Genomic DNA, 109,807 nt, shown 5'->3' with positions numbered 1-109,807 from the left:
CACGAACTACCGTCCGCAGTTCTACTTCCGGACGACGGACGTGACGGGCGTGGTGACCCTGCCGGAAGGCACGGAGATGGTGATGCCGGGCGACAACGCGCGGCTGGTGGTCGAGCTGATCCAGCCGATCGCCATGGACGAGGGCCTGCGCTTCGCCATCCGCGAGGGCGGTCGCACCGTCGGCGCCGGCGTCGTCACCAAAGTCGTAAAGTAAGAACGTAACAGACGCGACAAGGCGAACATCATGGCCATGGACAACACAAACATCCGGATCCGGCTGAAGGCCTTCGATCATCGCGTGCTCGATTCGTCGACCAGCGAGATCGTCAGCACGGCCAAGCGGACGGGCGCGCAGGTGCGTGGCCCCATCCCGCTGCCGACCGGCATCGAGAAGTTCACGGTCAACCGCTCGCCGCACATCGACAAGAAGTCGCGCGAGCAGTTCGAGATCCGTACGCACAAGCGCGTGCTCGATATCGTCGACCCGACGCCGCAGACCGTGGACGCGCTGATGAAGCTCGACCTCGCCTCCGGCGTGGACGTCGAAATCAAGCTCGGCGCCTAGAGCGGACCAGGAAAGAAGGAAGAAGACCATGCGTTGCGGTCTCGTCACCCAGAAGGTCGGCATGACCCGCGTCTTCAATGACGCCGGGGAGCATGTGCCCGTCACCGTTCTGAAGGTGGATCAGCTGCAGGTTGTTGCTGTCCGCTCGGAAGAGAAGGACAAGTATGTCGCCGTGCAGCTCGGCTACGGCAAGGCCAAGGTGAAGAACGTGACCCAGCCGATGCGCGGTCATTTCGCCAAGGCCAAGGTCGAGCCGAAGAAGAAGCTCGTCGAGTTCCGTGTCGCCAAGGACGCGGTCCTCGAGGTCGGCGCGGAGCTGGTGCCCAGCCATTTCGTGCCGGGCCAGTTCGTCGACGTCGTCGGCACCACGATCGGCCGCGGCTTCACCGGCTCGATGGTCCGCTGGAACTTCCACGGCCTCGAGGCCAGCCATGGCGTGTCGGTCTCGCACCGTTCGCATGGTTCGACCGGTAACCGTCAGGACCCCGGCCGTACGTTCCCCGGCAAGAAGATGGCCGGTCACTACGGCAGCGAGCGCGTGACCACGCAGAACCTGAAGGTCGTCGCCGTCGACGACGAGAAGGGCCTTCTGCTGGTGTCCGGCGCCGTTCCGGGCCCGGCCAATGGCTACATCATCGTCAAGGACGCCTCCAAGCGCGCCCGTCACAAGGATGCCCCGTATCCGGCCGGCCTGCGCAAGGCCGCTGCCGAGGCGTCGGCTCCGGCGGCTGAAACCGCTCCGCAGGCTTAGGGATCAGATCATGAAGATCGCGGTCAAGACCATTGAGGGCGGCAGCGCCGGCGAGATCGATCTCGCCGACGCGGTGTTCGCCGTTCCCGTCCGCAAGGACATCCTGCAGCGTTGCGTTGTGTGGCAGCTCTCGCACCGTCAGCAGGGTACGCACAAGACCAAGGGGCGCGCCGAGGTTACGGCGACGGCCAAGAAGATGTACGCCCAGAAGGGCACCGGTCGGGCCCGTCACGGCAACGAGGCGGCGCCGCAGTTCCGTGGCGGCGGCAAGGCGTTCGGCCCGGTCGTGCGCAGCCATGCGAGCGACCTGCCGAAGAAGGTCCGCAAGCTCGCGCTGCGTACCGCGCTGTCGGCCAAGGCGGCCGAGGGCAAGCTGATCGTGGTCGAGGCTGCCGCTCTGGCCGAGCCGAAGACCGCGCAGCTCAAGGGTCACTTCGGCGCACTGGGCCTGACCAGCGCGCTGATCATCGGCGGCGCCGAGATCGATACGAACTTCGCCCGCGCGGCGGCCAACATCGCCCATGTCGATGTGCTGCCGCAGCAGGGCGCGAACGTCTACGACATCCTGCGCCGCGACACGCTGGTGCTCACCAAGGATGCCGTGAAGCACCTCGAGGAGCGTCTGCAATGAGCGCCAAGCGGTACATCCCCCAAACCGTCTCGCGCCTGCGCATGTACGAAGTAATTCGTGCACCGCTGATCACCGAGAAGACGACCAACGGTTCGGAGCACAGCCAGGTGACCTTCAAGGTCGCCGCCGATGCGACGAAGCCCGAGATCAAGCAGGCCATCGAAGGTCTGTTCAAGGTCAAGGTCAAGGCGGTCAACACCGTCACGGTGAAGGGCAAGAGCAAGGTATTCCGCGGCCGTCCCGGCGTGCGGAGCGACTGGAAGAAGGCGATCGTCTCGCTGGTCGAGGGTCACAAGATCGACGTGACCACGGGCCTGTAGGACGGGAGACAGAACAATGGCCTTGAAGACATTCAAACCGATCACGCCGTCCCTGCGACAGCTGGTCATCGTCGACCGTACCGGCCTCTGGAAGGGCAAGCCGGTCAAGGAACTGACGCGCGGCAAGAGCAACACGGGCGGACGTAACAACCACGGCCGCATCACCAGCAATCACATGGGCGGTGGTCACAAGCGCCGTCTGCGTCTGGTGGATTTCAAGCGCCGCAAGTTCGACGTCGCGGCGACGGTCGAGCGCCTCGAGTACGACCCCAACCGTACCGCGTTCATCGCCCTGATCAAGTACGCCGACGGCGAGCTCTCCTACATCCTGGCGCCGCAGCGCCTGAAGGCGGGCGACGAGATCATCTCGGGCGAGCGTGTGGACATCAAGCCGGGCAACGCGATGCCGCTGGCCAACATGCCGGTCGGCACGATCGTCCACAATGTCGAACTGAAGAAGGGCCGGGGCGGCCAGTTGGCGCGCTCTGCCGGCAACTACGCCCAGCTCGTCGGCAAGGACGCGGGCTATGCCCAGATCAAGCTGAGTTCGGGTGAGCTGCGCCTGGTGCCGGGCGAATGCCTGGCCACTGTGGGTGCGGTGTCGAACCCGGACAACCAGAACATCGTCATCGGCAAGGCTGGCCGCCAGCGCTGGCTCGGCCGCCGTCCGACGGTTCGCGGTGTCGTGATGAACCCGGTCGATCATCCGCACGGCGGCGGCGAAGGCCGCACCTCGGGTGGCCGTCATCCGGTGACGCCGTGGGGCAAGCCGACCAAGGGTAAGAAGACTCGCAAGAACAAGGCGACGGACAAGATGATCATCCGCCGCCGGCACGCGACGCGCTAGGAGATAGACAGTGGCACGCTCCGTTTGGAAAGGCCCCTTCGTTGAAGGCAGCCTGATCAAGAAGGCCGAGAAGGCCAGCGGGAACGTCCGCAACGAGGTGATCAAGACTTGGTCGCGTCGTTCGACGATCCTGCCGCAGTTCGTCGGCCTGACGTTCGGGGTCTACAACGGCAGGAAGTTCATCCCGGTGAACGTCACCGAGGAAATGGTCGGTCACAAGCTCGGCGAATTCTCGCCGACCCGCACCTTCACCGGCCATGCCGGTGACAAGAAAGTGTCGAAGGATTAACGCGAGATGAGCAAGCCATCCGCTCCCCGCCGCGAGGCGGACAACGAGGCCAAGGCCGTCCTGCGCGCCGTGCGAATCAGCCCGCGCAAGCTCGACCTCGTGGCCGCGACGATTCGCGGCAAGAAGGCCGCGACTGCCGTCAACGAGCTCACCTTCTCCAAGAAGCGGATTGCGCTCGACGTGAAGAAGGCCCTGACTTCGGCCATCGCCAACGCCGAGAACAACCACAACCTTGATGTCGACCGGCTGGTCGTCGCCGAGGCATCGGTCGGCAAGGGCCTGGTCATGAAGCGGTTCCAGACGCGTGGCCGCGGCCGCGCGGCCGGCATCGTCAAGCCGTTCGCTCATCTCACGATCGTGGTGCGCGAGCGCGCCGAGGCGGAGGACAAGTAATGGGTCAGAAGGTCAATCCGATCGGCCTGCGGCTCGGTATCAACCGGACCTGGGACTCGCGCTGGTACGCCGAAGGCGGCGAGTACGCGAAGATGCTCCATGAGGACATTCACATCCGCAAGGTGCTGCGCGAGCGGCTCGCCCAGGCGGGTGTCGCGAAGATCATCATCGAGCGTCCGGCCAAGCGCGCGCGCGTGACGATCCATACTGCCCGTCCCGGCGTGGTGATCGGCAAGAAGGGCGCCGACATCGAGAAGCTGCGCGGCGATCTCGCCAAGATGACGAAGGGCGAGGTGGCCCTGAACATCGTCGAGATCCGCAAGCCAGAGATCGACGCGACGCTGATCGCCGAGAACATCGCACAGCAGCTGGAGCGCCGGGTCGCGTTCCGCCGTGCCATGAAGCGCGCCGTTCAGTCGGCGATGCGTCTGGGCGCGCTGGGCATCCGGATCAACTGCTCGGGCCGCCTGGGTGGTTCGGAAATCGCCCGTATGGAATGGTACCGCGAAGGTCGCGTGCCGCTGCACACGCTGCGCGCGGACGTCGACTACGGCACCGCCACTGCCTTCACCACCTTCGGCACCTGCGGCGTGAAGGTCTGGGTGTTCAAGGGCGAGATCATGGCGCACGACCCGATGGCGCACGACAAGCGCGCCGAGGAAGCCGCGCCGCAACGTACGCCGGCGCGCACCGAGCGCACCGAGCAGAGGGACGCGTAAACCACCATGCTGCAACCCAAGCGCACCAAGTACCGCAAGGCCTTCAAGGGCCGTATCAGCGGCGCTGCCAAGGGCGGCTTCAACCTCGACTTCGGCTCCTATGGTCTGAAGGCGATGGAGCCGGATCGTCTGACGGCCCGCCAGATCGAAGCGGCCCGCCGCGCCATCACGCGTCACATGAAGCGTGCCGGTCGCGTCTGGATCCGGGTGTTTCCGGACGTGCCGGTGTCGAAGAAGCCGGCCGAGGTCCGCATGGGCTCCGGCAAGGGCGCTCCCGAATTCTGGGCGGCGCGGGTGAAGCCGGGTCGTATCTTGTTCGAGCTCGAGGGCGTGTCGGGAACGATCGCCAAGGAAGCCCTGGCGCTTGGTGCGGCCAAGCTGCCCATCAAGACCCGCTTCGTTTCCCGCGTCGGCGCCGAAGGCTGAGGGAGAAGGACATGAAGGCCACCGATCTGCGCCCCAAGACCAAGGACGAGCTGAAGAACGAGCTCGGCAACCTTCGCAAGGAAGCGTTCAACCTGCGTTTCCAGAAGGCTGGAGGCCAGCTGCAGAAGACTGCCCGCGCGCGCCAGGTGCGCCGCGACATCGCCCGCATCAAGACGGTGCTGGGCGAAAAGGCCGCCGGTTAAGGAGCACGAAATGCCGAAGCGTATCCTGGAAGGCGTCGTCGTTAGCGACAAGATGGACAAGACCATCGTCGTCAAGGTCGAACGTCGCATTCAGCATCCGATCTACAAGAAGTTCATTCGGAAGTCGAAGAAGTACCACGCGCACGATGAAGCCAATGCCTTCAAGGGCAAGATCGGCGAGATCGTTCGTATCCGCGAGTGCCGTCCGCTGTCCAAGACCAAGAGCTGGGAAGTTCTGGTCGAAGGCGCGAAGGCTTAGGCGGACCGGAGCACAGACATGATTCAGATGCGAACCAATCTCGAGGTCGCCGACAATTCGGGCGCCCGTCGAGTCCAGTGCATCAAGGTGCTGGGTGGCTCGCGCCGCAAGTATGCGAGCGTGGGCGACGTGATCGTCGTTTCGATCAAGGAAGCCATTCCGCGCGGAAAGGTGAAGAAGGGCGAGGTGCATCGCGCCGTCGTCGTCCGCACCTCCTTCGCTCTGCGCCGCCAGGACGGCAGCGCGATCCGCTTCGACCGCAACGCCGCCGTGCTCATCAGCAAGCAGGACGAGCCGATCGGCACTCGTATCTTCGGACCGGTGACGCGCGAGCTGCGCGCCAAGAAGTTCATGAAGATCATCTCGCTTGCGCCTGAGGTGCTCTAGCCATGGCAACGAAACTCAAGATCAAGAAGGGCGACCGGGTGAAGGTCATCACCGGTGGCAGCAAGGGCAAGGTGGGCGACGTCCTGCGTGTTCTCCCCAAGGAGAACCGGGTGGTCGTTTCGGGCGTGAACATGATCAAGCGCCACACCAAGCCGAGCCGTGCGGAAGCCGGCGGAATCATCGAACGCGAGGCCACGATCCACGTCTCCAACGTGGCCCTGCTGGATCCCAAATCGGACAAGCCGACGAAGGTCGGTTTCCGGTTCCTTGAAGACGGCCGCAAGGTGCGCATCGCGCGTGCCTCCGGCGAGACCATCGACCGCTAGGAGAACGGGCCATGCCCGCGCGTCTGCAAGAACACTACATCAAGAACGTGCGTGAAGCGCTCACGAAGGAGTTCTCCTACCAGAACTCCTTCCAGGTGCCGAAGCTCGACAAGATCGTCATCAACATGGGCGTCGGCGAGGCGGTTAACGACCGCAAGGCCGTCGATGGCGCCGTGGCCGACCTCACGGCGATCACCGGTCAAAAGCCGGTCGTCACCCGGTCGCGCAAGTCGATTGCGACCTTCAAGCTGCGCGAAGGTATGGCGATCGGCGCGAAGGTGACACTGCGTCGAGACCGCATGTACGAGTTTATCGATCGCCTGATCACGATCGCCCTGCCGCGCGTCCGCGATTTCCGCGGGTTGAATGGCAAGTCGTTCGACGGCAATGGCAACTACGCCATGGGCCTGAAGGAGCAGATCGTGTTCCCCGAAATCGACTACGACAAGGTCGATCAGGTGCGCGGTATGGACATCATCATCTGCACGACTGCGAAGACGGACGCGGAAGCCAGGTCGCTTCTCCGCGCTTTCGACTTCCCGTTCGTGAACTGAGGCCGGAGAACCACATGGCCAAGACGAGTTCGGTCGAAAAGAACAACCGTCGCGCAAAGATGGCGAAGCAGTACGCCCCCAAGCGCGCGAAGCTGAAGGCGATGGCCGTCGACGACAAGTTGACGCCGGAAGAGCGCTTCGGGGCCCGCCTCAAGCTGGCGGAGCTGCCGCGCAATTCTTCGCCGACGCGGGTGCGTAACCGGTGCGAGCTCACGGGCCGGCCGCGCGCGGTGTATCGCAAGTTCAAGCTGTCGCGCGTGGCGCTGCGTCAGCTGGCGTCGCTGGGTATGTTGCCCGGCGTCGTGAAGTCGAGCTGGTAAACGGGGACCGTAGACCATGGCGATGACAGATCCCGTCGGCGATTTGCTGACCCGTATCCGCAACGGCCAGTCGGCGCGCCTCGAGAGCGTGACGGCCCCGGCCTCGCGGCTCCGTTCGAGCGTGCTCGACGTTCTCCAGCGCGAAGGCTATATCCGCGGCTGGTTCGAGGAAGAGCTTCGGCCCGGCGTCCGCGAACTGCGGATCGAGTTGAAGTACGACAACGGCCGTCCGGTCATCAAGGAGATCAAGCGCGTCTCCACGCCGGGCCGTCGCGTCTACTCCAAGATCCGTGAGCTGCCGCGCCACTTCAATGGGCTGGGCATCTCGATCCTGTCCACGCCACGCGGTGTCATGTCCGACGCCGAGGCGCGTGCCGCCAATGTCGGCGGCGAAGTCATCTGCAAGGTGTTCTGAGCATGTCGCGCGTCGGCAAAAATCCGGTGGTCATCCCGGCCGGTGTCACCATCGAGCTCAAGGGCCAGCATCTCAAGGCCAAGGGCAAGCGGGGCGAGCTCCAGCTCGTGGTCCATGACGACGTTTTGGTCGCCAAGGAGGCCGAGGGGCTGGTCTTCAAGCCGCGTAACGACAGCCGCCGGGCCCGCATGCAGTGGGGGACGGCTCGCAACCTGGCGAGCAATGTCGTCCGCGGCGTGTCCGACGGGTTCACCATCAACCTCGAGATCAATGGCGTGGGCTATCGCGCCGCGGCCGATGCCAAGATGCTGAAGATGCAGCTTGGCTTCAGCCATGATGTCGAAATCCCCATTCCTGCCGGTATCGAGATCAAGGCGGTCAAGCCGACCGAGATCGCGATTTCGGGCTCCGATCGTCAGCGTGTCGGCCAGATTGCGGCGGAAATCCGCAGCCTGCGTCCGCCTGAGCCCTACAAGGGCAAGGGCATCAAGTACTCGACTGAGACGATCCGGCGCAAGGAAGGCAAGAAGAAGTAGAGGCGAGAGAATCATGTCCGACCGCAATGCTCTTTTCGCCCGTCGCCAGCGGCGCACGCGCTACGCGCTGCGCCAGGCCAGCAACGGCCGTCCGCGCCTCAGCGTCTTTCGCTCGGGTAAGCACATCTATGCCCAGGTCATCGACGACCGTAAGGGCGTGACCCTGGCTGCCGCCTCGACGCTCGACAAGGACGTCCGGGGCACGCTCAAGACCGGCGCCGACAAGGGTGCGGCGGCCGAAGTCGGCAAGCTGATCGCCGCCCGCGCCGTCGCGGCTGGGGTCAAGGAAGTCATCTTCGACCGCGGTGGCTATACGTATCACGGCCGCATCGCTGCGCTGGCCAATGCCGCCCGTGAGGGCGGCCTGTCGTTCTGATCGGGAGTTAGATTATGGCTCGTTCACCCGGTGGTTCCGGCCGTTCCCCGCGCGATCGCGATCGGCCGCGCGACCGCGACGAGGACAATGAACTGACCGACAAGCTGGTCACGATCAATCGCGTCGCGAAGGTCGTGAAGGGCGGTCGTCGCTTCGCTTTCGCCGCCATCGTCGTCGTCGGCGACCAGCGTGGTCGAGTCGGCCACGGCGCCGGCAAGGCGCGTGAGGTCCCCGAGGCGATCCGCAAGGCCACGGAAGCCGCGAAGCGCGGGCTGATCCGGGTGCCGCTGCGCGACGGTCGCACGCTGCATCACGACGTGAAGGGCCGCTTCGGCGCCGGCAAGGTGACGCTGCGTGCCGCTCCGGCCGGTACCGGCATCATCGCGGGCGGTCCGATGCGCGCCATCTTCGAGACGCTGGGCATCAAGGACATCGTCGCCAAGTCGGTCGGCACGTCCAACCCGCACAACATGATCAAGGCGACCTTCAAGGCGCTGGATCAGCTCAACTCGCCGCGCATGGTCGCGACGCGTCGTGGCAAGAAGGTCGGCGACCTGCTTGGCCGTCGTGACGAGACGACCGCGGAAGCGGCCGCTTAAGGAACCGGACCATGGGCAAGGGCAAGACCATCAAGATCACCCAGACCGGCAGCCACATCGGCCGCACGGAAGACCAGCGCGGGACGCTGATCGGCCTGGGCCTGAACAAGCGCCATCGCACCCGCGAACTCGTGGACACGCCCGAGGTTCGCGGCATGATCAACAAGGTGCGCCATCTCGTGCGCATCGAAGAGGAAGCGCGCTAGGCCCCGGGGCCACGGCGCGGAGGTAAAAGACGATGAGACTGAACCAGATTTCCGACAATCCGGGCGCCCGCAAGGGTCGCATGCGCGTCGGCCGCGGTATCGGCTCCGGCAAGGGCAAGACCGCGGGTCGCGGCGTCAAGGGCCAGAAGTCCCGTACCGGCGTCGCCATCAAGGGTTTCGAGGGCGGCCAGATGCCGCTCCACCGCCGGATCCCGAAGCGCGGCTTCCGCCCGCCGCATCAGAAGAGCTGGCAGGTCGTCAACCTCGGCACGCTGCAGAAGGCGATCGACGACAAGAAGCTCGACGCCGGAAAGGTGATCGACGCCGAGGCGATGATCGCGGCCGGCTTGTTCAAGAATGCCGCGGACGGTGTCCGCCTTCTTGGCAAGGGCGAGCTCACGACCAAGATCGAAGTGAAGGTCGCGGGCGCCTCGGCGTCGGCGATCGCCGCGGTCGAGAAGGCCGGCGGCAAGGTCGAACTGCCGCCCAAGCCCGTCGCCGAGGCGGCCTGAACCGGACGGCGTCAACGGGGGCGTCGCTTTCCCCTTGTGTCGTTCACGCGTGAGGTTCCATGGCATCCGCCGCCGAGCAACTTGCATCTAACCTGAACTGGGGTTCGATCGGTAGGGCGACCGAGCTGAAGAAGCGGCTGTGGTTCACCGTGGCCGCGCTCGTCGTCTTCCGTGTCGGCGCCTACATCCCAGTCCCGGGCGTGGACCCGGCTGCCCTGGCGGAGATCTTCCGGCAGAATGCCGGCGGTATCGCCGGGCTGCTTGACGTGTTCTCGGGCGGCTCGATCGGCCGTATGTCGGTGCTGGCGCTCAGCATCATGCCGTATATCTCGGCCTCCATCATCATGCAGATCCTGACGACGGTCGTGCCGTCGCTGGAGGCGCTGAAGAAGGAGGGGGAAGCCGGCCGCAAGAAGATCAACCAGTACACCCGTTACGGAACGGTCATTCTTGCGACTTTCCAGGCCTACGGCATTGCCGTCGGACTCGAGAGCCAGGTGGCCACGGCAGGCCCGGTCGTCATCGATCCCGGCATCTTCTTCCGGTTCGTGACCATCGTTACCCTGGTGGGCGGCACGTTGTTCCTGATGTGGCTGGGCGAGCAGATCACGGCGCGCGGCGTCGGTAATGGCGTCTCCCTGATCATTTTCGCTGGTATCGTCGCCGCTCTCCCGGACGCCCTGGTGCAGACTCTCGAACTCGGCCGCACCGGAGCCCTGTCGGCGCTGTTCATCATTGCGCTCGTCATCGGCATCGTGCTGGTGGTGGCGGTCGTGGTCTTCGTCGAGACTGCGCAGAGGCGAATTGTCGTCCAATATCCCAAGCGTCAGGTCGGCAATCGCATGTATGGCGGCGAGGCCTCGCACCTGCCGCTCAAGATCAACACGGCCGGCGTCATCCCGCCAATTTTCGCTTCGTCGCTGCTCCTGTTTCCGGCGACCATTGCGTCCTTCCAGGGAAATTCCGGCGAGCCGGGCTGGGTGCAGGCCATCTCCACCTATCTGGGTCATGGCCAGCCCCTCTATCTGGTGGCCTATATCGGCTTGATCGTCTTCTTCTGCTTCTTCTACACGACCGTGGTGTTCAATCCGACCGACACGGCCGACAATCTGAAGAAGAACGGCGGCTTCATTCCCGGGATCCGGCCGGGCAAGAACACGGCGGAGTATCTCGAGTACATCCTGAACCGCCTGACGGTGATCGGTGCGCTCTACCTTTCCGCGGTCTGTATCCTCCCGGAACTGCTGATCGCCCGCGGCGGGGTGCCCTTTTATTTCGGCGGCACCAGCCTCCTGATCGTGGTTTCCGTCACACTCGATACGGTGACGCAGGTGCAGGCGCATTTGCTCGCCCACCAATATGAGGGCCTCATCAAGAAGGCTCGACTGCGGGGCAAGGGCCGATGAACATCATTCTCCTCGGACCGCCAGGTGCCGGCAAGGGTACCCAGGCTCAGCGGCTGCAGCAGGAGCGGGGGCTGGTCCAGCTTTCCACGGGTGACATGCTGAGGGCGGCCGTCGCCTCCGGCAGCGAACTCGGCCAGAAGGCCAAGGGCATCATGGAGCGGGGCGAGCTCGTTCCCGACGAGCTTATGGTCGGCCTGATCCGCGATCGCATCGCCCAGCCGGACTGCGCCAAGGGCTTCATTCTGGATGGTTTCCCTCGCACCGAGGCCCAGGCCAAGGCGCTGGACAAGATGTTGGCCGAGTCGGGCAAAAAGCTCGACCGGGTGATCGAGATGGAAGTCGACGAGAAGGCGCTGACCGAGCGCATCGTCGGCCGGTTCTCCTGCGCCAAGTGCGGGGCGGGCTACCACGACAAGTTCAAGCGGCCGAAGGTCGAAGGTGTCTGCGACGTCTGCGGGTCGACGGAGTTCGCCCGCCGCAAGGACGACAATGCAGAGACCATGAAGACTCGTATGGCCACCTACAGGGCTCAGACCGAGCCCTTGTTGCCCTACTACAGCGCCCGGGGGGTGCTGCGGAAGGTCGACGGGATGGCCGCGATGGACGAGGTTTACCGCCAGATCACGGAAGTCCTGGCGGGGACTTGACAAGGGTGAGTTCCATTGACTCGGGGGTGCGGATACCTATAATCGCGCGCTTTTCCGGGGCCAGCGGAACATGTGACGGGCGCGCGCGAGCGCGCCATAAGTCTTTGAAGGAGTTAAGACTTTGGCTCGTATAGCCGGTGTGAACATTCCGACCGCCAAGCGTGTGGTGATCGGGCTTCAATACATCCACGGGATCGGTGCGGCGAAAGCCAAGGAGATCTGTGGAAAAGTTGGGATCGACGAGTCGCGCCGCGTGAATACGCTGAGCGACGACGAGGTTATCCGCATTCGCGAGGCGATCGACCGCGACTACACGGTCGAGGGGGACCTGCGGCGCGAAGTGGCGATGAACATCAAGCGTCTGATGGACCTCGCCTGCTATCGCGGCCTGCGTCACCGTCGCGGCCTGCCGGTCCATGGCCAGCGCACGCATACCAATGCGCGCACCCGCAAGGGCCCGGCCAAGCCGATCGCCGGCAAGAAAAAAGTGACGAAGTAAGAAGGGATCTCGGTCATGGCCAAAGCTGCAGCCGCCACCGGCTCCGCGCGTCCCCGTCGCAAGGAACGCAAGAACATCATCGCCGGCGTCGCGCACGTGAACGCCTCGTTCAACAACACGATCGTCACGATCACCGACGCCCAGGGCAACGCTATTGCCTGGTCGTCGTCGGGCCAGCAGGGCTTCAAGGGATCGCGCAAGTCGACCCCGTTTGCCGCGCAGATGGCTGCCGAAGGCGCCGGTCGCAAGGCGATGGAGCATGGCATGCGCACGATCGAGATTCTGGTGCGCGGCCCCGGTTCGGGTCGTGAGTCGGCCTTGCGGGCGTTGCAGGCGGTGGGCCTCGCCGTGACGTCGATCCGCGACGTGACGCCGATCCCGCACAATGGCTGCCGGCCGCCCAAGCGTCGCCGCGTCTGATTTCGAGTGGAGGCGGCGCTCATGGCGCCGCCCGCTCATGGGGAATGTATGGCGAGTCCCAAGGGGCTCGCTCGAACCGGTCTAGAGGGGTAGCCCACGTGCTTCAGAAGAACTGGCAGGACCTGATCAAGCCGGAGAAGCTTGTCACCGAAGCCGGCGTCGACCCGGGTCGCGTCGCGACCATCGTCGCCGAGCCGCTCGAGCGCGGCTTCGGTCTCACGCTCGGCAATGCGCTGCGGCGCGTCCTGTTGTCGTCTCTCCAGGGTGCGGCCGTCACGTCGATCAAGATCGACAACGTGCTGCATGAATTCTCGTCGATTCCCGGCGTCCGCGAGGACGTGGTGGACATCGTCCTGAACATCAAGGCGATGGCAGTGAAGATGCAGGGCGACCGCCCGCAGCGTCTCTATCTGCGCGCCGTTGGCCCCGGTGAAGTCACCGCCGGCATGATCGAGCTGCCGGGCGACGTTCAGATCATGGACGCCAAGCATCTGATCTGCACGCTCGACGATGGGGCGTCGATCTCGATGGAACTCATGGTCGCCACGGGCAAGGGCTACGTGCCGGCGTCGGCGAACCGTCCGGAAGACGCTCCGATTGGCCTCATTCCGATCGACTCGGTATTCAGCCCGGTCAAGCGCGTTTCCTACAAGATCGAGAACAGCCGCGTTGGTCAGGTCACCGACTACGATCGTCTGTCGATGACTGTCGAGACCAACGGCACGACGATGCCGGCCGACGCCGTGGCTCTCGCCGCGCGTATCCTGCAGGACCAGCTACAGCTCTTCATCAATTTCGAGGAGCCGCGCGAGGTCCGCAGGGAAGAGCAGCAGGACGACTTCCCGTTCAACCGCAACCTGCTGCGCAAGGTCGACGAGCTCGAACTGTCCGTCCGCTCGGCGAATTGCCTGAAGAACGACAACATCATCTATATCGGCGATCTGGTTCAGAAGACCGAGGCGGAGATGCTGCGCACGCCGAACTTTGGCCGCAAGTCGCTGAACGAGATCAAGGAAGTGCTGGCCGGCATGGGCCTCCACCTGGGCATGGAAATCCCGGGCTGGCCGCCGGACAACATCGAGGAAATGGCCAAGCGGCTGGAAGAGCCGTACTAGGCCGGTAGAAGGAAATAAGTCATGCGTCACAACAATCGCGGCCGGAAGTTCCACCGCACGGCTGAGCATCGCAAGGCGATGTTCATGAATCTTGCCGGTGCCCTCATCAAGCACGAGCAGATCACGACAACGCTGCACAAGGCGAAGGACCTGCGTCCGATCGTCGAGAAGCTGGTCACGCTCGGCAAGCGTGGCGGCCTGCACGCGCGCCGTCAGGCGATCGGCTTCCTGCGCGATCCCTACGTTGCCGACAAGCTGTTCACCACGCTGGGACCGCGCTACTCCAAGCGCAACGGCGGCTACCTGCGTGTCCTCAAGGCGGGCTACCGCTTCGGCGACGCCGCCGAGATGGCCGTGATCGAGTTCGTCGAGCGCGACACCTCCGCCAAGGGCCAGGACAGCGGTCCGTCCGCCGACAAGTCCGAGCAGCAGGAAGCGGCGTAGAGCCCCTTTCCGAAGATCTGGAGAACGCCCGGTGGCTCTGCCCCGGGCGTTTTTCTTTGGTAGGCTTTCCGGCATGACCTTGACGCTGAAGAAGGCCCTCCCGGTAGAGCGGGACGATGTCGAGCGGATCCTGTGGACGGCATTTTCGCCGTATGTCCGCGACCTTGGGCGCGAGATCACGGCCCATCATTACGCGTTCCTCGCTGGCTCCATCGAGCGCGGCGACGTCTATCTCGCGCTGGACGACGAAGAAACCGTAGGCGTCGCCGTGACCGAGCGGCGCGGCGAGGGCATCTACATCGACCGACTCGGCGTCGTGCCGATCCACCAGGGCAGGGGCATCGGGGGCTTCCTCCTGGATCGGATCGAGGAAATCGCGCGCTCAAACAACCTCGGGGAACTGTCACTGGAGACAGCGGAGATGGCGGAAGGCAACATCCGGCTCTATCTGCGGCTTCGAGATCGTGCGCCGGGGACCGCCCTCGCACGGTCTGGACGCACACATGCGTGTCTTCATGGTGAAGACGCTGTAACACGCGGCAACGATCGGTAATGCGCGGCAATGATTTGTGTTTTCCCTGCTGTGCGCGTTCGGCCGACGCTGCGTGCGTGCAAGTCGCCATCGTCCTCTTCGCCGTCTTCACGGCCACCATGGCCAACGGGGCCGTATTCGCAACGCTCGGCCTGTTCGGTCGCGAACTCGGCCTCGGTGAGTTCGAGGTCGGGACGATCTTCGCGTCCTCCGGGGTGCTGTTCTTCCTGACGGCGTCGTCCTGGGGACGCCTCTCGGATCGCTTCGGTAGAGCGGCCGTCATGGCCGCCGGGCTTGTCGCGACCGCTTTGTCGCTCGCGCTCTTCGCGGCCTTCTACGCTGCGCTCTTGCCGTATGCCTTCCTCGGATTACTGGCTGCGCGCATCGTCTACGGACTGTTCGCCGGTGGCATCCAGCCGGCGGCGATTGCCTGGATGGTCGAGGCGACGCCGCGCGAGCGCCGACAGGCGGGAATCGGCCTGATCGGCGCTGCGGTGAGTGTCGGGAGCGTGCTGGGCCCTGCTTTCGTGGCGATGCTGGCAAACCGCGGTCTCGCCTGGCCGGTCGCCGCCGCCGCGATGTTGGCCGCCCTGGCCGCCCTGACGATGGTTGGCGTCCGCGAAGGCCCGCGGGCGGCGGCGACGGCGCAGGCGGAAGCCGCACCGGTGGACGGCCTTGCGGCCTATGCGCTGCTGGCCTTCGTGATGGTCCTGGGCTTCGGCGCCCTGCAGGCAACCACGGCCTTTTATGTCCAGGACCGCTTCGGACTCGAGACAGAAGCGGCGATTCGCGCGACGGGGTTTGCGTCTGCGGCCTTTGCCGCCGGGGCTTTCCTGATCCAGGCCTTCGGCGTGCGCGCGCTCGCGCCGGATACGAGGGACATGATGGCCTTGGGCTTCATCCTCTGCCTGGCCGGCATCGCAGGCGCCCTGGTCGCGCGCGGCCCGAACGTGCTGATCGTGGCATTCACCGTCCTCGGTATCGGCTACGGGCTGGCGCAGGCGGGCCTGATGACCGACGCTGCCCGGTTGGGCGGAGAGCGCCGGCAGGGGCTGGTCGCGGGCCGACTGCACGCAGCCATGGCGGCAGGCTGGATCGCCGGTGCCTTGAGCGGCACTTCCCTCTACGGGCTGTCGATGCGGGCGCCGCTCTTGATCGCCGGAGTGGCGCTGGCGCTGTGCGCGCTCAGAACTGCTCTTCCGAGAGTGCGAACACCGTCCGCCCCGCCGACTTGAGGGGGCCGAGCTGGGCAAGCGCCGGCGGCAGGATGACCTCGGCATAGAAGCGCGCCGTCACCAGCTTTGCCTCGAGGAAGGCGGGATCGCCGTCACGCTGGCCGAGCCATGTCTGAGCCACCAACGCACTGCGGGCCAGCAGCCATCCGCCCAGGGCTGTGCCCGCCAACCGCAGGAAGGGGACCGAGCCCGCCAGCGCGTTCACCAGCTCCGCCTTGACCGACTGGACGACCCACTTCGTCGCATCCTCCAAGGCGTCGGCTGCGGCTTGGAGGCCGGTGCGGATGGCCTCGATATCGTCGCCGGGAGCAGCCTTCATCTCTTCGGCCGTGGCGCGCATCTCGGCGACCAGCGCGAGCATGGTTTCGCCGCCATCCTTGGCCACCTTGCGGCCCACCAGGTCGCGCGCCTGGATGCCGTTGGTGCCCTCGTAGATCGGCAGGATGCGGGCGTCGCGCAGGTGCTGCGCCGCGCCGGTTTCCTCGATGAAGCCCATGCCGCCGTGGATCTGTACGCCGGTCGAGGCGATCTCGTTCCCAAGGTCGGTGAACCAGGCCTTCACGATCGGGATCAGTAGATCGACCCGGTCCTGGATCTTGCGGCCTGCGGCCTTGTCGGGCTGCTTCAAGGCGCCGTCGATGCCGGCCGCGGTGTAGTAGCCCAGCGCCCGCATCGCCTCGATCTGGGCGCGCATGGTCATGAGCATGCGGCGCACGTCGGCGTGATGGACGATCGACACCGAAGCGGGCGCGGCGCTGCCGTCGTCCTTCGACTGCACGCGGGTGCGGGCGAAAGCGGCGGCCTGCTGGTAGGCGCGCTCGGCGATGGCGAGGCCCTGGATGCCGACCGACAGGCGGGCGTTGTTCATCATGGTGAACATGTAGGAGAGGCCGCGGCCTTCCTCGCCGACGAGATAGCCGACCGCCCCGCCATCGTCGCCGAACGACATCACGCATGTCGGGCTCGCATGGATGCCGAGCTTATGCTCAAGCGACACGCAGCGCAGGTCGTTGCGCTTGCCCGGCGTGCCGTCGGCGCCCGGCAGATATTTCGGAACGATGAACAGCGAGATGCCGCGCACGCCGGCCGGTGCGTCGGGCGTACGCGCGAGGACGAGATGGACGATATTCTCGGCCATGTCGTGCTCGCCGTAGGTGATGAATATCTTCTGGCCGCTCACGAGATAATGGTCGCCGTTCTTGACCGCGCGGCTCTTGAGCTGGCCGAGGTCGGAGCCGGCCTGGGGCTCGGTGAGGTTCATGGTTCCGGTCCACTCGCCGGAGATCATCTTGGGCAGATAGGTCGCCTTCTGCTCATCCGACCCGTGATGGTGGATCGCATCGATCGCGCCCTGGTTCAGCAGCAGGACGAGGCCGAAACCCATGTTGGCGGCCTGCCACATCTCCTGCACGGCGGTCGCCAGCAGCCAAGGCATGCCCTGGCCACCGAACTCCGGATCGAAGGGCAGGGAATTCCAGCCGCCTTCCACGAACTCCTTGTAGATGGCCGCGAAGCCCGGCGCGGTGCGGACCACGCCGTTCTCGAGCTTGGCGCCGACCTTGTCGCCCTCACGGTTCAGCGGGGCGAGGCCGTTGCCGGCCAGCTTCCCGGCTTCCTCGAGCACCGCGTCGATCGTGTCGTCGGTCGCATGCTCGTAACCGGGCAGGACGGCGACGCCGGAAAGGCCGGCCACTTCGCGCAGGGCGAAACGCATATCGGCCAGCGGGGCAGTGTAAGTCATGTGAATTCCTCCGGTCCGCAATATGCCGCGCTCGGTCGCTTTTGGCGACCGGCTCGGCTATTTTGGCCACCAAATGACAAACACAGTCCTGCTGTCGGTCGACGGCCCCATCGCCACCATCACGCTGAACGATCCAGCGAAGCACAATCGCCTCAATCCCGCGGGGCTGAAGCTGCTGCGCGAAGCCGTCGAGACGGCCGATGCCGATCCCGCCGTCCGCGTCACGGTGATCACCGGTGCCGGCGACAAGACTTTCTGCTCCGGCTACGACCTCGGCTCGATCCCGGCTGGCGAGCGGAAGGACGAGGGTGGCGACAACACCTTCGAAGTCGTCATGGACCGCATCGAGGCGATGCGTATGCCGACCCTGTGCGCCCTGAATGGCGGAGTCTATGGCGGGGCCACCGACCTGGCACTGGCCTGCGACTTCCGCCTCGGCGTCAGAGGCATGCGCTTCTTCATGCCGGCGGCGCGCTTCGGCCTGCACTATTACCCAAGCGGCTTGCGTCGCTACACCCAGAAGGTGAGCCCGAGCTTCGCCAAGCGTGCCTTCCTGCTGTCGGAGGATTTCCACGACACCGAGTTGCTGGCGGTCGGCTATCTCGACTGGCTGGTCGAGCGCGCGGAGTTCAGGGACAAGGTTGCCGAGAAGGCCGCGCGGCTGGCGGGACTGGCGCCGCTCTCGATGTCGGGCATGAAGCGCGCCATCGAGCAGTTCGCCCAGGCGGCGCCCGACATGCCCTCGATCCGCCAGACCCAGCGGGCCTGCGCGACCTCCGAGGATCTCAAGGAGGGGCTGGCGGCACTTGGCGAGCGGCGCACCCCGGCCTTCAAGGGCCGCTGAAGCCCGGTGCCGGCGCATGATCGTGCCGGTTGTCCCAAGATTGCCGCGATTCAGTGCAGGATGCGGGCAGTATCTGAGGTCGTGCCGAAAGCTGCCGGGCAGGGTATCTTGCCCCTGGGCCGCAGATTGGGATACGGCCGCTGAAGCGAAGAGACCATGCAACGCCGTCTAGCTGCCATCGTCCATGCCGACCTCGCCGGATTTACCCGGATGATGGAGGGCGCCGAGACCCGCACGTTCCGCCATCTCAAGTCGGCCCAGATCGAAGTCTGGCGGCCGGCGATCGATGCCGGGCGCGGCCGGCTCGTCGGTACGGCAGGCGATGCCATGCTGGCGGAGTTCGGCTCGGCCGTCTCGGCGGTCGCGGCGGCCATCGATATTCAGGAGCGCATGGCGCGCTTCAACGAATTGCTCAGCGAGGAGCAGCGCATGCTGTTCCGCGTCGGCGTCCATCTCGGCGAAGTCATCATCGACGACGAGGACCAGAACATCTTCGGCGACGGTGTAAACTTGGCGGCGCGCATTCAGACTCTGGCGGAACCTGGTGGCATCGCGGTCTCGCGCGCCGTCCGCGACCTCGTCGAGTTGCGCACCGAGTACGCGTTTCACGATGGCGGCGAGCATCAGCTGAAGAATGTCAGCCGCTCGGTGCAGGTGTTCCACGTGCGTCCGGCGAAGCTCATGTCTCCCGGTACGACGACGCGGATGGTTCCGCAGATCACCTTGCGCTTTGAGGGGCCGGATTCGGCCGGCCGCAAGCACGCGTTCGAAGTGTCAATGGATAAGCTGGTCGGCCAGTCGCAAGGCATGTGCATCGGCCGCGCCGCCGACCAGTGCGAACTGGTTGTACCGCATCCGACCGTGTCACGGCGGCATGCCAAACTCAGTGTCGCCGGCGAGGCGCTGCAGGTCGAGGATCTCGGCTCGACCAACGGGACCGCCGTCAACGGCACCGTCCTCAAGGCAGGCGCGCCGACGGCCCTGCAGGCGGGATCGAAGTTGCGGCTCGGCGATGTCGAGCTGGTCGTCCATCACACCTAGCGGCGTGGTCCGCCCATGAACGAGCCCACGACTCTTTCCGGCGCCACGCCGCCCGAGGTCGACTATGTCTCGCTCAAGGCGGGACAGCTGATCGGCCGGTACGAGATCGTGTCGGTGCTGGGGCAGGGCGGGTTCGGGATCACCTATCGCGCCCGTGACGTGCAGCTCGGTCGCGAGGTCGCGATCAAGGAGTACCTCCCGTCGGCGCTGGCGGTGCGCCAGGACGGCTCCACGGTGCTGCCGCGCACGACCAAGATGGCCGACGATTTCGGCTGGGGGCGCGACCGCTTCGTCACCGAAGGCCGCACGCTCGCCAGCCTCCATCGCGTGCCGGCGATCGTGCAGGTCTTCGACTTCCTCGAAGCCAATGGCACGGCCTACATCGTCATGGAGCTCCTGAGCGGCATGACGCTCGAGGAGCGCATCAACACCGGCGGCAAGCTGACGCCCGAGGAGGTCGACCGCATCCTGTGGCCGCTGCTGGACGGGCTCGAGCAGGTGCACGCCGCGGGCTTCCTGCATCGCGACATCAAGCCGGCGAACATCCTGCTCGATGCCGCCGGCAATCCGACCCTGATTGATTTCGGTGCGTCGCGCGCGGCAATGGTCGGCCGGACGGCGGCAATGACGGCGATCTTCACGCCGGGCTATGCCGCGGCCGAACAGATGACGTCGGCGAAGCAGGGGCCGTGGACCGACATCTACGGCCTTGCCGCCACGATCTATCACGCCATCGTCGGCAAGGCGCCGCCCAATGCCTTCGACCGCATGCTGGACGACGGTTACGAGCCGCTCGGCAAACTGGCGCCGCAGGGATTCGCGCCGGGCGTGCTGGCCGGCGTTGATGCCGGTCTCACGGTGGCCGCGCGCGACCGTCCGCAGTCGATTGCCGGCTGGCGGCCCATCCTCGGCATGACGGCGGCGCCGGAGCCGAACGCCACCATGGTGATGGGCAAGCGCGAAGACGTGCCGACCGAGCGCAAGTCCGTTCTCGGACCTGCGACGACGACTGCGTCGACCCTGGCGCCCCCTCCGGCAGCAAAATCACGAGCCGGTCTGTGGGCTGGCGTGGCGGCCGTCGTGTTACTGGCGGTCGGGGGCGGTGGCTACTATGCGATGGCCACGCGTGGGCCCGACCCGGAAATGGTGAAGGCGCGCGCCGCGGCCGATGCCGCCGAGGAGGCACGGCGCAAGGCGGCAGAGGAAGCCGACCGTCTGCGCGCTGAGAAGGCCGACCAGGAAGCCAAGTCGAAGGCCGACCAGGAGGCCAGGGCCAAGGCCGCGCAGGACGCCAAGGCGAAGGCCGATCTCGAAGCCCAGGCCGAAGCGGCCCGCCGGCAATTCGAGGAAGACACGCGCCGCAAGGTCGAGGCGGAGATCGCCGAAAAGAAGCGCGCCGAAGAGGAAGCCCAGCGCAAGGCCGCCGAGGAAGTGGCGGCCCGGCAGAAGGCGATCGAGGAGGCACGCAAGGCCATCGAGTTCGTCGCCGGCAACTTCGACCATTTCGGCAAGACGCTGATGCTGATCGGTCTCAAGGACCGGCCGACCGAGATCAGACTGCAGGGCGTCGACAGTGTCGACGATCCTGCGCTGCACAAGCTCGCGGCCGACGCGCTGGCGGCGCAGCCGCGCAACCTGCGCTGCCGCCAAACCGATCGGTTGACCGATGGCACGCCCCTCTATCGCTGCCTGATCACCAAAAGAAACTCCAAGGATCCGCTCGTCGACATTCCAGACTCGGATCGCGACGATCTCGCGCTGGTTCTGGTCCGGACCGGCCTGCTGCTGGCCTCGTGCGATGCCCCCCGCTCCTATGCGGATGCGGAGGACGATGCTCGTGGCAGCAAGCAGTATCTCTGGAGTAGAGTGAACGTTCCTGAATACAAGAGGAGATGCACCAGATGACTGCAGTGACTGCTGACACAGCCTTCTTCTTCGGCAGGAAGATCGTCGTCCGGATCGTGGGCGTTGTCGCGGCCCTCGGGCTCGTGGCCGCCTGCACGGACGATCGCGGCCAGCCGAACAACCAGACGACAGGTACAGTCATGGGGGCCGCACTGGGCGGCGTCGTCGGCGGCTTGGCCTTCGGGTCGGTCGGCGGTGTAGTCGGTGGTGCACTGGTGGGTGGCCTGGCCGGCAATCTCGTCGGTCGCGCGCTCGACGATCAGGAACGCCGCCGTCTCGCCGAAGCCACGCAGTATGCGTTCGTCGCCGAGAACAACGTGCCGACCACCTACACGGTCGAGCCGACCAAGACCTCTTCGTCGGCCGCGACGACGGCGCCGCCGACCGTCGTGAGCGCCAAGCCGGTCGCGCCGGCGTCCAGCCGCGCCGACGGTAGCACCTGCCGCCCGATCGAACTGACTGCCACCAAGAACGGCCAGACCACGACCGAGACCACGACCTTCTGCAAGGCGGCCGGCTCGCAGGAGCTGAAGCCCGTCTCCGTCTGATCCGCCGACATTTCGGTGAACGGCCGGCGGTTCCTGACCGCCGGCCGTTTTCGTTTGGGGAAGGCTGGCCGGATCGACACAACTCGGTCATTTTCCTGGGCGAGGAGAGAGACATGGCAGGCAATCCACAGGCAGCGAAACTGCGGGATCTTCTGGCTCGGAGGGAGTTCATCCTGGCGCCGGGCGTCTACGACGGTATTTCCGCGCGGGTCGCGGACCGTATGGGCTTTCCCGCGCTCTACATGACGGGCTACGGCGCGACGGCCTCGATGTTGGGCCTGCCCGATGCGGGCCTTGCGACCTATTCCGACATGCTGGGCCGCGTCGAGATGATCTGCTCGGTGGTCGAGACGCCACTCATTGCCGACGCCGATACCGGCTATGGCGGGCTGCTGAACGTCCAACGCACGATCCGCGGCTACGAAGCGGCCGGCGTCGCCGCGATCCAGATCGAAGACCAGGAGATGCCCAAGAAGTGCGGCCATACGCCGGGACGGCGCGTGGTGCCGGCTGAAGACATGGCGCTCAAGATCAGAGTGGCGGCAGAGGCACGCCGCCACGAGGAGACGCTGATCGTGGCGCGCACGGATGCGCGTACGGCACATGGTCTCGACGAGGCGCTGCGGCGTGCCCGGCTCTATGAGGAAGCCGGGGCCGACATCATCTTCGTCGAATCGCCCGAGAGCGAGGCGGAGCTGGAGCGCATCGGCCGTGAGGTCAGCAAGCCGCTGCTCGCCAACCTGGTGGAGTTCGGCAAGACGCCGCGGGCCGAGGTCGACAGGCTGAAGAAGTGGGGCTTCGATCTCGCGATCTATCCGGTGCTGGGTCTGAGCGTTGCCGCCGAGGCGATGAGGCGGTCGTTCGCGCACCTCAAGGACAGCGGCACCAGCGTGGGCGACCCGCTGCCGCAATATCAGGACATTCACGGCCTGATGGGCTTCCCCGAGGTCTGGGACTTCGAGAAGCGCTGGGCGACATGAACGGCAAGCAGTTTCTCGAACTCCTGTCGCGCCTGCCGGCCCGCGTCTGGATCCAGGCAGTCCTGGGGCTGATCGGCTTCGTCGTGCTGGCGGTGCTGGGTTTTGCCGTGATCGCGGGCGTCGCAGCGGTCGGGCTGGTGCTGCTGCTGGCCTTCAAGGCGAAGCGCTGGATTCTGGGTTTCTTTCGCCGGGACATCGAGCCCGCACCGCCGGCCCGTCACCACGACGGCAAGGTGACCGACGTCCAGTACGAGATCGTCGACCGAACCAACGATCGCCCGCCGCCGTAATAGGGCATGGCACCGTCCACGGAGCGCGCCATCCCGGTGGTGCGCTCTCAGAGCCGGACGATCTTTCCCGGGTTCATCAGGTTCTGCGGATCGAGGGCGCGCTTGATCGTGCGCATCGTGTCGATCTCGACCTGGCTGCGATAGTGGGCGAGCTCGTCGACCTTGAGCAGGCCGATGCCGTGCTCGGCCGAGATCGATCCACCATAACTCACGACCAGATCGTAGATGGCAGCCGTGACATTTCGGGCGTGCGGCGTGAAGCGGGCCTTGTCCCAGCCGGCCGGCGCCTGACAGTTGAAGTGGAGGTTGCCGTCACCGACATGGCCAAAGGTCACCGGCCGGCCTTCCGGGAGCGCCTTCTTCATTGCCGCCAGTCCCTCGGTGACGAAGGAAGGGATCTTGCTCACGGCAACCGAGATGTCGTGCTTCACGGAAGGGCCTTCCTTCTTGGAGGCCTCCGTATGGTTTTCGCGCAGGCTCCACAGCGCGCGTGCCTGCGCCTCGTTCTGGGCGATCGTGGCGTCGAGAACCACGCCCCGTTCCATCGCTTCGCCGAGATAGGCTTCCATCTTCTCGCGCAAGCCTCCCGCGTTCTCGCCGTCGCGACGCGCGCGTGTCGAGGACCATTCGAGCAGCACGTACCAATCATGGCGCTCGGCCAGAGGATCGGCAGCGCCGGGAATGTGCTGCAGCACGAGGTCGAGTCCCTGGCGCCCCATGAGCTCACAGGACGTGACGTTGTCTTCGGAGGCGGCATGCGCGCCGCTCAGCAAGGCGACCGCGGCTTCGGGCGAGGGGACGGCGACCCAGGCGGTGGCGATGTCCTTGGGCTTGGGCCAGAGCTTCAGCACCGCGCGCGTGATGATGCCCAACGTGCCTTCGGCGCCGAGATAGAGGTCGCGCAGATCGTAGCCGGTATTGTCCTTCTTGAGCGCCCGCAGCCCGTTCCAAATCTCCCCCTGCGGCGTCACGACCTCCAGGCCAAGCACGAGCTGGCGGGCATTGCCGTAGTGCAGGACCTGCACGCCGCCGGCATTGGTCGAGAGGTTGCCGCCGATCGAGCAGCTACCTTCGGCAGCCAGCGAAAGCGGAAACAGCCGGTCGTTCGCCGCCGCCATCTCCTGGATGGTCTTCAGGACGACACCCGCCTCGACCGTCATCGTATAGCCGATCAGGTCGATGTCGATGATGCGGTTCATGCGGTTGAGCGACAGGACGATCTCGCGGCCGTTCTCCTGCGGGATGCCGCCGCCCACCAGGCCGGTATTGCCACCCTGCGGCACCACGGAGACCTTCTCCGCCGCGCAGAGCCCCACGACGTCCGCGACTTCCTGCGTGTTGGCCGGTCGCACCACGGCCAGCGCATGGCCCACGAAGCTCTCGCGCCAGTCGGTGACGTAGGGATGCTTGCCTTGTTCGTCGACGATCAGGCCTTTGTCGCCGACGATGGCGCGCAGTTTTTCGACGAAGTCGCTCATCAGATACGCAGCACCTTGCCCGGGTTCATGATGTTCTTGGGATCGAGCGCCCGCTTGATCGTGCGCATCGTGTCGAGCTCGATCCGCGAGCGGTAGTGAGCAAGCTCGTCGAGCTTGTCGATGCCGATGCCGTGCTCGGCCGAGATCGACCCGTCGAGGCTCGTAACCAGGTCGTTCACCGCACGGGTGATGGCGGGCGAGTACTGGCTGAGCGTCGGCCGGTCCATGCCCTTCGGGCCCATGAAGGAGAAGTGGATGTTGCCATCGCCGATGTGACCGAGCGGGTAGGGGCGGATGCTGGGCAGCACGTCGAGCGCAGCCTTGAGACCGCGTTCGATGAACTCCGGCACCTTGGAGATCGAGACGGAGATGTCGTAGCTGAGGCCCGGCCCTTCGGCGCGCGAGGCCGGGGCGACCGATTCTCGGATCACCCACATGTTGCGCGCCTGCGCCTCGCTCTGGGCGATCACGGCATCGAGCACCCGGCCGGCTTCCATCTGGTCGGCGAGGAACTGCTCCATCTTCTCCGACATGCCCTCGGCACCTTCGGCCTTCGGGCGTGCCGACGTCCATTCGAGCAGCAGGAACCACTGCGTGTCAGCCTTCAGCGGATCCTGCGTGCCGGGAATGTTGCGCAGGACCATGTCGGTGCAGGTCCGGCTCATCAGCTCGCACGAGCCGACATTGTCCTCGGAGGCACCGTGCGCCTCGGACAGGATCTCGATCGCCGCCTGCGGATCGCGGATGGCAAGCCAGGCGGTGGCCACGTCCTTGGAGGCGGGCCACAGCTTCAGCACGGCCTTGGTGATGATGCCGAGCGTGCCTTCGGCACCCATGAACAGGTGTTTCAGGTCGTAGCCGGTATTGTCCTTCTTGAGCGCGCGCAGGCCGTTCCAGATGTCGCCGTTGGGCAGCACCACTTCGAGGCCCATGACGAGATTGCGCGCATTGCCGTAGCGCAGAACCTGGACGCCGCCGGCGTTGGTCGAGAGATTGCCGCCGATCATGCAGGAGCCCTGGGCGCCCAGGAACAGCGGGAAGAAGCGGTCGTGGCTGGCCGCCGTCTCCTGCAGCGTCTGCAGCACGCAGCCCGCCTCGACCGTCATCGAGTAGCCGACCGGATCGACGTTCAGCACCTTGTTCATGCGGCCGACCGACAGGACGATGCCGGTGTGCGTGGGCCAAGGCGTCGCGCCGCCCATCAGGCCGGTATTGCCGGCCTGGGGCACGATGGCGATGCCGTTGTCGTAGCAGAGCTTCACCACCTTCGAGACTTCCTCGACGTTGGCCGGGCGGACCACGACCGCCGCGTTGCCCACGATCGAGCCGCGCCAGTCGGTGACGAAGGGCTGCTTGCCTTGATCGTCGGCGATCAGGCCCTTGTCGCCCACGATGGCGCGCAGGGCGTCGAGAATCGCCGGTGTGACGGGAGCCATGGGAATGGTCGGCATGAGGGCGGTATCAGGCATCGTTTCCTCTCTTTGACGGCAGACTAGCGCTGCCTGTTGGAGTCGTCATCCGCGGCGGCGCGACGGAGCCGGTCGTTGATCGCGAGGCCGAGGCCGGTCTGCGGAATGGGCATGACGGCGATGCGGCCGATGCCCGGGCGGTCGAGCGACCGCATCATGGCGAACAGGTTGGCGGCGGCCTCGCCGAGATTTCCGGACGGGCTGAGATTCATCGTGAGCATGGCGCCCGCGGGCACGGTGTCGCCGAACGCGAGCAACCCCTCGTCGGGCGACACCGACGTGGCCTCCAACCGTACGGGACGCGACGGGGCGTAGTGACTGTGGAGCTGGCCGGGCGACGTGCGGGCCGCGTCCCCGGTCGGGATGGCGTCGCTGAGCGCAATGAGGCCGATCACGGCTTCGATCGCCTCGCGGGTAGCGCCGCCGGGACGCAGCAGGATGGGCGTGTCGCTCGAGAGATCGAGGACCGTGGATTCGACGCCGACGAGACAGGCGCCGCCATCGAGGATCATCGGCGCGCGCGCTCCCAGAGACTGCGCGACATGCTCGGGACGCGTCGGGCTGACCTCGCCGCTGCGGTTGGCGGACGGGGCGGCGATCGGCCGGCCGGCGGCGCGGATGAGGGCCTGGGCGATCGGGTGCGAGGGCGCGCGGATCGCCACCGTGTCGAGTCCGGCGGTTGCCAGAAGCGCGATCGGCGATCCTTCGGCGCGGGGCAGGACAAGGGTGAGCGGACCCGGCCAGAAGGTGGCGGCGAGCTTCTCCGCCGTGTCGTTCCAGCGCACGAATTCGCGGGCGGCTGGGGCATCGAGGACGTGGCTGATCAGCGGGTTGAATTGCGGCCGGCCCTTGGCCTCGAAGATCGCTGCCACCGCGCGCTCGTTGGTGGCGTCGCCGCCCAGCCCGTAGACGGTCTCGGTCGGAAAGGCGACGAGCCCGCCTTCCCGCAGTGTGCGGGCGGCGTCAGCAATGGACTGCTCCGTCGCCTCGATCACGTTCATCGCGCCGCCAGGCTGCGGGCGATGAAGTGGGGGTTGGCGAAACGCGGCTTGCCGTACAGCAGGGGCTTGCCGTCGACGGTGACCACCTCGCCGCCGGCGGCCTCGAGCACGCCCTGGGCCGCGCCGGTGTCCCACTCCATGGTCGGTCCGAACCGCGGGTAGATGTCGGCCTGGCCTTCGGCGATCAGGCAGAACTTCAGCGACGAGCCAGCCTGGACGCGGTCGGCGACGGTGAGGTTGTTGTTGCGGAACCAGATGTCGAGGTCGTTGAAGGTGCCGTGGCTGCGGCTCGCGCAGGCGGTGAGACCCCCCGTCGGCGGGGTGCGCGTCCGTATCGGCGTGAAGGGGCCCTTGCCCTCGCGCCTGTCGGCACCAAACCCCTTGGCACCGCGCCACAGGGTTTCGGTGGCTGGCGCCAGCACGATCCCGAGGGCCGGACGGCCGTTCTCGACGAGGGCGATGTTTACCGTGAACTCGCCGTTCTTCTTGATGAATTCCTTGGTGCCGTCGAGCGGGTCGACCAGCCAGAAGGGGCGGCCGTCGTCGAGCGTCGGGACGCGGCCCGCCGCCATCTCCTCCTCGGCAATGATCACCAGGCCCGGTGTCAGTTTTCGGAGGCCTGCCAGGATGACCGCTTCGGCGGCATGGTCGGCATCGGTGACGGGGCTGCGGTCATCCTTGTCGCGGACGCCATGATCGCCGGCATAGATGCGCATGATCTCCTGCGCGGCCTCTTCGGCAATGGTGGTGCAGACGTCGCGGAGGGTTTCAAGGGAGGGGAGGGCTTGGGTCATGGGCGGTCCTTATACTTGGCGGGGCCTTCGCCTTGACAGCAAACTTCACGCCCGTGAGTATATTGGAACACTGTTCCAATATATAGAACATAGGGAATGGACTGATGCCCGTCAATGTCATCGGGATGATCGGCGTGGCACCGCCGCAGGGAACTGCCTTGCATGTGATCGCTGGCGGGATCTCGCCTTCATTCCTCCGCGAATTCGCGCAAACCCACGAAACGGCGGGCTTCGACTATGTGCTGGTCGGCTACTACGCCTCGTCCGCCGAGGGTTTCACTGTCGCGACCTATGCGGCGGCCCATACGGAAAAGCTTCGCTACCTGATCGCCCACCGGCCAGGCGTCGTGTCGCCGACGCTAGCAGCCCGGGCGGCGGCAACGATGGATCAACTCTCCGGCGGTCGCCTCGCCCTCCACATCATCGTCGGCAACAGCGATGCCGATCAGCAGCGTGAAGGCGACTTTTCGCCGAAGGAAGAGCGCTACGTGCGCGCCGCCGAGTATCTCGACGTGATGCGCAAGGTTTGGACCTCGACCAAGCCCTTCGACTACGAGGGCAGGTTCTACCGGTTCAGGGACGTCTTCTCCGAGGCACGGCCTTTCCAGCAGCCGCACCCGCCACTTTTCTTTGGTGGTTCATCACCGGGCGCAATGGAAATGGGCGCGCAGCATTGCGACACCTTCGCCATGTTCGGTGAACCGCTGGCGGAGACGGGCGAGCGCATTGCCGAGTTCCGCCGTATGACGCAGCCGTTCGGACGGACCCCGCGCTTCAATGTCTCGTTCCGCCCCATCATCGCCGAGACCGAAGGCAAGGCATGGGACAAAGCGAAGAAGATTCTCGACGATCTAAAGTCCAGCGGGACGATGCCGACGAAGGCGCAGGACAAGTCGGCCGAGCGGTTGGTCGAGTTGGCCAAGCGGGGCGACGTGCATGATGAAAGGCTCTGGATGCCCGTGGCGGGCGCCGCCGCAGGCAAGGGCAACACGTCGTGCCTCGTCGGCACGCCGGAGCAGGTCGCGCAGGCGATGCTCGAGTACTACCGGCTGGGCGTGGCTTCGTTCCTGATCCGCGGCTTCGACCCGCTGGGTGACGTGTCGGAATTCGGCCGCGAATTGATCCCTCGGCTGAAGGCGGGGGCACTCGAAATCGACCGCGAGATCGCGGCGGCTGCCTGATCCGCCTGACAAGCAATCAAGAGCAATCAAACAGGAGGAAATGTGTTCAGGAAGAAGTTTTGCGTCGCTCTCGCGGGCACCGTGGCCCTTTCACTTGGCTTCGCCGGCGTGGCATCGGCGCAGCAATATCCGGACAAGCCGATCAAGCTGATCGTGCCTTATCCGCCGGGCGCGACGAACGACCTGCTGGCGCGGGTACTTGCGGAGCCGCTGGCGAAGGAACTGGGCCAGCCGGTGATCGTGGACAACAAGGGTGGCGCTGCCACCGCGATCGGCGCGACGGCGGCGGCCAATGCGCCGGCCGACGGCTATACGATGCTGCTGGGCACGGGCACGACCTACACGCTCAATCCGCTGCTCAAGAAGGGCCTGGTCTACGACACCGACCGCGACTTCAAGATGGTATCGATCATCGCCGAGGTTCCGGTGGTGTTCATCGTCAATCCTAAGTTCCCGGCCCGCACGCTGTCGGAGTTCGTGGCCTACGCCAAGGCCAATCCGGGTAAGGTGAACTATTCCTCGTCGGGCCTCGGCTCCTCACTGCATCTCGCGGCCGAGCTGTTCGCCCAGCGCGCCGGCATCAGGATCACACACGTACCGTACCCGGGAAGCGCGGGCGCGATGCGTGCCCTTCTGGCCGATGAGGTTCAGATGTTTTCGGAGGTGATTTCCGGTGCCCTTCCGCACATTGCGCAGAAATCGGTCGTGCCGCTTGCAATCACCAGCGCCAAGCGGCTGGCCGTCGCCCCGTCGATCCCGACAGTGGCCGAAAGTGGCTATCCCGGCTTCGAGGCGCTGGGCTGGTATGCTCTCGCGGTCCCCAAGGCGACGCCCGCTGCCGTGGTCGCTCGGATCGAGGCCGCCATCAACAAGATCCTGGCATCTGGTGTGCTGCAGGCGCGCTTCGGACCGCTCGCGATCGTGATCCCGGGCCCGCAGGAGCCGGGATCGGCCGAGAAGTACATGGCGAAGGACCGCGCGATGTGGGAGCCGCTGGTGCGCTCGCTGAACATCTCGCTAGACTGACGGCGGGCATGGACACGACGGTCGTCAAGGCATTGACGGTGCTGGAGACGCTGGCGTCCAGCGCAACGCCGCTTGGTGTCACCGAACTTGCGACGAGGCTCGGCCTGTCGAAGAGCAACGTGCATCGCCTGCTGCAGACGCTGGCCGGGCGCGGCTACGTCATGCAGGTCGACCAGCGTTACACCGTGACGACCCGGCTGTGGGAACTGGGCGCGATGGTCGTCAGCCGGCTCGACGTCGCGACGGTCGCTGTCCCCGTGATGCAGCGTCTCGTCGCCGAGGTCGACGAGACGGCGCATCTCTCGGTGCTCGACATGGCGGCCTGCGAGGTCGTGTCGATTCACAATGTCGAGAGCACCCAGCCGGTGCGAGCCTACTCCCGGATCGGCCAGCGCACGCCCGCGCACTGCGTAGCCACCGGCAAGGCGCTGCTGTCGGTGCAGGCGCCCGAGGCTCTGCGGACGTTGCCCGAGGAGCTGCAGCGTTTCACCCCTCACACGCTCCATCGTCGGGACGATCTGCTCGCGGCGCTGGAGAAGATCAGGCGCGACGGCTACTCGACGAATGTCGGCGAGTGGCGTGAGCAGGTGGGCGGCGCGGCCGCAGTGGTCTACGACCATGCCGGACGTCCGGCAGCGGCGCTCGGGCTGACGGTGCCCGTGGAGCGGCTCCAGCCCGAGGTGATGAACCGCTACATCCCGCGATTGACGGCGGCGGCGGACGAGATTTCGCGACTCATGGGCGCGCCCCGCCGCGCAGGGTGATCGCTATCCCTTCAGCACGCGGCCCGCGACGGCATCGAGCTTGGCCACCATCTCCGCCGAACGGACGGCGGGCGAGGTGATGAGCGCATGTTCGAGCGCACGGTCGCAGCCGGACGGGCAGGGCGTCGGGCGCGACTCCTTGAGGCGCGGCGCGATCATGGCGACCAGCGCCTTGGCCCTCTCGGCATTCTCGAGCAGCACGCGGACGATGTCGGCGACCTGGACATGGTCATGGTCGGGATGCCAGCAGTCGAAGTCCGTGACCATGGCGACGGTGACGTAGCAAATCTCTGCCTCGCGGGCGAGCTTGGCCTCCGGCATGTTGGTCATGCCGATCACGTCGCAGCCCCAGCTCCGGTAGAGCTTCGATTCCGCGAGGCTCGAAAACTGCGGCCCTTCCATCGCCAGGTAGGTACCACCCTTGCGGACGGGGAACCCGGCCTTCTGCGCGCATTCGTGCGCGACGTCGGCCAGCCGGTTGCAGGTCGGCTGCGCCATCGAGACGTGGGCGACGAGGCCCTCGCCGAAGAAGCTCTTCTCGCGGGCGAAGGTACGGTCGATGAACTGGTCGACGATGACGAAGTGCCCGGGCGGCAGATCCTCGCGCAGCGAGCCGCAGGCCGAGAGCGACAGGATGTCGGTGACGCCGACCCGCTTCAGGGCATCGATGTTGGCGCGGTAGTTGATCGAGCTCGGGGAATGACGATGGCCGCGGCCATGGCGGGGGACGAAGACGACGTTCAGGCCGTCGAGGACGCCGAACAGGAACTCGTCGGATGTCTCGCCGAACGGCGAAGAGATCCGGCGCCATTCCGGGTTCTTGAGACCGGCCATGTCGTAGACGCCGCTGCCACCGAGAATTCCCAACACCGTCATATGCTTCTCCTGGTTGGCGGTGGTGTATCATTCCAGACCGGCAAAGGGGAGAGAAGCATGGGCAGGCTCGAGGGCAAGATCACCATCGTCACGGGGGCGACCAGCGGCATCGGACGGCGCACCGTCGAACTGTTCGTCCAGGAGGGGGCCAAGGTGGTCGCCACGGGGCGGCGCGAGGAACTCGGCCGTACGCTGGAGGCCGCCCTCGGGACTGACAACTGTATCTTCGTGACGGCGGATGCGACGCGCGAGGACGATGTGAAGCGCATGTTCGACGCCTGCCTGTCGAAGTGGGGGCGGGTCGACTGCCTGTTCAACAATGCCGGCGGACCGGCGCCGGTGGGCGGCATCGAGACGGTCCCGGTCGATGGCTTCGACGCGGCGATGGCGACCCTCGTCCGGTCGGTCATGCTGGGCATGAAGCACGCTGCGCCGCTCATGATGGCGCAGGGTTCCGGCAGCATCATCAACAATGGCAGCGTGGCGGGGCGCCGGGCGGGCTACTCGACCTCTATGATCTACGGGGCGGCCAAGGCGGCGGTGAACCACCTCACGGTGTGCGTTGCCATGCAGCTCGGTGAGAAGAACGTGCGGGTGAACTCGATCTCGCCCGGCGGCATTGCCACTGGCATCTTCGCCAAGGCGCTGGGCCTGCCGCCGGACAAGGCCGATGCCTATGCCGAGGCGATGAAGGCCAGCATGGCCAAGAACCAACCGATCCCGCGCGCCGGCCTGGTCGACGACATCGCCAAGGCCGCGGTCTTCCTGGCCTCGGACGACTCGACCTTCATCAACGGGCACGACCTGGTGGTCGATGGCGGGCTGGTCGGCGGCCGCCTGTGGACGCCGCACCAGGAAGGCGTGAAGGCGATGCGTCAGGCCTTCGGCGTCGACGAGATCTGAGATGGGGTCTCTCGCCAACAAGGTTGCTCTGGTGACCGGCGCCTCGCGCGGCATCGGGCGTGCAGTGGCCCTTTCGCTTGCCCTGGAAGGCGCCGCCGTCGCCGTCAATTACCGGGAGCGCGCCGCCGACGCAGAGGAGGTGGTGGCGGCCATCAAGAAGGCCGGCGGTGCGGCGGTGGCCGTCGCGGCCGATGTGTCGGACGGTGCGGCGGTTGCATCCATGATCTCGGCCGTGGGTCGCGCGCTGGGGCCGGTCGACGTGCTGGTGAACAATGCCGGGCTGGCGATCATGACCGGCATCGACGATCTCACCGAGGAGGAATTCGACCGCACGATCGCGGTCAACCTGAAGTCGGCGTTCCTCTGCACCAAGGCCGTGCTGCCAGGCATGCGTGCCCGCAAATGGGGCCGCATCGTCAACATCTCCTCGGGCGCGGCGCGCGGGGCCGGCGGCATTGGCCCGCACTACAACGCCTCCAAGGCTGGCATGGAAGGCCTCACCCGCGGCTACGCCGCGCGGGTCGTGAAGGATGGCGTCACCGTCAATGCCGTGGCGCCGTCGCTGATCGAGACCGACATGGTCCGCGGCGGCCTCGCCTCATCGCCGGACCGCATCCCGCTCGGCCGCTTCGGCACCTCGGAGGAATGCGCCCAGGCCGTTCTGATGGTGATCGGCAACGCCTACATGACCGGCCAGACCGTCGCCCTGAGCGGTGGCTTGTCGTTTATCTGACCTACTTCTTCGGCTCGACGTGCCCGCCGAAGGCGTGGCGCATGGCCGACAGCAACTTGTTCGCCGTCCCCTCGCGGTCTCGGGAACGGAAGCGGGCGTAGAGCGCGGCGGACAGGACGTCGGCCGGCACGGCCTCCTCGATGGCGGCATTGATCGTCCAGCGTCCTTCGCCGGAATCCTCGACGAAGCCCGAATATCTGGAGAGGGCAGGGTCCTCGGCCAGCGCCGAGGAGGTGAGGTCGAGCAGCCAGGAGCTGACGACGCTGCCGCGCCGCCAGACCTCGGCGATGTCGGCGAGGTCGAGATCGTAGCGCCGCTCCGCCGGTATCGCTTCCGAGGAGACCTTGCGCAGGATCTCGAAGCCCTCGGCGTAGGCCTGCATCAGCCCGTACTCGATGCCATTGTGGACCATCTTCACGAAGTGGCCGGCGCCGCTCGGACCGCAATGGAGGTAGCCGCGCTCGACCCGGGAATCGCGGGCCTCTCGGCGCGGCGTCTTTGGGATGGTGCCTTCGCCGGGGCTGAGCGCGGCGAAGATCGGGTCCAGTCGCTCGACGGCCTGTTTGTCGCCGCCGATCATGAGGCAGTAGCCGCGCTCCAGGCCCCAGACGCCGCCGCTGGTGCCGCAGTCGAGATAGTGGATGCCCTTGTCCTTCATCGCGCGGGCGCGCCGCACGTCGTCCTGGAAGAAGGCATTGCCCCCGTCGATGATCGTGTCGCCGGGTTCCAGCAGCTGGCCAAGCTCGGACACGGTCCGCTCGGTGATTTCGCCGGCCGGTAGCATGACCCAGACGTTACGCGGCTTGGCCATCTTGGCAACCAGGTCGGCGAGATTGGCGCCGCCGGTGATGCCTTGTCCGGCGAGGCCCGCGACCACTTCCGGATTTTGGTCGAAGACGACACAGTCATGGCCCTGCTGCACCAGCCGGCGCACGAGGTTGGCGCCCATCCGTCCCAGGCCGATCATGCCGAGCTGCATTCATTTCTCCCGTTCGTTTCCTTTTGCCGGACGCATGATAGGCTGGCGGGCAATGAAGACCATCGTCGTCGTGATGGGTGTCTCGGGATCGGGCAAGACCACCGTCGCCAGTCTTCTGGCCGAACGGCTCGGTTGTGGGTTCGTCGACGGAGACGATCTCCATCCGCGCGAGAATGTCGAGAAGATGCGCAGCGGCCGGCCTTTGGACGACGCCGACCGTCTGCCCTGGCTGGAGGCCATCGCCCACCGCATCGATCTCTGGCTGGAGAGGGGCGAATCAGGCGTCGTCACCTGCTCGGCGCTGAAGCGGAATTATCGGGAGATCATCTTCGGGCAGCGGCCCGATACGAACCTTGTTTATCTCCGAGGCGTGCCGGCGCTGATCCACGGGCGGTTGATGGCGCGCACGGCGCATTTCATGCCGGCCGGCTTGTTGAACAGTCAGTTCGCGACGATGCAAGAGCCGGCGGAGGATGAGCGGCCGATCGTGGTCGATATCGAAGCCCTCCCATCGCTGATCGTGGATGAAATCGTGCGGAGGCTCGCGCTTCGCGCTGATCTGGCGGTGCCGGTCAAGCGAGGGATCGCAGCGCGGATAGTTCGCGAAAGAGATCGATGATGCCGTCCCGGTTCGGGCCGCCGCGGTAGCCCAGGGCCACGCGCACGAAAGGCTTGCCTGCCTTGGGATCCGGTTCGATGAGTTCGTAACGATCGCCGCGAAAGCCGAAGGATCCGCCCTTGTCGAGCCTGAGCTTGCGGCTCTCGATCTCGGCATCCAAGCGGCGAAGCAGGCGGGCGTGGTCTGATGCGTCGCCGCCTCTGATCCGTAGCGCGCAGAACGGAGCGACTGCCTCGGGAGAGATCAGTGAGGGATGGCTTCGATCCTCGAACAGCACCGAGCGCGTGCCGACTGCCTGCGCCAGTGCCGCGTTATTGGCGAAGAGACGGCTCGTGTATTCGGCGAAATAGCGCGGATCGAGAAACCAGGGCGCAGAAAGTGCGGCCATCTCGTCGAGGGTCAGGCCGCTCCCCGTGAGCGCCCGGATCTGCTTCAGGTCGTCTGCCAATCTGACCGCGCTGGTACCACCCCCCTCGCGCACGAAGATCTGGACGATCCCAACGTTCGCCAGTTCCAGTCCGGCCTGATCGAGTTTGAGGCCGGACCGGAAGATCGCCGCAAACGAGCCGTGCAGCCTCTCGAGCCAAGCCGGGAGGTCAAGGTTTGGTCCTGTCAGTGTCGTATCGACGAAGAGCGCATGTCGGGCCCTTGGGAGAGAGGAAGGCTCGGAGAGGCCGAACTGACCATCGCAATGAACCGGCTCGCCGATCAGGACATCGACCTCCGTTGCATCAGGATGGGCACGCTCGAACACCTGGCGGGGCCATAGGTCGAGCAACGACCCGGTTTCGAAGTAGCGGCCTGCATGAGCGATGTTGAGGGGCCCCCAATCTGCGGTCATGGCGGCTCCGGGCTGGCGTGCGACGAGATGCAGAAGGCAGGAAAGAGCGGCCTGGCCGCTGCGGCACAAGACGCGCACCGCTTGCCACCCCGGCGGAACCGAGTAGCAAAGCGGGGTCCGCTTTTCGAGAAGGTCGGCACCGAGTTCCCGTTCGTAGCCGAAGGGGACGCTCGCACCATCGGGCAGCTGAGGCACATCGCCCTCGCAAGGGCTCTTCAGAGTCTTGTCGCCGGGTCGATGGGCCTTCGCCAGCCATGCGCGGCGCAGGCTCAATACCGCTTCGTCCAGATCTTCCTCCGGGAAACCCTGCAGGGCCGATTTCAGGCCGACACGTCGGGCGAGCGCGCCCAGGTCGTCACGGTCGCGCACAGTCTCGGAGGGAGGGAGAGGCATGGCGCGGATAAACGTGCATTGCGCAAGAAGGTTGCGGCACACCCGTGATGTCGCAACGCAACCTCCTCGCAGGTGCGGGGTTTAACTCCCATGAGGGAGAGAACGATTCCGGGGGCCCCGATCGTGCCTGCAACTGTCAAAGGGCGGGCCGCGAAGGCATGCCATGTGGATTTACGGGACGTCGACAGCATCGCAACGTTCGGCCGCGTTGCTGAAGCAGTTGCTCGTATGGGCTTCAATCACGTTTGCGTCGGCTCAGTTTTCAACCTCGGCGAGGACGCCGACCCCCTTCTCGTGGCGGATCATTCCCGTCCGATCTCATCGCTCGCGGCAACGGGCACCCCGTCGCGAATGATCCGGTCCATGCGTCAGGCCTGTGAAAAGAATGGCCTCGCGCTTTTTGTCGATATCGTACTCGACCGAGTGGCGTCAGGCGGTGAGTCGGCGAGCGTTTTGCGCGGCATGTACGACGGACGCGCGGGCGTAAATCCATTGGACCCTCGCGTCGACCGCCGCACGGCGAGGTCCGTCTTCTTGCGCGGTGACGCGGAAGACGCGGCCGCCGACTGGTGGTCCGGACAGATAGCGGAACTGGTGACAGCGGGAGCCCAAGGGTTCAGGCTCATTGGTCTCGCTGACCTCCCGCCCGACGCTTTGGGATCGATACTGGAGCGTGTGCGAGGTCGCACGGCCTGCGAATTCTGGGGGTGGACGCCCGGATTCCCCTGGTCTCGTTACGGGGAGCTCGTGAGCGCAGGCCTCTCGGCCGTCTTCGCATCCACCTCGTGGTGGGACGGGCGTGCCTCCTGGTACGTCGAGGAAATCGAATCGCTGCGACGGATTGCGCCCGTTCTCGGCGTGGCAGGCGATCCCTACGGGTCCCCCTCGAACGCGCCGGTGATGGCGGCCCGCGCCCTGATGGCGGCTGCGGCGACCTCGGATGGCCTCTTTGTGCCTTATGGGATGGGCGTCGACGAAGAGGTGGTGCGTCGTGCCGTCACCCTGTCGGACTCCATCAGCGGCAAAGGGCGCGTCGGTGCCCTGCGGCCTCTCACAAGTCCGGCGCAATTCGTCACGGCTCTGCTGCGGAGCGATGCCGCCGACCCAACAGGCGTGAGCGGCAGCTCGCTCGTCGTGTTGAACGCCGACCCGTTCAATGCCCGTGCCGTGCCCGTGGATCTTGCGATCCTTCCGCCTTCAGCCGGAGCGGGTTTGGGTGTGAAGGAACACGCAGCGGCCGCCCGACTTGAACCTGGAGAAGTGCGCGTGCTTGAGGTGATGCCGAGTAAGCCCATCCGCAACGGAAAGAAAACCGGCAAGCGGGAGGCCAGCGCGGCAGCAGCGAAGTCGCCCATCGTCATCGAGCAGGTAAGCCCTTCCGTGAACGCCGGGGAGTTTGCCGCGAAGAGCGTGGTCGGTCGACCGCTGGTGCTCGAGGCGGACATTTTTGCCGATGGTCACGACCTGCTGGCGGCCGAGGTCATCTGGTGGTCCGCCGATGAAGACGAGCGCAGGACCGCGAAGCTGACCCATGTCTCCAATGATCGCTGGCGCGCGACTCTCACTCCAGACCGCATCGGCCGCCATTACTTTTCCGTGGAAGCCTGGCGCGACGAGTACGGCAGCATGGCGCACGGCCTCGAGGTCAAGCAACGGGCCGGCGTGGACGTCTCCGTGGAATTGAAGGAAGCCGCGCTCTTCCTCGAAGAGCTGGACCGGGACGAGGCGGTCAGGACGCTGCTTGCACGGATGAAAAGTGCGGCGGTGGAAGAGTCCGTGACGCTTCTGACCTCGTCGGAGGCGCGAGCGACGGTGTCCAAGGTGGCCGAACGCCGGTATCGGAGCGACCAGGGGCCATTTCCCATGGAAATCGAGCGGCCGCAGGCAGAGTTCGCCTCCTGGTACGAACTGTTTCCGCGTTCGATCAGCGACGACCCGCACAGGCACGGGACGTTCGACGATGTGATCGCCGCTTTGCCCCGCGTCCGCGCCATGGGCTTCGACGTTCTTTACTTCCCGCCCATCCATCCGATCGGCGCGGCTAACCGAAAAGGGCGCAACAACACCCTCACCCCAGGACCGGACGATGTCGGCAGCCCTTATGCGATCGGCAGCGCGGAAGGGGGGCACGACGCGATTCATGCACAACTTGGAACACCGGAGGATTTCCGCCGGCTGGTCGCGGCTGCGCGGGAGAATGGACTCGAAATCGCCCTCGACTTCGCGATCCAGTGTTCGCCCGATCATCCGTGGCTGCGCGAGCATCCCGAGTGGTTCAAGCGGCGGCCGGACGGGACGATCAAGTACGCCGAGAATCCGCCGAAGAAATACGAAGACATCGTCAACGTCGACTTCTACGCCAAGGGAGCCATTCCCTCGCTGTGGCTGGCGCTGCGCGACGTTGTCTTGCACTGGGTCGAGGAGGGGGTCCGCATCTTCCGTGTCGACAACCCTCACACCAAACCCCTGCCATTCTGGCACTGGATGATCGGCGACATTCGCGGCCGCCACCCCGATGTGATGTTCCTCTCCGAGGCCTTCACGCGACCGAAGATGATGTACCGCCTGGCCAAGGTCGGGTTCTCTCAATCCTACACGTACTTCACTTGGCGTAATGGCAAGCAGGAGATCACGGATTATCTCGTCGAGCTGTCGACGACTGAGGTCGCGAACTATTTCCGGCCGAACTTCTTCGTCAACACGCCCGACATCAATCCATACTTCCTGCAGAACTCGGGTCGTGCCGGCTTCCTCATCCGGGCGGCCCTCGCCTCCACTCTGTCGGGACTGTGGGGCGTGTACTCCGGATTCGAAGTCTGCGAAGCCGCCGCCCTGCCGGGGCGCGAGGAGTATCTCGATTCGGAGAAATACGAGATCAGGCCGCGCGACTTCGCGGCGCCCGGCAACATCGTCAACGAGATCACCATGCTCAACCGGTTGCGGAGGTCTCACCCGGCGTTGCAGAGCCATCTCGGCGTGACTTTCTACAATGCCGGAAACGATCAGGTGCTCGTGTACGGCAAGCGCGTGCCGGGTGCGGAAGACATGGTTCTGGTCGTCGTGAGCCTGGACCCCCATCACCCGCAGGAGACCGGATTCGAGATTCCCCTGTGGGAGTGGAAGCTTGCGGATGACGGCGCCCTCGACGTCGAGGATCTGGTGCACGGCGAGCGCTTCACCTGGCACGGCAAGAACCAACACCTTCGCCTCGATCCCACCTCTCTTCCCTTCGCCATCTGGCGCCTGTCGCCCCGGAGCGCCACATGAATGCCCCCGTCGCCGAGACTGCTGCCACCCTGCCGGTCGCGACCGATCCGTTGTGGTACAAGGACGCCATCATCTATCAGCTCCACGTGAAGTCGTTCTTCGATTCCAACAACGACGGCATCGGCGACTTTCCCGGGCTGATCTCACGTCTTCCCTATATCGCCGAGCTGGGCATCAACACGATCTGGCTCCTGCCGTTCTATCCGTCCCCCCGGCGCGACGACGGGTACGACATCGCCGAATACACGGCGGTGCATCCCGAGTATGGGACGCTCGATGACGTCAAGCGTCTGATCGAAGAGGCGCACAAGCTCGGCATGCGCGTCATCACCGAGCTGGTGATCAATCACACGTCCGACCAGCATGCCTGGTTCCAGAGGGCTCGTCTCGCGCCGCCCGGCTCTCCGGAGCGCGACTTCTACGTCTGGTCGGACAGCGACCAGAAATACGAAGGTACGCGTGTCATCTTCATCGATTCGCTGCGATCCAACTGGACGTGGGATCCCGAAGCGAAGGCCTATTTCTGGCACCGCTTCTATTCGCATCAGCCCGACCTGAACTTCGACAATCCTGCCGTTCTGGAAGCCGTGCTCGGCGTGATGCACTTCTGGCTCGACATGGGTATCGACGGGCTGCGGCTCGATGCGGTGCCCTATCTCGTGGAGCGGGAGGGCACGAACAACGAAAACCTGCCCGAGACGCATGAGGTGCTGAAGCGAATTCGCGCCGAGATCGACAGGGCATATCCGGGCCGCATGCTGCTGGCCGAGGCCAATCAGTGGCCGGAGGACACGAAGGAGTATTTCGGGCAGGGCGACGAGTGCCACATGGCATTCCATTTTCCCCTGATGCCCCGAATGTACATGGCGCTGGCTCGCGAGGACCGATTCCCCATCACCGACATCATGCGGCAGACGCCGCAGATTCCCGACAACTGCCAATGGGCGATTTTCCTGCGCAATCACGACGAGCTGACGCTGGAGATGGTGACCGACTCGGAGCGCGATTACCTCTGGGAAACCTATGCCACCGATCGGCGGGCGCGCCTCAATCTCGGTATCCGCCGCCGGCTTGCGCCGCTGCTGGAGCGTGATCGCCGGCGCATCGAGCTGATGAACTGCCTGCTCCTGTCGATGCCCGGGGCGCCCGTAATCTACTACGGCGACGAACTCGGTATGGGCGACAACATTCGGCTGGGTGACCGCGATGGCGTGCGGACGCCGATGCAGTGGTCGCCCGACCGCAATGGTGGCTTCTCTCGTGCAGACCCGGCGGCGCTGGCGCTTCCCACTATCATGGACGCGCTCTACGGTTACGAAACCGTCAACGTCGAAGCGCAGACGCGCGACGTCCATTCGCTCCTTCATTGGACGCGCAAGATGATCGCCGTGCGGCGCACCCATGCCGCCTTCGGGCGCGGGACGCTGCGTTTCCTCTACCCCAAGAACCGGAAGGTGCTGGCCTATCTGCGCGAGCTCGACGGCGAGGTGATCCTCTGCGTCGCGAATGTGTCGCGCACACCGCAGGCCGTGGAACTGGATCTCTCGGAGTTCACGGGCAGAGTTCCTGTCGAACTCAACGGCGGCTCCCTGTTCCCGCCGGTCGGGCAGCTGACCTATCTGCTGACCTTGCCGCCCTACGGCTTCTATTGGTTCATCCTGGCAAACGAGACGGAGGCGCCCTCATGGCATACGCCTGCGCCGGAACCGTTGCCTGACTACGTGACCGTGGTCCTTCGAGGACCGCTCGGCGACGGGGTGGGGGCCTCGGCTGGGCTGCTGGAACGAGAGTCTCTGCCCCCTTATCTGGCGAAGCGCCGCTGGTTCGGCGCAAAGGACAAGACGCTGAGGTCGTCGCGCTTCGCCTACCTGGCTCGCCTGCCTGGTGCGGGCCGGGAGCTGCTTCTCAGCGAAATCGAGGTCGAGGCCGGCGGCGAGAAGAGCCGCTGGCTGTTGCCACTGTCGATGAGCTGGGAAGACGAGCAGGCGGCGGCGCTCCCGTCACAACTGGCCCTGGCGCGGGTGCGGCGGGGACGACGTATTGGGCTTCTTACCGACGCCTTCGCGCTGCCGGAGTTCGCTCGCGAGATGCTGGACGCGCTGGCATCGGGTGGGAAGATCGACGGACCCGAAGGCCAGATCGTATTCGAGCCAATGCCTGACGGCGTCGACGTACTTCGGCGGCCTGCCGACGCTCAGGTGATCTGGTTGACCGCCGAACAGTCCAACAGCTCGCTGGTCGTCGACGATGCCGTCATGCTCAAGATATTCCGCCGCATTCAGGCGGGCGAGCACCCAGAAGCGGAGATGAGCCGCTATCTGACCAGTCATGGCTTTACCAATTCACCGGCGTTGCTGGGCGAGGTGGCCCGCATTGCTTCCGACGGCCAACGGTATGCGCTGGCAATTGCGCAGGCCTTCGTGCGGAACCAGGGCGATGCCTGGACCTGGACGCTCAGTCAGTTCAACCGGGCTCTCGACAATCTCGCCAGCCGCGAAGCAACGGCAGAGTCGCGCGACGACGATATTGAAGACTATCACGCGTTTGCCGGGACGATCGGTCGGCAGCTTGGCGCAATGCATCAGGTTCTCGCGCGGCCTACGGAGAACGAAGCCTTCTCGCCCCGGACGGCGGGAACGAAGGACGTGGAGGAATGGGCTGAGCGCGGACTGGGGTTGTTCGGCCGGGCACTCGATGCGATCGCAGCCATCGAAAGTTGGGAAACCGAGGCTGCCGCTGCCGATGCCAAGCGCCTTCTCGACCGCCGCGACGCGCTCACGTCACTGCTGCGGCAACTGGTGCAAAGCGGTCTCGGTTCGAGCGTCACACGCATCCATGGGGATTTCCATCTCGGCCAGGTGCTGATCGCCAGTGCCGATGCCTACATCATCGATTTTGAGGGGGAGCCTGCGAGACCGCTCGAGGAACGCCGACGCAAGGCGAGCCCGATGCGGGATGTGGCGGGGTTGATGCGGTCGTTCGACTATGCGGCTGCCGCTACCCTCGATCCGAAGAACGTCATCGCGAACCGCATTCCGCCGGCTCGCCGTCTCACGCTCGTGACCCGGCTGAGACGGGGCGCCCAACGTGCTTTCCTCGCCGCCTACCAGGAGGCCGCCGCGGGGCTGCCGGGCTTGGACCGCGGCGAGTTGCTCGACTTCTTCCTCGCCGAGAAGGCCGCTTACGAGGTCTGCTACGAGGCGGCGAACCGGCCGGCCTGGGTGCCTATCCCGCTGTCCGGCCTGTCGCGACTGGCCGCTCGTCTCCTGAGGGAAACGCCACCACAGGAGAATGCATGAACGACGAAATCGGCCGGCTCGATCGAGACGCCGCAGAGGCCCTGAGGGCCTGTCGTCCTGTCGACGCGTTCGCGCTCCTGGGACCACATCCTCTGCGGTCCGGGCGCGTGATCAGGGCACTTCTTCCCGGCGCTCTTGGTGTGGACGTGATCGGGCGTGGCGAGAAGCAGCCTTGGGGCGAGTTGAAGCCCGGTGCCGTGGACGGCCTTTTCGAGGGACAGTTCGAGCGTGAGGGCGCTTATTTCCTTCGAATCCGTTGGCCCGGCGCGGTCCAGGAAACGGAGGATCCTTACGCGTTCGGTCTCGCGTTGGGGGACCTCGATCTTCACCTGTTTGGCGAAGGGCGCCATTTCGAGCTCGCCGAGGCGCTGGGCGCCAACATCGTCGAACTGGACGGCGTAACAGGCGTGCGTTTCGCGGTTTGGGCGCCGAACGCGGAGCGTGTCTCGGTGATCGGTGACTTCAATTCCTGGGACCGGTGCCGCCACCCGATGCGGATGCGCCCGTCCGCAGGAGTCTGGGAGATCTTCATTCCGCGCCTGGGGGCGGGGACGCGGTACAAGTTCGATATCGTTGGGCCGCACGGCCAACGGCTGCCCGATAAGGCGGATCCGGTCGCCCAACAGGCGGAGTTGGCGCCGGGAACGGCGTCCGTCGTCGCCGCCCCGGCGAGGGGGCTTCGTTGGACCGATCAGGAGTGGATGGCAGGGCGGGCGGAGCGGCAATCGGCTGCGTCTGCGATTTCCATCTATGAGGTCCATGCCGGATCCTGGATGCGCCAGAAGGCGGGTGCGGGATCCCCGGAGCGCCCGCTGTGGGATTTCCTGGCGGAGCGACTGATCCCCTACGTTCGAGAGATGGGCTTTACCCATGTGGAGATGCTCCCCGTGACGGAGCATCCGTTCGGAGGATCCTGGGGCTATCAGCCTCTGGGCCTGTTCGCGCCGGCGGCGATCTACGGTCCACCGGAGTCATTTGCACGCTTCGTCGATGCGGCACATCGCGCCGGCATCGGCGTCCTGCTCGATTGGGTGCCCGCGCACTTTCCGACCGACCCGCACGGGTTGGCCCGGTTCGACGGCACTGCTCTGTACGAGCATCTCGATCCGCGCGAGGGCTATCATCACGACTGGAACACCTACATCTACAATTTCGGGCGTCGCGAGGTGCAGGGCTTCCTGATCGCCAGCGCGTTGCATTGGCTGGAGCGCTTCCATGTCGACGGGCTGCGCGTCGATGCCGTGGCATCCATGCTCTACCGCGACTACAGCCGGCCGGCCGACGGATGGATCCCGAACGTCTACGGCGGTCGCGAGAACCTGGAGGCGATCGGCTTCCTGCGTCATCTCAATGCGGTCGTCGCCGAAAGGACTCCCGGCGCGATCGTGATCGCGGAGGAATCGACGGCATGGCCCGGCGTGACCGCGCCGCTGCCCGAAGGTCTCGGCTTCTCGTTCAAGTGGAACATGGGTTGGATGCACGACACTTTGCAGTATGTCGAGCACGAGCCCATCCATCGGGCCTATCATCACGACCAGATGACGTTCGGCCTGGTGTACGCCTTCTCGGAACGCTTCGTGTTGCCGATCTCCCATGACGAGGTCGTGCACGGGAAGGGGTCGCTGCTGGGCAAGATGCCTGGCGACCGCTGGCAGCGCTTCGCGAACCTGCGCGCCTATCTCGGATTCATGTGGGCCCATCCGGGCAAGAAGCTCCTGTTCATGGGCTGTGAGATCGCACAGGAGCGCGAATGGAATCATGACGGCGAGATCGACTGGCATCTGCTGGACGACGGGGCGCATGCCGGAATCCAGCGACTCGTGCGGGACCTCAATCGCCTCTATGCGGCCGAGCCCGCGCTGCACGAAACCGACGCAGATCCGTCTGGCTTTTCCTGGATCGTCGGCGACGACCGGGCCAACTCGGTCTACGCTTTTTTCCGGACCTCATCCTCTGCCGCGCCGCTCCTCGTCGTGTGCAACATGACGCCAGTGCCCCGTCAGGGCTATCGGATCGGCGTTCCAAAGGGCGGCAGATGGCGCGAAGTCGCCAATACCGACTCCCGCTTCTATGGCGGTAGTGACCTTGGCAATGACGGTGGTGTGTCGGCGATCGACATGCCGTCGCATGGCCAGTCCCATTCTATCCAGCTGACATTGCCGCCCCTTGCGACCGTGATCCTGCGCAGCGAGGACTAGGTGGCGACGTCGTCGTGGCCCGACCGGCTGCTGCCGGGTTCGCCTTATCCGCTGGGCGCCACTTGGGACGGGCTCGGCACCAACTTCGCCGTCTTCTCAGCGCATGCGACCCGAATAGAACTGTGCCTGTTCGATCCGTCGGGCCGCCGGCAGATCGCGCGCTTCGACATGCCGGAGTGCACCGACGAAGTCTGGCATGGCTACCTCCCCAATGCCCGTGCGGGGCTCGTCTATGGTTATCGCGCTTACGGGCCCTATGAGCCGCACGCCGGGCATCGCTTCAATCCGCATAAACTGCTGCTGGACCCCTATGCGCGTCGCCTTACGGGCGAAATGCGCAATGCCGATGCCTTGTACGGGTATCGGGTGAATTCGCCGCGCGCCGACCTGTCCTTCGACCGGCGTGACAGCGCACCGGGAGTGATGAAGGGCGTCGTGGCCGACGAGAGCTTCAACTGGGCCGACGATCGGCCGCCGGCCGTGCCGTGGTCGGACACCGTTATCTACGAGACCCATGTCCGGGGTGTCAGTCTGATGCGACAGGACCTGCGATCCCACGAGCGGGGCACCTTCGCGGCTCTCGGCGATCCCGTGTTCATCGACCACCTGCGTCGTCTCGGTGTGACGACCGTGGAGCTGCTGCCGATCCACGCTTTCGTGCAGGACCGATCCCTGCTGGAAAAGGGATTGCGCAACTATTGGGGCTACAACAGCCTCGGATTCTTCGCGCCCGAGCCGCGCTATCTCTCCGATGGTACGGCCGACGAGCTTCGCATTGCTGTTCGGCGGCTGCATGCGGCCGGGCTCGAGCTCATCCTCGACGTGGTCTACAATCATACTGCAGAAGGTAGCGAGCTGGGCCCGACCCTGTCGTTTCGCGGTCTGGACAATGCCAGCTACTACCGGCTCTTGCCCGACAATCCACGTCACTGCATCAACGATACCGGCACGGGTAATACGCTCAACCTGTCGACGCCGCGGGTGCTGCAGATGGTCATGGATTCGCTGCGTCACTGGGTGACCGCGTTCCACGTCGACGGCTTCCGCTTCGACCTCGGCGTCACGCTGGGTCGCGAGGCCCACGGCTTCGATCCCTGCTCGGGCTTCTTCGATGCGATCCGGCAGGACCCCGTGCTGCAGAAGGTGAAGCTGATCTCCGAACCCTGGGACATCGGTCCGGGAGGCTATCAGCTGGGCAACCATCCGCCGGGATTCGCCGAGTGGAACGACCGGTTCCGCGATGGGATCAGGCGATACTGGCGCGGTGACCCGGGCCAGCGCGCCGATTTCGCCGCCCGCCTCGCGGGCTCCAGCGACCTGTTCGACCGCCGTCATCGCCGTCCCTGGGCCTCCATCAACTACGTCGCCTCGCACGATGGCTTCACGCTCCTCGACGCCGTGAGCTACGGGGAACGCCACAACGAGGCCAACGGCGAGGACAACAAGGACGGCCACGGCGAGAATTACAGCGCGAACTGGGGCGTGGAAGGGGCGAGTGACGATTCTTCCGTCCTCGACACGCGCCACCGACTCCAACGTGCCATGCTCGCTACGCTCTTCCTTGCGCAGGGAACACCCATGCTTCTGGGCGGAGACGAGTTCGGCCGTACCCAGAACGGAAACAACAATGCCTATTGCCAGGACAATGAAACGTCCTGGCTGGACTGGTCGCTACTCGGAAATCCCGAGGGTCAGAAGCTTGCGGCCTTCGTCTCCCGCATCGTGACGCTGAGACACAAGCATGCGGTTCTGCGGGCTCCCCGCTTTCTGCACGGGCTCGAGCATCCTGCGGAAGGCATCGCGGACATTGCCTGGTTCGATGCGACGGGCGACGTAGTGTCCACCGATTCCTGGAACAATGCCGAGGACCGCTGCCTCGTGCTGAGACGCGCCAGTCGCGACAACGGCTCCGTGACGCTGTTGACGGCCTTCTTCAATGCCGACTCGGCCGAGCACAGTTTCATTCTGCCGCAACCGCGCTGGCCCACGCGCATTGTGCTCGACAGCTCCGTGCCCGAAGCCCCGGAGCGCGATTTGCAGGAGGATGAGTTGATGGTCGGACCTCGCAGTGTGGTGCTCGCGCTGGCCACCAAGGCAGAAGGATGAAGACGGGATTCGCACGCGACTTGCCCTTCGGTGCGTCGTTGCTTCCCACCGGCGCCACGCGCTTCCGATTCTGGGCTCCGGCGGAGAAGAACGTAAGTCTGGTTATCGACGGCGCGTCGCCCGTGCCAATGAAGGCGGCGGACGGAGGTTGGTTCGAAACGGAAGCCGTGTGCGGTACCGGCACGTCCTATCGATACCGACTCGACAATGGGGTCTCCGTGCCGGACCCAGCCTCGCGCGCGCAGGCGGACGATGTGCATGACCCCAGTCTCGTCGTCGACCCCCACACATACGAATGGCGGCATCCGGGGTGGCGCGGTCGTCCCTGGCACGAGACTGTCCTGTACGAACTGCATGCCGGCGCATTCGGGGGCTTCGCGGGCGTGCAGGCGGCACTGCCTGTATTGGTCGATCTCGGCATTACGGCCGTCGAACTCATGCCGATCAACGACTTTCCGGGCCGGCGCAACTGGGGTTATGACGGCGTGCTGCCGTTCGCGCCGGATCGTAGCTACGGCACGCCGGACGAACTCAAGGCTCTCGTCGACGCGGCGCACGGGTTGGGACTGATGATGTTCCTGGACGTCGTCTACAACCACTTCGGCCCGGACGGGAATTATCTCTCTGCCTATGCCCCGGCGTTCTTCCGCGATGACATCGCGACTCCCTGGGGAGCGGCGATCGATTTCAGACGACCCGAAGTCCGTCGCTATTTCACCGAGAACGCCCTGTACTGGGTCCACGAGTATCGGTTCGACGGCCTGCGTTTCGATGCCGTGCATGCGATCTCGGAGGCGGACTGGCTGGACGAGATGGCAGCCGAAGTTCGCGGCTCCGTCGAGCCCGGGCGACATGTGCATCTCGTGCTTGAGCATGACGGCAACGTGGCCGATCACCTGCGTCGGGACTTCGACGCGCAATGGAACGACGACGCGCACCATGTCCTGCATGCGATGCTGACTGGCGAGTGTGACGGTTATTATGCCGATTACGCCGACCTGCCGGCGCAACGCCTGGCCCGCGCGCTCTCCGAGGGCTTCGTCTATCAGGGTGATCCCTCGGCTTATCGCAAAGGCGAGCCGCGGGGAACGCCGAGCAACGACCTTCGCCCGACATCCTTCGTCCTTTTCCTGCAGAACCACGACCAGATCGGCAACCGGCCCTTCGGGGATCGTATGACGAGCCAGGTCGACCCTGAACGACTCGAAGCCGCGATTGCCCTGCAGTTGCTTTGCCCTCACGTGCCCATGATCTTCATGGGCGAAGAGCTGGCCACGACTTCGCCCTTCCTGTACTTCACCGACCATACAGGCGACCTTGCCAATGCCGTCCGTGAAGGACGTCGGCGTGAGTTCGCCGGCTTCAAGGGCTTCGCACCGGGCGAGGGGACGTCGAGCATTCCCGACCCCAACGAACCCGGTACCTTCGACCAGAGCCGAATCATCCCGGATGCCGACCGCGGACCGGCGCGGCAACGTCTCTACCACACGCTTCTCGCGATACGGCGCGAGTGGCTCACTCCGAGGCTAGTCGGTGCGAAATCGTTGGGCGCCTCTGCCGTCGAACCAGCGACGGTGGTGGCCCGGTGGCAGCTGGGCGACGGCGCGACGCTGGTACTGGTTTCCAACCTCGGAAGCGAGCCCGCGCGAATCGAAGGGGTCGAGGGTAACCTCCTGTATGAATCGCGGCTCGGTTCGGCAGATTCGGTACGTAGCGGCCGCATACCGGGCGCTACCACGGTGGCACTCATGGTTCCCGCATCGTGAGCGACGACCACATTCGCCAACTCGCCCGCGCGGCCGGCCTCGCCGAGTCATGGACGGATGCGCTCGGCATCCCTCAGCAGGTATCAATCGGTTCCCTCCGTCGAATTCTCGACTCCTTGGGTTTCAAGACATCCTCGTTCGAGGACCTCGAAGACAGTCGCCGGCGACTGGGCTCGCCCAGCACCCTGCCTCCGCTCGTGACGGTGAGGGCTGGCACCCGCCTCACGCTTCCGGCGCGGGTGGGGGGCGCGGCTCGCGGGCAGCTCACCTATGAGGACGGGAGCGTTGCGACGCTGAGGTTCTCGATGCGAGGCGACAAACTGGTCGGCCCGGCGCTCGACCGGATCGGCTATCACCGGCTGGAGTTCGGTGACCGCCAGCTCACCGTTGCGGTCGCTCCTACACGCTGCGTGACAATCCAGGACCGTGCCGAGGGCAAGCATCTCTGGGGTGTCGCGGCGCAGATTTACAGTCTGCGGCGCCCCGGCGACGGGGGCATCGGCGATGCGACGGCGGTGCGGCAGCTTGCCGAGAGTGCGGCCCGCCATGGCGCGGATGCAGTCGCTCTCAGCCCGGTGCACAGTCTTTTCGCCGCCGATCCCGGCCGATACGGTCCTTACTCGCCGTCGAGCCGGCTCTTCTTCAATCCTCTGTTCGCCGATCCCGAAATCGTCTTCGGATCGGAGCGCGTGGCGCAGCATCGTGGCGATGGTGGCCCGCAGGAGGGGGCGCCCCTGGTCGAGTGGCGACCGGCGGCAGAGGGGAAGATCGAGCTCCTACGGCGCCTGTTCAAGGATTTCGAGGCTCAAGACGTTCCGAACGGGACCGGACCGGCGCGGGCCTTCGAAGCGTTCTTACGTGACGGTGGAGATTTGCTGCAGGGGCATGCGCTGTTCGAAGCGCTGCACGGCAAGTGGCTGGGAAGCCAACCTGCACTTGGGTTCTGGCGAGACTGGCCACCGGCCTTCCGGCAGGGTCTCCTGCGGCCCGACGATCCGGAGATGGCCGCATTTCTCTCGAGCGAAAGAGCCACGGTCCGTTTCCATCAGTTCCTGCAGTGGCTTGCTGCCAAATCCTTCGAAGCGGCGCAGAGGTCGGCCGTCGAAGCGGGCATGAAGATCGGTCTCATCAGCGACCTGGCGATCGGTATGGACCGCGCCGGCAGTCATGCCTGGTCAAGGCAGAGCGACCTGTTGCTGGGGCTGAATATCGGGGCGCCGCCGGACGAATTCAATCGCGCGGGACAGGATTGGGGCTTGTCGGGCTTTTCTCCCCAAGCACTCGTGGCGACGGGCTTCGAACCCTTCCTCGCCACGGTGCGTGCGGCCATGCGCTACGCCGGCGGCGTGCGCATCGATCACATCATGGGGTTGCAGCGCCTCTGGCTGGTGCCTGAGGGCACGTCGGCCGCAGACGGCGCCTATCTCGACTATCCGCTGGACGACCTCCTGCGTCTGCTTGCCCTCGAGTCGCACCGGCACCGGGCGGTCGTTATTGGCGAAGACTTGGGGACCGTGCCGCGTGGTTTCCGCCGCCGCCTCAGCGATGCGGGAATCGCCGGCATGGACGTCATGTGGTTCGAGCGAAATCGCGGCGGGTTTCGGGCGCCGGCACGGTGGCGCCGCGATGCGGTGTCGATGACCACTACTCACGATCTACCGACGGTCGCCGGTTGGTGGCGGGGGAGCGACATCGAGGTGCGCGACGCGCTCGGCCTGTCGTCTCCGGGAGAGGCCGAGCAGAGGCAGAGCGACCGGCGTCGCCTGTGGCGGGCGTTCGTGGCGGCCGGGACAGCGGAAGGCGCGCCGCCCCCACCGGAGGATCCCGCTCCAGCGGTCGACGCGGCGCTGGGCTTTGCCGCCAGCTCGCCTGCACCCCTCATGCTCGCGCCAATGGAGGATCTCTTGGGTTTGACCGAGCAGCCAAACCTCCCGGGCACGATCGATGAGCATCCCAACTGGCGACGTCGCCTCGAACCGCGGGCTGCGGACCTTCTCGACGATCCCGTGGTCGCCAGGCGGGCCGCCACCATCGTGGCACGCCGGCCATGATCCCGCGCGCCACCCTGCGGCTGCAGTTCCATCGCGGCTTTACCTTTGCAGACGCCGCCGCCCACGCCGATTGGATCGCCCAATTGGGCGTCAGCCATGTCTATGCCTCGCCGATCGCCGTTGCCCGGCCGGGCTCGATGCATGGGTACGACGTCATCGATCCGACCGCGGTGAATCCGGAGCTCGGTGGGGAGGAGGGGCTGCTTGCTCTCGCACAGGCGTTGAGGGCTGTGGGCATCGGCCTGATCCTCGACATCGTGCCCAATCACATGGCGGCCGATACCCGCAACAGATGGTGGCGCGACGTGCTGCGCCAAGGTCGGGCGAGTCCTCACGCCGCCTGGTTCGATATCGACTGGGAGACGACGGAGGATGGGTCGGCGAAAATCCTGCTGCCCGTTCTCGGCCGCCCGCTCTCCGAAGCGATCGAGGCCGGGGAACTCTCGGTCACGCCCGACGGCGAGGGCCGCGCCGAACTCCGCTACTTCGAAAACGCGTTCCCACTATCTGACGGCAGTGCCGAGGGGCGCGGAAGTGTCGTCAATCTGCTGGCGCGCCAGCATTACCGTCTCGATTCGTGGCGAGTGGCCGGTGATCGGATCAACTGGCGACGCTTCTTCGACATCAACGAACTCGTCTGCCTGCGCATGGAGCGGGCGGAGGCCTTCGAGGCCGTCCACTCATTGCCGCTGCGGCTTTACGCCGAAGGGGTGATCGACGGGCTCAGGATCGATCATGTCGACGGACTGACGGACCCCGCCGGCTACTGCCGCCAGCTGCGCGAACGACTCGACGCGCTGGCTAAGCGGCATGGACGGCCGCGCGCGTGGCTGGTTGTCGAGAAGATTCTGTTGAAGGGCGAGACGCTACCGAGGGACTGGGGCTGCGATGGCACGACGGGCTACGACTTCATGGACGAGGTGAGTGCGCTTCAGCACGATCCGGCAGGTGAATCAGTGCTTGCGACTTCATGGACGAGCCTCAGCGGCCGGCCGGCGCACTTCGCTGAGGAAGAGCTGATCGCACGGCGTGAGATCGTCGCCCGCAGCTTCTCCGCGCAGCTCGAAGCCTGTGTTGCGGCCTGGCAGACGATCTTGGGGGAGCAGATTCCCAGGCCGACCCTGCGGCGGCTGCTCGGAGAGTTTCTCGCCCACGTGCCAGTCTATCGTACCTACGGGGCCGGCGACGCGCTCTCCGAAAAGGACATCGAGATCTTGCGGGACGTGGCCGGGAAGGTAGAGGCGAGCTGCCTCGCCACCGATCGCTGGGCGGTCCAACCATTGCTCGCGGTGATGCTGGCTCCGCGGACAGCGCCGGCTGCATGGCCGCGTGCCATGGCGCGCTTCCAGCAGCTGAGCGCTCCCGTCGCGGCCAAGTCGGTCGAGGATACCGGCTTTTATCGCTACGGCCGGCTTCTGTCGCGCAACGACGTCGGTTTCGACATCGAGACCTTCTCCCTGGACGTCGATGCCTTCCATGCGCGCATGCAGCGGCGACGCGCCGACTATCCGCATGCGATGCTGGCTACGGCCACGCACGATCACAAGCGCGGGGAGGATCTCCGGGCACGGCTTGCGGTGGTGAGCGAGCTTGCGCCCGATTGGACCGCTCTCCTGGCGCGTTGGATCGATGGAATATCGTCGGAAGTTTCAGCGGGTGACCGGGCGATGCTGATGCAGATGATCGTCGGTGCGTGGCCCCTGGACCTCGACCGGAACGACGCTGCTGGCAGGCGGACTTTTGCCGAGCGTCTCTGCGGCTGGCAGGAGAAGGCGCTGCGCGAGGCCAAGCTCGAGAGCGACTGGGCCGCCGTCAACGAGGCCTACGAGAGGGCCGCGCGGTCGTTCACCATGCAACTCGTCGCCGACGATATCATGCCCGGTCTGCTCGACGATCTCCTGGCCTTCGAACGGCGCATTGCTCCCGCCGGGGCGGTGAACGGTCTGGCCCAGTGTCTTCTCAAGCTCACGGTGCCAGGCGTGCCCGACTTTTATCAGGGCACGGATCTTTGGGACTTCAGTCTGGTCGATCCTGACAATCGCCGGCCGGTTGATTTTGCTGCGCGCGCGAAGATGGAGAGCGCACTCCTGCCCGGTCTAGTCCGGCATTGGCGCGATGGGGCGATCAAACAGGCGGTGATCCAGCGCACCCTGGCGCTCCGCAGGCGTGCTCCGCACCTTTTTGCGGAGGGCGCCTATAGACCGGTAGAGGTCGAGGGACCATTGCGTCACTCGGTCGTCGCCTTCGTGAGAGAGGCCGGTGACGAATGGGTGCTGGTCGCGGTTCCCCGGCTCATGGTGCCGATGATGACGGAGCAGGATGGTCTGGGCTTTTACACAGGGGCTTGGTCGGGCACCTCGCTGAGCCTCGACGCAAGTCTTCCGAAAGTGGCGCACGATGTTGTTCGCGGGCGCAGCATTGATCTCTCGCCGCAGACGCGTCTCGATCTGCTCTGGAGTGAAGTTCCCATCTCCCTGGTCTCGTCAGTTTCGCCAGGATGAGCATCTGTTGATAACGCGTCTGGTGAGGACGACGCGAGACGTGTAAGGGCCATGACACTCGCGGCGGCGTGGAATGCAGACACGCAGCTCGACGCACGGGAGCCGGGGAGGGCCCACCTTGAGCGGGGGCACGCCCAAAGCGGATATCCGACAGCAGCGACCATGACCTCACGGTGCGTAGGTAGCCAAACATGGTCAGCCGGAGTGGCGCCCGGCCCGCGAGATTTCATCGAACCCGACAACTCGATCCATCTGCACATCCTGGCGGAACTCAGGCAGGAAGGTGGCGTTCCCCTCGCCAACTGAGGAGAATTGCAATGAATGGCATCATCTATCTGGTCGGGCTGGTCGTCGTCGTCATGTTTGTCCTGTCCTTCCTCGGTCTTCGGTAGGACACGATCATGGCAACTGCCACCACCACCCCCACCACCGCCGTTCCGGTCGAGACCGTTCCTTTCCGTTATCTCGATTGGGGGCCGGTGATTCTCGGCGCCTTGGGCGCGGCAGCCATGTCTGTCGTGCTGCTGGCTTTCGGCTCGGCGCTCGGGCTCAGCGTCGTGTCGCCTTACCCCTATGCTGGCATCTCGGCGAAGGGCGCCGCCATTCTGGCAGCGGTCTATCTCGCCCTCGTGATGGTCGCGAGCTTTGCGGCCGGCGGCTACATTGCCGGCCGCATGCGCTCGCCCTGGCGCACCACGGACGAGACGGAGAGCTACTTCCGCGATGGCGCGCACGGCTTCGGCGTATGGTCGATCGGCGTGCTGCTGGGTGCGGCCTTGGCGGCTTCCGGCGTCGGTGCCGTCGTCTCAGCCGCTGGGAAGGCCACGACCGCCATCGCGGCGGCCGGTACTGCGGGGGCGGCATCCAATCCCGCTCTCGGCCAGCTTTCGCTCAAGCCGACCGACTACGCGATCGATCGCCTCCTTGCGCCGGCTCCCGCTGCCGCACCTGCCGATCCTGCGGCGAACGCCGCTCAGCCAGGGGCTCAGGCGCCTGCGATGCAGGCGCGGCGCACGCGCGCCGACCTCGAAGCCCCGATGGCTCGCGCCCTCATGGCCGGCCTCACGACGCCGCAGCTCGACGTCCGCGACCGTACCTACCTTGCACGGGTGGTCTCCGAGCAGACGGGCATGTCGCAAGCGGAGGCCGAGAAGCGGGTGGATGACACCTACGCGGACCTGAAGGCAGCCGAGCAAAAGGCGCGCGACGCGGCGGAAGCCGCCCGCAAGACCGCGATCATTGCCGCTTTTCTCGCGGCGGCGACCTTGGCGATCGGCTGTGCTGCCGCTTGTGCCGGCGCGGCGCTAGGTGCCCGCCATCGCGACGAACGCACGGCTGTGAGCTTCCTGGGTGCGACGCGGTTCTGGTAGAAACTTCGGCTCACCGGCGCGGAAACACCGCGCCGGTGTCTTGCAGGTAACGGGCGGCGACGCGCCTTGCGCGCACTCTTCACTGATCGGCTGCATAGCCAAGAGGGCGTGGGCTGCAGGGGAACTGCCTTGCAGCGCATTTCCCCAATAGGAATCGCTCATTGCAAGCCGGCGGGTGAGCCTGCGCCAGTCTTCGATCAGCTTCCAAGTACAGAACGAACCATTTGGCCGGCACCAGGTATTTGCCTAGTGTCGCTTCTATTACCTTCTAGTCGCGTCATTTGCGGGGAACGGTCCGCTAGTTCGGCTTATTCTCTGGCATTGCGGAGATTGGGGCCTCCACCTGATTTCGAAGGACGTCAGCCAACTTCTTGGCTTCCTCGCGCGGAATCAAATAGTGCCGCCAGCCAAAGTGCGGATCGCGAAGGTGAAGGAGAGAGTCTCCCTGCATCATGTCAAGTTCGGCAAGCCATGCAGGATTGCGGGCGCAGACGACTTTTTGACCGGGAGCGAAGGTCGCAGAATGACCCGGCGTCATCGCCGCTCTGAAGCGGCCAAGATTTTCCAGCATCTCGTCAGTCTGCGCCGCATCGAGCGTCAAGACGACGGGCGGATTCGTGGAGACTGTCAGAGTCAAGGCGCGCCGATCACTATCTAGCTTCCACTCGAGCCCAGTCATTCGATCATTTTTCCCTTGGCTTCTGATAGCGAACCTACCAGCGCCAGCGACCTTGGGACTAGGAAGCCGAAACATCATGACGCTAAAGACCGCGGGAGCAGTTTCCAAGGTCCTGATTGGTAGAGCCGGGTGTGAATTCATCACCTGGAGCGCTGGCTCGACCTCCCCGCACTCTACTCATCGGCGACGTCCCGGTTGATCCCGGTACGTTACGACGGCGGTGTCTCTGCCTGGCGAAGACGAAGATGCGCCCCGGGCAAAGTGAACCCTCGAGTGCGAGCCGCGGTGTACGCGTCGAACGGCGCCCCCGGCCCTGGAGTGTGCCTTTGACCCAGGAGCCTGTTTCCACTCCTCACGACAGAGGGAGTGGCATCGTCGAGCCGATCCATGAGAAGGCGATGCCGGTATCTCCACCGGGAAGAGGCAGAGCAATCACTTGAGATGCAGCCAGCAGAAGCTCTGCAGTTTCGGAATCCGACGCCCGACGACGCGATCGAGCTGTTGCCTGAGACGAGGGCTCGACCGGCTCAAATCGCCAATTGGAACTGTGGACGGGAGGGTGTAGACGGCATCAATCCACGCTGTGTATCTTGATATACTTCACCGGCGATGCTAACGAGCGTGCGGGTGTGTCGGGGTGTGGGTCTGCAATGTCTGATTGCCATAGTCGATATGTACTTGCGGCGAGGCTGCGGGTTGTCAATGAACTCGCTCAATTTCGCGTCGATAACTCTGACGAGCGCCTGGCATCCTTGAAGGCTGCGATCGATAGCTGGCATGATGAAGTGGGGGCTTGGAGCAAAGCCAACATGAGCGAGCCCAGCAAGCAGAAGCTCAGTTAACGGGCCGATGCATACTGTTCCGCCACTTCTGTTCGAGTTCACGCATCTCGTGAGACAATAAGAGGCTGTCGGCGCCGCTCAGTCGTTCTGTTGTGGCAGCCACGACCTCGGCCAACGCCATTGTGAACTCGGCCTCGGTCAGTCTGTCCTGCGCGAGGCGAGAGCGGAGGCGCCCCATTAGCGCTTTAGCGTTTTTCATCGGTTTTGTTCTAACTCAGAATTTAGATCGCGAAAATATCTTTCCATATGCGTGCGCGTTCTAACCTTGGACGTGAGCCGTTCAGGAAGATATTGGGACTTAGGAAGCGTAGCAGCCACTAAGCCTCGTCAAAAGCCGACCTAACGCCGCGGAGGACTTCCGTCACCAGTCGCCACGCCGCTCGCAAAGGTTGTAGCGAATCGGGCAGGGGTTGTAGGGCGCCGGCTTCGCCCCGATACCGGGCGCGCCGCGCTAGTGCCAGAAGCCGGGCAGGTGACGACAGTCCCCGGTCTCGACGAACCGGCCGTTGAACGAGCCGAACTCGTGGTCCGTCTCCTGGCCGATCACCAGCCGGTCGACTCCGCACTGCAGGGTGGGGAAGCCGACCTGGTGCCGCCGGCTTGCGAGCCGGTCATGGACCGGCGACCAGCCGGACGGATGCCACGAGGTCAAGTCGGTGAAGTCGGCAGGGAAAGGGGTAGCAGGGGAACCTCCGTTGTATCGATCACAACGATACGGGACTTGTCCCCCAGTCTTCCCCCACTTCTCGCGCATTTTGGTGCTATTTCGTACTGTTTGACGACACATATCCACAGCGACGAGTCGCTGCGAATTCGCCGGAAAACCAAGCTATTTCAATGGATTGCGCCTGGCGCTCCCTACGGGATTCGAACCCGTGTTTTAGCCTTGAGAGGGCCATGACGCGGGCTAGGCGCTAAGTTTCCCAACATTTCCCGTTGTTGATGGAATAGGAAAAGCAGCTGCTTTCAGGCATTATCAGCCATCATCGGAAATGGCCGACAATTGCCGTCCTTTCCGCCCTGCTGCTTCCCCCGTGCTTCCCCGGCCAAGGGTGCCCGGTGGGATCTGGCCATGCGGAGGCCCTCTATGCCCAAGCTGACGAAACGCTACGTCGACACTGTGAAACCCGGTCCGAAGGACGTGATCCTGTGGGATGATGACCTGACTGGATTTGGACTGCGGGTGAAGCCCAGCGGGGCGATGACCTACCTCATCCAGTACAGAAACAAGGCGGGTAGGACGCGAAGGCTGGCGCTGGGGAAGGCCGCAGGGGGCAAGGGCGTTCTCGCTCCGGAGCAGGCCCGTACGCTGGCAAAGATCGAGTTGGGCGGAGTAGCAAAGGGTGAGGATCCGTCTGCCGCCCGTGGGGCCGACAGGAAGGGCCTGACGGTCGCGGACCTGTGCGACAACTACCTGACCGCGGCGGACAAGGGGATAGTCCTCGGCAAGCGCCGCCGGCCGAAGTCACCGCTCACGATCCGCTCTGACCGGAGCCGTATCGCCGCCCATATCAAGCCGCTGATGGGCTCGCTGCTGGTCAAGGCGGTGACCCGTCAGGACGTGACCAAGTTCCTGGAGGCGGTCCAGCTTGGAAAGAGCGCCGCGAAGGCCCAGAGGGGCACGGGAATGCGCAAGCGGGGCAAGCCGCAGGTGGGAGGGCCTGGCGCCGCGTCGCGCACTGTGGGGCTACTAGGCGGCATCTTCACCTATGCGGTGGAGCGGGGGCACAGGGACGACAATCCCGTTACAGGTGTGAAGCGACCGGCAGATCGAACCCGCACGGCTTTTTTGAGCGTGGACGACTACCGCAGGCTTGGCGCGGCGTTGTCGGCGGCCGAAGCGGCAGGGGAAAGCAAGGTCGCCACTGACGCGATCCGGTTGCTGGCCCTGACCGGATGCAGGCGTGGCGAGGGCGTGGGGCTGAGGTGGCCGGAGGCGGACTTGGGGCGCCGCGTGCTTCGCTTGTCCTCCACGAAAGAGGGTCACAGTCTGCGGCCGCTCGGAAGGCCCGCGACCGCGGTTCTGGAGCGCATAGCGCGGCATCCGGCCAGCGACCTAGTGTTCGCCACCGGCCCGGAGGGCAAGCCATTTGCGGGTCTGCAGCGAGCTTGGGAGCGCACTGCGGAGCGTGCCGGCTTCGTCGGCTTCAGTCTCCACACGCTCCGGCATAGCTTCGCCACAACGGCGAATGATCTCGGCTACAGCGAGCCGACCATTGCCGTCCTGCTGGGGCATTCCCGCGGCACGGTAACGGGGCGCTACATCCACCATGTGGACGACACGCTGCTTGCCGCCGCTGATCGTGTAGCCGGAGTCATTGCCCGCGCCTTGGCGGGTGAGAGTTCAGCCGAGGTTCTGCAACTCGAGCAGACCCGCCCTACGGTTTCCCTGTGATATCCTTCCAATCGGCGCGGCTAGGTTTGGCCGCCGAACACCCTGACCGTACAGGGCTGCCGCGCCGACCACCTTACGGAGCACTGATACGGAGGTCTGCAGTGTTCGATAACGAGTCCGGATCGCCAGAAGGGGATCGCGTTCTCCCTAAGCAGAGAAATCTGATCCTAGTTTTGGAGGCCATTGCTGACTGCAAAGACCTGAAGCCTGGGCTTATTACTCAGCCGTACCTAAGCGCACTTGCGAAGATTCCGATGCTCGCGCACTTAGACGGAGACCCGCATGTCGCGGCGCTTTTGGTGCGTATTGGTCTCACGCCTGAAAGACTCAGGAAAGAGCGTCAATCTATTCCCCCGATCGCCGCCTCTCAAGATCACTTTGCAGAGGGCTTCATTGGCGAGACCATCACGCCTGAAATGGCCGCACTCCGTCGATTGTCGGACAAAGCTAAACACGCTGTGCTCACTTCAGAATTTGTCGTGCGGACACTATTGGAAAAGCCTGAGGCAGAAGCTGTTCGGAAAGCATTGATTTTGCGGGCTTCGAACCAAGGAAAGGTGGGCGCGGATGCAATGCATGTCGAGCATCGGGAAAGGCGCGAGAAAATCCGCGCCGTTTGGGCTAGCGGAAAATATGCGACGAAGGTTCTCTGCGCAGAGCAAGAATGTGAGCACCACGATATGTCATTCGATACAGCGAGAAAGGCATTGAAGGGCGCGCCCGACCCATATCCCTGGCCGGGACAGCGACCATCCAGACGTTAGGCTGGCCTCTGCCCGGCAGAGGCCAGCCCCTGCCCGGCAGAGGTTAACGACTAGTCATTCTAAGAGGCGCACGGTGTTGATTGTTCATCGACAGTCAACAAGGAGCCTCTTGTGGCCGACAAGCACTATCGACCAGCCGGAGCCAGCGAGTTCCTTTTAGGCGAGTACGGCATCAAGCGAGCGCCCGGGACCCTTGCCAAGCAACGATGCTTGGGGGGAGACGCCCCAAACTTTCGGCGTCTGGGCCGCGCCATTTACTACGCTGAAACTGACCTACGGACGTGGGCTGAGCGCTCTCTCGGCACGACGTACCGCAACACATCCGATTCTGGGCAGCAGCATGCTGCCTGAAACGAGAAACGCCGAGACGAGGTGAAGTTCGTCCCGGCGCTGAAGTCGTCTGTCCCAATCCCAGCCAAGGAACCAGTCCAGTGAAGGCCACCATATCCAGCAACAAATCGGTCCGCAAGCGCAGCGTCCTTCATCAGATCGAGGCGGAACGTGCCAGGGTCCAATCCCTCCCGGCCGTCCGCTTGCTAAGGCACCGTTTCTCATTGCCGACCTCCACCGCTCTCGCCCACGTCGAGGCTTTCGGCATGTTTACGGGGGCTGACCGATGAAGCGTACCAGGCGCTATTTCGTGCAAGAGAGCGACGCCGCCCGGTTTATCCAGCCTGTCGGCCGCGATGCCTGGATGCTCGATCGCCTCTTGGAGGCAGGACCCGCAGGCTGCACATCGCTGGAGAACCCCGCGCCTCGCGTAAGCCACTACATCTTCAAGCTGCGGTCGGTCTATGGACTCGACATCGAGACCATTACAGAGCCGCATGACGGGCTCTACGCCGGCCATCACGCGAGATACGTGTTGAGGACCCGCGTAACAGCCCTCGGAGAAGGCGATGCCGCAAAGGCCGCTTAAACCCGGCCGACGGGTCAACGCGACCGGCCGCAGCGAGGGAGGCGCGCATCATGCGCGCTTCTACCGTTGGGAGTTGGAGTCGGCCGCGTTCCGGTGGCTCTCAGTGGCGGCCAGGGCGCTGCTGCTCGAGCTGAAGGGGCTCTACACCGGCAACAACAACGGCACCCTCTTCCTGAGCGTCCGTGAGGGCGCGCGGCGCTTGGGTATCGGGAAGAACCAAGCCGCCGCCGCCTTTGCCGAGCTGCAGGAGAGAGGGTTCATCCGCCCCAACATTGTCGGCGCCTTCAACCTCAAGGCGGAGGCCCGGCGCGGCAATGCCACGAGCTGGATCCTGACCGAGTTTCCCATCGGCGAAGCGAAGGGCGCCGGCTCCCGAGAGTTTATGCGCTGGCAGCCATCGCCGGAGCAGGAAAGCGCGCGGGCAGTGAAACGTGTTTCACGGTCTCAAAAGGATTCGACGGTCCCCTACAGGGGACAGACTGTGCCCGGAGCGGGGACAGTGCCTTCAAAACCACACCTAACTGTCATCGCTCCGGGGACACTTTCGGCTGAAATGGCCGATCGACGGTCCCCGCTGCGGGCACACAGATAAGTTACCATGGGGAGTCAGCGAACCAACATGCCCAGCACCTACGCTGAGGGAGCGAGAGCGCAGCGCGGGGCCCGCAAGGAAGCCCAAGCGCAAGCGCTCGCGAGGCACGACGCCAGACTTCCAGATTTCTTGCGGCGAAGCCGCTTCGGTCGGGACGATTTGGCTCCGACGAATCCATCGCGCGCGCGCCCAGCGAGGCGCAGGTCAACGTCGCCAAGCATCGAGTTACAGGTTCGCCTCGGAAAGCTTCCTAGGACCGGGACCGACGCGGACGAGTGCGAAGGGCTTGCTGGTGCCCCCAACATCCTTATGGGCCACCTGGCAACTGAGCAGCTCAGCGGATTCGGCGACGCAGTTCATGTGGATGACCGCTGCTTTGTCGGTCAGGTGGAACTGGGTGTCGAGCCCGTTCATCCGCGCGACGTAACCAACAAATTTCGCCGGCCTCCCCCAGTCTTGGGGGGAGTCGAAGGTCGTCCTTCCCTCACCGTCTACAAGAACGATCCCGACGTACTTGGGGCCAGTGGGCAACCGAACCACCCATGTGCCTTGGAGGGGGTGAGCCTGTGCGAAAGCGGAAGGCACGGGTGCGAGCAGTCCGATCAGCACGAGCAAAGCGCGGCGCATTTGATCAATCTACCACGGACAAGTTTAGCGTGAGCGTGTAAATTCAACCTAGCAGCGTCGGACGACGCCGCAACCCGGAGAGGGACAAATGAGTGGAGTAATTTCGGCCGTTATCGCCGTCGTCGCTGTAGCCAGCGCCGCCTCCTCAGTAACCGCCGCGGTGGCTGCGGGCGCGGTCACCTTGAGTGCCGTGTTCACAGTCACGGCGGCGATCGGCGCGGTGGTCTCGACCATCGGCGCGCTGACAGGCGACCGAACTTTGCAGACAGTCGGCATGGTCGTCGGGGCGATCGGAGGCGTCGGCGCCATCGCCAACAGTGCCGGCATGTTCGGTGCCGGCGCCACGGTCGAGGGCCTGTTCGGTGCGGGCGGTGACGTGGCCCGAAGCGGCGCCGACGAGGCCGGTTTCGCCATGACCGATTGGGCGAGCGAGGCCGCGAAAATTCCGGCCGCTTCCGCCACCACCTCGGCCGAAGTCGCAGCGAGCGCCGGCGGCGAGGCACTGAGTTCCGCGGTCCAGCCCGTCACGGTCAACGGCATCGCCGAGGCCGGCGGCTTCGTGAGCGACGCCCAGAAGGCCAATCTTGTGGCCGGTGGGCTGGGGCAGGGTGATGCCCCGACGGGCGCGGCGCTGGATCAGGTTACCGGTGTTACGCACCCGACGCCGGTCGACTCCTCGGTGGTTTCGGGTACACCTTCGACCGTACCAGGGGCGCCTACGGCTCCGACCGCCGCGCCGGTTGCAGCACCCACCACGCCGACTGCACCCACGACGCCGGCCGCCACTCCCGGCGCCGTATCCGGCACGGTCCAGACGAGCACTTCGGGCGCCTCGTCGCTGGGCGGACAGCTGGCCGCGAATGTGGGGACTGCGACCGATTCCGGCGGCGGCGCTTTCTCCGGAATCTTCGACTTCATGAACCGCAACAGCGCCATGACCATGGGCACGTTCCAGGCGGCGTCTTCGTTCATTGCGGGAGCCTTCGGCGGCAACAAAGAACCGGCACAGGAACAGCTCAATTACTGGCAGGCGCAGGCCGACGCCAACGTTGCCGCGGCGAACCTGCAGAAGCAGCGCCTCGCCAACATGCAGACCGGTGTTCCGACGGCCAGTGGCGGCGGGCAGATCACGGTGACGCCCCCGCGCGGCCTGATCAACAATCACCCCACTGTGACGGGAGTGCCGGCATGAGAATATCCCAAGGAAATTGGGAAATGACCATACGCCGAATTCTCTCAGGTGGCTGGTTTGGCTGGCCCATTATCTTTTCCTCAACCAAAAGGGGAGGAAGCCATGGAAATTACGCCCGTGAATCCGAAGTCCATGGAAGCGCCAGCGGTATTCGTCAATCACTTCCAGATGACGGTGCTGGGAGGGGGGGTGGTGCGATTATCGTTCGCGGAGGTGGCACCGCCGCACGAGCCAGTCTTTCGGTCAACGGTTCTCTTAGGGGTGGAGGATGCCCGCATGATCGCTCAGGCCATTCTCACCGCACTTGGAACAACCACGGGGGCGCCGTCCTAAGGGGGGCTATGCTTCCCAATGAGATGCACACCTATATGTCGTCTTGGGGGCCGGCATGAGCCTTATCAATGACCAGCTCGAAGACCCGCTCCTCAAGCAGATCGAGGCTGATATCTCGAATAGCCTGACACCAAGCAACCGCGCGGACTACGAGGCCGCAGTCTTGGCCAGCCCGCAGGGCGCAGAGGGCCTGCGGGTGCTGGCCAATGCCGATGACAAGGCCGAGGCGTGTGCCCTGCGCAGCGTGACCGCGGCACTAATGCTCTACAAGCAGAACGATGGAACGACGCCGCTGGAAGTCGTTCCGCCGGCGGCTGCGACTCTCATGCTCCTGGCAATGGACACGCTTCAGAAGGCGAACCTCTACACGCCAAGCAAGGAAGACGTGGCCAGGGGCGCCGGGATCCAGCTTGAGCAAGTCATGGCGGCCCTCGGATTGACGGTGCCGGTGTTCACACGGATGGCCGAGAAAACGAGCTCCATCGCGGGATCGCCTGAGGCACTGGAGAAAATCAACCGGAGCCGCGCCCCAACTGGTGATTTACGGTTGGACGTCCTGACGGGACCCCAAGGGCTTCCGAATTGAAACAGGGAGGCCAGAGCATGGCAAAGCCGCATAACGGCACCAAGACCAAGACCGCGTTGACCGCCGAATCAGCTTTGCGCTTGCTGGCACAGATCATTGACGCCGACCCGCGCCGCCTGGTCGATCAACATGGCAAGCCGAAGGGGGTGCATGAGCTGGACGACGCCACCGCGGCAGCTATCTCGAGCATTGAAATTGACCGCCACGGCGTCACAAAGGTGCGCTTCCACTCGAAACCCCGCGCCCTCAAAATGCTGATGCGCCATCTCGGGCTATTCGAGGCGGACAATAAGCAGCGCGCGCCCAGGCGCACCGTCAACGTCAGTTCAAATGCCGCCGCCGGTGAGGCGAAGGGAGAATCCCCCGCCGATGAAATCAAACACTAAGCCCAGATCAGGTCTGAATGAGCGTCGACAGGCGTTCGTGCAAGCCTATCTGTCCAACGGTCACAACGCGACCCAGGCCGCTATTTCCGCCGGGTACAGCCCCAAAACTGCGCAGGAACAGGGCTCCAGGCTGCTATCAAATGTTATGGTGCGCGCGATGCTGGCAACGAAGGCGGAGGAAGTTGCTGCAGTCGTGGAACTCGAGACCGCCCGCACCCTTCGGCACGTCGCGTGCGTGAGCTATAGCGACATCGGCCAGATGCTCGACGAGCAGGGCAAGCTCATCCCCATTCCCAAGATGGCGCCGGAGGTCCGTGCGGCCATCAAAAGCATCGAGTTCGACAAGGACACCGGGGGCGTCACGAAAATCGGGCTTTGGGACAAGAATGCCGGCCTGGAGAAGGCCATGAAGCATCACGGACTCTATGAGCGCGACAACGATCAGAGGCGGGAGGATCTCAGCCTTCAAATCGTTCTGGTTGGGGCCTCCACGGGGGCGATCGAGAGGGGGGTATTGGATTCCGAAGGCGCTCGCCAACCGCCCCGGCAGGATGGCCGGGCTCCTCACTGAGCCTGTCCTGTCTGTCGGCCCTGACCACCCGCCAGCTCCTGGCTCGTGTCGAGCGGATGCTCGTCGCGACTTCCTCCCGCAACCAGCCACCAAGCGATATCCCGCAGTTCTTGGGTGCCGGGCCGCGGAGACGGATGTGGACCACGGGCGCCCGGATAAGCAGATTCGGCGGGGAGAGCCGCCGTGACTGAGAACAATGGAAAACAATAGCCCTCCCCAGTGAAGTCCCCAGTCCCCAGAGATAGACTTTCTGACCAGACTCGCCCGTGGTTAGCCCTCAAGTCGGGGGTGCCGAAGATCGACACTAGGGTCGGTTTTCTGCCCGTAGAGTCGATTTGAGGGGCGGCGGCTAGCTCCCGTGCGTTCCGGCTAACAAATCGCGCTCAGCGAGTCAGATTTTGACTCCAGCGCCATGCCGCCAGCAGCCATTCCCCCAGGATAGCGTTTCCAGCGAATGAGGTGGCCTTGCCACTGGTAATGGAGGTCAAATGAACTCCGACGATCTAACGACTGCTCTCGGTCGTGCCGTCACCGCTGTTTGGGGAGACCTACCGGCAACCGTGCAGCATGACCTGTTCGAATCGGCCGTCCGCTTGAGGGGATCGAGCATGCGGGAGCCGCTGGCCGCTTTTCTGCATCACGTTCATCCGCGAACGGCTGACGGCGAGAAGCCGCCTAGAATGGTACCGGAGCCGGATAGCCTGGGTGGTTAGCGGTTGGGCCGGAGACCCACCAGCCACGCGGCGTGAAAAAGAATAGCCGTATGAAGCCAACCGCCATCGCGCCCACCAAAAGCAAGTCATCGGCGTCATACGTGGACGCGCCTGACATTGCCGCCCGATACCTCGTCTACAAACTCTACGATGCAACCGAGGGTCATCTCGGCGGCGAATGGCACGACCTGAGAGACATCGGAGAAAGACCGGAGACTGTTGCTAGGGCGTTGAGCGCGGTTGGACGGTCGTTCGTGAAGACAAGGGGAAGGCAAAGAGTGCCGCACTGACGCGGAAGGGACTTCGATAAGAGGCGGTGGAGGAAGACGCGAGAGCCACCCGCCGCTTATCGGGCCTTTCTTAGCGTAACCTCTAGTCCTAGGTTTGGTACGCCAACGCTTGCACCGCCTCGGGTCGTATCGACATGACCACGTCTTTGTAGGCTGCCATCCGCAGCTCGGAGACCTTGGCCTGAGCCATGGCGATACCCTCGCATTCGAACCCGACCTGTTGGGCACTCGCGGGGGCGGTCCCTCGTACGTAGTAGGTTTTCGTCTTCTGCATTGTCATATCTCAAAAATAGCCCAATTTCCTTCGTCGTTAGTCGGCGCCGCGGCTTGATCACCGATACGTCACAGGGCGCGTGCCTACCGGGTGCGCCGAAGCGCCAACCAGGCAAAGAAAAGTAGAAGCAGGACCGCGGCGAGGCCTCCAGCAAAGAACGGATACATCCCGTTCATCTCGTCGAAGGCATGCCGACCCGGGTCTGTGAAGAGCCCCCAATAGCAGAAGGTCCCGAGCGCAGCCGCGAGAGCTAGCCAAATGGCTGAGACTACTGGCGGCAAGTGTCGCCCCGACGACCGCAGCTCACCATGAGATGGTGCGAAACTGCAACGGGGCTTGGAACAACACAACCTCCATCTCTTTTCTGTCGTTTAAGGCCAACGCAACGTCACGGCTGTTGAGAATGGCTGCGAACAACGTCGGCTGGTCATTCGGCATGCCACGATGCCCTCGGGCAAAGCTCCGAGCGACCTGCCGGCTCAATGTCCAAGAAAAGCCTAGACCCTGGGAATGCTCTCGTGCGTCGGCGCCCCTGTAGGCAACGAAGCGCGCGGGTAGGGCTTGGTAGAAGCCGGTCTCTGGCGGGCGCCAAGAAGGTTGGAAGCGATTAAACATCTCTTCGAATACGCGGCGATCGATCTTGTCGAAGCCGCTCCATTCCTCCGAAAGCACTCGCCAAAACATGCAGCCAAATTCGTCGTCGTTGTGATCACCCTCGCTCGCCCACCGAGTGATTGCCGCTGGCCGCTCTATGCTGTTGAGGCGAATGAAGTCGTCGCGGGTGCGCGGATCGTGGATCACAGCCTGGACTGATGAATTCATTGCTTGGACTTCAGCCCAAGCTCAACCAGCCGGCGGATAGCTTCTGACACCGAAATGTCCTCAGCCTTGGCATGAGCAACAATTTCAGCGCGCAAAGGAGGCGGCGGCCGGAATCCCATGATTGGATTGACACCGGTTGGCGCGGGTCCGCGCTTTCTTTGTTTAACAGAGTTTGACTTTGCCATATCTCTGTTATACACAGAAAAGCGAGCCGAACGATAGCTGTAACTACCGCCCGGCTCTAACCGCAACCGACTGAGAGGGAGTCGATCATGGCTAAGACTCAAGATACTACACCAATCACGCGCGCCCAACGGGAGGCGCTCATCCGTGCTGGCCTCGCCAGCGCCGATCCCGTGAGCGCAAAGGAGCAGCGCCTCCGCAGGTGGGCCTGCAGAATCGTTTCTGACCTGCCGAGCGGGATCGAGGACGCTCAGCGCTGCCTCGACTTGGCTGGCGAGTTGTTGAACGGTTGGGCGGATGGCGGCGGCGCTGATGCGGCCGGGATGGGAGGGACTGCGCAATGAGCAGCATCCTCGCGCTCCGCGGCGAACAGCGGGAAAATGGTGGCCTCCTGGCGGTATGCACCGCCCGCGGCTACCGCGTGGCCATCCGGGAAGCCCGCACGCCCCTCCAGGCCCCAGATTTCGCCTCTACGCCGCTACGGCGGTTCGTGGCGAACGTCTGCACTGCCGAGGTGCAGCACGCTGATGCCCAGTTCTGGCAGCTGGCCCGGGCCTGCGGGGCGGATGCCGTTATCGACCGGTTCGAGACGCCGGACATCGCCGCTACGTACCGCCTGCCGCACGAGCGGTGCGCGGGAAGGGCGCTGGTGTGGCTTGGCCATCTGCAAAGCCACGACAGCCAGCGCAGGGGCCCGTGGGAGAGCTGGTCGGGGCTTTCCCGGCCTCGGAAGGCCGTCTGGCTCCGTCGCCGCCGGGAGCTGCTCCACGGCCTTCTGAAGGCGATTAGCGAGTACCGGGCCGCCCGGGCAGCTCTGCTGCAGGGAGGCGGGCAATGAGCTACGCCGGCCACTTCCAGCTCTGCCTGGAGAACGACCTTCGCGACCTGATCCCCCTTGTCGGCGAGGTTTTGAAGGCACTCGACAAACCGGGTAGCCGCGCGCTGCGTCGCAAACTCGACAAGGAAATGCACAGCCTCGTCCACACCTACGGAACGCTCTGCCGGGCGCAGACTGACGAATGCGGCTGGGACGAGCTGCGCGACAGGCTTCCTCGCTATAGTCGCGTCACCGAGGTGTGGCCGGCGGGCAAGACCCTTGAAGCTCGCAAAGCCGCGGCTGCAGCAGGAGACGCACCGCCGATCGAGTCGCCGCCAGAGATCCCGGCAGTCGGCCGAGGCCTTCGCCTGGTCGTCGACAACGGCCGCACGTCGCGCGACGTCGCCTGGATCGAAGGAGGCGCCGCATGAAGGCCCCCAGATCCCGCCGCAATTCGCGGCCACTTCCGCCGGGCGCTGCTTTTCGCCAGCTCGAGACAGCGATGGTCCACCTCGAAGGCTCAGCGCTGGTCTCGTCTGAGGCGGTTGAAGGCATCGGCCAAGACGACCTCGCCAAGGAGACGGCCCGTTACACGGCCGATCGCCTTCTGCAAGCTGACGTGCAGCTTCTCCGCACCGCGGTCGATGCAATGCAGGACGCCCTGCAGGCAGGTGCAGCATGACGCCCCGCACATACTACGACGTTGAGAGCAACGAGGGCCGGCCAACGTTCACACCGGCCGGCATCAGACCGTCGAAGGCCTCCCAGCGCGTCAACCGCGTCATTGCCCATGCGTTCAAAACCATGGGGCATCCCTTTGATGACGGCTCACACCTGCCGGTGCGGCGCTACATCGCCCGCATGAAGTTGACCACGCCTCAGCTCGCCATGTTGGCGCGGAACCTGTGTAGCCACGATGCTGGCCGGTATCCGATTCCGGCCGACGACGACCACTGCGAGCGATACGGTTGCAGCTATCGCAAATATCGGCGCGTCGTGTTTTATGCCCACCGGGCGGCCCTATCTTTGCTGGTAGAGACGCCCCCGCAATCACGCCTCGACCTGGACGACCTGTCGGAAATCCTGATGGCGTGGCCGGGAGCTTTGCCCCAGGAGACACAGGCTGACGTCGCGAGCGTCATCGGCGCCCATGTTGCGGACACCATCGCCGGCCGACCGTTCAAGCGCCGCGCGCTGGTGGCTCGAGGGGGTGCCCGATGATGCGCCCCCGTGACGTAATCAACGGGGCCTATCGGCTGCCTGTGACCTGTGACGACATGAGTCCGCGCTACCGGCTGGGCGACCTCATGCTGGTCAATCCCGACGTGCCGCCCCGCGTGGGAAGTGACGTGTTGCTGTCCCGCGAGATGGACGACGGTCGGCGGGAAACCATCGTGCGGCGGCTAGTGAAGGCTACACCGGCAGCATGGCGCGTTCGGCGGCTCCCGCCTTACAAGCCTGAAACCCTCGACCGCAGCCAGTGGCCCAAGGTCGAGCTGATAGTGGGCGTCATCAACGCAAGGCGCTGACTTGTCCACCCTGCCCAGTCGGCGGGTGTTGGTCGCCGCCATCGGTTCCCGCTGTCCCTACTGCGGCGAGCCGATGGCGCACCCGCCGCGCCATCCCTCCCGGGACCATATCCGGCCCCGATCGCGCGGGCATGTGCTGAGCCCCGACAATCAGGCCATCGTCTGCCGGGCCTGCAACACCGATAAGGGCTCGCTTCCGCTGGGAAGGTGGCTGAACCGCCTCCGGCGCGCTGCGGATCCTCGCGCCGACTACGTCGCCGATTTCATGCGCCGAGCGGGTATCGAGCTTCCCTAGCCGCCAAAAGCCGGAGCATGCTTCCGTCCTCTTGATGGGGAGGGTGGAGATGGCACCGCGGCCGGTCATGATGCGGCAGGAGCTGGTCCCGGCCGTCATTACGAAACGGCCGGGTTTGGCTCCGAGGGTGCGCTGGTCAGGCGCCGGTAGTCACACCCTTGAACCTGTGTGTTTGTATAATTGCCGATGCGATACGCAGCGCTTCGGAAAAGGGCAGGTGATGCATTTCAACGACAGGTGAAGTTATCTCTTCGCTGTCGTCGTCTGGGGTCGGCCACACCATCACGGACCATACTGCCTGGAGAGGGTTACCTATGTGTCCCTTGGCATATGGGCCGGACTCGTCCCCGTCTGGAAGGCTTGCTTCGACCTCGATCTCTAGTGTCTCGGTGAGCTGCGCGGTCCAGCCTGAAAGCCATCCCGTAGTCAGGTCATCGTCTTCTGAGAAGAAAACCCGACGCTCTTCTGTAAGACCTGCTTGGTTGGCGAGTATCCCGCACGACTTCATGAGGTCCTCGGGGCTGACGGGCTTCGGCATTGAAAGCTTGCGCTTCATCTTCACTCCTTGGCGCCCCGCGGCAGCCTAGCACGAGGATGGCCGTGGAGGGCAAGCGAGCAGCGAAAACCTAGATCACCGCGGGTGCCTGCGCAGAAAGGGCGGCTCTAGAACGGCTCGCCTATAACCGACGGCGCTCGGACCGTTGGAACCAAAGGATTGTATGCTTCAGGAGCCATACGGTGCTTGTGAAGGGATGTCTCCCACGCACTCGAAAAACAACGTGCAGACAGGCACTTAAGAGTGCAGCGACGGCGGCAGGGCGACCCGCTTTATCTTGCCGTCATGATCGGACGCCACACGGCCGTGAACCCTGAGCGTGTGATGCCAGTCTGTGACCGTGTTATGCTGCTGCATACCGACAATCACACGGCAGGCCCGATGCTCTCGCTTGCAGGCATCTTGAGCGCTTCCGCCATCAAACAATTCGACCCCGCTGCGCGTATCGACTGCTGGACGGTCGGCGATGCTCTGCACGCCTCCCGGCACGCCAGGCGCAAGGCAAAGGCATACGCGGAGCAGCACACCGGCGTTTGGCCTGCACATTGACCGCCAGCGTCCAGTCGGGCGGCGGCAAGTGGCTGGCAGCGATGACGCCCATTTCACGTCCGATGCGGAGCACATCTCCCTGCGTGCTGAACTGGGTCAGAGGTGCCACCCTTGCCGGCCCAGTAGCCGTCGCGAAGTGCAGCGCCGTCGCGGGAGGCTGCTTACTCGATGCGAACCCTCGGGACGGTCGGACCGGTGCTTAGCCGCGCCCGCGGATGCGGTGAGCATCTAGGAAATCCCGAACCGACTCCTCGACGAACAGCCGTCTCCTGCCCGCTTTCACGAAGTCTGGGAGCTCATCTCGTCGTCGGTTCTTCAGCGTCCTGACCGACACACCAAGGATTGCCGCGAAATCCTCTTCGGCCATCAATCCGAAGCGTTCGAGCAAGACTTTATTGCTGGCCATTGTTGCAACCATAGTGTCACCCTGTAGATCGCGACTGCCAAATCTCGCGCTCTTTGGGGCGCCAGTGCAAATCTGCCTGTGGGCAGCTTGGATCAATCCGATTGTCGGTGAAGTCGATTTGATTGCAAAACAAAGAGTTGCGGCTGCTGGGCACAGTCTTGGCACACGAGCGACCAGGATCTATGCGCCGACACAACGAGCGGATTGCACCGTGGCGCAGGCTGGCGTGCCATCCTCTCCAGTGCCGCTTACCATCAGCTCCACGGCATTTCCGGCGTTTACTGCGCGGACAAGCATCGCATCACCTATGTCATGAATGTCGATCTTCATGCGACGGGACCACGGGGACGACTGGTCCCCGGCCAACTGGCCGATGCGGATATACACAAACCGTCGCTCCGGCCCCTCGCGGCGGACTTGATCGCCCGAGAACTTCGGGCCCGGCGCCACGCGAACGGGGAACTCGAACGTGAGCGGTTCGCCCTTCCGCGAGGACTTGGGATCAAGCGGCTGCCCGTCTTTGGACTGAAGGCTGTAGAGCACACCGGTAACTGGGCGATTGATAACAATCCGGAAGGTGACGGCAGTCTTTTCAGCACGGGTCAATGGATCGCTCTCGGCTTGGTTAGCATGCGCATCCCGGGGGAGTTCTGCAGGTCTTCTTGGCACTGATGCAGGTATCGCCGCAGGGCTGCCCCTTGGTGCAGCGCTTGCAGCAGGAGCGCGAGTGCTGGGCCTGTGCTGCCCAAGTGAACGTCATTGCCGGCGGAGCGGCCCGGTCTAGCCACGGCGTATAGTCCGCAGCGGATGCCGGAAAACTCAGCAGGGCGACGACCAGAGCCACGCTTCGCATGGCCTTCCCCAATGCGGTCGTATTAGGATGCCATCCTACCACCGGGTAGCGAGGGGAGAGCAAGTGCGTTTCTGGGCATGGATCGTGCGGCAAGCATTGCTTGGTCTAGTGCTCGCGCCCGGCGCGGCGTATGCCCAAACCATCACCGATGGCGACACGCTGAAGATAAACGGCGTCACCTACCGGCTCTGGGGTATCGACGCGCCGGAAAACAAGCAAGACTGTTTTGACGGTTGGGCAGCCGGACGCCTCGCGACCACGCACCTCCAATCCCTGATCTCCGGTCGTAATGTCATCTGCGAACGGAAGGACACCGATCGGTATGGGCGGACGGTCGCCATATGCCGGGCGGGGGGCGAGGATCTGGGCGCGATGATGGTCCGGGACGGGTACGCGTGGGCCTTCCTTCGATACAGCGGGGACTATGCTGAACAAGAGGCGCTGGCGAAGAATGAAGCGCTAGGCGTGCATCGGCATGGCTGCGTGCCAGCTTGGGATTGGCGGGCGGCGCGACGCCAATGAATGACTGTGATGCGTTCGGGGGAATCGAGAGGCGGCCATGTCTGTAAACAGTGAAGGGCTAGGAGTGCTTTTCGTCATCGCTTTGGGAGCTGCGACCTTAGCCAGCTATTTCGGTTTATTCGGACAAACCGGCACCGACTACTTCCAATCCTGTTGGGAGCTGCGAGCGGAAAGCATTAAGAAGGGCCTCAGTAAGCCGGAGCCGAAATCACCCCAACAAGGGGTAAACTGGGCGGGATGTGAGCCAATCGGTCAGAAGGCCATCTATGAAACCGGCATCATTTTTGTCGGCAATCCAAGAGATGCTGACGAGGTATCGCTGGAGCGTGTTTGCCCCAGCTCTTTCAGACAGGTGCCAATTGGCGGGTCGTATATGCTGACCATTGACCTGCTCGAAAGTTCCGGTGGCCCACGATTCTATGAACGCATCCTCCCGGCCGGGTTCATGATCGGCCGAGTATGGCGAGACAAGTGGCCAGCATGTTCGAAGGAGCGGGAGCGGCAAGGCTATCCCAAGATAGTCGAGAAAGCCGCAGGTGTTTTCGATTGGGAATGGCCTTGCGCTAAGTGCAAATAGCTGGGGCATTGGGGCGGGCGAGGTACCTAATCGCTCTGAGCACGATGCCGTTACGCAACCGCTAGCGTAGCCAGCAACGAAAGCCGCGGACGCATTGCGCCGCTGACATGACGCCATGCGGAGGAGTCGGCTGACTCCGCCCAGCATGAAACGATACGACTCACGCGAGACAAAACCGGGCGGCGGGGCGTGGGGCCGCAGCCAACCGGAGATAGCCATGGCCCGCCCGAAGCGCGGTTGGAACAGGCACCAGCTCCGTCTGCGAGAGTTGCCGCACTTCGCCCGCCTCCCGACGCGAAGACCGCTTCCGCACGGCTGACGACGCCGAGTGGAGGGGTGCCGCCGATGAAATCGCCGGGCCCGCCGGCTGGTACTCGATCGCCGGCACGTATGCGGACTGGGGCTGCAGGCTCATCCACTTCGCCACGGCAGCCGAGGCCGCGTCCATGCAGTGTTGGATCGCCGAGTCTGGGATCGAGACTAGGCCGGCGCCGGCCCGCTACGATGGGCCCCAACTCTCGGTCGGCAGCTATAACAAGGATCAGCCGACCTAGCGGCCCCATTTACCTCTCCCGTGGCGCCCTCGGCTTCTTAGGCTCCGGTGCCGCCGTCCAGGTGACGCCTTCCATCGTCTTGAGCAGCATTTTCACGGCACCGGGCGGCGCGTTGTTCTCTCCCAACCACGTTGCCCACATGTCGAAGTCTTCCAGGATGGCCGGCATGCGCGGATCATCTTCCCGTGCCTTGATCGTGCGCCGGATCAGCTCGTTGGCGGGCACCGTGACCATTGCGCAGGCGAGCAAGGGCGCGGGCAGTTCCGGGATTTCGAAACGACGCCAGATGAAAGCGAAGCCGCGGGGCTGCCCGTCCTCTGGATTGACGGTCCACTGCTGCGTGACCTTGGCGCCCGAGGGCTTCGTGACTTCCTCGCCTTCGTTGAAGGTCTCGAAGACGACGATACCGCGCTGGCCTTCGTTGAAGGCCTCCCTGAAAGTGCGCAGCTCGTCGATCGTCTCCGCCCTCGCATGGATGGGCTGCGGCCGGCGCCAATCACGCCGATCAGGAAAGCCCCAGCGCATCGGCACGATTCGTCGCTTGCCGAGTTTAGCGTCCCAGATGATGACCGGCAGCATACCGTTGACGCGGTAGGTGTAGACCTCGTCTTCGCCGCCGCCCTGATCGCCGCCGCCACCCTCACCGGTCAGCGGCTGGGAGAAATCGACGACTTGCTGCCACGTCGCTTGAGCCGTGAACTTGCCGCACATGGGGAGACGCTACCACCAGCGCGGGGCGCCGCACCATCGCCCTAGCCACTTGAGGCCGCTGCGATCTACTTCCGGTTCACGACCACAGTGAGGAAATGGAGGCACCACAGTACCGTGACCTGTCGTGTGTGTGCGAACGCGGTGCGACGTGGCCGGCGACAGCTCTGGCTAGTCGCCGTTCAATTCTCGCGCAATCAGATTCGACGTCGACCAGCCGCGCCATGTGCCCGGGCGAGGGGCAAGTATCGATAAGCAGTAGCTAGTTATGTCACTAACCGGACGGAACCTCGCCGCGCATCCCGCGTAGCCTACATGACCATAGGCCGGTTTGCCGCGAGCAGCGCCATCAACGGGTCGTAGCTGATCGATCCCAATGAAGAAGCGGGTGCGCCAAGCGCACGACGAATCCACCTTCGGCAAGGTCGGGGCTCAGCATGAACGATTACAGGATTGGGCTCAAAGCACTACGAACCCGCGTCGCCCGGGAGCGCATCAGCGAAGCGGATTTCATCGTCGCCGTCTCCGAAATTGTCGCCGCCACCCCGGCCGATCTCGAGCCGATCGACGGTCTGCGCCTGGCTCAGGAGATCCGGGAGATGGAGCACACCAGGAAGGCTGGCGCGGCGGGGGCATTCACTTGAGCTTCCCGATGGACGGTCCCGCCTCGACCAAGTCGGCCGATTCCACGACCTGCAGCCAGCGTTCCACCGCCCCCTTGAGTACCTGCAGCCTCTCATTGGTAGGCTCACGCCTGTACGCCGCAAGCCTCTCGATCACGGCCTCCCGGGCCGTCTGACGCGCTTCGCAGACCGACATTCCCACCCCTTTCCAAGCGGCGTGAGCCGGCGCCGCCGCTGAGCACGTCACTCTGGCCCGTAGGTGGTACCCCGCTAGCTGAGCGCATGGATGCAGCAGCAAGAAATTCTTTCGACAGGTCCACAGACATCCTGCGCGCTAGTCATCCGGAGGGACGAGAATCCTCGTCGGTTAGGCCCATACATGAGGCTTCGGCGGGCGACAACGGAGAGGCGGCATATGTTGCTGGGGGGACGGGGCCGCAGGTGATTTCAATGTCTGGGATGGCGTCACGTTCCAGGCGCAAGGGCTTGCCGTCGTGCCTGGAGATCAGCGCTCAGAAGTTCGGTCGCGCTTCAGCAGGCTCGGCGGGTGGGCCCTCGGCAGGTGGGCCAAGGGGCGAAAGCACTGAGGAAGGTGCCAGCGCCGCCGCCTTCGCAAAGAGCGCCTGGTAGGCCGCAAGGGCATCCAGAAGTTTTGGCGTGGGTACGGCCACGCTCCGGCGAAGGTCGTCATCGCGAACACGGAGGATGACAAAGCCTTCGTCCACCAATCTGTGGAGCGCACCTCTGACTGTCGGCTCCGAAAAGCGGCTGGCGCTGTATAGGTTCTTGAGCGGTAGCCCTTCCGGACACTCCGCCAGCCTGAATACGACCTCACGCCCTTGGGGAGTGTCATGGCCGGGTAGTCCTGTACTGGCTCCCCGAAGCTGTTCCAGTATCTCCCAAAACATCTGCGTCCTCACCATGGCCGCTGGTATAGAAGTGACGCAACATGCCCTGTCGCGGTTGCGAATGTCTAGCAAGGGGCAACCGGGCTTATTGCAGGAACCGAGGTTCACTAGCAAAATCCGTGCCTTTCAATGGATTGTCCCTTTGTGAGCGGGGCAAGCTCTTCGAGCTTGGCCAGGCGCGCAATCCCGGAGGGCGGCAGAAGATGCCGGACGTATGGGGGGAGCGGCCCGCGCTAGTAGCAGGAACGGATTTGGAAAAGCCGGATCAGCCCCGGATGCCAACACCCTGTCGCCTGGCCGGCCGCAGTGCTAGATTTTGCACGGCGAACCAAGGGGGAGGGAATGCGCTGCTACCTGATGATGCGAGGTCACATCGCTGCCGTGGAAATTCTCACGCCCGGGTCGGACGATGATCTCATCGAACAAGCTCATTTTCAGTTTGAGCGTCGCACCAGCGTAGCAGAGCCTTTCGACGGGTTTGAGGTGTGGGATCGAGCTCGGCGAGTCTACTCGTGGCCCGAGGATGACGTAAAGCAGTAGGGGTGAATAGGCTGGATAGAAGCCTGGATAGACGAGCGACGCACGCAGCCGACAAGCCCTCGAAGCCCCCACCCCCGAAGGAACCCCAAGGCGCGCGATAATATTGAGCACCCACTCGCGCTAGGCGGCTCGAGTATTCAGCCGACACCAAAAATTGGAGCGGGCCGCGCGAAATCTATCCTTTCGCTTCCCCGGTGCTTCCCCGTGAAAATCGCCAGCCTGCCACAAGTCGCTAAGTGCTTGAAAAGGCTGGCGCTCCCTACGGGATTCGAACCCGTGTTTTAGCCTTGAGAGGGCCACGTCCTAGGCCTCTAGACGAAGGGAGCATAGGGCCAGAGGCGGACTGATAGTCGAACGGCGGTGCGGACGCAACCCCGCTCATCAACCGGGCTTCCGGCCGGCGATGCGGGAGAGGACGCCGGGGACGAACGGGTGCACGGCGACATCGGCAAAACCCGCATCCTGCAGATAGGCTTTCGCTTCGGATTCCGTATGGGCGAGGCCGGTGCTGTTCTGGATGGCCTCGTTCAGGCCCCAGAGCGCGGCCGAGAGCGGTCCGGTCCGGTCGTCGTGCAGCGTTTCGCCGATCAGGTGCATCTCGCCGCCCGGCACCAAGGCTTCGAAGGCCTTGGCGACCACACGGCGGACCAGGGCTGGCTCGTATTGCGGCAGGTTGCTGGCCATGACGACGACGTCGATGCCCTGCGGGAACTCGGTTTCGGTGAAGTCGCCGGGCAGGGTGCGGACGCGCCCCGTGGCGCCGTTGGCGGCAATATACTCGTTGGCCACGACGGTGACCGGCGGCAGGTCGAGCACGATCGCCTCGAGGCCGGGGTAGGTCTGGGTCGCCACGATGCTGTAGGCGCCGGAGCCGCCGCCGAGATCGAGCATGCGCGTGCGGCCCGAGAGGTCGACGCTGCGGCTGAACAGACGGGCGGCCCCCATGCCGATCGAATAGGTCGCGGTGTGATAGCGCCGGGCGTCCTCGACCGTGAAGTCCACATAGGCGCCGAGCCGGTTCTCCTGGCTGTTCCGCAGGCGCTCGGACAGTTCGCCGAACGCCTTCCAGCGCGGCTTGGTGAACAGGATCCACGGTCCCGCATAGCGCTCGCCATCCTTGACCAGGAAACGCTGAACGTCGGGCGCATTGATGAAGCGCTCGCCATCGCGCGACAGCAGCGTCATCGCGGCCAGGACGGTCAGCAAGCGCTCGGCGTTGCGCTCTGAAATGCCGACGGCCTTTGCGACGGCGGGCATCGTATCGTGGCCGTGGGCGATCGCGGTGAAGATTTCCAATTCGACCGCGGCCATCAGGGCGGCGCTCTCCCAGTAGGCTTGGGCGATCTTCTGTAACCGGGTCGTGTCGAGGCGCTGGGGTTCGGGCATTATGGGGTTTCCTCCGTTGTTGCCCGATCATAGCGCGCGGGCCTAAGCTTCGTCGCCGCCGCTGGAGGACCCGTCATGGATATGCCGATCGCTTCCGAACTGCCGCTCACCGGCATCGATGTGCACGCGCTGCCCCCGGCCGATGGCGAGTGGGTGCTGCGCCGCCAGCTCGCCGCCGCCTACCGGCTGATCGACCATTTCGGTTGGACCGAGCTGATCTACGGTCACCTCACCGCGCGCGTGCCCGGCGAGGCGCCGCATTTTCTGATCAACCCTTACGGACTGAACTACGACGAGGTGACGGCCTCGAACCTGGTGAAGATCGACCTCGACGGGAAGATCGTCGAGCCGAGTGCTCACCCCGTGAACTACGCCGGATTCGTCATCCACTCGGCGGTCCACATGGCCCATGCCGAACGCCACAAGGTCGTGATGCACACCCACACGCGCGCCGGCATGGCTGTCTGCGCGCTGAAGGACGGGCTGTTGCCGGTATCGATGGTCGCGACCGCCTTCCACGGCAAGCTGTCCTATCACGACTATGAGGGGCCAAGCCTCGACCTCGACGAGCGTGAGCGTTTGCTCGCGAATCTCGGCGACAACCAGGCGATGATGCTGCGCAACCATGGGCTTCTGACCACGGGCCGTTCGGTGCCCGAGGCCTTTCTGCGGCTCTACCGCCTGGAGCGCGCCTGCCAGATCCAGCTCGACGCGGCGGCAGCCGGCGCGCTCAATGTGCTGGGTGACAATCTGGCGGCCAAGTCCGGGGCCGACATGGACCGCTTCTCGGAGATGGAGTCCGCTGTGGGCATCGGCGATCTCGAATTCGCCGCCCTGTTGCGCAAGCTCGACAAGGTCGACGCGAGCTGGCGCCACTGACCACCGGCCGATCCGCCGCGCGGGTTAGCCCCGGAAGGTCGTGCGGTCGGTACCCGAATAGAGCGCCTTCGCCGACCGCTCGACGGCGTCGCGATGGGTGGCGAGCGCCGCCGCATCGAGGTCAGCTTTCGGCGCGGGCTCGGGGTCGAAGTTTCCATACGGATCGCGCCCACGGACCAACGTCGCGGAATCGCGGACCTTGAGCTGGCGGACATGGGGCGGGATGTAGCGCAGGGCCAGTCCGATACGCCGGTCGTCCGTCTTGTTCGGCCCCGACGCGTGAGCCAGCAGCACATTATGCAGGGACATCTCGCCGGCCTTCAGCGGAACGTCGACCCCGGCGCCCTCAGGCACGTCGACGGCGATCTCCTGGCCACGGCTGAGCAGGTTGTTCTCGTCGAACGTGTCGCGATGCTCGAGCTGGCTCCTGTGATGGCTGCCCGGCCAGAACCGCATCGCGCCACTTTCGACGGGGGCATCGGCGAGGGCTACCCACGCGGTAATCACTTCGTCGGTGCTGAGGCCCCAGTAGGTCGCGTCCTGGTGCCACGACACGAAGGAGGGCGAGCGTGCTTCCTTGATGAAGAAAGTACTGCTCCAGCAGAGGATGTCCGGCCCGATGACGTCCTCCACCGCGTCGAGGATGGCGGGATGACGTGCCAGCGCATTGGCCCAGGTGAAGAGCAGATGCACCTTGTGCCGCATGTCGCCGGCGATCGGCCCCCCGGCCGCACGCTCGTGCTCCTCCAGTCGCTCGCGACAGGCGCGTGCCTCGGCGGGCGACAGAACGCGGATCGGAAAGTGGAAACCGTCGCGACGATAGCGCGACACCTCGTCGGCAGTGAGACGTCCGGCCATGAGACTCCACCGTGCTGGAAGGACTGAGTCTGGCGGGCCGTCAGAACAGGCGCAAGAAGAGGAACACCATGGCGGCGTAGGTCGCGAGCAGGATGGCGCCGCCCAGGAGGTTGAGTTGCAGCTTGCGCTCGGCCGTGGGCCGCAGCCACCAGTCGAACTGGCCGGCGATCCAGGGGACGAGAAAGCCCGTCAGCATGACGCTCACGACATTGCCCAGGAACAGGGCGACGGCAAAAGGCAGATGAAGCGCCCGGTCGAGAAAGGGCGTGCCGACGAAGATCCCGAACAGCATGACGATCGGATAGAGCATCAGCAGCACGAGCATGTTCATCTTCCACGCTGGCGGGCGCACGTCGCCGGGCGACCTGTCTCGGAACCACTGCTCGAAGCCGGAGCTTGCGATGCGGGAATGGAATTCGTGGGTGAGGGGCGCGGCTTCCTCGATGAGGGCCTGTCGGAGGGGCGAGTCGAGCCAGGCCTGCAGATTGGCTTGCGTATCGAAGCGTAGGATCGCGACGTAGTCCTCTTGCACGCCGGGTATCGGCGGCTCGAACCGATAGCCCTGCAGCCCGGTCGCCCTGGATTGCGCGGCGGCGATCTTGCGCTCCCAGGCTCGGTACTCCGCCTGCCGGCCGGGGTTCACGCGGGTGGAGATGATGGCCGAAACGGGCGCCGGCTTGATGCCGCTGCCCTCGTCCCGGACGATATGCACGTCGTCGCGGCCGACCAGCATCGGCGCGGCGCCCTCTATGCGTTTCTGGCGTTCGGCGGATCCCAGCCAGCGCCGTGCATCGGCGAGGCTTGCGAAGCGCTGCAGGACCACCCAGTCGACCTGTAGCGGCGGATTGGGCGGCAGCAGCTTCTGTTCGAGGAAGCCCGGAAAATGCTGGATTAAGCTGCTGGTCTCGCCCTGCCAGCGGGCGAAGGCCGCATTATGCTCGGGCCGCACGCAGGTCTGCGTCACGATGCTGACGGTATCGAGATCCATGTTGTCGGCGTCGTCCAGCCCTTCTGGTCGGACTGTCTTGGCTCGACGGCGGCTCGTCCAACAAAATATCTGGACGGCCGCTGGATGTCGAAGCCGGGCCGCAGCTGCTTCGCGACGCCCGGTGTGCGCTCTCGGCCGAGGCGCCGTGGGGCCTGCGGCGTTTACTTCGTGAGGATAAGCTTCTCGGAAGCCGTTACGCGCAGCCGGTAGGTGCTGGCGCCGTGGCGGATGAGGAGTTCGCGGCGGCCGGCCATGAGCTGGCTGCTCTCGATGCTCGCGGCGTCTCGATCGGGCTTCGCCCGGGAAGTCTCGCCCGCAGCATGCAACTGCATCATCTGATCCATCTTCGCCTCGCTCGGTTAGTTGCAAGTCACTCGCATTTGCATATTAAATGCCTGCGATGTCAATGACGAAGCGAGGGCGAGAAGCCGATTTCAGCGACCGGCGAAGGCCGGCAGCTGATGGGCTGTCACGGCGGGCGCGGGACCGTCGAAGCGCTCGATTTCGACCAGGCAGGTCTGCGCAATGCAGCCCTGGCTGAGCTTCGAGGAGCCGATGTCGAGCGTCAGGGCGTTGGGATTGCCATGCTTCTCCAGAGGCGTGTTCGAGCCGGAATCCTCCGGGTCGAACCAGGCGCCGGTCGAAAGGCGCACCACGCCGCGGCGGATTCGGTCGGTCAGCCGGGCCGATGCGAGGCACGCGCCGCGATCGTTGAAGACGCGCAGCAGGTCGCCTTCGGCAATACCGCGCGCGGCGGCGTCTTCCGGGTGCATCGTCACCGGCTGGCGGCCCTTGACCTTGGTCGCCTTGGCGTGCGGGCTGTGGTCGAGCTGGCTGTGCAGCTTGTCCGCCGGCTGGTCCGACAGCATGTGCAACGGGTACCGCTCGGCCTTGCTGGAACCCAGCCATTCGATCGGCTCCATCCAGGTCGCATGGCCCGGACAGTCATCGTAGCCGAACGAGGCGATCTTCTCGGAGAAGATCTCGATCTTGCCCGACGGCGTCTTGAGCGGGTTCGCAGCCGGATAGGCACGGAACTTCGCGAGCATCACCGGGTCGGTGTTCTCGCCCGGCACCTTGGTGATGCCGGCTTCCCAGAATTCCTCGAAGGAGGGGAGAGGCACGCCCATCCTGGCCGACTTCTGGCGCCCTTCCTCGTACATGTGGGTGAGCCACTCCATTTCGTCGCGGCCCTCCGTGTAGACGTCGCCGGCGCCGAGGCGGCGGGTGATCTCCGAGAAGATCCAGTAGTCGTCGCGCGCCTCGCCGATCGGCTCGCGCGCCTTCTTCATGGCGATCAGGAACGGCTCGCGGCGCGCGTAGCCGATATCGTTGCGCTCGAGGCCGGTGGTCGCGGGCAGCACGATGTCGGCCATCTTCGCGGCCGGTGTCCAGAACTGCTCGTTGAAGATGATGGTCTCGGGCTTCTGCCACGCCACCCGCAGCCGATTGAGATCCTGGTGATGATGGAACGGGTTGCCGCCTGCCCAGTAGATCAGACGGATCTCCGGGTACGTGATGTCCCGGCCGTTGTAGGAGACCTTGCCGCCCGGATTGAGCAGCATGTCGGTAAAGCGTGCGACCGGGATGAAGTCGGTGACCGCGTTGGTGCCCTGCGACAGGGTCGGGCCCGAAAGCAGCGGTGCGGTGCTGCCCATGCCGTTGGTCGGGCCGTAGCTCGCGCCGAAGCCGCCGCCCGGCAGGCCGATCTGTCCCAGCATGCAGGCCAGCGTCACCAACGCCCAGAAAGGCTGCTCGCCGTGATGCGAGCGCTGCAGCGACCAGTTGATGTTCACCGTGGTGCGCGTCGTGGCCATCTCGCGCGCGAGCGCGCGAATGCGCACGGCGGAGATGCCGGTGATCTTCTCGGCCCATTCCGGGGTCTTGTCGGCCAGCGACGGCGCGAACTTCTCGAATCCGACGGTGCAACGGTCGAGGAACTCCCGGTCGTAGAGCTTCTCGGTGTAGATTACATGGCAGAGCGCCAGGATCATCGCGGCATCGGTGTTGGGCCGGATCGCCAGCCACTCGATGCCGCCGCCGGTGTCGAGGTCCTCGGCGGTCGGCGTGATGTTGACGAAGCGCACGCCCTTGGCGCGCATGCCGTAAAGCCCGTCCTTGAGGCGATGCACCATCGCCCCGCCGGCACTGATCTGGGCGTTCTTGTGTGGCGCGCCACCGAAGGTGACGAAGAGCTTGCAGTGCTCGGCCAGCACTTCCCACGTCGTATGCATCGCCATCAGGTCTTCCATGCCGGCCACGATGTGCGGCATCAGCACGCGCGCGGCGCCGAGGCTGTAGGAATCCTGGTGGCGGACATAGCCACCCAGCGCATTGAGGAAGCGATGAACCTGGCTCTGCGCGTGATGGAAGCGTCCCGCGCTCGACCAGCCGTAGGAGCCGCCGAAGATCGCGCGGTTCGAGTGCGCGTCCTTCACGCGCTTCAGTTCGCCGGCGACCATGTCGAGCGCCTCGTCCCAGGGGACTTCGACGAAGGGTTCCTGGCCACGCTTGTCGGTCGCGGTGCCCGGGCCCTTCTCGAGCCAGCTCTTGCGGAAGGACGGCCGGCGGACACGCATCCGCGCCACCTCGTCGGACAGCATGTGCAGGCCGATCGGCGAGGGATCGGGATCCTGGGAGAAGGGGTGGAGCTTCGTCGCTTGGCCCTTGTCGTCGTATTCGACTTCGTAGACGCCCCAGTGGGCGGCGGTCAGGGTACGCTGGTGGGTCATGGGACTCTCACGCTGCTGTCTTGGCGATATTCAGGAACCGATCGATGGTCGCCTGCTCGGTGTCGAAGGCGGTGACGAGGCGGAAGGCGCGTTCGCCCGGCCGATCCGACGGCCAGGGATGATACTGCGCCCCCGCGGCCTGCAGCGCATCATGCATGCGCGCGGGCAGGATGATGAAAATTTCGTTGGCGTGGACGGGGTAGAGGAGCTGCGTGCCCTTGAGCGTGGTCAGGCCGGCGACGAGACGGCGCGCCATGGCGTTGGCATGACCGGCGTTGTCGAGCCACAGTCCGTCGGTCAGGTAGGCCTCCAGCTGGGCCGACAGGAACCGCATCTTCGAAAAGAGATGACCGCTGCGCTTGCGGCGGAACTCGAATTCCCGGGCGAGATCGGGCTCGAAGAAGACCACGACCTCGGCCGCAAGGGTGCCGTTCTTGGTGGCGCCGAGGCTCAGCACGTCGACGCCCGACATCCAGGAGAGCTCGGCCGCCGAGCAGCCGACGAAGGCGAGGGCGTTGGCGAAGCGCGCTCCGTCCATGTGGAGCTTCAGCCCGTGGCGACGCGCAGTCGTGGCGATGACGGTCACCTCGTCGGGACCATAGACGGTGCCGCACTCGGTAGCCTGGGTGATGCTGACGGCCGCCGGTTGCGGGTGGTGCACCACGCCATAGACCGGCTGGGCAAGGGCCTCGGCGAGCTTCTTCTGGTCGATCTTTCCGGCGGTGCCCGGCAAGGGGGAGAGCTTGGCGCCGGAGGTGAAGAATTCGGGCGCATTGGCCTCGTCGACGACGATATGCGCCTCGGCGTGGCAGTAGATCGACCCCCAGGAGGGCGTGCAGCAGGAGAGGGCGAGGGAATTCGCGGCCGTGCCGGTCGCGACCGGGAAGGCGACCAGATCGGGCTTTTCGAAGATGTCCCGCAGCCTCCGTTCGACGCGATGGGTCCAGTCGTCGGCGCCGTAGGACGGTGCGGTACTTCCACCGGAAAAGGCGCGTGTCACCGCTTCGAGGACGGCGGGATGCGCGCCCACTTCGTTGTCGCTTCGGAAATTCATTCCTGTCCTCGCATGGATGCGTCGTTGCTCAGCGTCCGGCGCCGGGCGGGAACTCGATCGTGCCGAGAAGGGCGCCGCTGCGCGGGTCGACGACATAGGCGGACGCGGGCCCGCCCTGCGTCTCGACATGCACGACGAGGCGATCGCCGACGGCGTTCATCGACACGATCCGGGCGCCCGAGGGCAGCGCGATGCGCTCGGTGAAGCGGCTGCCTTCCGATGCTGGCGAACGGCCGGCGTTGGGCGTAGAGATGCGCCGGGCGATCTCGGCGACCGCGACGACGAAGCCCACCACGATCAGCAGGCCCATTCCGATCACCAGCACCTTCAGCCAGAGTGGTGCAGAGGCCTGAGCAGGGGACGCCAAGAAAACTCCATGAGCGAAGCCGGTCGCCACACCGTGACCTTCGACCAGAGCGCCGCCGGCGAACGGCTGGACCGCGCGCTGGCTGCTGCCTTGCCTTCTCTCACGCGAAGCCGCGTGAAGGCGTTGATCGAGGGCCGCTGCGTAGCGCTTGCGGGGGGGCAGACGATAGAAGAGCCGTCCCGCAAGGTCAAAACGGGCGATGTCGTCATCGTCGACATTCCGGAACCCGAACCGGCCATTCCGCAGCCTCAGGATCTGGCGCTGGAGATCCTGTTCGAGGATGCCGACCTGCTGGTCCTGAACAAACCTGCCGGGATGGTGGTGCACCCCGCGCCCGGTAATCCCGACAGGACGTTGGTAAACGCCCTTCTGGCCCATTGCGGAGATAGCCTTTCCGGCATCGGCGGCGTGCGCCGGCCCGGGATCGTGCACCGGCTCGACAAGGACACGTCGGGCGTCATGGTCGTTGCCAAGAACGATGCGACCCATCATGCGCTGTCCAAACTGTTCGCGGCCCACGACCTCGAACGCATCTATACGGCCTTGGTCTGGGGCGCGCCGAAGCCCGAGCGCGGGACAGTCCAGGAGGCGCTGGGACGGCACCCGGTCGATCGCAAGCGCATGGCGGTGCGAAAGACGGGCGGCCGGGCCGCCTTCACTGAATATTGGCTGGAGAAACGCTTCGGGCCCGCTCTCGCGCCCATCGCGAGTCTCGTGGGGGCCAAGCTTGGTACGGGCCGGACCCATCAGGTCCGTGTCCACATGGCCCATATCGGCTGCCCGGTGGTGGGAGACCCAGTCTACGGCCGCAAATCCCGCAACGGCGCTGCACCCGAGGCGTTGAAACTGTTCCCGCGGCAAGCTCTTCACGCATCTGTGCTCGCCTTTAGACATCCAAAGACGGGGGAGAACGTAAGATTTGCCACAGAATTGCCTGAAGACTTCAGGAAGTTGGTCCGAACGCTGAACAGCGTTAAGTAAAATCCCCAATACCCGAGGGGATTAGTAGGAATTATATTGACCCGGGACCATTCCGACTTCTACAGTCGGATTTAGCAGTCGGAGGACGAGAGTGCTAAATGCTCGTTCACCGGCCATCCCGCGTACGAAAGGGGGAGTAGCCATGAGTGCAGCCACCGCAAACCTTCCCGCCCTGCCGTCATCCCTGACGCCCGAGGGCAATCTCAGCCGGTATCTCTCGGACATCCGGAAGTTTCCGCTGCTCGAGCCGCAGGAAGAGTTCATGCTGGCCAAGCGCTGGCGCGAGCACGGCGATTCGAAAGCCGCCCATCGCCTCGTGACCAGCCATCTTCGCCTCGTGGCCAAGATCGCCATGGGCTATCGCGGCTACGGCCTGCCGGTCGCCGAACTCATCTCCGAAGGCAACGTCGGCATGATGCAGGCGGTGAAGCGGTTCGATCCGGACCGCGGCTTCCGGTTGGCGACCTATGCCATGTGGTGGATTCGCGCCTCGATCCAGGAATACATCCTGCACAGCTGGTCGCTCGTGAAGATGGGCACCACCGCGGCGCAGAAGAAGCTGTTCTTCAACCTGCGCAAGCTCAAGGGCCAGATGCAGGCCATCGAGGAGGGTGACCTCACGCCCGAGCAGGTGACCAAGATCGCCACCCGCCTCGGCGTGCCCGAGGAAGAGGTGGTGAACATGAATCGCCGCCTGTCGGGCCCCGATTCGTCGCTCAACGCGCCGGTCAAGGCCGAAGGCGACATGGAGTGGCAGGACTGGCTGGTCGACGATTCGCCCAACCAGGAGGCCCGGCTTGGCGAAAGCCAGGAACTGGGCCAGCGCAAGGGAATGCTGGCTGCAGCCCTCAAGCAGCTCACCGACCGCGAGCGCCACATCATCGTGGAGCGGCGTCTGGTCGACGAGCCGAAGACGCTCGAGGACCTGTCGGCCAAGTATGGCATCAGCCGCGAGCGGGTGCGCCAGATCGAGGTCCGCGCCTTCGACAAGCTGCAGAAGGCCATGAAGAACATGGTCGTCGAGGCAGCGGCCCGGCCCACGACTCAGCCGGCGCGCGCCTGAGCGACGAGGAACGGTCCGTACGGTAGGCTCCCGGGATCATCCGGGAGCCTGCCATGACGACGTCGCCGATTCTTTACGAGACGCTACCGGGCGCAATCGCCCGCATCGTCCTCAACCGTCCCGATACCCGAAACGCCCAGGACACGGCGTTTCTCTATGCGCTGAACGAGGCCTTCGACCGCGCCGCTCATGACGACGCGGTGAAGGTGATCGTGCTGTCGGCCAACGGCCCGCACTTCTCGTCGGGTCATGACCTGCGTGAAGTCGACGGGCACGGCAACATGTCAAAGCACGAAACCGTCGGCACCTGGGGCGGCTTCGGCAAGCCCGGCGCCGAGGCGCAATACGCGCGTGAGCAGGAGATCTACCTGGGTTTCTGCGAGCGCTGGCGGAACATCCCCAAGCCGACGCTGGCGCTGGTCCACGGCAAGGTGATGATCGGCGGGCTGATGTTGATGTGGCCATGCGACCTGATCGTTTGCTCGGAGGACTCTGAATTCCTCGACCATTCGGTGGCCATGGGCGTCGGCGGCGCCGAGTTCTTCGCCCATCCGTGGGAGATGGGCATCCGCAAGGCGAAGGAATTTCTGTTCACCGCCGACTGGATCAAGGCCGCCGAGGCGCATCGCCTCGGCATGGTGAACCATGTCGTGCCGCGTGCCGACCTCGAGCCCTTCGGCCTCGCCATGGCCGAACGCATCGCCCAGAAGCCGTTGTTTGCGCTGAAGCTCGTGAAGCAGGCCATCAACGCGGCCCAGGACGCACAGGGCCGCGTCGGTGCCATGCAGACCTCTTTCGCGCTCCACCACCTGGCCCATGCCCACAACATGCTGGCGCACGGCAAGCTGGTCGACCCCACCGGCATGATGCCGGCCATCAAGAAGCACGAGAAGGCGACCTAGCAGGCCGTTGAAGAGGCGGCGGCATGGCGAATAAACGAAACAAACGAAATAAACGAAACAAATGAATCGAGTGTTGCACCCCCCGTCTCCCGTGGAGGAGTGACCGTTGGCGCAACAATGTTACTCGTCGGTGCTTCTGAAACACCTACTTCAACTGCCTTCAAATCGATTCAGGCGAGGCTTGGATCGACCACCAGAATGGTCTTGCCGGTTCCGTCACCGGAGAGCGCATACTCGAGTGCTTCGCGGTATTGGCCGAAAGCGAAGGTTCTGCCGACCGGCACGTTGAGTTCGCCCTTGGCGACCCAGGCGAGCAGTTCGTCGAGTTCGCTGGCCGCGACGCCGACCTCGAACACCGCGCCGAACTGGCGATAGTCTACGCCGATGAGGGCTGCTCCCTTGAGGAGGGGCAAATTCACCGGCAAGGCCGGTATGTCGCCGCCCGCAAAGCCGACGACGAGATAGCGCCCGCCCCATCCAAGCGACCGGAACGCAGGCTGCAGCAGGGGGCCGCTGACCGGATCGAAGACGACATCGATGCCCTGCGGAGCCACAGCCTTCAGCCGATCCCGCCATCCTTCCATGGTCCGGTCGAGGGTGACTCCTGCACCTGCCTCTTCCGCGAAGAGGCGCTTCTGCTCGGTCGAGGCGACACCGATGACATTGGCGCCGAGGAGCCGACCGACCTGGACTGCCGCCAATCCGACCCCACCGGCCGCGCCGATCACGACCAGGGTCTCCCCGGCCTTGAGTGCCGCGCGATCGCGAAGCCCGTGCAGGGCCGTGCCGTAGTTGACACGAAATCCAGCGGCCTGGCTCATGCTCATCCGGTCGGGAATGCGGCTGACGGCCCGTTCGGAGGCGATGGCATACTCTGCAAAGCCGCCGCGCACCTGCGCCAGGACGCGCTCTCCTATTGCAAGTCCCATGACCCCTGGCCCCAGCGCATCGACCAAGCCCCCGATCTCCGCACCGGGTACGTGAGGCAAGGGCGGTTTGACCTGATAGCGGCCGAGCGCAACCAGAGAGTCGACGAATCCGACCCCGCAAGCAGCGACCTTGATTCGAACTTCGCCTTCGCGCGGCCGGGGCGCGGGCAGGTCGGCCAGGGCATAGTTGTCGATGGAACTGAGATCAGCGGTCTGGACGGCCTTCATTGAGACGAACCTTCATTGTTACGCGCCGTGGCCGATCCGCTCGAAGAACCTCGCGATCTCTCGTGCCGCGAGATCGGGTTGCTCATAGTGGACGAAATGGCCGGCATCCTCCGCGATGCCGGCTTCGACGTTGTCGAAATAGTTGCCGACGACGTCGATCCAGGCCGATTTCAGCACCGGGTCGTGGCGACCCCACAGGACACGGGCGGGTTGGGTGATCATCGGCGGCTTGGGTGCCGTTCCGGCCATCACGGCAAGCCGCCCGGCATTCTGCGAGATGTACCAGTTGAAGCCGCCCTGGAGATTGCCGGGTCGCATGAAGTTGTCGACCCAGCGCTCCAGCACGTTGTCGAACGCGTCCTTGCGATGGCACCAGTGGCTCAGGAAATGCCGGAAGTAGGCCCGGCACGTATCCCGCGAGGCGCCGACGATGGCGGGCGCGAACGGCATCTGATGGAAGGTCTGGTACCAGATCTCGTTGATCTGTTCGGGATCTCGCCAGCGGGTACCGACGCCGTGGGTGCCACAATTGAAGAAGAACAGCCCGGCCACGCGGTCGGGATGCCGGATCGCCAGTCGCTGCATCACGTAGGCGCCGACATCGTGGCCGACGAAGCCGGCCTTGGCGATGCCCAGCCGGTCGAGCAGGGCCACGATGTCGTCAGCCAGCACGTCCGGGCCGGCCTGGTCAGAAGGTCCGGTGTTGGGATTTCCGCTCTCGCCGAAGCCGCGGAAGTCCGGCGCGATCAGCCGGAAGCGATCGGACAGCCGATCGAACATCGGCTCCCAGGTCGCCCAGAATTCCGGCCAGCCGTGCAGCAGGAGCAAGGGCGCGCCTCTGCCAGCCTCGGCCACATGGGTCGGAAAACCGCGTGTCTCGACGAAAGCGTGCCTGACCTCCGGCATCATCCGTCTCCTCGTCAGCCCTTCTTCACCATGGCTTCGATCAGCGTCGGACCATCGGTCCGCGCCAGCGCCCGGTCGAGGGCCGCGTCGAAGCCTTCCGCCGTGTCGACCCGCTCGGCCGGCAGGCCGAAACCCTCGGCGATCTTCGCGATGTTCATCGGCGGGTCGTTGAAGTCCATGCCGATCGGCGTGTCGTTGCCATGGAACAGCTTCAGCCGGTTCTTGAGGATCTGGTAGCCTTCGTTGTTGGTGATCAGGAAGATCACCGGAAGCTTCTGGTTGGCGGCGCTCCAGATCGCCGAGATCGAGTACATCGCGCTGCCGTCGCCGATCACGGCCACCACGCGGCGCGTCGGTTCGGCGATCTGCACGCCGACGGCCGCGGCGATGCCCCAGCCGATGCCGCCGCTCACATTGCCGAAGAAGCTGTTGCGGTCGCGGAACGGGAAATAGCTCGGCAGGGTCGACGTGCTGGTGAGGCCTTCCTCGACGATAATGGCGTCCTTCGGCAGCCTGTCGCTGAGACGCATCATGAGCCATTCGGCGGGCAGCGGTCCGCTCGTCGGCGTCGCGACCCTGGCCGCCTTCTGGGCGCGCTGGGCGCTCCAGTTGCGCGTCGCGATCTCGGCGAGCGACGCCTTGGCCTGCTCGGCGAGCGTGGTGCCTCCCAGCTTCTTCAGGAGCGGCACCAGAGCCTTCAGCGTCTCCTTCACGTCGGCGCGCAGTGCGATCTCGGCCGGGAAGTTCTTGCCCATCTCCCAGTCGCGCAAGCCGATCATCGCCACCTTGGTGGTCTCGGGCAGCGGCTCGGTCTCGCTCCACACCGACATCTTGAGCACGTCGGAGCCGACGCAGAGCATCAGGTCGTAGTCGGACAGCACGCGGCGCACGTACTTCTGGTCACGGTTCAGCGCGCCGAGATAGGCGGGATGCTCGGAGGGGAAGTGCGCCCCCCAGGCCACGGTCTGTTGCAGCACCGGCGCGCCCAGCGTCTCGGCGAACTCGATGGCCTCGGCGAAGGCGTCAGACGTCGCGATCTCGTGGCCGGCCAGGATGACCGGCTTCTTTGCCGAGAGCAGGCGCTTCGCGAGCTGTTCGAGCGCCGCATCGCTCGGGCGCACGGCCGTGTCGACGCGAGTCACTTCGCCCATGTCGATGGCGGCCTCGTTGTTCAGGATGTCGCCCGGCAGGGAGATGAACACCGGTCCGGTGGGGGCGGTCATGGCGACCTTCGCGGCACGGCGCAGGATCCGCGGAAGGTCCTCGATGCGGTTGACCTCGGTCGCCCATTTCACGACCGGCTGGGCGATCGGGACGAGCGGCGCGTAGAGCAGGGGCTCGGTGAGCCCGTGGCCCTGTTCCTGCTGGCCGGCCGTCACGATCATCGGCGTGCCCGACATCATCGAGGTGTAAATCGAGCCGATTGCATTGCCGAGGCCCGGTGCCACATGGACGTTGCAGGAAACCAGCTTGCCGGAGGCCCGCGCATAGCCGTCGGCCATGGCGATCACGACAGCCTCCTGGAGGGCCAACACGTAGCCCATCTCCGGGGCTGACGAGAGCGCATGCATGATCGGCAGCTCGGTCGTGCCCGGGTTGCCGAACATCTTGGTGACGCCCTCGTCCTTCAGCACACGCAGGAACGCATCGCGGCCGGTGATGGTGTTGGGGACGTTTGCGTCGGGCATTCATTTCCTCCTCGAGAAGGGCGCGAGGGTAGCGTGCCGCCGTGGCTCGTGAAATGATCGAGTGCATGACGGTTCGGAGACCACGCGCGATGCGAAAAGTCCGTGACTGATCTCGAACGGAGAATCGCCGGCCTGGCATGCTGGCGTGGCCCCGTGACGGTGGCGCCGCTGCTGGGCGGCCTCACAAACCTGTCCTACGTCGTGGCGGATGCCGGCGAGAAATTCGTCGTGCGCTGCGGCGACGACATTCCGGTCCATCACGTGTTTCGTGATCGCGAACGTGCTGCTTCGATCGCGGCCCATGCCGCGGGTCTGTCGCCTGAAGTGATGCATACGGAGCCCGGCATCCTGGTGATGCGCCACGTCGAGGGGCGGACGTTCAGCGAAGCCGACCTGCGAGCCAACATCCGTCGTCTCGCGCCCCTCCTGCGCAAATGCCACCTTTCCGTCGGGCAGCACCTCGCCGGTCCCCCAAACTTCTTCTGGGTCTTCCACGTGATTCGCGACTATGGGCGCCTGATCGCCGGATCCCAGAGCCCGTTCGCCGTCGACGTGCCACGCTACCTGGAAGCGAACAGGACGCTGGAAGAAGCGCAGGTACCGATGCCCGTCGTCTTCGGGCATCACGACCTGCTGCCGGGCAACGTGCTGGACGATGGCGAGCGCCTCTGGCTCATCGACTGGGAGTATGGCGGTTTCGGCACCGCCCTGTTCGACCTGGCCAACCTGTCGGCGAATGGCTCGTTCGAAGAGGCCGAGGATGAGGCGCTCCTGTATGCCTATTTCGGGGGCAAGGGGCCGGGCGATCTGCACCGCGCCTTCCGGGCCATGAAGGCCGCCAGTGCACTGCGCGAAGCCCTGTGGGCCATGGTTTCCGACATTCACCTGCGGATACCCGGCGCCGACTACAAGGCGCACGCGCACGACTATCTCAACCGCTTCGAGGAATTGATGGCCCGCTGATTGCATGTCGCTGCTGGGGAGCTGACTTCAGGAGCACATGCATGAGCCTTCGCCGATTCCGTCTCGCTGTGGCATTGGCCGCCGCGTCCCTGCTGCCGCTATCGGCCGCGCAGGCCCAGGAGAAGACGCTGCGCATCGCCATGACGGCGTCGGACATCCCGACCACCACCGGCATGCCGAACAACGGCTTCGAGGGCATGCGCTTCCTGGGCTTCCCGATCTTCGAGGGCCTCGTCCTGTTCGACCTGTCGAAGTCGGACCAGCTTGCCACTCTGAGGCCCGGCCTTGCCGAGAGCTGGAAGCAGGCGCCCGACGACAAGAAGACCTGGATTTTCAATCTTCGTAAGGGCGTGAAGTTCCACGATGGCACCGACTTCAACGCCGACGCGGTGATCTGGAACCTCGAGCGAATCTTCAACAAGGACAGTGCGCAGTTCGAGGCAAACGCTGCCGGCATCATGCGCTCCCGCGTGCCGATTCTCGCCAGCTACAAGAAGATCGACGACAACACGGTGGCTCTCACGACGACCGTCGTTGCCTCCTATTTCCCGTGGATGGTGCCCTACATCCTCACCGCCTCGCCGACGCAGTGGGAAAAGGCCGGCAAGGACTGGAACAAGGTCGCTGCCGCCGGGGGCGCCGGCACCGGACCGTTCAAGATCACCAAGGTCGTGCCGCGCCAGTCGGTCTCGTTGGGCCGCAACGACGGCTATTGGGATGCCGGAAAGAAGGCCAAGGTCGATGCGGTCCTGTTGCTGCCGATCCCTGAGGCCAACACGCGCCTGGCGGCGCTGCGCTCGGGGCGGGTCGACTGGATCGAGGTGCCGCCGCCGGACGGTATTCCCTCGCTGAAGCAGGCGGGCTACGTGATCTCGACCAACTCCTACCCGCACGTCTGGCCGTGGTTCTACAACATGGCCGCCAAGAACAGCCCGCTGGCCGACGTCCGCGTGCGCCAGGGGCTGAACTACTGCATCGACCGCAGCGCCATCGTCTCGATGCTGAACGGTACCGCCGAGCCTTCGGTCGGCTGGCTGAAGCCAACGGATGCCGCGTTCGGCAATCCCGTGAATCGCTACACGTTCGATCCGGCGAAGGGCAAAAAGCTGTTGGCCGAGGCCGGGTTCACGCCGCAGAAGCCGCTGTCCTTCAAGGTCATGATCTCGACGTCGGGTTCGGGTCAGATGCTGCCGCTGCCGATGAACGAGGCATTGCAGGAGAACCTGAAGCAGGCCTGTGGCGTCGACGTCCAGGTCGATGCCGTCGAGTGGCAGGTGCTGCTGAACGCCAGCCGTGCCACGCCCGATGCGCCGTCGCTCAATGGGGCGATGGCCCTCAACGTGAGCTCGCCATCCAGCGACGTCGGCATGATGTACCGCTACTTCGCCGCGGCGAATTTCTCGCCGATGGGGTCCAACTTCGAGCAGTGGAACGACGAGAAATTCGAAATGGCGCTCAAGACCCTGGCCGAAGCAACGGACGAGGCGACGATCCTGCAGAACTTCAAGGTGGCGCACGAGCGGCTGGTCGACAACCCGCCGTGGCTTTACATCGTGCACGACCTGAACCCGCGCGCCTTCAGCAAGAACGTGCAGGGCTTCGTCCCGGCGCAATCCTGGTTCGTCGACCTGACGAACGTCAGCTTGAAGTAGGGGGTGACGTGAGGCTTGGCTGTCCGCTGGCGCGCTCGCGTCAGCGGGCGCAGAGCTTCGGGATCTTCGACAGGATCTCGATCGAGCAGGTCTCGGTCGGGAAGAGGGCCCAGACGGCGGCCAGGATGACCGCCAGGAAGATGAAGGGCCGCAGCACGCGAAACACGACCGGCAGCAGAAGCTGCAGGACCCAGTAGGCGAGGAGCAGGCCCACGACCACGGCGAGCACGCGGTACTGCATGGTCCAGCTGTCCCAGGGACCGAGATTTGCGCGTGCCAGCAGTTCGTTGAGGTATTCCACGATCAATCGCGGAACGGATCGGTCATCAGGATCGTATCCTCCCGCTGCGGGCTGGTGCTGAGCAGCGCCACCGGGCAGCCTACCAGTTCCTCGACGCGCCGCACGTACTTGATGCAGGTCGCCGGAAGTTCGGCGAAGGAGCGGGCACCCTGGGTGCTTTCGCTCCAGCCTTCGAATTCTTCCCAGATGGGTTTCAGCTTGGCCTGAGCGCCCATGGTGAAGGGAAAGCGCTCGATGCGCTTGCCGTCGAGCTCGTAACCGACGCAGACCTTGATGATCTCCTCACCGTCCAGGACGTCGAGCTTGGTGAGAGCGATGCCGTCGATCCCGTTCAGCTTCACCGCCTGGCGCACCATGACGGCGTCGAACCAGCCGCAGCGCCGGCGACGGCCGGTGTTGGTGCCGAATTCCTTGCCGCGATCGCCCAGACCCTGGCCGATCTCGTCGGTCAGTTCGGTCGGGAAGGGGCCGTCGCCGACGCGCGTCGTATAGGCCTTGGCGATCCCAAGCACGTAGCCCACGGAGCCGTTGCCCATGCCGCTGCCGATCATGGCCTGCGCCGCTACCGTGTTGGACGAGGTGACGTAGGGATAGGTACCGTGATCGATGTCGAGCATCGTGGCCTGCGCGCCCTCGAACAGGATGCGCTTGCCGGCGGCGCGCAGCCCGTCGAGGCGCTCCCAGACATCTTCCGCGAAAGGCAGGATCTTCGGCGCCAGCTCGAGCAGCTCGGCGGTCAGCTGGGCGGCGTCGATCTGCGGCTGGCCCAGGCCCGTGCGCAGGGCGTTGTGATGCGCCAGCAGCGTATTGACCTTAAGCGGCAGCATGTCCGGTTCGGCGAGATCGCCGACGCGAATGGCTCGGCGGCCGACCTTGTCCTCGTAGGCGGGGCCGATGCCGCGGCGTGTCGTCCCCACCCGGATGACGCCGGGCGCATCCTCGCGCCAGCCGTCGAGGTCGCGGTGCAGCGGCAGGATCAGCACGGCGTGATTGGCAATCTTCAGGCTGGCCGGTGTCACAGACAGGCCTTGCTCGGTGACCTTCTTCACTTCCTCGAGGAAATGCCACGGGTCGATCACCACGCCGTTGCCGATGATCGAGAGCTTGCCCGGGCGGACCACGCCCGACGGCAGCAAGGCCAGCTTGTAGGTCTGGTTGCCGATGACCAGCGTATGGCCGGCATTGTGACCGCCCTGGAAGCGCACCACGACCTCGGCGCGCTCGCTCAGCCAGTCGACGATCTTGCCCTTGCCTTCGTCGCCCCACTGGGCGCCGATCACTGCCACATTGGCCATTGCATTTTCCTTCGGCCGGTTCCCTTCAGACACGAAAACGCCTCCCCGGGGCCGGTTCCGGAGAGGCGTGATGTCGGATAGCACTTCCCCTCGCCCGGAGCGAGGCGAAATGCATCCTCAGAGGGGAACGGCCTGGCCGTCGATCAGCGCGTGGCTGCAGCGCAGGCGCTTTGCTTCGGTGCGGGGCTCGGGTGCTGCGACCACGGCACGCACGACGGCGTACCCTTTTGCCTGCCAGAGGGCCGCGTCGTCCCACCGCGTTCCCATCCCGACATAGAGCCGCGGCCGCTCGGGCGGCGGCTCGGAGGCCGCCAGCACTGCATCCATGTAGACGGTGAAGCCGGTTGCCGGCTCGCTGACCCCGTCCTCGGGGTAGCCCGCGGAATAGCGCCCCCCGCGAGCCAACTCCTCCCGCCCCTTGAGGGCGAAAACCGAGAAGGAGACGCCGGTCTGGTACTCGAGGCCGCGATACTCCACCGGATCGATCGTCAGCGGCAGGTCCGGCTCGGCCGCGACGATGAGCTTCACCACGTCCGCAAGGCGTGCCGCCTCGGCGGCGGCCGCCTCGGGAAGGTCCAGCGCCCCCAGCTGGGCGATGCCCTTGTCGGCGGGGCCGGCGGCACGGAGCAGGCCGGCGAAGAGAGCCGCCACCTTCGTGTCGTCGGCGGCCTTGGCGATGCCGCCTTCGTCCTTGCGATCGAGTGCCCGGCGCAGGCGACCGAGCGTCTCGTCGGGCTGGTTCAGTCCGTTGGCCACGGCGGCGACCAGCGTCGGCAGGTTGAGATCGACCGTGAGGTCGGAAACGCCGATCGTTCGCAAGGTTTCGACCGCCAGAAGCACGGCCTCGGCATCGGCCTCGGCACTGTCGACCCCGATCAATTCGGTGCCGACCTGGGCGAACTGCCGCTCCGGCTTGAGTGCGCTGCCGCGTACGCGGATCACGTTGCCGCCATAGGACAGGCGCAGCGGCCGCGGCTCGTGCTTCAGCCGGGTCACGGCGATGCGCGCGACCTGGACCGTCATGTCGGGACGCACGCCCATCATGCGCTGCGAGACCGGATCCATGAGGCGGAAGGTCTGCGAGGCGAGCGCGGCACCGGGTCCGCCCAGCAGCGATTCCTCGAATTCGACCAGCGGCGGCTTCACCCGCTCGTAGCCGAAGGCGGCGAATCGTTCGATGGCGATGTCGATGGCGCGTGCTTCGCGCGCCGCGTCGGGAGGCAGCAGGTCGGCGAGCCCTGCCGGCAGCAGGCCGCGATGGTCGTTGTCGTTGGACGTCATGATGCCGCTTGATAGCCGATTGCGCCGCGCTTGGGGAGACGGGGAAGACGGGAAGGGCGGCTCGTTTTCCCGCCGCGCATGGGTTATTGCTCCCCCGCTATGAAATCCGCACCCCGCCCGGCCGTTTCCGTGGTCGCGCCCTGCTACAACGAGCAGGACGCCCTGCCCGAATTCCTGCGTCGGATCGGCGCCGTCCTGGACAGGCTCGGGGGCACGAGCGAGGTCGTACTGGTCGACGACGGCTCGCGCGATCGCACCTGGGAGGTCATGGAAGAGGCGGCCGGTCGCGATCCGCGGCTCGTCGCGGTGCGGCTGATGCGCAACCATGGTCATCAGCTGGCGCTCACCGCCGGCTTATCGGTGTGTCGGGGCGAGCGCATCCTGATCATCGATGCCGACCTGCAGGATCCGCCGGAACTGCTGCCCGACATGATGGCACTGATGGATGGGGGGGCCGACGTCGTCTATGGACAGCGTCGCCAGCGCGAGGGTGAGAGCCTGTTCAAGCGCGCCACCGCCGCCGCCTTCTACCGCCTGATCGCGCGGCTGACCGACGTGCAAATTCCGCCCGATGCCGGCGATTTCCGCCTCGTGACGCGCCGGGTGCTGGACCTCTTGCTTGCCATGCCCGAGCGTCACCGGTTCATTCGCGGCATGGTGGCCTGGATCGGCGGCCGGCAGGTGCCGCTCGTGTACGATCGTCACGCGCGGGTGGCGGGCGAGAGCAAGTATCCGATCGCCAAGATGGTCCGCTTCGCTGCGGACGCCATCACCTCCTTCTCGGTCGTGCCTCTGATGGCCTCGATGACCATCGGTTGGATCATGGCGGCCCTGGGCTTCGGCTTCTTCATCTACTCGATCGTGGGCTGGTGGGGTGGCCACACGCTGCCGGGCTGGACGTCGCTGATGGCGGCGGTCGGCCTGCTGGGCGGGATGCAGTTCCTGATGCTGGGCGTCATCGGCGCCTATCTCGGTCGCCTCTACGACCAGAGCAAGGGCCGGCCGCTGTTCATGATCCGCGACATCGTCGGCGGCCAGGACGGAGGGCCGACGTGAGCGCGTCCGATCCGCCGTCCTGGTCGGGCGAGCCGGCGGAATTCGACGACTACGCTGCCGAATACGAGGGCGGCCTCGACAATCCCATCAAGCGCCTGACGGGCAGCTCACCCGACCAGTTCATCGCCGTGAAGGCACGCTGGCTGCTGCGCAAAGAGCCTGCGCTGTCGACCGGCGGGCTTTCGGTGCTTGATTACGGCTGCGGCATTGGCAGCCTGATGCGTGTGCTGATCGGGCTGGGCGGCAAGGGCGCGTTCACCGGTTGTGATATCTCGACCGGCATGCTGCGGCAGGTCGAGCGCCGCTGGCCGCGCGACCTCGGCACACCGCCTGAACTGGCCCCGCAGCAGGGCGCCCGCACGCCGTTCGCCGATGCAGCCTTCGACATCGTCATGATCAGCGCCGTCCTGCATCATGTACCGGTCGCGGAGCGGCCGGCGGTCTATGCCGAGCTCGGCCGCGTGCTGAAACCGGGTGGCCGAATCTACGTCTTCGAGCACAATCCGCGCAATCCGCTGGTGCCCTACGTCATCGCCCGCACGCCGATCGACCGCAACGCCATCCTCCTCGACGCGGGCGAGGTCCGGCACGGTTTGCTCGGCGCGGCGCGGTACGAACTCGATACCGACTATTTGATGTTCATGCCGCCCGGCCTGGCATTTCTCCGGCCCATCGATCCCCTGCTGGCCTGGCTGCCGATGGGCGCGCAATATGCCGTCACGGCCCGCAAAGCGGCTTGAGGAGGGATGGATGGATCGCAAGGCTTTCGAAACCGAACTGAAGCGTGACGGCTATGATGAAATCCTCACCGGCACGACCCAGGGTCCCAAGCACAATGCCGAGCACAGCCACCCCTACGACGTGAAGGCGATGGTGATCGACGGTGCCATCACGCTCGCCTGGCAGGGCAGGACGCAGACCTTTCGTCCCGGCGACGTCTTCACCATGGCGCGTGGCTGCTCGCATACCGAGACGTTCGAGGCCGATGGCGCCGTGACCCTGGTCGGCCGCAAGCACTAGTGACGAGGACGACGCCCGCCTGGCAGCTCCTGCTTGCCTTCGCGCTATCGCTGTCGACCCTGTGTGTGCTCATCGGCTGGCTGCAGAACGTCCACATCATCAGTTCGAACGGGATGTACAAGAGCATCCAGGCCGAACCCTGGATCACGAGCCCGTCGACCGCGCGGCTCGACCCGTCGAACTATCTGTTCTTCCCCCTGTATGGCGTCAGCGCTCGATTGTTGGACGCTTTAGGCATCCTGCGCGGCGTGCCGTGGAAGCAGTTCGCCTATCTCAATGCCTTCTGGGCGAGCCTCGGCACGGTCGTCATCTACGCCTTCGCGCATCGGCTCACGGGGAGCGCGCTCGTAGCGGCGCTGGCATCGGTGTTCCATCTGGGCTGCGGGTTCGTCTTGCTGCTGTCGGTGATCAGCGAAGACATCATGCCGGGCTATGTGTTCGTCCTGGCTTCGATGGCGCTGGCCGGGCTCTGGTTCGACCGGCCAACGTGGAAACGTGTCGCGCTCGTCGGCATGCTGTTCACCCTGGGCTGGCTGATCGAATGGCGGTTGATGTTTCCGACCCTGCCGGCGCTCGTGCTCGCGCTGCTGGTGGCGCCGGAGCCGATGCGGCGACGCCTCGGCCACGTTCTCGTGCTCGTCGCCGCGATCCTCGCGACGTCGGGCGTCGTTCAACTCTCGTGGGAGGGACATAACGGCGCCATCGGTCTGCATGACATCCTGTGGACCGGGAAGGGCGTGGCCACGGGCTGGGCGGGCGTGAGCTGGGACAAGGCCTGGATGATGCTCTCCGGCGTCGGCAACTACCTGCTGCTGGTCGGTGGCTTCGTCGATCCGCGCTCGGCGCGCGAGGCCGCAATGCCGCTGTCGCTTTCCGTCCTGGTGCAGGCGGCGACCTTCGTCGCGAGCGTTTCTCTGCTGTGGCCGCGCCGCCACGAGCCGCGCCTGCGCGCGGTCGCCATCGTCTTCCTCGGTACATTGGGAGCAGGGCAGGTCCTCAACTTCTATTCCCAGCCGCAGGACCCGCAGATGCAGCTCAACGTCATGCCGTGGCTGACCGTGGCATGGGCGCTTCTGCTCGCGGCATTGCTTCCGGCGCGCCGGGACGCGGCTATCGCGCTTGCAGTCCTGTCGTTCGCGCCGTTCGCCTGGAACGTTTCGGCGCTCGCCAAGTGGCGCGGTGACGACCCGCGTTGGCTGGCGGCGACGGCCGCTCTGGAAAAGCGCTTTCCGCCGGCCTCCAGCGTCTTCCTCTATTTCGGCTACGAGCCGATCACGACCTGGAAGTATGCGTTGTGGAGCCGTACCTGGGATTGGGACAACACGGTCGCGATCCCGCCGGCACCGGCCGCCGATCCGAAGTTCAAGTGGATCGCCGTCAATGCCGGCGCGATCCGACATCCCGGCTGGACGGGGGCGGAGCATGCAGCCGCGCTCAAGCGAGACATCGACCTCGCACTCGATCGCGGCTATCGCGTCATCGTCTCCGACATGTGGGCATGGCCGGAGGATGTGCTGGCCGCCTATCTCGGCACCGTTTCAGCGTCGGGGCGTACCGATGCGATCTACCGCATGCTGCACGAGGACTTCCGCGCGATCGAAGTGTTCAGCGATCCGATCGCCGGCACCTATTACGAGTTGCAGCGCCGCTGAAGCGACACGCGACAATCTCTGCACATTGACGGCGCACTCGCCGGCCCGTATATCGGCGGCGGGCCACGCTCCCCCACCGGAGTGCATTTCTTCTGTAAGGGAGAATGACAATGACGAAGCCGTCCATGCGTCCTGCGCGTCCCGATTTTTCTTCGGGCCCCTGCGCCAAGCGTCCGGGTTGGACACCGGAAGTTCTCAAAGATGCCGCCGTCGGGCGGTCCCATAGGTCGAAGCTCGGCAAGAAGAAGATTGTCGAAGCGGTCGATCGTACGCGCTCGATCCTCGGCATCCCGGCCGACCATCGCATCGCCATCGTCCCGGCGTCCGACACCGGCGCGGTCGAAATGGCGCTGTGGTCGATGCTCGGCGCCCGCCCGGTCGACATGCTGACCTGGGAAAGTTTCGGCGAAGGCTGGGTCACCGACGTGGTGAAGCAGCTCAAGCTCAAGGACACTCGTACGCTCAAGGCGCCCTATGGGCAGATCGCCGATCTGAAGGCGGTCGACTGGACGCATGATGTCGTCTTCACCTGGAACGGCACGACCTCCGGCGTGAAGGTCCCGAACGGCGACTGGATCGCCGACGATCGCGAGGGCCTGGCGATCTGCGACGCGACCTCGGCCGTGTTCGCCATGGACCTGCCATGGGCGAAGCTCGATGTCGTGACCTGGTCCTGGCAGAAGGTCATGGGCGGCGAAGGTGCGCACGGCATGCTCGTCCTGTCGCCGCGCGCCATCCAGCGGCTCGAGAGCCACACGCCGGCCTGGCCGATGCCGAAGATCTTCCGCCTGACCTCGGGCGGCAAGTTCTCCGAAGCTATCTTCAAAGGCGACACGATCAACACGCCGTCGCTGCTGTGCATCGAGGACGCGATCGATGGCTTGAAGTGGGGCGAGAGTGTCGGCGGCCTGAAGGGCCTCATGGCGCGCTCCGAGGGCAATCTCGGCGTGCTTGAAAAGTTCGTAGAGCAGCGGTCCTGGGCTGCCTTCCTGGCGGCCGACAAGACGATCCGCTCCAACACGTCGGTCTGCCTGGTGATCAAGGCGCCCTGGTTCACGGCGCTGCCGGCTGACAAGCAGGCTTCGGCGGCCAAGAAGATGGGCGACCTGCTCGAGACCGAGAAGGCGGGGTACGACGTCGGCTCCTATCGCGACGCCCCGCCGGGCCTGCGCATCTGGTGCGGTGCGACGGTCGAGAAGGCCGATCTCGAAGCGCTGCTGCCCTGGCTCGACTGGGCCTACGGCGAGATCGAGCGCGAGTTCTCGTAGCGGGGGGCGCGCCATTCAAGGGCGAAGACTACTTCGCCCGAAGTGGCGCGATCTTCCCGGTCAACGCATCGCATGACGCGCCACTGGAGTGGCGCACCCCAAGCACAGGAATTTGGAGTCATCCCATGGCCAAGCCCAAGGTTCTCATCTCCGACGAGCTTTCCCCGCGCGCTGTCGAAATCTTTTCGGAGCGCGGCTGCGACGTCGACTTCAAGTCGGGCCTCAAGCCCGCCGAGCTGCGCGAGATCATCGGCAACTACGAAGGCCTGGCGATCCGCTCGGCCACTAAAGTGACGGCCGAGGTTCTGGCCGTAGCCAAGAAGCTCAAGGTCGTGGGCCGCGCCGGCATCGGCGTCGACAATGTCGACATCAAGGCCGCCACTTCACACGGCGTCGTCGTCATGAATACGCCGTTCGGCAACGCCATCACCACCGCCGAGCACGCTATTGCGCTGATGTTCGCCGTCGCCCGCCAAGTGCCGGAAGCCAATGCCAGCACCCAGGCCGGCAAGTGGGAAAAGAACAAGTTCATGGGCACCGAGCTCAGCTTCAAGACGCTGGGCCTGATCGGCTGCGGCAATATCGGCTCGATCGTCGCGGAGCGCGCCATTGGCCTGAAGATGCGCGTCGTGGCCTACGACCCGTTCCTGAGCGACCAGCGGGCCACCGAGCTCGGTGTCGAGAAGGCGACCTTGGAGCAGGTACTGGCCCGCGCCGACTTCATTACGGTGCACACGCCGCTCACCGAGCAGACGAAGAACATTCTCTCCCGCGCCAACCTGATGAAGACCAAGAAGGGCGTGCGCATCGTCAATTGCGCGCGCGGCGGCCTGGTCGACGAGCTGGCCGTCCGTGACCTGCTGGTCTCGGGTCACATCGCCGGAGCGGGCTTCGACGTGTTCGTCGAGGAACCGGCCAAGTCGAACGTCCTGTTCGGCGCGCCGAACCTCGTCTGCACGCCGCATCTCGGTGCCTCGACGGTTGAGGCCCAGGAGAATGTCGCCCTTCAGGTTGCCGAGCAGATGGCCGACTACCTGCTGACGGGTGCCGTCACCAATTCGCTCAACATGCCGAATGTCTCGGCCGAGGATGCGCCCAAGCTGGCGCCGTATCTCGATCTCGCCGAGAAGCTGGGCGCCTTCGCGGGCCAGCTCACCGACACCGACATCAAGGCCGTCTCGATCGAGTTCGAAGGCCAGGTGGCGAAGCTCAACGTCAAGCCGCTGACCCAGGTGGCGCTGATGGGCGTGCTGCGCCCGCAGCTCACGTCGGTGAACATGGTCAACGCGCCGGTGATCGCCCGCGAGCGCGGCATCGAGGTGGCAGAGGTCAAGCATGAGCGTGAGACCGACTACAATTCGATGATCCGCCTCTCGGTCACGACCGAGAAGTACACGCGCTCGGTCACCGGCACGCTGTTCGGCGGCAAGCACCCGCGCATCGTCGAGATCAAGGGCATCGAGATCGACGCCGAGTTCGCGCCGCACATGCTCTACATCACCAACGACGACAAGCCGGGTTTCATCGGCCGGCTGGGCACCTTGATGGGCGAGGGCAAGGTCAATATCGCGACCTTCCATCTCGGCCGCGACAAGCCCGGCGGATCGGCCATTGCGCTGGTCCAGGTCGACCAGCCGATCTCCGCCGACCTCATGGGCAAGATCGTCGGCATCGAGGGCGTCGTGCAGGCCAAGGCGCTGGGTTTCTAAAGCCGCTATGTCGTCGGCGCGTACCACCGCGTACCGCACTGTTGCGGCCTTCGTGATCGCGCCGATGATGCCGGCGGTGATCCTCGCTGGCGTCGTACTCGCCGTCGGGGGAGACGCCCAGACACTGGGCTATGCGGCGTTCGCGGGATACATTTCCTACCCGTTCGCGCTGCTGATCGGCCTGCCGTCCTACCTGGTGATGCGTCGCAGGCATTGGAACGGGCTGCGGGCTTATCTGCTCCTCGGCCTCGGGCTGGGAGTCTCGTTCGTGGCTCTCTTTGCCGCAGTGGCGGGCTTCGATGGGGATGCAGCCGACTCCGCCTGGTTGAACCTGCTCGCCAATCTCGCCTTTCTGCTGCCGTTCGTGCTCGCCTGCGCCGTCGCGTCGACCCTCGTCTTCTGGCTGATCGTCCGCCCTGACCTCCACCAGCCCTGAATGTGGTTCTCCGGGGCGATGCCAAGCCTTCGGCCGCCTCATGCGGATATGAGAAGATGTCCGTCGTGCCGCGGCAGGCTTCGACGTTAACGTTTGCGCCCTGCAGCCAGGAGGCGAGTTTCATGCCCCGTGTCAGCGAGATCGAGGAGGATGGCGGCGATTCCATCCTGAAGGCGGCCTTCGACCGGCAGCGCGAGATGTTCGGCGGCCTTCTGAATCCGACCAAGGTCATGGCGCACTGCCCGCCGATCCTGAAGGCGGCCGGGATGCTCGGTCAGTCGATCGAGGAGTCGGGCCTTCTGCCGAAGGGCCTGCCGGCGCTGCTCTACGTGCGCGTCGCGACGATCAACGGCTGTCCATTTTGAATTGATATCAATTCCAGCCGTGTGCTGGAGACGACGCAAGGCGGGATGGAGAAGCTGGCCGAGGTCACGACCTGGCGCGACAGCATGCTCTTCAGCGAGGCCGAGCGGCTGGCGCTCGAATATGCCGAACGCATTACGTACACCGACCGCAAGGTCGACGATGCGCTGGTCGATGACCTGAAGAAGCACTTCAGCGAGGCGCAGATCGTCGAGCTGACAGCCGCGATCGCGATTGAGAACTTCCGCTCCAAGTTCAATCCTGCCCTCGGCATCGAGGCACAGGGCTTCTGCATGGTGCCCAAACGCGGTTAGACTGGCAGCAACAACAGAAGCCGGTGGAAACGATGACCGAGACCGTCCGCTACAGGGACCGCACGAGGGACTATTATCGTGCCCTCGGCTATCCGTCCGATTATGTCTGGGCGCGGTTCGATGCGGTGCCGTTCGCGCCTCTGGCCAAGCCCTTGTCCCAGTTGAGGATCGGTCTCGTCACGACGGCAAGTCCGCCCGACCTCGGCAATCGCGATGCGTCTGGCACGCGGCAGGTCTGGTCGGAAGCAATTTCGTCGGCGCCGGCCAGGCTCTTCACCGACAACCTCGCATGGGACAAGGACTCGACGCACACCGACGACCGGGCCAGCTTCCTGCCGATCGAGGCCGTTCGGCAATGGGCGGAAGAGGGCCTGGTCGGGGGGCTGGCGCCGCGTTTCCACGGCGTGCCGACCGAGTACAGCCAGCGCAAGACGATGGAAATCGATGCGCCACAGGTTCTGGAGCGATTGCGGGCCGATGGCGCCGATGCGGCGCTGCTCTCGCCGCTTTGACCCGTCTGCCACCAAACCGTGAGTTTGGTCGCCCGTCATCTCGAAGCCAACGGAATGCCGACCGTCATTGTCGGCTCCGCTCTCGACATCGTCGAATATTGCGGCGTGCCGCGTTTCCTGTTCACCGATTTCCCGCTGGGCAATCCGTGTGGACCGCCGTGGCGGCAGGACCTGCAGCGCATGATCGCGCGGCAGGCGTTGGATCTTCTGCGCGATGCCGGTGCGGCGCGCACCACACGGCGGTCGGATGTGTCCTGGCCGTCCGACGACGAGTGGCGCCCGCGCTACGGGCGGGTGAAGCCTGAGGATGTCGAGCGCCTCAGGGCACTAGGCGAAGAGCGGCGGCGCCAGCAGGTGCAGGCACGGAAGCCGGGCTAAGCAGCTCCGCCCTGCTATTCCATCTGGACGTTGAGTTCGCGCAGCTTCTTGCCCCAGAAGGCATGCTCGTCGGCGACGAACTTGGCGAACTGGGCGCGGGTGCGGTAGGGCGGCATTTCCAGCCCGTCGCGCGCCAGGGCTTCCTCCCACTTGGGATTCTTCATTGCCTCCTTAGCGGCCTTGTCGATCTTGTCGAGGGTCTCCGGCGGGGTCTTGGCCGGGGCGAACAGGCCCTGCCAGCTAGTGACGACGACGTCGATCCCCTGTTCCTTGAGGGTCGGCACGTCCGGCATGGAACTCACGCGCTTGTTGCCGGTCACCGCCAGCGCCTTGAGATTGCCGCCCTTCACCTGGGAGACCGCCGGCGGGAGCGACGAGAAGTTCATGGTGATCTGGCCGCTGATCACGTCGGCCACCGCCGGTCCCGTACCCTTGTATGGAACATGGGTGATCTTGATGCCGGCCGCCTCCGCGAACAGCGCGCCGGCGAGGTGGTTGTTGCCGCCCACGCCCGACGACGAGAAAGTGAGCTTCTCGGGATCCTTCTTGGCCATCGCCACCAGTTCGGCAGCGTTCTTCACCGGCACCGAGTTACCCACCACCAGTACATACTGGTAGTCCGTGATCTGGCAGATGGGCGCCAGCGAGGCGAGGGTGTCGATCATGCCCTTCTGGACGTGCGGGTTGATAATCACGTTGGTGCCCACGGCGACGAACAGGGTCTGGCCGTCGGGCTTGGCGTTCGCGACGGCGCGCAATCCGATCGAGCCGGCGGCGCCGCCCTTGTTGTCGATGATGATCTGCTGCCCGATGACCGGCGTCATGACGTGCGCCAGCTCGCGGGCATTGATGTCCGTGCTGCCACCCGCGGCATAGCCGACGACGAAGGTGACCGGACCGGCCGGCCAGTTGGCCTGGGCGCGCGCGGCAGATGGCAGGAGCAGCGACGAGCCGCCGAGGGCCAGCGCATGGCGGCGGGAAATAAATGTCATGAGGTGCCTCCCGGTACCTGTCGATGTTGATTGGTACCTATCCGCCGGATGGCCAGTCCGCAAGCGCCTCTGCCGGGCTATTGATTAATATTCATATTAGATATATCTAGTATGGACATTATGGGTGCCGCGATGAAAATCAGAAAAGAATCTCGCTCCCTGTCGGATTTCGACAGGCCTTCCGTTGCCGTCGATCTGGTTCTGCTGACCATCGGCGCCAGAGGATTGAGCGTTCTTGCGATACGGCGTGATGATTTCGTCTCGGAAACCTGGGCACTCCCCGGCGGGTTCGTGCATATCCACGAGTCTCTCGACGACACTGTCAGTCGATTGCTTCGCGAAAAGGCGAGGCTTCCGGATGCCTTCGTCGAACAGCTCTTCACCTTCGGCCGGCCCGATCGAGATCCGCGCGGCCGGGTCATCAGCGTGGCGTATTACGCCCTCGTGCATGCCGAACGCCTCACAGGTTGCCTGGAAGGTTCGCACGATCTGGCGCTGGGGCAAGTCGGGCTGTCGGCGAATGAAGAGTGTGCATCGATCCTCTTTCCGGACGGAACGATGCAGCCGCTCGCCTTCGACCACGGCGAGATTCTGGCGACGGCCGTGAGGCGATTGCGGGGCAAGCTCGATTACAGTGCCGTCGGACTTGAGCTTCTGCCCAAACTGTTCACCCTCCGCCAGCTCCAGGAGGTTCATGAGGCAATTCTCGGCGGCCCGCTGGCAAAGCCGGCGTTCCGGCGCAAGGTCCTTGATCGCGGGTGGGTAAAGGCAACCGGCAAGTTCGAGACCGGTGCGGCGTTCCGACCAGCCGAACTCTATCGACGGGCAGGGTGAGCGAGATGATCATCGTCTGGCGGGTTCTGGAAACCTGCAACCTGAGCTGCCCCTTCTGTGCATATGATAAGCGGCTGTCGATTCCCCGGAACGTGGCGGATCCGGAGCGGATTTCCAGTTTCATCGATTTGCTCGGCAGATGGCGAAAGCACTCTGGGCAAGATGTCCTGGTCTCCTGGCTCGGGGGCGAACCCTTGCTGTGGAACCCTCTGGACGACCTGACGCGGCTTGCCCGCGCGAATGGTCTGGAGATTAGTACGACGACGAATGGCACCAGCCTGGGCAGCCCGAAGGTGAGGCGTCATCTGATGGAGTGCTACAAGGAAGTGACCTTCAGTGTGGACGGATTCTCCGACTTCCACGATCAGATGCGGGGGTGGCCGGGGGCGTTCAGCAAACTGCGCAAGGGCGTCAGGCTCCTTGCCGATGAGTGCAGCCGAACCGGCTCCAGGCTTCGACTGCGAGCCAATGTGGTCCTGATGCGTGGCAATATTGCCCGCTTTCCGGACCTCTGCCGCGAACTCGCTTCCTGGGGTATTTCGGAAATCAGCTTCAACCAGCTCGGTGGCCGCGACCGGCCTGAATTCTTTCCCGACAATAGGCTGATGCCGGGGGACGTCGAGGCGTTAAGGGTGCTGTTGCCGCCTTTGCGCAACGAATTGGCGGCAAGAGCCACGAAACTACTTGGAGGTGGCGCCTATCTCGATCGTATTCGGGACTCCGCATTGGAGATCGAGTTGCCGATCAACGATTGTCGTGTTGCCGAGCAGTTCCTCTTTATCGATGAACGCGGCTGCATGGCGCCCTGCAGCTTTGCCGTCGGTCACTTCGGTGTCCATGTCGGCGACATGCAAGATGTCGCCGACTTCGATGCATTGGCTGGAAGGCTCAACGCGCATCAACGCCATAACCCTTCGGTCAAATGTTTGAATTGCCGCAGCACGCAGCAATTCTCGAAGTTCGATGCGCGTTGAACCGGGTTCCTAGTTCTTCCCCGCGACGTACTTACCGGCGCCATCGCCCGCGAGCTTGCCCAGTACCGCGCCGGACACCAGGCCCGTGCCGCCGGGATAGTTGTGGTAGAACAGTCCGCCGACCAGCTCGCCGGCCGCGAACAGGCCGGGGATCGCGTGGCCGTCGGTGTTCTCGACTTCACCCTCGGTGCTGATCTTCAGCCCGCCGAAGGTGAAGGTGAGGCCGCAGGTCACGGCGTAGGCCTCGAACGGACCCTCGTCGATCGTGTTGGCCCAGTTCGTTTTCGGCACGGCAAGGCCCTTGGTGCCGCGGCCGTCCTTGACCGCCGGATTGAACGGCACGTCGGTCATCACCGCTTCGTTCCATTCCTTGATGGTCTTCAGGAACTGCTGCTCGTCGACGCCTTCGAGCTTCTTGGCCAACTCCTCGATCGTGTCGGCGCGGACCTTGGTCATGCGCTTGATGCGGTATTCGTCGCGCAGCTTGTCGAGCACCTTCGAGTCGAAGATCTGCCACGCGAACTGCTGCGGCTGGGCCAGGATCACGGCACCGTACTTGGCGTAGGTATAGTTACGGAAGTCCGCGCCCTCGTCGACGAAGCGCAGGCCGTTTGCGTTCACCATGATGCCGAGCGGGTAGGAGTGCTTCTGGAAATTGTCGCCGACATCGAGGTCGCCGAACTCCGGTGCATTCATGTCCCAGCCGACGGCATGGCCGCCCGACCAGTTGCCGTGCGGCTTGGCGCCGATCGCGAGCGCCATGTTGATGCCGGCGCCGGTGTTGAAGCGGGTGCCGCGCACCTTGGCGAGATCCCAGGTCGGGCCGAGATAGCGCGTGCGCATCTCGGCGTTGCTCTCGAATCCACCGCAGGCCAGCACGACCGCCTTGGCGCCGATCCTGACCTTGCGGCCCTTGTGTCGGGCGATGACGCCGCGCACGACGCCGTCCTCCTCGATCAGCGAGACGGCCGCGGTCTCGTAGTGGATGGGGATCCCGGCCTTGAGGGCGGCCTTGTGCTCGAGGTCGACCAGGCCCGGCCCGCCGCCCCAGGCCTCGACCGCGAGGCCGCCCCAGAACTTGTACTTGCCGTTCACCTTGAAGGCCTGGCGGCCGTAGGAGGGCTGGAACCGGACGCCCTTGGAGCGCATCCACTTCATCGTCTCGAAGGAGCGGCCGATCAGGATGTCGGTCAGTTCCGGGTCGCAGCGATAGTTGGTCACCCGGCCCATGTCGTCGAGATACTGGTCGGCGGTGTAGCTGCCGAAATCGACGTCGCGCCTCTCGTCCTCGGTGAGGTCATAGAGCTGCACGAGGTCGTCGACACCGTGGAAGACCACGCGCATC

117 protein-coding genes, 2 tRNA genes and 1 pseudogene (1 of these 120 cut by a window edge) are annotated in these 109,807 nt (G+C 64.9%); 87 read left to right on the top strand and 33 right to left on the bottom strand.

Annotation, left to right across the window (positions count from 1 at the left end):
- From tuf to ACT6UX_RS16240, 30 genes and pseudogenes are all read left to right on the top strand, one after another.
- Positions 1-214 (top strand): annotated as a pseudogene (gene tuf, locus ACT6UX_RS16385) (elongation factor Tu); the annotation flags it as partial.
- A gap of 36 nt (positions 215-250) precedes the next feature.
- Entirely contained in the window at positions 251-565 is a 315-nt protein-coding gene (gene rpsJ / locus ACT6UX_RS16380) for a 30S ribosomal protein S10 (RefSeq protein WP_068198221.1), read from the top strand.
- 28 nt (positions 566-593) lie between these two features.
- Positions 594-1,316, top strand: coding sequence for a 50S ribosomal protein L3 (rplC, locus tag ACT6UX_RS16375; RefSeq protein WP_444776216.1), 723 nt, complete (start codon positions 594-596; stop codon positions 1,314-1,316).
- Positions 1,317-1,326: 10 nt separating this feature from the next.
- Positions 1,327-1,947, top strand: coding sequence for a 50S ribosomal protein L4 (gene rplD / locus ACT6UX_RS16370; RefSeq protein WP_444776215.1), 621 nt, complete (start codon positions 1,327-1,329; stop codon positions 1,945-1,947).
- Positions 1,944-2,267, top strand: coding sequence for a 50S ribosomal protein L23 (locus ACT6UX_RS16365; protein WP_298313459.1), 324 nt, complete (start codon positions 1,944-1,946; stop codon positions 2,265-2,267). Before rplD ends, ACT6UX_RS16365 begins: the two co-directional genes overlap by 4 nt.
- A gap of 16 nt (positions 2,268-2,283) precedes the next feature.
- On the top strand, positions 2,284-3,114 hold the full coding sequence (gene rplB, locus ACT6UX_RS16360; RefSeq protein WP_444776214.1) for a 50S ribosomal protein L2: 831 nt from the start codon (positions 2,284-2,286) through the stop codon (positions 3,112-3,114).
- Between the two features lie 10 nt (positions 3,115-3,124).
- Complete coding sequence (gene rpsS, locus ACT6UX_RS16355) at positions 3,125-3,403, top strand: 30S ribosomal protein S19 (protein WP_444776213.1); 279 nt, start codon at positions 3,125-3,127, stop codon at positions 3,401-3,403.
- A gap of 6 nt (positions 3,404-3,409) precedes the next feature.
- Positions 3,410-3,796, top strand: coding sequence for a 50S ribosomal protein L22 (gene rplV / locus ACT6UX_RS16350; RefSeq protein ID WP_444776212.1), 387 nt, complete (start codon positions 3,410-3,412; stop codon positions 3,794-3,796).
- Positions 3,796-4,515 (top strand): 30S ribosomal protein S3, encoded by a 720-nt coding sequence (gene rpsC, locus ACT6UX_RS16345; RefSeq protein WP_444776211.1) that lies wholly within the window; start codon positions 3,796-3,798, stop codon positions 4,513-4,515. Before rplV ends, rpsC begins: the two co-directional genes overlap by 1 nt.
- 6 nt (positions 4,516-4,521) lie before the next feature.
- The gene (gene rplP / locus ACT6UX_RS16340) at positions 4,522-4,941 is read left to right on the top strand and encodes a 50S ribosomal protein L16 (protein WP_230552238.1); all 420 of its coding nucleotides are present in this window, start codon (positions 4,522-4,524) and stop codon (positions 4,939-4,941) included.
- An 11-nt stretch (positions 4,942-4,952) separates the two neighbouring features.
- The gene (gene rpmC / locus ACT6UX_RS16335; protein WP_422012806.1) at positions 4,953-5,144 is read left to right on the top strand and encodes a 50S ribosomal protein L29; all 192 of its coding nucleotides are present in this window, start codon (positions 4,953-4,955) and stop codon (positions 5,142-5,144) included.
- 10 nt (positions 5,145-5,154) lie between these two features.
- Positions 5,155-5,403 carry a 30S ribosomal protein S17 gene (gene rpsQ, locus ACT6UX_RS16330; protein WP_422012808.1) on the top strand — a complete coding sequence of 83 codons (249 nt, stop codon included), beginning with the start codon at positions 5,155-5,157 and terminating at the stop codon, positions 5,401-5,403.
- An 18-nt stretch (positions 5,404-5,421) separates the two neighbouring features.
- Positions 5,422-5,790 carry a 50S ribosomal protein L14 gene (gene rplN / locus ACT6UX_RS16325; protein ID WP_298313445.1) on the top strand — a complete coding sequence of 123 codons (369 nt, stop codon included), beginning with the start codon at positions 5,422-5,424 and terminating at the stop codon, positions 5,788-5,790.
- 2 nt (positions 5,791-5,792) lie between these two features.
- Entirely contained in the window at positions 5,793-6,116 is a 324-nt protein-coding gene (gene rplX / locus ACT6UX_RS16320) for a 50S ribosomal protein L24 (RefSeq protein WP_298313444.1), read from the top strand.
- 11 nt (positions 6,117-6,127) lie between these two features.
- On the top strand, positions 6,128-6,670 hold the full coding sequence (rplE, locus tag ACT6UX_RS16315; RefSeq protein ID WP_444776210.1) for a 50S ribosomal protein L5: 543 nt from the start codon (positions 6,128-6,130) through the stop codon (positions 6,668-6,670).
- A gap of 14 nt (positions 6,671-6,684) precedes the next feature.
- Positions 6,685-6,990: a 30S ribosomal protein S14 gene (gene rpsN / locus ACT6UX_RS16310; protein WP_298313441.1), complete on the top strand. Its 306-nt coding sequence runs from the start codon at positions 6,685-6,687 to the stop codon at positions 6,988-6,990.
- Between the two features lie 16 nt (positions 6,991-7,006).
- On the top strand, positions 7,007-7,405 hold the full coding sequence (gene rpsH / locus ACT6UX_RS16305) for a 30S ribosomal protein S8 (RefSeq protein ID WP_304847713.1): 399 nt from the start codon (positions 7,007-7,009) through the stop codon (positions 7,403-7,405).
- Between the two features lie 2 nt (positions 7,406-7,407).
- Positions 7,408-7,941 carry a 50S ribosomal protein L6 gene (gene rplF, locus ACT6UX_RS16300; protein WP_444776209.1) on the top strand — a complete coding sequence of 178 codons (534 nt, stop codon included), beginning with the start codon at positions 7,408-7,410 and terminating at the stop codon, positions 7,939-7,941.
- A 13-nt stretch (positions 7,942-7,954) separates the two neighbouring features.
- Positions 7,955-8,317, top strand: coding sequence for a 50S ribosomal protein L18 (rplR, locus tag ACT6UX_RS16295; RefSeq protein ID WP_444776208.1), 363 nt, complete (start codon positions 7,955-7,957; stop codon positions 8,315-8,317).
- A gap of 14 nt (positions 8,318-8,331) precedes the next feature.
- A complete protein-coding gene (gene rpsE / locus ACT6UX_RS16290; RefSeq protein WP_298313435.1) occupies positions 8,332-8,916 on the top strand; it encodes a 30S ribosomal protein S5 in 585 nt (194 codons plus the stop codon).
- An 11-nt stretch (positions 8,917-8,927) separates the two neighbouring features.
- Positions 8,928-9,122, top strand: a complete 195-nt coding sequence (gene rpmD / locus ACT6UX_RS16285) for a 50S ribosomal protein L30 (protein WP_444776207.1) — start codon at positions 8,928-8,930, stop codon at positions 9,120-9,122.
- A 32-nt stretch (positions 9,123-9,154) separates the two neighbouring features.
- Positions 9,155-9,634 (top strand): 50S ribosomal protein L15, encoded by a 480-nt coding sequence (gene rplO, locus ACT6UX_RS16280; RefSeq protein ID WP_444776206.1) that lies wholly within the window; start codon positions 9,155-9,157, stop codon positions 9,632-9,634.
- 59 nt (positions 9,635-9,693) lie between these two features.
- Positions 9,694-11,040: a preprotein translocase subunit SecY gene (secY, locus tag ACT6UX_RS16275; RefSeq protein ID WP_444776205.1), complete on the top strand. Its 1,347-nt coding sequence runs from the start codon at positions 9,694-9,696 to the stop codon at positions 11,038-11,040.
- On the top strand, positions 11,037-11,687 hold the full coding sequence (locus tag ACT6UX_RS16270; RefSeq protein ID WP_444776204.1) for an adenylate kinase: 651 nt from the start codon (positions 11,037-11,039) through the stop codon (positions 11,685-11,687). Before secY ends, ACT6UX_RS16270 begins: the two co-directional genes overlap by 4 nt.
- A gap of 121 nt (positions 11,688-11,808) precedes the next feature.
- Positions 11,809-12,186: a 30S ribosomal protein S13 gene (gene rpsM / locus ACT6UX_RS16265; protein ID WP_298314110.1), complete on the top strand. Its 378-nt coding sequence runs from the start codon at positions 11,809-11,811 to the stop codon at positions 12,184-12,186.
- Between the two features lie 15 nt (positions 12,187-12,201).
- A complete protein-coding gene (rpsK, locus tag ACT6UX_RS16260; RefSeq protein WP_444776203.1) occupies positions 12,202-12,606 on the top strand; it encodes a 30S ribosomal protein S11 in 405 nt (134 codons plus the stop codon).
- A 44-nt stretch (positions 12,607-12,650) separates the two neighbouring features.
- Complete coding sequence (locus tag ACT6UX_RS16255) at positions 12,651-13,721, top strand: DNA-directed RNA polymerase subunit alpha (protein WP_444776202.1); 1,071 nt, start codon at positions 12,651-12,653, stop codon at positions 13,719-13,721.
- Between the two features lie 21 nt (positions 13,722-13,742).
- Positions 13,743-14,165, top strand: a complete 423-nt coding sequence (gene rplQ, locus ACT6UX_RS16250) for a 50S ribosomal protein L17 (RefSeq protein WP_295135319.1) — start codon at positions 13,743-13,745, stop codon at positions 14,163-14,165.
- 73 nt (positions 14,166-14,238) lie between these two features.
- Entirely contained in the window at positions 14,239-14,718 is a 480-nt protein-coding gene (locus ACT6UX_RS16245) for a GNAT family N-acetyltransferase (RefSeq protein ID WP_444776201.1), read from the top strand.
- 56 nt (positions 14,719-14,774) lie between these two features.
- Complete coding sequence (locus tag ACT6UX_RS16240; RefSeq protein WP_444776200.1) at positions 14,775-15,932, top strand: MFS transporter; 1,158 nt, start codon at positions 14,775-14,777, stop codon at positions 15,930-15,932.
- Here the strand turns inward: ACT6UX_RS16240 and ACT6UX_RS16235 are convergent.
- A complete protein-coding gene (locus ACT6UX_RS16235) occupies positions 15,883-17,673 on the bottom strand; it encodes an acyl-CoA dehydrogenase (protein WP_444776199.1) in 1,791 nt (596 codons plus the stop codon). The two genes, ACT6UX_RS16240 and ACT6UX_RS16235, sit on opposite strands and share 50 nt — an antisense overlap.
- A gap of 73 nt (positions 17,674-17,746) precedes the next feature.
- Between ACT6UX_RS16235 and ACT6UX_RS16230 the strand changes: the two genes are divergently transcribed.
- From ACT6UX_RS16230 to ACT6UX_RS16205, 6 genes are all read left to right on the top strand, one after another.
- The gene (locus tag ACT6UX_RS16230) at positions 17,747-18,517 is read left to right on the top strand and encodes an enoyl-CoA hydratase/isomerase family protein (RefSeq protein ID WP_444776198.1); all 771 of its coding nucleotides are present in this window, start codon (positions 17,747-17,749) and stop codon (positions 18,515-18,517) included.
- A gap of 156 nt (positions 18,518-18,673) precedes the next feature.
- The gene (locus ACT6UX_RS16225; protein WP_444776197.1) at positions 18,674-19,558 is read left to right on the top strand and encodes an FHA domain-containing protein; all 885 of its coding nucleotides are present in this window, start codon (positions 18,674-18,676) and stop codon (positions 19,556-19,558) included.
- A 15-nt stretch (positions 19,559-19,573) separates the two neighbouring features.
- The gene (locus ACT6UX_RS16220; protein WP_444776196.1) at positions 19,574-21,463 is read left to right on the top strand and encodes a serine/threonine protein kinase; all 1,890 of its coding nucleotides are present in this window, start codon (positions 19,574-19,576) and stop codon (positions 21,461-21,463) included.
- Entirely contained in the window at positions 21,460-22,011 is a 552-nt protein-coding gene (locus tag ACT6UX_RS16215; RefSeq protein WP_444776195.1) for a glycine zipper domain-containing protein, read from the top strand. Before ACT6UX_RS16220 ends, ACT6UX_RS16215 begins: the two co-directional genes overlap by 4 nt.
- A 113-nt stretch (positions 22,012-22,124) precedes the next feature.
- Complete coding sequence (locus ACT6UX_RS16210) at positions 22,125-22,991, top strand: isocitrate lyase/PEP mutase family protein (RefSeq protein ID WP_444776194.1); 867 nt, start codon at positions 22,125-22,127, stop codon at positions 22,989-22,991.
- Positions 22,988-23,281: a hypothetical protein gene (locus tag ACT6UX_RS16205; RefSeq protein WP_444776193.1), complete on the top strand. Its 294-nt coding sequence runs from the start codon at positions 22,988-22,990 to the stop codon at positions 23,279-23,281. Before ACT6UX_RS16210 ends, ACT6UX_RS16205 begins: the two co-directional genes overlap by 4 nt.
- Positions 23,282-23,328: 47 nt before the next feature.
- Here the strand turns inward: ACT6UX_RS16205 and ACT6UX_RS16200 are convergent, their stop codons facing one another.
- From ACT6UX_RS16200 to cysQ, 4 genes are read right to left on the bottom strand one after another with little or no spacing between them, the layout of a single operon-like run.
- A complete protein-coding gene (locus ACT6UX_RS16200) occupies positions 23,329-24,759 on the bottom strand; it encodes an FAD-binding oxidoreductase (RefSeq protein WP_444776192.1) in 1,431 nt (476 codons plus the stop codon).
- Positions 24,759-26,228, bottom strand: coding sequence for an FAD-binding oxidoreductase (locus ACT6UX_RS16195; protein WP_444776191.1), 1,470 nt, complete (start codon positions 26,226-26,228; stop codon positions 24,759-24,761). Before ACT6UX_RS16195 ends, ACT6UX_RS16200 begins: the two co-directional genes overlap by 1 nt.
- Positions 26,229-26,251: 23 nt before the next feature.
- The gene (locus tag ACT6UX_RS16190; RefSeq protein ID WP_444776190.1) at positions 26,252-27,229 is read right to left on the bottom strand and encodes an L-threonylcarbamoyladenylate synthase; all 978 of its coding nucleotides are present in this window, start codon (positions 27,227-27,229) and stop codon (positions 26,252-26,254) included.
- Positions 27,226-28,023, bottom strand: a complete 798-nt coding sequence (cysQ, locus tag ACT6UX_RS16185) for a 3'(2'),5'-bisphosphate nucleotidase CysQ (RefSeq protein ID WP_444776189.1) — start codon at positions 28,021-28,023, stop codon at positions 27,226-27,228. Before cysQ ends, ACT6UX_RS16190 begins: the two co-directional genes overlap by 4 nt.
- A 104-nt stretch (positions 28,024-28,127) precedes the next feature.
- Between cysQ and ACT6UX_RS16180 the strand changes: the two genes are divergently transcribed.
- Genes ACT6UX_RS16180 through ACT6UX_RS16170 form a run of 3 tightly spaced genes read left to right on the top strand, consistent with a single transcriptional unit; the run spans position 28,128 to position 30,994 of the window.
- Complete coding sequence (locus tag ACT6UX_RS16180; RefSeq protein ID WP_444776188.1) at positions 28,128-29,204, top strand: LLM class flavin-dependent oxidoreductase; 1,077 nt, start codon at positions 28,128-28,130, stop codon at positions 29,202-29,204.
- Between the two features lie 42 nt (positions 29,205-29,246).
- On the top strand, positions 29,247-30,230 hold the full coding sequence (locus tag ACT6UX_RS16175) for a Bug family tripartite tricarboxylate transporter substrate binding protein (protein ID WP_444776187.1): 984 nt from the start codon (positions 29,247-29,249) through the stop codon (positions 30,228-30,230).
- Between the two features lie 8 nt (positions 30,231-30,238).
- The gene (locus tag ACT6UX_RS16170) at positions 30,239-30,994 is read left to right on the top strand and encodes an IclR family transcriptional regulator (RefSeq protein ID WP_444776186.1); all 756 of its coding nucleotides are present in this window, start codon (positions 30,239-30,241) and stop codon (positions 30,992-30,994) included.
- A gap of 3 nt (positions 30,995-30,997) precedes the next feature.
- Here ACT6UX_RS16170 and ACT6UX_RS16165 read toward each other — a convergent pair whose 3' ends face one another.
- Entirely contained in the window at positions 30,998-31,870 is an 873-nt protein-coding gene (locus ACT6UX_RS16165; RefSeq protein WP_444776185.1) for an S-methyl-5'-thioadenosine phosphorylase, read from the bottom strand.
- A 57-nt stretch (positions 31,871-31,927) separates the two neighbouring features.
- On the opposite strand from ACT6UX_RS16165, the gene ACT6UX_RS16160 reads away from it, so the two are divergent.
- Both ACT6UX_RS16160 and ACT6UX_RS16155 read left to right on the top strand, forming a co-directional pair.
- Positions 31,928-32,773, top strand: coding sequence for an SDR family NAD(P)-dependent oxidoreductase (locus ACT6UX_RS16160; protein ID WP_444776184.1), 846 nt, complete (start codon positions 31,928-31,930; stop codon positions 32,771-32,773).
- A 1-nt stretch (position 32,774) separates the two neighbouring features.
- Positions 32,775-33,506: an SDR family NAD(P)-dependent oxidoreductase gene (locus ACT6UX_RS16155; protein WP_444776183.1), complete on the top strand. Its 732-nt coding sequence runs from the start codon at positions 32,775-32,777 to the stop codon at positions 33,504-33,506.
- A gap of 1 nt (position 33,507) precedes the next feature.
- Here ACT6UX_RS16155 and gnd read toward each other — a convergent pair whose 3' ends face one another.
- Positions 33,508-34,485 carry a phosphogluconate dehydrogenase (NAD(+)-dependent, decarboxylating) gene (gnd, locus tag ACT6UX_RS16150; protein ID WP_444776182.1) on the bottom strand — a complete coding sequence of 326 codons (978 nt, stop codon included), beginning with the start codon at positions 34,483-34,485 and terminating at the stop codon, positions 33,508-33,510.
- Positions 34,486-34,537: 52 nt separating this feature from the next.
- On the opposite strand from gnd, the gene ACT6UX_RS16145 reads away from it, so the two are divergent.
- Positions 34,538-35,104, top strand: a complete 567-nt coding sequence (locus ACT6UX_RS16145; RefSeq protein ID WP_444776181.1) for a gluconokinase — start codon at positions 34,538-34,540, stop codon at positions 35,102-35,104.
- On the opposite strand, the gene ACT6UX_RS16140 is transcribed toward ACT6UX_RS16145, so the two are convergent.
- Positions 35,058-36,314 carry a hypothetical protein gene (locus tag ACT6UX_RS16140; RefSeq protein WP_444776180.1) on the bottom strand — a complete coding sequence of 419 codons (1,257 nt, stop codon included), beginning with the start codon at positions 36,312-36,314 and terminating at the stop codon, positions 35,058-35,060. The genes ACT6UX_RS16145 and ACT6UX_RS16140 overlap by 47 nt on opposite strands.
- 147 nt (positions 36,315-36,461) lie before the next feature.
- Here ACT6UX_RS16140 and ACT6UX_RS16135 point away from each other — a divergent pair, with 147 nt between their 5' ends.
- From ACT6UX_RS16135 to ACT6UX_RS16100, 8 genes are all read left to right on the top strand, one after another.
- Positions 36,462-39,605: an alpha-1,4-glucan--maltose-1-phosphate maltosyltransferase gene (locus ACT6UX_RS16135; protein ID WP_444776179.1), complete on the top strand. Its 3,144-nt coding sequence runs from the start codon at positions 36,462-36,464 to the stop codon at positions 39,603-39,605.
- Entirely contained in the window at positions 39,602-42,904 is a 3,303-nt protein-coding gene (gene treS / locus ACT6UX_RS16130) for a maltose alpha-D-glucosyltransferase (protein WP_444776178.1), read from the top strand. The genes ACT6UX_RS16135 and treS overlap by 4 nt, the downstream gene beginning before the upstream one ends.
- A complete protein-coding gene (gene glgB, locus ACT6UX_RS16125) occupies positions 42,901-45,102 on the top strand; it encodes a 1,4-alpha-glucan branching protein GlgB (RefSeq protein WP_444776177.1) in 2,202 nt (733 codons plus the stop codon). The genes treS and glgB overlap by 4 nt, the downstream gene beginning before the upstream one ends.
- On the top strand, positions 45,103-47,208 hold the full coding sequence (gene glgX, locus ACT6UX_RS16120; protein ID WP_444776176.1) for a glycogen debranching protein GlgX: 2,106 nt from the start codon (positions 45,103-45,105) through the stop codon (positions 47,206-47,208). It abuts the gene before it with no gap.
- A complete protein-coding gene (gene treZ / locus ACT6UX_RS16115) occupies positions 47,205-48,974 on the top strand; it encodes a malto-oligosyltrehalose trehalohydrolase (RefSeq protein ID WP_444776175.1) in 1,770 nt (589 codons plus the stop codon). Before glgX ends, treZ begins: the two co-directional genes overlap by 4 nt.
- A complete protein-coding gene (malQ, locus tag ACT6UX_RS16110; protein ID WP_444776174.1) occupies positions 48,971-51,025 on the top strand; it encodes a 4-alpha-glucanotransferase in 2,055 nt (684 codons plus the stop codon). The genes treZ and malQ overlap by 4 nt, the downstream gene beginning before the upstream one ends.
- Positions 51,022-53,526: a malto-oligosyltrehalose synthase gene (gene treY, locus ACT6UX_RS16105; RefSeq protein ID WP_444776173.1), complete on the top strand. Its 2,505-nt coding sequence runs from the start codon at positions 51,022-51,024 to the stop codon at positions 53,524-53,526. Before malQ ends, treY begins: the two co-directional genes overlap by 4 nt.
- 401 nt (positions 53,527-53,927) lie before the next feature.
- Entirely contained in the window at positions 53,928-54,896 is a 969-nt protein-coding gene (locus tag ACT6UX_RS16100; RefSeq protein WP_444776172.1) for a hypothetical protein, read from the top strand.
- Positions 54,897-55,194: 298 nt separating this feature from the next.
- Here the strand turns inward: ACT6UX_RS16100 and ACT6UX_RS16095 are convergent, their stop codons facing one another.
- The 3 genes from ACT6UX_RS16095 to ACT6UX_RS16085 all read right to left on the bottom strand — a co-directional run bounded on the left by ACT6UX_RS16095 (position 55,195) and on the right by ACT6UX_RS16085 (position 57,347).
- Positions 55,195-55,575 carry a hypothetical protein gene (locus ACT6UX_RS16095; protein WP_444776171.1) on the bottom strand — a complete coding sequence of 127 codons (381 nt, stop codon included), beginning with the start codon at positions 55,573-55,575 and terminating at the stop codon, positions 55,195-55,197.
- Between the two features lie 1,293 nt (positions 55,576-56,868).
- On the bottom strand, positions 56,869-57,069 hold the full coding sequence (locus tag ACT6UX_RS16090) for a hypothetical protein (RefSeq protein WP_444776170.1): 201 nt from the start codon (positions 57,067-57,069) through the stop codon (positions 56,869-56,871).
- A gap of 197 nt (positions 57,070-57,266) precedes the next feature.
- Positions 57,267-57,347: transfer RNA gene (locus ACT6UX_RS16085), tRNA-OTHER, on the bottom strand.
- Between the two features lie 157 nt (positions 57,348-57,504).
- Between ACT6UX_RS16085 and ACT6UX_RS16080 the strand changes: the two genes are divergently transcribed.
- The 4 genes from ACT6UX_RS16080 (at position 57,505) to ACT6UX_RS16065 (ending at position 61,087) form a co-directional block, all read left to right on the top strand.
- The gene (locus ACT6UX_RS16080; protein WP_444776169.1) at positions 57,505-58,812 is read left to right on the top strand and encodes a tyrosine-type recombinase/integrase; all 1,308 of its coding nucleotides are present in this window, start codon (positions 57,505-57,507) and stop codon (positions 58,810-58,812) included.
- A gap of 101 nt (positions 58,813-58,913) precedes the next feature.
- Positions 58,914-59,576 carry a hypothetical protein gene (locus ACT6UX_RS16075; RefSeq protein ID WP_444776168.1) on the top strand — a complete coding sequence of 221 codons (663 nt, stop codon included), beginning with the start codon at positions 58,914-58,916 and terminating at the stop codon, positions 59,574-59,576.
- Positions 59,577-60,192: 616 nt separating this feature from the next.
- Complete coding sequence (locus ACT6UX_RS16070; protein WP_444776167.1) at positions 60,193-60,495, top strand: winged helix domain-containing protein; 303 nt, start codon at positions 60,193-60,195, stop codon at positions 60,493-60,495.
- Positions 60,476-61,087 (top strand): hypothetical protein, encoded by a 612-nt coding sequence (locus tag ACT6UX_RS16065; RefSeq protein WP_444776166.1) that lies wholly within the window; start codon positions 60,476-60,478, stop codon positions 61,085-61,087. The genes ACT6UX_RS16070 and ACT6UX_RS16065 overlap by 20 nt, the downstream gene beginning before the upstream one ends.
- Positions 61,088-61,312: 225 nt before the next feature.
- Here the strand turns inward: ACT6UX_RS16065 and ACT6UX_RS16060 are convergent, their stop codons facing one another.
- A complete protein-coding gene (locus tag ACT6UX_RS16060) occupies positions 61,313-61,714 on the bottom strand; it encodes a hypothetical protein (protein ID WP_444776165.1) in 402 nt (133 codons plus the stop codon).
- 88 nt (positions 61,715-61,802) lie between these two features.
- On the opposite strand from ACT6UX_RS16060, the gene ACT6UX_RS16055 reads away from it, so the two are divergent.
- The 5 genes from ACT6UX_RS16055 (at position 61,803) to ACT6UX_RS16035 (ending at position 64,782) form a co-directional block, all read left to right on the top strand.
- A complete protein-coding gene (locus ACT6UX_RS16055) occupies positions 61,803-62,906 on the top strand; it encodes a hypothetical protein (protein WP_444776164.1) in 1,104 nt (367 codons plus the stop codon).
- Positions 62,907-63,008: 102 nt separating this feature from the next.
- Positions 63,009-63,239 carry a hypothetical protein gene (locus ACT6UX_RS16050; RefSeq protein ID WP_444776163.1) on the top strand — a complete coding sequence of 77 codons (231 nt, stop codon included), beginning with the start codon at positions 63,009-63,011 and terminating at the stop codon, positions 63,237-63,239.
- Between the two features lie 55 nt (positions 63,240-63,294).
- Positions 63,295-63,825, top strand: coding sequence for a hypothetical protein (locus ACT6UX_RS16045; protein WP_444776162.1), 531 nt, complete (start codon positions 63,295-63,297; stop codon positions 63,823-63,825).
- A 17-nt stretch (positions 63,826-63,842) separates the two neighbouring features.
- A complete protein-coding gene (locus ACT6UX_RS16040; protein ID WP_444776161.1) occupies positions 63,843-64,211 on the top strand; it encodes a terminase small subunit in 369 nt (122 codons plus the stop codon).
- Positions 64,195-64,782: a terminase small subunit gene (locus ACT6UX_RS16035; RefSeq protein WP_444776160.1), complete on the top strand. Its 588-nt coding sequence runs from the start codon at positions 64,195-64,197 to the stop codon at positions 64,780-64,782. Before ACT6UX_RS16040 ends, ACT6UX_RS16035 begins: the two co-directional genes overlap by 17 nt.
- Positions 64,783-66,362: 1,580 nt before the next feature.
- Here ACT6UX_RS16035 and ACT6UX_RS16030 read toward each other — a convergent pair.
- A complete protein-coding gene (locus tag ACT6UX_RS16030; RefSeq protein ID WP_444776159.1) occupies positions 66,363-66,881 on the bottom strand; it encodes a hypothetical protein in 519 nt (172 codons plus the stop codon).
- 523 nt (positions 66,882-67,404) lie between these two features.
- Between ACT6UX_RS16030 and ACT6UX_RS16025 the strand changes: the two genes are divergently transcribed.
- The 6 genes from ACT6UX_RS16025 (at position 67,405) to ACT6UX_RS16000 (ending at position 69,705) form a co-directional block, all read left to right on the top strand.
- The gene (locus ACT6UX_RS16025; RefSeq protein ID WP_444776158.1) at positions 67,405-67,902 is read left to right on the top strand and encodes a hypothetical protein; all 498 of its coding nucleotides are present in this window, start codon (positions 67,405-67,407) and stop codon (positions 67,900-67,902) included.
- Positions 67,899-68,312 (top strand): hypothetical protein, encoded by a 414-nt coding sequence (locus tag ACT6UX_RS16020; protein WP_444776157.1) that lies wholly within the window; start codon positions 67,899-67,901, stop codon positions 68,310-68,312. Before ACT6UX_RS16025 ends, ACT6UX_RS16020 begins: the two co-directional genes overlap by 4 nt.
- Positions 68,313-68,383: 71 nt before the next feature.
- Positions 68,384-68,563, top strand: a complete 180-nt coding sequence (locus ACT6UX_RS16015) for a hypothetical protein (RefSeq protein WP_444776156.1) — start codon at positions 68,384-68,386, stop codon at positions 68,561-68,563.
- Complete coding sequence (locus ACT6UX_RS16010) at positions 68,560-69,102, top strand: hypothetical protein (protein ID WP_444776155.1); 543 nt, start codon at positions 68,560-68,562, stop codon at positions 69,100-69,102. Before ACT6UX_RS16015 ends, ACT6UX_RS16010 begins: the two co-directional genes overlap by 4 nt.
- Entirely contained in the window at positions 69,099-69,410 is a 312-nt protein-coding gene (locus tag ACT6UX_RS16005; RefSeq protein ID WP_444776154.1) for a S24 family peptidase, read from the top strand. Before ACT6UX_RS16010 ends, ACT6UX_RS16005 begins: the two co-directional genes overlap by 4 nt.
- Positions 69,411-69,435: 25 nt before the next feature.
- Positions 69,436-69,705 (top strand): HNH endonuclease, encoded by a 270-nt coding sequence (locus tag ACT6UX_RS16000; protein ID WP_444776218.1) that lies wholly within the window; start codon positions 69,436-69,438, stop codon positions 69,703-69,705.
- Positions 69,706-69,841: 136 nt separating this feature from the next.
- Here ACT6UX_RS16000 and ACT6UX_RS15995 read toward each other — a convergent pair whose 3' ends face one another.
- The 3 genes from ACT6UX_RS15995 to ACT6UX_RS15985 form a co-directional block, all read right to left on the bottom strand.
- Complete coding sequence (locus tag ACT6UX_RS15995; RefSeq protein ID WP_444776153.1) at positions 69,842-70,261, bottom strand: hypothetical protein; 420 nt, start codon at positions 70,259-70,261, stop codon at positions 69,842-69,844.
- Positions 70,262-71,009: 748 nt separating this feature from the next.
- On the bottom strand, positions 71,010-71,216 hold the full coding sequence (locus ACT6UX_RS15990; RefSeq protein ID WP_444776152.1) for a helix-turn-helix domain-containing protein: 207 nt from the start codon (positions 71,214-71,216) through the stop codon (positions 71,010-71,012).
- 180 nt (positions 71,217-71,396) lie between these two features.
- Positions 71,397-71,822 carry a DUF5990 family protein gene (locus ACT6UX_RS15985; protein ID WP_444776151.1) on the bottom strand — a complete coding sequence of 142 codons (426 nt, stop codon included), beginning with the start codon at positions 71,820-71,822 and terminating at the stop codon, positions 71,397-71,399.
- 310 nt (positions 71,823-72,132) lie between these two features.
- Between ACT6UX_RS15985 and ACT6UX_RS15980 the strand changes: the two genes are divergently transcribed.
- Entirely contained in the window at positions 72,133-72,591 is a 459-nt protein-coding gene (locus tag ACT6UX_RS15980; RefSeq protein ID WP_444776150.1) for a thermonuclease family protein, read from the top strand.
- 37 nt (positions 72,592-72,628) lie between these two features.
- Positions 72,629-73,168 (top strand): hypothetical protein, encoded by a 540-nt coding sequence (locus tag ACT6UX_RS15975; protein ID WP_444776149.1) that lies wholly within the window; start codon positions 72,629-72,631, stop codon positions 73,166-73,168.
- Between the two features lie 563 nt (positions 73,169-73,731).
- Here the strand turns inward: ACT6UX_RS15975 and ACT6UX_RS15970 are convergent.
- On the bottom strand, positions 73,732-74,433 hold the full coding sequence (locus ACT6UX_RS15970; RefSeq protein ID WP_444776148.1) for an SOS response-associated peptidase family protein: 702 nt from the start codon (positions 74,431-74,433) through the stop codon (positions 73,732-73,734).
- A 434-nt stretch (positions 74,434-74,867) separates the two neighbouring features.
- On the opposite strand from ACT6UX_RS15970, the gene ACT6UX_RS15965 reads away from it, so the two are divergent.
- Complete coding sequence (locus ACT6UX_RS15965) at positions 74,868-75,074, top strand: hypothetical protein (RefSeq protein WP_444776147.1); 207 nt, start codon at positions 74,868-74,870, stop codon at positions 75,072-75,074.
- Between the two features lie 1,677 nt (positions 75,075-76,751).
- On the opposite strand, the gene ACT6UX_RS15960 is transcribed toward ACT6UX_RS15965, so the two are convergent.
- A tRNA-Glu gene (locus ACT6UX_RS15960) sits at positions 76,752-76,827 on the bottom strand.
- Positions 76,828-76,882: 55 nt separating this feature from the next.
- A complete protein-coding gene (locus ACT6UX_RS15955) occupies positions 76,883-77,887 on the bottom strand; it encodes a methyltransferase (protein WP_444776146.1) in 1,005 nt (334 codons plus the stop codon).
- Between the two features lie 75 nt (positions 77,888-77,962).
- On the opposite strand from ACT6UX_RS15955, the gene ACT6UX_RS15950 reads away from it, so the two are divergent.
- Entirely contained in the window at positions 77,963-78,766 is an 804-nt protein-coding gene (locus ACT6UX_RS15950) for a class II aldolase/adducin family protein (RefSeq protein ID WP_444776145.1), read from the top strand.
- Positions 78,767-78,790: 24 nt separating this feature from the next.
- On the opposite strand, the gene ACT6UX_RS15945 is transcribed toward ACT6UX_RS15950, so the two are convergent.
- The 6 genes from ACT6UX_RS15945 to ACT6UX_RS15920 form a co-directional block, all read right to left on the bottom strand.
- The gene (locus tag ACT6UX_RS15945) at positions 78,791-79,624 is read right to left on the bottom strand and encodes a phytanoyl-CoA dioxygenase family protein (RefSeq protein ID WP_444776144.1); all 834 of its coding nucleotides are present in this window, start codon (positions 79,622-79,624) and stop codon (positions 78,791-78,793) included.
- Between the two features lie 40 nt (positions 79,625-79,664).
- Positions 79,665-80,612: an antibiotic biosynthesis monooxygenase gene (locus ACT6UX_RS15940; RefSeq protein ID WP_444776143.1), complete on the bottom strand. Its 948-nt coding sequence runs from the start codon at positions 80,610-80,612 to the stop codon at positions 79,665-79,667.
- A gap of 161 nt (positions 80,613-80,773) precedes the next feature.
- Positions 80,774-80,956 (bottom strand): hemin uptake protein HemP, encoded by a 183-nt coding sequence (gene hemP, locus ACT6UX_RS15935; RefSeq protein ID WP_444776142.1) that lies wholly within the window; start codon positions 80,954-80,956, stop codon positions 80,774-80,776.
- Positions 80,957-81,046: 90 nt separating this feature from the next.
- Complete coding sequence (locus ACT6UX_RS15930) at positions 81,047-83,344, bottom strand: molybdopterin-dependent oxidoreductase (RefSeq protein ID WP_444776141.1); 2,298 nt, start codon at positions 83,342-83,344, stop codon at positions 81,047-81,049.
- Between the two features lie 7 nt (positions 83,345-83,351).
- Positions 83,352-84,398 carry a threonine aldolase family protein gene (locus ACT6UX_RS15925; RefSeq protein ID WP_444776140.1) on the bottom strand — a complete coding sequence of 349 codons (1,047 nt, stop codon included), beginning with the start codon at positions 84,396-84,398 and terminating at the stop codon, positions 83,352-83,354.
- A gap of 28 nt (positions 84,399-84,426) precedes the next feature.
- On the bottom strand, positions 84,427-84,765 hold the full coding sequence (locus ACT6UX_RS15920; RefSeq protein WP_444776139.1) for a DUF6476 family protein: 339 nt from the start codon (positions 84,763-84,765) through the stop codon (positions 84,427-84,429).
- Positions 84,766-84,774: 9 nt separating this feature from the next.
- Here ACT6UX_RS15920 and ACT6UX_RS15915 point away from each other — a divergent pair, with 9 nt between their 5' ends.
- The 3 genes from ACT6UX_RS15915 (at position 84,775) to ACT6UX_RS15905 (ending at position 87,711) form a co-directional block, all read left to right on the top strand.
- Complete coding sequence (locus ACT6UX_RS15915) at positions 84,775-85,746, top strand: RluA family pseudouridine synthase (RefSeq protein ID WP_444776138.1); 972 nt, start codon at positions 84,775-84,777, stop codon at positions 85,744-85,746.
- Between the two features lie 142 nt (positions 85,747-85,888).
- Positions 85,889-86,809 (top strand): RNA polymerase sigma factor RpoH, encoded by a 921-nt coding sequence (rpoH, locus tag ACT6UX_RS15910; protein ID WP_428683510.1) that lies wholly within the window; start codon positions 85,889-85,891, stop codon positions 86,807-86,809.
- Positions 86,810-86,862: 53 nt separating this feature from the next.
- Positions 86,863-87,711, top strand: a complete 849-nt coding sequence (locus ACT6UX_RS15905; protein WP_444776137.1) for an enoyl-CoA hydratase — start codon at positions 86,863-86,865, stop codon at positions 87,709-87,711.
- A gap of 170 nt (positions 87,712-87,881) precedes the next feature.
- Here the strand turns inward: ACT6UX_RS15905 and ACT6UX_RS15900 are convergent, their stop codons facing one another.
- Genes ACT6UX_RS15900 through ACT6UX_RS15890 form a run of 3 tightly spaced genes read right to left on the bottom strand, consistent with a single transcriptional unit; the run spans position 87,882 to position 91,462 of the window.
- On the bottom strand, positions 87,882-88,868 hold the full coding sequence (locus ACT6UX_RS15900; protein WP_444776136.1) for an NADPH:quinone oxidoreductase family protein: 987 nt from the start codon (positions 88,866-88,868) through the stop codon (positions 87,882-87,884).
- An 18-nt stretch (positions 88,869-88,886) separates the two neighbouring features.
- The gene (locus ACT6UX_RS15895; protein WP_444776135.1) at positions 88,887-89,774 is read right to left on the bottom strand and encodes an alpha/beta fold hydrolase; all 888 of its coding nucleotides are present in this window, start codon (positions 89,772-89,774) and stop codon (positions 88,887-88,889) included.
- Between the two features lie 14 nt (positions 89,775-89,788).
- The gene (locus tag ACT6UX_RS15890; protein WP_444776134.1) at positions 89,789-91,462 is read right to left on the bottom strand and encodes a thiamine pyrophosphate-binding protein; all 1,674 of its coding nucleotides are present in this window, start codon (positions 91,460-91,462) and stop codon (positions 89,789-89,791) included.
- Between the two features lie 102 nt (positions 91,463-91,564).
- On the opposite strand from ACT6UX_RS15890, the gene ACT6UX_RS15885 reads away from it, so the two are divergent.
- A complete protein-coding gene (locus ACT6UX_RS15885; protein ID WP_444776133.1) occupies positions 91,565-92,425 on the top strand; it encodes a phosphotransferase in 861 nt (286 codons plus the stop codon).
- A 41-nt stretch (positions 92,426-92,466) separates the two neighbouring features.
- Entirely contained in the window at positions 92,467-94,077 is a 1,611-nt protein-coding gene (locus tag ACT6UX_RS15880; protein ID WP_444776132.1) for an ABC transporter substrate-binding protein, read from the top strand.
- A 40-nt stretch (positions 94,078-94,117) separates the two neighbouring features.
- On the opposite strand, the gene ACT6UX_RS15875 is transcribed toward ACT6UX_RS15880, so the two are convergent.
- The 3 genes from ACT6UX_RS15875 to ACT6UX_RS15865 all read right to left on the bottom strand — a co-directional run bounded on the left by ACT6UX_RS15875 (position 94,118) and on the right by ACT6UX_RS15865 (position 96,954).
- Entirely contained in the window at positions 94,118-94,378 is a 261-nt protein-coding gene (locus tag ACT6UX_RS15875; protein WP_444776131.1) for a hypothetical protein, read from the bottom strand.
- A 2-nt stretch (positions 94,379-94,380) separates the two neighbouring features.
- The gene (locus tag ACT6UX_RS15870; RefSeq protein WP_444776130.1) at positions 94,381-95,673 is read right to left on the bottom strand and encodes an adenylosuccinate synthase; all 1,293 of its coding nucleotides are present in this window, start codon (positions 95,671-95,673) and stop codon (positions 94,381-94,383) included.
- Positions 95,674-95,790: 117 nt separating this feature from the next.
- Positions 95,791-96,954: an ATP phosphoribosyltransferase regulatory subunit gene (locus ACT6UX_RS15865; protein WP_444776129.1), complete on the bottom strand. Its 1,164-nt coding sequence runs from the start codon at positions 96,952-96,954 to the stop codon at positions 95,791-95,793.
- A gap of 99 nt (positions 96,955-97,053) precedes the next feature.
- On the opposite strand from ACT6UX_RS15865, the gene ACT6UX_RS15860 reads away from it, so the two are divergent.
- From ACT6UX_RS15860 to ACT6UX_RS15810, 11 genes are all read left to right on the top strand, one after another.
- A complete protein-coding gene (locus ACT6UX_RS15860) occupies positions 97,054-98,010 on the top strand; it encodes a glycosyltransferase family 2 protein (protein WP_444776128.1) in 957 nt (318 codons plus the stop codon).
- The gene (locus tag ACT6UX_RS15855; RefSeq protein ID WP_444776127.1) at positions 98,007-98,750 is read left to right on the top strand and encodes a class I SAM-dependent methyltransferase; all 744 of its coding nucleotides are present in this window, start codon (positions 98,007-98,009) and stop codon (positions 98,748-98,750) included. The genes ACT6UX_RS15860 and ACT6UX_RS15855 overlap by 4 nt, the downstream gene beginning before the upstream one ends.
- A 10-nt stretch (positions 98,751-98,760) precedes the next feature.
- Positions 98,761-99,030, top strand: a complete 270-nt coding sequence (locus tag ACT6UX_RS15850) for a cupin domain-containing protein (protein ID WP_444776126.1) — start codon at positions 98,761-98,763, stop codon at positions 99,028-99,030.
- On the top strand, positions 99,030-100,682 hold the full coding sequence (locus ACT6UX_RS15845; protein WP_444776125.1) for a hypothetical protein: 1,653 nt from the start codon (positions 99,030-99,032) through the stop codon (positions 100,680-100,682). The genes ACT6UX_RS15850 and ACT6UX_RS15845 overlap by 1 nt, the downstream gene beginning before the upstream one ends.
- 104 nt (positions 100,683-100,786) lie before the next feature.
- Complete coding sequence (locus tag ACT6UX_RS15840) at positions 100,787-101,950, top strand: phosphoserine transaminase (RefSeq protein WP_444776124.1); 1,164 nt, start codon at positions 100,787-100,789, stop codon at positions 101,948-101,950.
- Positions 101,951-102,075: 125 nt separating this feature from the next.
- On the top strand, positions 102,076-103,659 hold the full coding sequence (serA, locus tag ACT6UX_RS15835; protein ID WP_444776123.1) for a phosphoglycerate dehydrogenase: 1,584 nt from the start codon (positions 102,076-102,078) through the stop codon (positions 103,657-103,659).
- A 7-nt stretch (positions 103,660-103,666) separates the two neighbouring features.
- Positions 103,667-104,095, top strand: a complete 429-nt coding sequence (locus ACT6UX_RS15830) for a hypothetical protein (RefSeq protein ID WP_444776122.1) — start codon at positions 103,667-103,669, stop codon at positions 104,093-104,095.
- A 122-nt stretch (positions 104,096-104,217) separates the two neighbouring features.
- Complete coding sequence (locus ACT6UX_RS15825; protein ID WP_444776121.1) at positions 104,218-104,460, top strand: hypothetical protein; 243 nt, start codon at positions 104,218-104,220, stop codon at positions 104,458-104,460.
- Positions 104,461-104,505: 45 nt separating this feature from the next.
- The gene (locus ACT6UX_RS15820; protein WP_444776120.1) at positions 104,506-104,772 is read left to right on the top strand and encodes a carboxymuconolactone decarboxylase family protein; all 267 of its coding nucleotides are present in this window, start codon (positions 104,506-104,508) and stop codon (positions 104,770-104,772) included.
- A 32-nt stretch (positions 104,773-104,804) separates the two neighbouring features.
- A complete protein-coding gene (locus ACT6UX_RS15815) occupies positions 104,805-105,284 on the top strand; it encodes a hypothetical protein (protein WP_444776119.1) in 480 nt (159 codons plus the stop codon).
- Between the two features lie 54 nt (positions 105,285-105,338).
- On the top strand, positions 105,339-105,662 hold the full coding sequence (locus tag ACT6UX_RS15810; protein WP_444776118.1) for a hypothetical protein: 324 nt from the start codon (positions 105,339-105,341) through the stop codon (positions 105,660-105,662).
- Between the two features lie 14 nt (positions 105,663-105,676).
- On the opposite strand, the gene ACT6UX_RS15805 is transcribed toward ACT6UX_RS15810, so the two are convergent.
- On the bottom strand, positions 105,677-106,654 hold the full coding sequence (locus ACT6UX_RS15805; protein WP_444776117.1) for a Bug family tripartite tricarboxylate transporter substrate binding protein: 978 nt from the start codon (positions 106,652-106,654) through the stop codon (positions 105,677-105,679).
- 111 nt (positions 106,655-106,765) lie between these two features.
- Here ACT6UX_RS15805 and ACT6UX_RS15800 point away from each other — a divergent pair, with 111 nt between their 5' ends.
- Together ACT6UX_RS15800 and ACT6UX_RS15795 are read left to right on the top strand one after the other, a co-directional pair.
- Positions 106,766-107,488: an NUDIX hydrolase gene (locus tag ACT6UX_RS15800; protein ID WP_444776116.1), complete on the top strand. Its 723-nt coding sequence runs from the start codon at positions 106,766-106,768 to the stop codon at positions 107,486-107,488.
- Between the two features lie 5 nt (positions 107,489-107,493).
- Entirely contained in the window at positions 107,494-108,462 is a 969-nt protein-coding gene (locus ACT6UX_RS15795; protein ID WP_444776115.1) for a radical SAM protein, read from the top strand.
- Between the two features lie 9 nt (positions 108,463-108,471).
- On the opposite strand, the gene tcuA is transcribed toward ACT6UX_RS15795, so the two are convergent.
- Positions 108,472-109,807, bottom strand: partial view of an FAD-dependent tricarballylate dehydrogenase TcuA gene (gene tcuA, locus ACT6UX_RS15790; RefSeq protein ID WP_444776114.1) — the 3' portion only. Its footprint extends 155 nt past the window's final position; only the last 1,336 of its 1,491 coding nucleotides appear in the window; its start codon lies off the right edge, out of view; it ends in the stop codon at positions 108,472-108,474.

The organism is Reyranella sp., from assembly GCF_052439685.1.
In the GTDB taxonomy this organism is placed as follows: Bacteria; Pseudomonadota; Alphaproteobacteria; order Reyranellales; family Reyranellaceae; genus Reyranella.
This window is presented reverse-complemented; position numbering and strand designations above follow the sequence as displayed.

Bases quoted from the DNA above. Each gene is read 5' to 3' on its own strand.
- rpsJ (WP_068198221.1), top strand. From the start codon at position 251: ATGGACAACACAAACATCCGGATCCGGCTGAAGGCCTTCGATCATCGC.
- rplC (WP_444776216.1), top strand. From the start codon at position 594: ATGCGTTGCGGTCTCGTCACCCAGAAGGTCGGCATGACCCGCGTCTTC.
- rplD (WP_444776215.1), top strand. From the start codon at position 1,327: ATGAAGATCGCGGTCAAGACCATTGAGGGCGGCAGCGCCGGCGAGATC.
- ACT6UX_RS16365 (WP_298313459.1), top strand. From the start codon at position 1,944: ATGAGCGCCAAGCGGTACATCCCCCAAACCGTCTCGCGCCTGCGCATG.
- rplB (WP_444776214.1), top strand. From the start codon at position 2,284: ATGGCCTTGAAGACATTCAAACCGATCACGCCGTCCCTGCGACAGCTG.
- rplV (WP_444776212.1), top strand. From the start codon at position 3,410: ATGAGCAAGCCATCCGCTCCCCGCCGCGAGGCGGACAACGAGGCCAAG.
- rpsC (WP_444776211.1), top strand. From the start codon at position 3,796: ATGGGTCAGAAGGTCAATCCGATCGGCCTGCGGCTCGGTATCAACCGG.
- rplP (WP_230552238.1), top strand. From the start codon at position 4,522: ATGCTGCAACCCAAGCGCACCAAGTACCGCAAGGCCTTCAAGGGCCGT.
- rpmC (WP_422012806.1), top strand. From the start codon at position 4,953: ATGAAGGCCACCGATCTGCGCCCCAAGACCAAGGACGAGCTGAAGAAC.
- rpsQ (WP_422012808.1), top strand. From the start codon at position 5,155: ATGCCGAAGCGTATCCTGGAAGGCGTCGTCGTTAGCGACAAGATGGAC.
- rplN (WP_298313445.1), top strand. From the start codon at position 5,422: ATGATTCAGATGCGAACCAATCTCGAGGTCGCCGACAATTCGGGCGCC.
- rplX (WP_298313444.1), top strand. From the start codon at position 5,793: ATGGCAACGAAACTCAAGATCAAGAAGGGCGACCGGGTGAAGGTCATC.
- rplE (WP_444776210.1), top strand. From the start codon at position 6,128: ATGCCCGCGCGTCTGCAAGAACACTACATCAAGAACGTGCGTGAAGCG.
- rpsN (WP_298313441.1), top strand. From the start codon at position 6,685: ATGGCCAAGACGAGTTCGGTCGAAAAGAACAACCGTCGCGCAAAGATG.
- rpsH (WP_304847713.1), top strand. From the start codon at position 7,007: ATGGCGATGACAGATCCCGTCGGCGATTTGCTGACCCGTATCCGCAAC.
- rplF (WP_444776209.1), top strand. From the start codon at position 7,408: ATGTCGCGCGTCGGCAAAAATCCGGTGGTCATCCCGGCCGGTGTCACC.
- rplR (WP_444776208.1), top strand. From the start codon at position 7,955: ATGTCCGACCGCAATGCTCTTTTCGCCCGTCGCCAGCGGCGCACGCGC.
- rpsE (WP_298313435.1), top strand. From the start codon at position 8,332: ATGGCTCGTTCACCCGGTGGTTCCGGCCGTTCCCCGCGCGATCGCGAT.
- rpmD (WP_444776207.1), top strand. From the start codon at position 8,928: ATGGGCAAGGGCAAGACCATCAAGATCACCCAGACCGGCAGCCACATC.
- rplO (WP_444776206.1), top strand. From the start codon at position 9,155: ATGAGACTGAACCAGATTTCCGACAATCCGGGCGCCCGCAAGGGTCGC.
- secY (WP_444776205.1), top strand. From the start codon at position 9,694: ATGGCATCCGCCGCCGAGCAACTTGCATCTAACCTGAACTGGGGTTCG.
- ACT6UX_RS16270 (WP_444776204.1), top strand. From the start codon at position 11,037: ATGAACATCATTCTCCTCGGACCGCCAGGTGCCGGCAAGGGTACCCAG.
- rpsK (WP_444776203.1), top strand. From the start codon at position 12,202: ATGGCCAAAGCTGCAGCCGCCACCGGCTCCGCGCGTCCCCGTCGCAAG.
- ACT6UX_RS16255 (WP_444776202.1), top strand. From the start codon at position 12,651: ATGTATGGCGAGTCCCAAGGGGCTCGCTCGAACCGGTCTAGAGGGGTA.
- rplQ (WP_295135319.1), top strand. From the start codon at position 13,743: ATGCGTCACAACAATCGCGGCCGGAAGTTCCACCGCACGGCTGAGCAT.
- ACT6UX_RS16245 (WP_444776201.1), top strand. From the start codon at position 14,239: ATGACCTTGACGCTGAAGAAGGCCCTCCCGGTAGAGCGGGACGATGTC.
- ACT6UX_RS16235 (WP_444776199.1), bottom strand. From the start codon at position 17,673: ATGACTTACACTGCCCCGCTGGCCGATATGCGTTTCGCCCTGCGCGAA.
- ACT6UX_RS16230 (WP_444776198.1), top strand. From the start codon at position 17,747: ATGACAAACACAGTCCTGCTGTCGGTCGACGGCCCCATCGCCACCATC.
- ACT6UX_RS16225 (WP_444776197.1), top strand. From the start codon at position 18,674: ATGCAACGCCGTCTAGCTGCCATCGTCCATGCCGACCTCGCCGGATTT.
- ACT6UX_RS16220 (WP_444776196.1), top strand. From the start codon at position 19,574: ATGAACGAGCCCACGACTCTTTCCGGCGCCACGCCGCCCGAGGTCGAC.
- ACT6UX_RS16215 (WP_444776195.1), top strand. From the start codon at position 21,460: ATGACTGCAGTGACTGCTGACACAGCCTTCTTCTTCGGCAGGAAGATC.
- ACT6UX_RS16210 (WP_444776194.1), top strand. From the start codon at position 22,125: ATGGCAGGCAATCCACAGGCAGCGAAACTGCGGGATCTTCTGGCTCGG.
- ACT6UX_RS16205 (WP_444776193.1), top strand. From the start codon at position 22,988: ATGAACGGCAAGCAGTTTCTCGAACTCCTGTCGCGCCTGCCGGCCCGC.
- ACT6UX_RS16200 (WP_444776192.1), bottom strand. From the start codon at position 24,759: ATGAGCGACTTCGTCGAAAAACTGCGCGCCATCGTCGGCGACAAAGGC.
- ACT6UX_RS16195 (WP_444776191.1), bottom strand. From the start codon at position 26,228: ATGCCTGATACCGCCCTCATGCCGACCATTCCCATGGCTCCCGTCACA.
- ACT6UX_RS16190 (WP_444776190.1), bottom strand. From the start codon at position 27,229: ATGAACGTGATCGAGGCGACGGAGCAGTCCATTGCTGACGCCGCCCGC.
- cysQ (WP_444776189.1), bottom strand. From the start codon at position 28,023: ATGACCCAAGCCCTCCCCTCCCTTGAAACCCTCCGCGACGTCTGCACC.
- ACT6UX_RS16180 (WP_444776188.1), top strand. From the start codon at position 28,128: ATGCCCGTCAATGTCATCGGGATGATCGGCGTGGCACCGCCGCAGGGA.
- ACT6UX_RS16170 (WP_444776186.1), top strand. From the start codon at position 30,239: ATGGACACGACGGTCGTCAAGGCATTGACGGTGCTGGAGACGCTGGCG.
- ACT6UX_RS16165 (WP_444776185.1), bottom strand. From the start codon at position 31,870: ATGACGGTGTTGGGAATTCTCGGTGGCAGCGGCGTCTACGACATGGCC.
- ACT6UX_RS16160 (WP_444776184.1), top strand. From the start codon at position 31,928: ATGGGCAGGCTCGAGGGCAAGATCACCATCGTCACGGGGGCGACCAGC.
- ACT6UX_RS16155 (WP_444776183.1), top strand. From the start codon at position 32,775: ATGGGGTCTCTCGCCAACAAGGTTGCTCTGGTGACCGGCGCCTCGCGC.
- gnd (WP_444776182.1), bottom strand. From the start codon at position 34,485: ATGCAGCTCGGCATGATCGGCCTGGGACGGATGGGCGCCAACCTCGTG.
- ACT6UX_RS16145 (WP_444776181.1), top strand. From the start codon at position 34,538: ATGAAGACCATCGTCGTCGTGATGGGTGTCTCGGGATCGGGCAAGACC.
- treS (WP_444776178.1), top strand. From the start codon at position 39,602: ATGAATGCCCCCGTCGCCGAGACTGCTGCCACCCTGCCGGTCGCGACC.
- glgB (WP_444776177.1), top strand. From the start codon at position 42,901: ATGAACGACGAAATCGGCCGGCTCGATCGAGACGCCGCAGAGGCCCTG.
- treZ (WP_444776175.1), top strand. From the start codon at position 47,205: ATGAAGACGGGATTCGCACGCGACTTGCCCTTCGGTGCGTCGTTGCTT.
- treY (WP_444776173.1), top strand. From the start codon at position 51,022: ATGATCCCGCGCGCCACCCTGCGGCTGCAGTTCCATCGCGGCTTTACC.
- ACT6UX_RS16100 (WP_444776172.1), top strand. From the start codon at position 53,928: ATGGCAACTGCCACCACCACCCCCACCACCGCCGTTCCGGTCGAGACC.
- ACT6UX_RS16095 (WP_444776171.1), bottom strand. From the start codon at position 55,575: ATGACTGGGCTCGAGTGGAAGCTAGATAGTGATCGGCGCGCCTTGACT.
- ACT6UX_RS16080 (WP_444776169.1), top strand. From the start codon at position 57,505: ATGCCCAAGCTGACGAAACGCTACGTCGACACTGTGAAACCCGGTCCG.
- ACT6UX_RS16070 (WP_444776167.1), top strand. From the start codon at position 60,193: ATGAAGCGTACCAGGCGCTATTTCGTGCAAGAGAGCGACGCCGCCCGG.
- ACT6UX_RS16065 (WP_444776166.1), top strand. From the start codon at position 60,476: ATGCCGCAAAGGCCGCTTAAACCCGGCCGACGGGTCAACGCGACCGGC.
- ACT6UX_RS16060 (WP_444776165.1), bottom strand. From the start codon at position 61,714: ATGCGCCGCGCTTTGCTCGTGCTGATCGGACTGCTCGCACCCGTGCCT.
- ACT6UX_RS16055 (WP_444776164.1), top strand. From the start codon at position 61,803: ATGAGTGGAGTAATTTCGGCCGTTATCGCCGTCGTCGCTGTAGCCAGC.
- ACT6UX_RS16050 (WP_444776163.1), top strand. From the start codon at position 63,009: ATGGAAATTACGCCCGTGAATCCGAAGTCCATGGAAGCGCCAGCGGTA.
- ACT6UX_RS16045 (WP_444776162.1), top strand. From the start codon at position 63,295: ATGAGCCTTATCAATGACCAGCTCGAAGACCCGCTCCTCAAGCAGATC.
- ACT6UX_RS16040 (WP_444776161.1), top strand. From the start codon at position 63,843: ATGGCAAAGCCGCATAACGGCACCAAGACCAAGACCGCGTTGACCGCC.
- ACT6UX_RS16035 (WP_444776160.1), top strand. From the start codon at position 64,195: ATGAAATCAAACACTAAGCCCAGATCAGGTCTGAATGAGCGTCGACAG.
- ACT6UX_RS16030 (WP_444776159.1), bottom strand. From the start codon at position 66,881: ATGAATTCATCAGTCCAGGCTGTGATCCACGATCCGCGCACCCGCGAC.
- ACT6UX_RS16025 (WP_444776158.1), top strand. From the start codon at position 67,405: ATGAGCAGCATCCTCGCGCTCCGCGGCGAACAGCGGGAAAATGGTGGC.
- ACT6UX_RS16020 (WP_444776157.1), top strand. From the start codon at position 67,899: ATGAGCTACGCCGGCCACTTCCAGCTCTGCCTGGAGAACGACCTTCGC.
- ACT6UX_RS16015 (WP_444776156.1), top strand. From the start codon at position 68,384: ATGGTCCACCTCGAAGGCTCAGCGCTGGTCTCGTCTGAGGCGGTTGAA.
- ACT6UX_RS16010 (WP_444776155.1), top strand. From the start codon at position 68,560: ATGACGCCCCGCACATACTACGACGTTGAGAGCAACGAGGGCCGGCCA.
- ACT6UX_RS16005 (WP_444776154.1), top strand. From the start codon at position 69,099: ATGATGCGCCCCCGTGACGTAATCAACGGGGCCTATCGGCTGCCTGTG.
- ACT6UX_RS15995 (WP_444776153.1), bottom strand. From the start codon at position 70,261: ATGAAGCGCAAGCTTTCAATGCCGAAGCCCGTCAGCCCCGAGGACCTC.
- ACT6UX_RS15990 (WP_444776152.1), bottom strand. From the start codon at position 71,216: ATGGCCAGCAATAAAGTCTTGCTCGAACGCTTCGGATTGATGGCCGAA.
- ACT6UX_RS15975 (WP_444776149.1), top strand. From the start codon at position 72,629: ATGTCTGTAAACAGTGAAGGGCTAGGAGTGCTTTTCGTCATCGCTTTG.
- ACT6UX_RS15970 (WP_444776148.1), bottom strand. From the start codon at position 74,433: ATGTGCGGCAAGTTCACGGCTCAAGCGACGTGGCAGCAAGTCGTCGAT.
- ACT6UX_RS15965 (WP_444776147.1), top strand. From the start codon at position 74,868: ATGAACGATTACAGGATTGGGCTCAAAGCACTACGAACCCGCGTCGCC.
- ACT6UX_RS15955 (WP_444776146.1), bottom strand. From the start codon at position 77,887: ATGCCCGAACCCCAGCGCCTCGACACGACCCGGTTACAGAAGATCGCC.
- ACT6UX_RS15950 (WP_444776145.1), top strand. From the start codon at position 77,963: ATGGATATGCCGATCGCTTCCGAACTGCCGCTCACCGGCATCGATGTG.
- ACT6UX_RS15945 (WP_444776144.1), bottom strand. From the start codon at position 79,624: ATGGCCGGACGTCTCACTGCCGACGAGGTGTCGCGCTATCGTCGCGAC.
- ACT6UX_RS15940 (WP_444776143.1), bottom strand. From the start codon at position 80,612: ATGGATCTCGATACCGTCAGCATCGTGACGCAGACCTGCGTGCGGCCC.
- hemP (WP_444776142.1), bottom strand. From the start codon at position 80,956: ATGGATCAGATGATGCAGTTGCATGCTGCGGGCGAGACTTCCCGGGCG.
- ACT6UX_RS15930 (WP_444776141.1), bottom strand. From the start codon at position 83,344: ATGACCCACCAGCGTACCCTGACCGCCGCCCACTGGGGCGTCTACGAA.
- ACT6UX_RS15925 (WP_444776140.1), bottom strand. From the start codon at position 84,398: ATGAATTTCCGAAGCGACAACGAAGTGGGCGCGCATCCCGCCGTCCTC.
- ACT6UX_RS15915 (WP_444776138.1), top strand. From the start codon at position 84,775: ATGAGCGAAGCCGGTCGCCACACCGTGACCTTCGACCAGAGCGCCGCC.
- rpoH (WP_428683510.1), top strand. From the start codon at position 85,889: ATGAGTGCAGCCACCGCAAACCTTCCCGCCCTGCCGTCATCCCTGACG.
- ACT6UX_RS15905 (WP_444776137.1), top strand. From the start codon at position 86,863: ATGACGACGTCGCCGATTCTTTACGAGACGCTACCGGGCGCAATCGCC.
- ACT6UX_RS15900 (WP_444776136.1), bottom strand. From the start codon at position 88,868: ATGAAGGCCGTCCAGACCGCTGATCTCAGTTCCATCGACAACTATGCC.
- ACT6UX_RS15895 (WP_444776135.1), bottom strand. From the start codon at position 89,774: ATGCCGGAGGTCAGGCACGCTTTCGTCGAGACACGCGGTTTTCCGACC.
- ACT6UX_RS15890 (WP_444776134.1), bottom strand. From the start codon at position 91,462: ATGCCCGACGCAAACGTCCCCAACACCATCACCGGCCGCGATGCGTTC.
- ACT6UX_RS15880 (WP_444776132.1), top strand. From the start codon at position 92,467: ATGAGCCTTCGCCGATTCCGTCTCGCTGTGGCATTGGCCGCCGCGTCC.
- ACT6UX_RS15870 (WP_444776130.1), bottom strand. From the start codon at position 95,673: ATGGCCAATGTGGCAGTGATCGGCGCCCAGTGGGGCGACGAAGGCAAG.
- ACT6UX_RS15865 (WP_444776129.1), bottom strand. From the start codon at position 96,954: ATGACGTCCAACGACAACGACCATCGCGGCCTGCTGCCGGCAGGGCTC.
- ACT6UX_RS15860 (WP_444776128.1), top strand. From the start codon at position 97,054: ATGAAATCCGCACCCCGCCCGGCCGTTTCCGTGGTCGCGCCCTGCTAC.
- ACT6UX_RS15850 (WP_444776126.1), top strand. From the start codon at position 98,761: ATGGATCGCAAGGCTTTCGAAACCGAACTGAAGCGTGACGGCTATGAT.
- ACT6UX_RS15840 (WP_444776124.1), top strand. From the start codon at position 100,787: ATGACAATGACGAAGCCGTCCATGCGTCCTGCGCGTCCCGATTTTTCT.
- serA (WP_444776123.1), top strand. From the start codon at position 102,076: ATGGCCAAGCCCAAGGTTCTCATCTCCGACGAGCTTTCCCCGCGCGCT.
- ACT6UX_RS15830 (WP_444776122.1), top strand. From the start codon at position 103,667: ATGTCGTCGGCGCGTACCACCGCGTACCGCACTGTTGCGGCCTTCGTG.
- ACT6UX_RS15825 (WP_444776121.1), top strand. From the start codon at position 104,218: ATGCCCCGTGTCAGCGAGATCGAGGAGGATGGCGGCGATTCCATCCTG.
- ACT6UX_RS15820 (WP_444776120.1), top strand. From the start codon at position 104,506: ATGGAGAAGCTGGCCGAGGTCACGACCTGGCGCGACAGCATGCTCTTC.
- ACT6UX_RS15815 (WP_444776119.1), top strand. From the start codon at position 104,805: ATGACCGAGACCGTCCGCTACAGGGACCGCACGAGGGACTATTATCGT.
- ACT6UX_RS15810 (WP_444776118.1), top strand. From the start codon at position 105,339: ATGCCGACCGTCATTGTCGGCTCCGCTCTCGACATCGTCGAATATTGC.
- ACT6UX_RS15805 (WP_444776117.1), bottom strand. From the start codon at position 106,654: ATGACATTTATTTCCCGCCGCCATGCGCTGGCCCTCGGCGGCTCGTCG.
- ACT6UX_RS15800 (WP_444776116.1), top strand. From the start codon at position 106,766: ATGGACATTATGGGTGCCGCGATGAAAATCAGAAAAGAATCTCGCTCC.
- ACT6UX_RS15795 (WP_444776115.1), top strand. From the start codon at position 107,494: ATGATCATCGTCTGGCGGGTTCTGGAAACCTGCAACCTGAGCTGCCCC.